General features: G+C 63.6%; 89 protein-coding genes (2 of these 89 running past the window's edge). 40 read left to right on the top strand and 49 right to left on the bottom strand.

The window, feature by feature from the left end; translation table 11 throughout:
• The 4 genes from ACLH0I_RS14130 to ACLH0I_RS14115 form a co-directional block, all read left to right on the top strand.
• Window positions 1–755: the 3' portion of a dihydrodipicolinate synthase family protein gene (locus ACLH0I_RS14130; protein WP_186704937.1), read on the top strand. 163 nt of this gene lie to the left of the window's left edge; the window shows 755 of its 918 coding nt (coding positions 164–918); its start codon lies beyond the left edge, outside the window; it ends in the stop codon at window positions 753–755.
• 423 nt (window positions 756–1,178) lie between these two features.
• Window positions 1,179–1,733 (top strand): DinB family protein, encoded by a 555-nt coding sequence (locus ACLH0I_RS14125; protein ID WP_411387413.1) that lies wholly within the window; start codon window positions 1,179–1,181, stop codon window positions 1,731–1,733.
• Between the two features lie 29 nt (window positions 1,734–1,762).
• A complete protein-coding gene (locus tag ACLH0I_RS14120; RefSeq protein ID WP_411387412.1) occupies window positions 1,763–2,113 on the top strand; it encodes a DUF6152 family protein in 351 nt (116 codons plus the stop codon).
• Window positions 2,113–2,616 carry a DUF6644 family protein gene (locus ACLH0I_RS14115; RefSeq protein ID WP_411387411.1) on the top strand — a complete coding sequence of 168 codons (504 nt, stop codon included), beginning with the start codon at window positions 2,113–2,115 and terminating at the stop codon, window positions 2,614–2,616. The genes ACLH0I_RS14120 and ACLH0I_RS14115 overlap by 1 nt, the downstream gene beginning before the upstream one ends.
• Before the next feature lie 64 nt (window positions 2,617–2,680).
• Here the strand turns inward: ACLH0I_RS14115 and ACLH0I_RS14110 are convergent, their stop codons facing one another.
• The 5 genes from ACLH0I_RS14110 to ACLH0I_RS14090 form a co-directional block, all read right to left on the bottom strand.
• Window positions 2,681–3,745, bottom strand: coding sequence for a 2,3-butanediol dehydrogenase (locus ACLH0I_RS14110; protein WP_411387501.1), 1,065 nt, complete (start codon window positions 3,743–3,745; stop codon window positions 2,681–2,683).
• 84 nt (window positions 3,746–3,829) lie between these two features.
• A complete protein-coding gene (locus ACLH0I_RS14105) occupies window positions 3,830–4,942 on the bottom strand; it encodes an acetoin dehydrogenase dihydrolipoyllysine-residue acetyltransferase subunit (protein ID WP_411387410.1) in 1,113 nt (370 codons plus the stop codon).
• Window positions 4,942–5,958, bottom strand: a complete 1,017-nt coding sequence (locus ACLH0I_RS14100; protein ID WP_250963194.1) for an alpha-ketoacid dehydrogenase subunit beta — start codon at window positions 5,956–5,958, stop codon at window positions 4,942–4,944. The genes ACLH0I_RS14105 and ACLH0I_RS14100 overlap by 1 nt, the downstream gene beginning before the upstream one ends.
• 34 nt (window positions 5,959–5,992) lie before the next feature.
• Window positions 5,993–6,970, bottom strand: coding sequence for a thiamine pyrophosphate-dependent dehydrogenase E1 component subunit alpha (locus tag ACLH0I_RS14095; protein WP_053119650.1), 978 nt, complete (start codon window positions 6,968–6,970; stop codon window positions 5,993–5,995).
• Window positions 6,971–6,972: 2 nt separating this feature from the next.
• Entirely contained in the window at window positions 6,973–8,046 is a 1,074-nt protein-coding gene (locus tag ACLH0I_RS14090; protein WP_411387409.1) for an ATP-NAD kinase family protein, read from the bottom strand.
• Window positions 8,047–8,386: 340 nt separating this feature from the next.
• Between ACLH0I_RS14090 and ACLH0I_RS14085 the strand changes: the two genes are divergently transcribed.
• A complete protein-coding gene (locus ACLH0I_RS14085) occupies window positions 8,387–10,252 on the top strand; it encodes a sigma-54-dependent Fis family transcriptional regulator (RefSeq protein WP_411387408.1) in 1,866 nt (621 codons plus the stop codon).
• A 4-nt stretch (window positions 10,253–10,256) separates the two neighbouring features.
• Here the strand turns inward: ACLH0I_RS14085 and ACLH0I_RS14080 are convergent, their stop codons facing one another.
• The 3 genes from ACLH0I_RS14080 to ACLH0I_RS14070 all read right to left on the bottom strand — a co-directional run bounded on the left by ACLH0I_RS14080 (window position 10,257) and on the right by ACLH0I_RS14070 (window position 12,602).
• Window positions 10,257–10,586 (bottom strand): hypothetical protein, encoded by a 330-nt coding sequence (locus ACLH0I_RS14080; protein ID WP_250963198.1) that lies wholly within the window; start codon window positions 10,584–10,586, stop codon window positions 10,257–10,259.
• A gap of 322 nt (window positions 10,587–10,908) precedes the next feature.
• Window positions 10,909–12,129, bottom strand: coding sequence for a cytochrome c biogenesis protein DipZ (locus tag ACLH0I_RS14075; protein WP_411387407.1), 1,221 nt, complete (start codon window positions 12,127–12,129; stop codon window positions 10,909–10,911).
• Between the two features lie 209 nt (window positions 12,130–12,338).
• Window positions 12,339–12,602, bottom strand: coding sequence for a DUF2790 domain-containing protein (locus ACLH0I_RS14070; RefSeq protein ID WP_250963200.1), 264 nt, complete (start codon window positions 12,600–12,602; stop codon window positions 12,339–12,341).
• Window positions 12,603–12,826: 224 nt separating this feature from the next.
• On the opposite strand from ACLH0I_RS14070, the gene ACLH0I_RS14065 reads away from it, so the two are divergent.
• The 4 genes from ACLH0I_RS14065 (at window position 12,827) to ACLH0I_RS14050 (ending at window position 16,404) form a co-directional block, all read left to right on the top strand.
• Window positions 12,827–13,567, top strand: coding sequence for a response regulator (locus ACLH0I_RS14065; RefSeq protein WP_003202589.1), 741 nt, complete (start codon window positions 12,827–12,829; stop codon window positions 13,565–13,567).
• A complete protein-coding gene (locus ACLH0I_RS14060; protein ID WP_411387406.1) occupies window positions 13,564–14,874 on the top strand; it encodes an ATP-binding protein in 1,311 nt (436 codons plus the stop codon). Before ACLH0I_RS14065 ends, ACLH0I_RS14060 begins: the two co-directional genes overlap by 4 nt.
• Before the next feature lie 370 nt (window positions 14,875–15,244).
• Complete coding sequence (locus ACLH0I_RS14055; protein ID WP_411387405.1) at window positions 15,245–15,880, top strand: ferric reductase-like transmembrane domain-containing protein; 636 nt, start codon at window positions 15,245–15,247, stop codon at window positions 15,878–15,880.
• 17 nt (window positions 15,881–15,897) lie between these two features.
• Window positions 15,898–16,404: a DoxX family protein gene (locus tag ACLH0I_RS14050; protein WP_411387404.1), complete on the top strand. Its 507-nt coding sequence runs from the start codon at window positions 15,898–15,900 to the stop codon at window positions 16,402–16,404.
• Window positions 16,405–16,514: 110 nt separating this feature from the next.
• Here the strand turns inward: ACLH0I_RS14050 and ACLH0I_RS14045 are convergent, their stop codons facing one another.
• The 3 genes from ACLH0I_RS14045 to ACLH0I_RS14035 all read right to left on the bottom strand — a co-directional run bounded on the left by ACLH0I_RS14045 (window position 16,515) and on the right by ACLH0I_RS14035 (window position 18,749).
• Window positions 16,515–17,276: a DUF2063 domain-containing protein gene (locus ACLH0I_RS14045; RefSeq protein WP_411387403.1), complete on the bottom strand. Its 762-nt coding sequence runs from the start codon at window positions 17,274–17,276 to the stop codon at window positions 16,515–16,517.
• Complete coding sequence (locus ACLH0I_RS14040; RefSeq protein WP_411387402.1) at window positions 17,269–18,114, bottom strand: DUF692 domain-containing protein; 846 nt, start codon at window positions 18,112–18,114, stop codon at window positions 17,269–17,271. Before ACLH0I_RS14040 ends, ACLH0I_RS14045 begins: the two co-directional genes overlap by 8 nt.
• A 248-nt stretch (window positions 18,115–18,362) precedes the next feature.
• Entirely contained in the window at window positions 18,363–18,749 is a 387-nt protein-coding gene (locus ACLH0I_RS14035; protein WP_072404447.1) for an EF-hand domain-containing protein, read from the bottom strand.
• Between the two features lie 298 nt (window positions 18,750–19,047).
• Here ACLH0I_RS14035 and ACLH0I_RS14030 point away from each other — a divergent pair, with 298 nt between their 5' ends.
• The 3 genes from ACLH0I_RS14030 to ACLH0I_RS14020 all read left to right on the top strand — a co-directional run bounded on the left by ACLH0I_RS14030 (window position 19,048) and on the right by ACLH0I_RS14020 (window position 24,220).
• Complete coding sequence (locus ACLH0I_RS14030; protein ID WP_411387401.1) at window positions 19,048–20,847, top strand: thiamine pyrophosphate-requiring protein; 1,800 nt, start codon at window positions 19,048–19,050, stop codon at window positions 20,845–20,847.
• An 11-nt stretch (window positions 20,848–20,858) separates the two neighbouring features.
• Window positions 20,859–21,539 carry a DUF2238 domain-containing protein gene (locus tag ACLH0I_RS14025; RefSeq protein ID WP_411387400.1) on the top strand — a complete coding sequence of 227 codons (681 nt, stop codon included), beginning with the start codon at window positions 20,859–20,861 and terminating at the stop codon, window positions 21,537–21,539.
• Between the two features lie 107 nt (window positions 21,540–21,646).
• Entirely contained in the window at window positions 21,647–24,220 is a 2,574-nt protein-coding gene (locus ACLH0I_RS14020) for an EAL domain-containing protein (RefSeq protein ID WP_411387399.1), read from the top strand.
• Between the two features lie 287 nt (window positions 24,221–24,507).
• Here the strand turns inward: ACLH0I_RS14020 and ACLH0I_RS14015 are convergent, their stop codons facing one another.
• From ACLH0I_RS14015 to gspG, 9 genes are all read right to left on the bottom strand, one after another.
• Window positions 24,508–36,969: a filamentous haemagglutinin family protein gene (locus ACLH0I_RS14015; protein WP_411387398.1), complete on the bottom strand. Its 12,462-nt coding sequence runs from the start codon at window positions 36,967–36,969 to the stop codon at window positions 24,508–24,510.
• 279 nt (window positions 36,970–37,248) lie between these two features.
• A complete protein-coding gene (locus ACLH0I_RS14010; RefSeq protein WP_411387397.1) occupies window positions 37,249–38,430 on the bottom strand; it encodes a substrate-binding domain-containing protein in 1,182 nt (393 codons plus the stop codon).
• A 516-nt stretch (window positions 38,431–38,946) separates the two neighbouring features.
• Window positions 38,947–40,158: a type II secretion system inner membrane protein GspF gene (gspF, locus tag ACLH0I_RS14005; protein ID WP_411387396.1), complete on the bottom strand. Its 1,212-nt coding sequence runs from the start codon at window positions 40,156–40,158 to the stop codon at window positions 38,947–38,949.
• Entirely contained in the window at window positions 40,158–41,576 is a 1,419-nt protein-coding gene (gspE, locus tag ACLH0I_RS14000; protein ID WP_411387395.1) for a type II secretion system ATPase GspE, read from the bottom strand. Before gspE ends, gspF begins: the two co-directional genes overlap by 1 nt.
• 175 nt (window positions 41,577–41,751) lie before the next feature.
• Window positions 41,752–44,118: a type II secretion system secretin GspD gene (gene gspD, locus ACLH0I_RS13995; protein ID WP_411387394.1), complete on the bottom strand. Its 2,367-nt coding sequence runs from the start codon at window positions 44,116–44,118 to the stop codon at window positions 41,752–41,754.
• On the bottom strand, window positions 44,115–44,684 hold the full coding sequence (gene gspM, locus ACLH0I_RS13990) for a type II secretion system protein GspM (protein ID WP_411387393.1): 570 nt from the start codon (window positions 44,682–44,684) through the stop codon (window positions 44,115–44,117). Before gspM ends, gspD begins: the two co-directional genes overlap by 4 nt.
• Window positions 44,677–45,849: a type II secretion system protein GspL gene (gspL, locus tag ACLH0I_RS13985; RefSeq protein WP_411387392.1), complete on the bottom strand. Its 1,173-nt coding sequence runs from the start codon at window positions 45,847–45,849 to the stop codon at window positions 44,677–44,679. The genes gspM and gspL overlap by 8 nt, the downstream gene beginning before the upstream one ends.
• The gene (gspK, locus tag ACLH0I_RS13980; RefSeq protein WP_411387391.1) at window positions 45,846–46,832 is read right to left on the bottom strand and encodes a type II secretion system minor pseudopilin GspK; all 987 of its coding nucleotides are present in this window, start codon (window positions 46,830–46,832) and stop codon (window positions 45,846–45,848) included. Before gspK ends, gspL begins: the two co-directional genes overlap by 4 nt.
• An 8-nt stretch (window positions 46,833–46,840) precedes the next feature.
• On the bottom strand, window positions 46,841–47,290 hold the full coding sequence (gene gspG, locus ACLH0I_RS13975) for a type II secretion system major pseudopilin GspG (protein WP_186704911.1): 450 nt from the start codon (window positions 47,288–47,290) through the stop codon (window positions 46,841–46,843).
• A gap of 148 nt (window positions 47,291–47,438) precedes the next feature.
• Here gspG and gspI point away from each other — a divergent pair, with 148 nt between their 5' ends.
• Complete coding sequence (gene gspI, locus ACLH0I_RS13970) at window positions 47,439–47,813, top strand: type II secretion system minor pseudopilin GspI (RefSeq protein ID WP_250965117.1); 375 nt, start codon at window positions 47,439–47,441, stop codon at window positions 47,811–47,813.
• A 131-nt stretch (window positions 47,814–47,944) separates the two neighbouring features.
• Here gspI and ACLH0I_RS13965 read toward each other — a convergent pair whose 3' ends face one another.
• The gene (locus ACLH0I_RS13965) at window positions 47,945–48,388 is read right to left on the bottom strand and encodes a type II secretion system protein N (RefSeq protein WP_411387390.1); all 444 of its coding nucleotides are present in this window, start codon (window positions 48,386–48,388) and stop codon (window positions 47,945–47,947) included.
• Between the two features lie 117 nt (window positions 48,389–48,505).
• Between ACLH0I_RS13965 and gspH the strand changes: the two genes are divergently transcribed.
• Together gspH and ACLH0I_RS13955 are read left to right on the top strand one after the other, a co-directional pair.
• Window positions 48,506–48,958 carry a type II secretion system minor pseudopilin GspH gene (gene gspH / locus ACLH0I_RS13960; RefSeq protein ID WP_411387389.1) on the top strand — a complete coding sequence of 151 codons (453 nt, stop codon included), beginning with the start codon at window positions 48,506–48,508 and terminating at the stop codon, window positions 48,956–48,958.
• Window positions 48,955–49,566, top strand: a complete 612-nt coding sequence (locus tag ACLH0I_RS13955) for a type II secretion system protein J (RefSeq protein ID WP_411387388.1) — start codon at window positions 48,955–48,957, stop codon at window positions 49,564–49,566. The genes gspH and ACLH0I_RS13955 overlap by 4 nt, the downstream gene beginning before the upstream one ends.
• A gap of 214 nt (window positions 49,567–49,780) precedes the next feature.
• Here the strand turns inward: ACLH0I_RS13955 and ACLH0I_RS13950 are convergent, their stop codons facing one another.
• From ACLH0I_RS13950 to ACLH0I_RS13940, 3 genes are read right to left on the bottom strand one after another with little or no spacing between them, the layout of a single operon-like run.
• Window positions 49,781–50,722 (bottom strand): FecR family protein, encoded by a 942-nt coding sequence (locus ACLH0I_RS13950; protein WP_411387500.1) that lies wholly within the window; start codon window positions 50,720–50,722, stop codon window positions 49,781–49,783.
• Between the two features lie 37 nt (window positions 50,723–50,759).
• Window positions 50,760–51,305 (bottom strand): sigma-70 family RNA polymerase sigma factor, encoded by a 546-nt coding sequence (locus tag ACLH0I_RS13945; protein WP_053119708.1) that lies wholly within the window; start codon window positions 51,303–51,305, stop codon window positions 50,760–50,762.
• On the bottom strand, window positions 51,302–51,934 hold the full coding sequence (locus ACLH0I_RS13940; protein ID WP_411387499.1) for a secretin and TonB N-terminal domain-containing protein: 633 nt from the start codon (window positions 51,932–51,934) through the stop codon (window positions 51,302–51,304). The genes ACLH0I_RS13945 and ACLH0I_RS13940 overlap by 4 nt, the downstream gene beginning before the upstream one ends.
• A gap of 205 nt (window positions 51,935–52,139) precedes the next feature.
• Between ACLH0I_RS13940 and ACLH0I_RS13935 the strand changes: the two genes are divergently transcribed.
• On the top strand, window positions 52,140–52,481 hold the full coding sequence (locus ACLH0I_RS13935; protein WP_411387387.1) for a hypothetical protein: 342 nt from the start codon (window positions 52,140–52,142) through the stop codon (window positions 52,479–52,481).
• 151 nt (window positions 52,482–52,632) lie between these two features.
• Here ACLH0I_RS13935 and ACLH0I_RS13930 read toward each other — a convergent pair whose 3' ends face one another.
• On the bottom strand, window positions 52,633–53,073 hold the full coding sequence (locus tag ACLH0I_RS13930) for a carboxymuconolactone decarboxylase family protein (protein ID WP_411387386.1): 441 nt from the start codon (window positions 53,071–53,073) through the stop codon (window positions 52,633–52,635).
• A gap of 195 nt (window positions 53,074–53,268) precedes the next feature.
• On the opposite strand from ACLH0I_RS13930, the gene ACLH0I_RS13925 reads away from it, so the two are divergent.
• The 3 genes from ACLH0I_RS13925 (at window position 53,269) to ACLH0I_RS13915 (ending at window position 55,823) form a co-directional block, all read left to right on the top strand.
• On the top strand, window positions 53,269–54,702 hold the full coding sequence (locus tag ACLH0I_RS13925) for a PLP-dependent aminotransferase family protein (protein ID WP_411387385.1): 1,434 nt from the start codon (window positions 53,269–53,271) through the stop codon (window positions 54,700–54,702).
• Window positions 54,703–54,823: 121 nt separating this feature from the next.
• Window positions 54,824–55,117, top strand: a complete 294-nt coding sequence (locus ACLH0I_RS13920; protein WP_122566412.1) for a putative quinol monooxygenase — start codon at window positions 54,824–54,826, stop codon at window positions 55,115–55,117.
• Between the two features lie 301 nt (window positions 55,118–55,418).
• Window positions 55,419–55,823, top strand: coding sequence for a cupin domain-containing protein (locus tag ACLH0I_RS13915; RefSeq protein WP_411387384.1), 405 nt, complete (start codon window positions 55,419–55,421; stop codon window positions 55,821–55,823).
• Window positions 55,824–56,013: 190 nt separating this feature from the next.
• On the opposite strand, the gene ACLH0I_RS13910 is transcribed toward ACLH0I_RS13915, so the two are convergent.
• Window positions 56,014–60,882, bottom strand: a complete 4,869-nt coding sequence (locus ACLH0I_RS13910) for an NAD-glutamate dehydrogenase (RefSeq protein WP_411387383.1) — start codon at window positions 60,880–60,882, stop codon at window positions 56,014–56,016.
• 429 nt (window positions 60,883–61,311) lie between these two features.
• Between ACLH0I_RS13910 and ACLH0I_RS13905 the strand changes: the two genes are divergently transcribed.
• Window positions 61,312–61,665 (top strand): hypothetical protein, encoded by a 354-nt coding sequence (locus ACLH0I_RS13905; protein WP_250965126.1) that lies wholly within the window; start codon window positions 61,312–61,314, stop codon window positions 61,663–61,665.
• Between the two features lie 207 nt (window positions 61,666–61,872).
• On the opposite strand, the gene ACLH0I_RS13900 is transcribed toward ACLH0I_RS13905, so the two are convergent.
• Window positions 61,873–64,026 carry a WG repeat-containing protein gene (locus ACLH0I_RS13900; protein ID WP_411387382.1) on the bottom strand — a complete coding sequence of 718 codons (2,154 nt, stop codon included), beginning with the start codon at window positions 64,024–64,026 and terminating at the stop codon, window positions 61,873–61,875.
• A gap of 210 nt (window positions 64,027–64,236) precedes the next feature.
• Here ACLH0I_RS13900 and ACLH0I_RS13895 point away from each other — a divergent pair, with 210 nt between their 5' ends.
• From ACLH0I_RS13895 to ACLH0I_RS13845, 11 genes are all read left to right on the top strand, one after another.
• On the top strand, window positions 64,237–65,262 hold the full coding sequence (locus ACLH0I_RS13895) for a LacI family DNA-binding transcriptional regulator (RefSeq protein ID WP_353050737.1): 1,026 nt from the start codon (window positions 64,237–64,239) through the stop codon (window positions 65,260–65,262).
• Between the two features lie 153 nt (window positions 65,263–65,415).
• Window positions 65,416–66,198, top strand: coding sequence for a sugar phosphate isomerase/epimerase family protein (locus ACLH0I_RS13890; RefSeq protein ID WP_411387381.1), 783 nt, complete (start codon window positions 65,416–65,418; stop codon window positions 66,196–66,198).
• Window positions 66,191–67,171, top strand: a complete 981-nt coding sequence (locus ACLH0I_RS13885; protein WP_250965129.1) for a sugar kinase — start codon at window positions 66,191–66,193, stop codon at window positions 67,169–67,171. The genes ACLH0I_RS13890 and ACLH0I_RS13885 overlap by 8 nt, the downstream gene beginning before the upstream one ends.
• Window positions 67,172–67,257: 86 nt before the next feature.
• Complete coding sequence (locus ACLH0I_RS13880) at window positions 67,258–68,556, top strand: MFS transporter (RefSeq protein WP_250965130.1); 1,299 nt, start codon at window positions 67,258–67,260, stop codon at window positions 68,554–68,556.
• A gap of 15 nt (window positions 68,557–68,571) precedes the next feature.
• Complete coding sequence (locus ACLH0I_RS13875; RefSeq protein ID WP_411387380.1) at window positions 68,572–69,549, top strand: NAD(P)-dependent oxidoreductase; 978 nt, start codon at window positions 68,572–68,574, stop codon at window positions 69,547–69,549.
• Between the two features lie 520 nt (window positions 69,550–70,069).
• The gene (locus ACLH0I_RS13870; RefSeq protein WP_039589986.1) at window positions 70,070–71,029 is read left to right on the top strand and encodes an AAA family ATPase; all 960 of its coding nucleotides are present in this window, start codon (window positions 70,070–70,072) and stop codon (window positions 71,027–71,029) included.
• Window positions 71,030–71,038: 9 nt separating this feature from the next.
• The gene (locus tag ACLH0I_RS13865; RefSeq protein ID WP_411387379.1) at window positions 71,039–71,983 is read left to right on the top strand and encodes a DUF58 domain-containing protein; all 945 of its coding nucleotides are present in this window, start codon (window positions 71,039–71,041) and stop codon (window positions 71,981–71,983) included.
• Entirely contained in the window at window positions 71,980–72,474 is a 495-nt protein-coding gene (locus ACLH0I_RS13860; RefSeq protein ID WP_411387378.1) for a DUF4381 domain-containing protein, read from the top strand. The genes ACLH0I_RS13865 and ACLH0I_RS13860 overlap by 4 nt, the downstream gene beginning before the upstream one ends.
• On the top strand, window positions 72,467–73,546 hold the full coding sequence (locus ACLH0I_RS13855; RefSeq protein WP_186728543.1) for a vWA domain-containing protein: 1,080 nt from the start codon (window positions 72,467–72,469) through the stop codon (window positions 73,544–73,546). The genes ACLH0I_RS13860 and ACLH0I_RS13855 overlap by 8 nt, the downstream gene beginning before the upstream one ends.
• On the top strand, window positions 73,543–75,279 hold the full coding sequence (locus ACLH0I_RS13850) for a tetratricopeptide repeat protein (RefSeq protein WP_411387377.1): 1,737 nt from the start codon (window positions 73,543–73,545) through the stop codon (window positions 75,277–75,279). Before ACLH0I_RS13855 ends, ACLH0I_RS13850 begins: the two co-directional genes overlap by 4 nt.
• Window positions 75,276–76,913, top strand: a complete 1,638-nt coding sequence (locus ACLH0I_RS13845; RefSeq protein WP_411387376.1) for a BatD family protein — start codon at window positions 75,276–75,278, stop codon at window positions 76,911–76,913. The genes ACLH0I_RS13850 and ACLH0I_RS13845 overlap by 4 nt, the downstream gene beginning before the upstream one ends.
• Before the next feature lie 23 nt (window positions 76,914–76,936).
• Here ACLH0I_RS13845 and ACLH0I_RS13840 read toward each other — a convergent pair whose 3' ends face one another.
• Complete coding sequence (locus ACLH0I_RS13840) at window positions 76,937–77,245, bottom strand: hypothetical protein (protein ID WP_411387375.1); 309 nt, start codon at window positions 77,243–77,245, stop codon at window positions 76,937–76,939.
• Between ACLH0I_RS13840 and ACLH0I_RS13835 the strand changes: the two genes are divergently transcribed.
• From ACLH0I_RS13835 to ACLH0I_RS13825, 3 genes are read left to right on the top strand one after another with little or no spacing between them, the layout of a single operon-like run.
• Complete coding sequence (locus tag ACLH0I_RS13835; protein ID WP_411387374.1) at window positions 77,231–78,475, top strand: exonuclease SbcCD subunit D C-terminal domain-containing protein; 1,245 nt, start codon at window positions 77,231–77,233, stop codon at window positions 78,473–78,475. The genes ACLH0I_RS13840 and ACLH0I_RS13835 overlap by 15 nt on opposite strands.
• Window positions 78,472–82,113 carry an AAA family ATPase gene (locus ACLH0I_RS13830; RefSeq protein WP_411387373.1) on the top strand — a complete coding sequence of 1,214 codons (3,642 nt, stop codon included), beginning with the start codon at window positions 78,472–78,474 and terminating at the stop codon, window positions 82,111–82,113. Before ACLH0I_RS13835 ends, ACLH0I_RS13830 begins: the two co-directional genes overlap by 4 nt.
• Window positions 82,110–82,712, top strand: coding sequence for a glutathione S-transferase (locus ACLH0I_RS13825; RefSeq protein WP_250964405.1), 603 nt, complete (start codon window positions 82,110–82,112; stop codon window positions 82,710–82,712). The genes ACLH0I_RS13830 and ACLH0I_RS13825 overlap by 4 nt, the downstream gene beginning before the upstream one ends.
• A gap of 206 nt (window positions 82,713–82,918) precedes the next feature.
• Here ACLH0I_RS13825 and ACLH0I_RS13820 read toward each other — a convergent pair whose 3' ends face one another.
• The 7 genes from ACLH0I_RS13820 to ACLH0I_RS13790 form a co-directional block, all read right to left on the bottom strand.
• A complete protein-coding gene (locus tag ACLH0I_RS13820; RefSeq protein WP_272971873.1) occupies window positions 82,919–83,044 on the bottom strand; it encodes a hypothetical protein in 126 nt (41 codons plus the stop codon).
• Between the two features lie 172 nt (window positions 83,045–83,216).
• Complete coding sequence (locus tag ACLH0I_RS13815; protein WP_186704886.1) at window positions 83,217–83,396, bottom strand: hypothetical protein; 180 nt, start codon at window positions 83,394–83,396, stop codon at window positions 83,217–83,219.
• Between the two features lie 156 nt (window positions 83,397–83,552).
• Complete coding sequence (locus tag ACLH0I_RS13810) at window positions 83,553–84,728, bottom strand: lactonase family protein (RefSeq protein ID WP_411387372.1); 1,176 nt, start codon at window positions 84,726–84,728, stop codon at window positions 83,553–83,555.
• Window positions 84,715–85,011: a DUF5629 family protein gene (locus ACLH0I_RS13805; RefSeq protein WP_250964407.1), complete on the bottom strand. Its 297-nt coding sequence runs from the start codon at window positions 85,009–85,011 to the stop codon at window positions 84,715–84,717. The genes ACLH0I_RS13810 and ACLH0I_RS13805 overlap by 14 nt, the downstream gene beginning before the upstream one ends.
• Window positions 85,012–85,247: 236 nt before the next feature.
• Window positions 85,248–86,828, bottom strand: coding sequence for an aldehyde dehydrogenase (NADP(+)) (locus ACLH0I_RS13800; protein WP_186728537.1), 1,581 nt, complete (start codon window positions 86,826–86,828; stop codon window positions 85,248–85,250).
• Window positions 86,829–86,840: 12 nt separating this feature from the next.
• Window positions 86,841–87,833: an AraD1 family protein gene (araD1, locus tag ACLH0I_RS13795; RefSeq protein WP_186728536.1), complete on the bottom strand. Its 993-nt coding sequence runs from the start codon at window positions 87,831–87,833 to the stop codon at window positions 86,841–86,843.
• Window positions 87,834–87,982: 149 nt separating this feature from the next.
• Entirely contained in the window at window positions 87,983–89,305 is a 1,323-nt protein-coding gene (locus ACLH0I_RS13790; RefSeq protein ID WP_250964410.1) for an MFS transporter, read from the bottom strand.
• Between the two features lie 193 nt (window positions 89,306–89,498).
• On the opposite strand from ACLH0I_RS13790, the gene ACLH0I_RS13785 reads away from it, so the two are divergent.
• The 3 genes from ACLH0I_RS13785 to ACLH0I_RS13775 all read left to right on the top strand — a co-directional run bounded on the left by ACLH0I_RS13785 (window position 89,499) and on the right by ACLH0I_RS13775 (window position 97,061).
• Window positions 89,499–91,235 carry an IlvD/Edd family dehydratase gene (locus ACLH0I_RS13785; protein WP_411387371.1) on the top strand — a complete coding sequence of 579 codons (1,737 nt, stop codon included), beginning with the start codon at window positions 89,499–89,501 and terminating at the stop codon, window positions 91,233–91,235.
• 268 nt (window positions 91,236–91,503) lie between these two features.
• Window positions 91,504–92,229 carry a FadR/GntR family transcriptional regulator gene (locus ACLH0I_RS13780; RefSeq protein ID WP_411387370.1) on the top strand — a complete coding sequence of 242 codons (726 nt, stop codon included), beginning with the start codon at window positions 91,504–91,506 and terminating at the stop codon, window positions 92,227–92,229.
• Between the two features lie 113 nt (window positions 92,230–92,342).
• Window positions 92,343–97,061, top strand: a complete 4,719-nt coding sequence (locus tag ACLH0I_RS13775) for a dermonecrotic toxin domain-containing protein (protein WP_411387369.1) — start codon at window positions 92,343–92,345, stop codon at window positions 97,059–97,061.
• A gap of 149 nt (window positions 97,062–97,210) precedes the next feature.
• Here ACLH0I_RS13775 and ACLH0I_RS13770 read toward each other — a convergent pair whose 3' ends face one another.
• From ACLH0I_RS13770 to ACLH0I_RS13735, 8 genes are all read right to left on the bottom strand, one after another.
• Window positions 97,211–99,586 (bottom strand): efflux RND transporter permease subunit, encoded by a 2,376-nt coding sequence (locus tag ACLH0I_RS13770; protein WP_207965261.1) that lies wholly within the window; start codon window positions 99,584–99,586, stop codon window positions 97,211–97,213.
• A 43-nt stretch (window positions 99,587–99,629) separates the two neighbouring features.
• Complete coding sequence (locus ACLH0I_RS13765; RefSeq protein WP_411387368.1) at window positions 99,630–100,682, bottom strand: WD40/YVTN/BNR-like repeat-containing protein; 1,053 nt, start codon at window positions 100,680–100,682, stop codon at window positions 99,630–99,632.
• A 371-nt stretch (window positions 100,683–101,053) separates the two neighbouring features.
• Window positions 101,054–103,711: an aminopeptidase N gene (gene pepN / locus ACLH0I_RS13760; RefSeq protein ID WP_411387367.1), complete on the bottom strand. Its 2,658-nt coding sequence runs from the start codon at window positions 103,709–103,711 to the stop codon at window positions 101,054–101,056.
• Window positions 103,712–103,724: 13 nt separating this feature from the next.
• Window positions 103,725–104,555, bottom strand: a complete 831-nt coding sequence (locus ACLH0I_RS13755) for a DUF2797 domain-containing protein (RefSeq protein ID WP_186704875.1) — start codon at window positions 104,553–104,555, stop codon at window positions 103,725–103,727.
• Window positions 104,552–104,812: a YeaC family protein gene (locus tag ACLH0I_RS13750; RefSeq protein WP_030142618.1), complete on the bottom strand. Its 261-nt coding sequence runs from the start codon at window positions 104,810–104,812 to the stop codon at window positions 104,552–104,554. The genes ACLH0I_RS13755 and ACLH0I_RS13750 overlap by 4 nt, the downstream gene beginning before the upstream one ends.
• 45 nt (window positions 104,813–104,857) lie before the next feature.
• Window positions 104,858–105,730: a rhomboid family intramembrane serine protease gene (locus ACLH0I_RS13745; RefSeq protein ID WP_411387366.1), complete on the bottom strand. Its 873-nt coding sequence runs from the start codon at window positions 105,728–105,730 to the stop codon at window positions 104,858–104,860.
• Window positions 105,727–106,701, bottom strand: coding sequence for a metallophosphoesterase (locus tag ACLH0I_RS13740; protein ID WP_411387498.1), 975 nt, complete (start codon window positions 106,699–106,701; stop codon window positions 105,727–105,729). The genes ACLH0I_RS13745 and ACLH0I_RS13740 overlap by 4 nt, the downstream gene beginning before the upstream one ends.
• Window positions 106,698–107,588 (bottom strand): NAD(+) kinase, encoded by an 891-nt coding sequence (locus tag ACLH0I_RS13735; protein ID WP_411387365.1) that lies wholly within the window; start codon window positions 107,586–107,588, stop codon window positions 106,698–106,700. Before ACLH0I_RS13735 ends, ACLH0I_RS13740 begins: the two co-directional genes overlap by 4 nt.
• Window positions 107,589–107,692: 104 nt before the next feature.
• Between ACLH0I_RS13735 and ACLH0I_RS13730 the strand changes: the two genes are divergently transcribed.
• Window positions 107,693–108,643 carry a DUF1853 family protein gene (locus tag ACLH0I_RS13730; RefSeq protein ID WP_411387364.1) on the top strand — a complete coding sequence of 317 codons (951 nt, stop codon included), beginning with the start codon at window positions 107,693–107,695 and terminating at the stop codon, window positions 108,641–108,643.
• A gap of 131 nt (window positions 108,644–108,774) precedes the next feature.
• Here the strand turns inward: ACLH0I_RS13730 and ACLH0I_RS13725 are convergent, their stop codons facing one another.
• Together ACLH0I_RS13725 and ACLH0I_RS13720 are read right to left on the bottom strand one after the other, a co-directional pair.
• Window positions 108,775–110,058 carry an arsenic transporter gene (locus ACLH0I_RS13725; RefSeq protein ID WP_250964418.1) on the bottom strand — a complete coding sequence of 428 codons (1,284 nt, stop codon included), beginning with the start codon at window positions 110,056–110,058 and terminating at the stop codon, window positions 108,775–108,777.
• A 327-nt stretch (window positions 110,059–110,385) separates the two neighbouring features.
• Window positions 110,386–110,943 carry an NADPH-dependent FMN reductase gene (locus tag ACLH0I_RS13720; protein WP_411387363.1) on the bottom strand — a complete coding sequence of 186 codons (558 nt, stop codon included), beginning with the start codon at window positions 110,941–110,943 and terminating at the stop codon, window positions 110,386–110,388.
• A gap of 185 nt (window positions 110,944–111,128) precedes the next feature.
• Here ACLH0I_RS13720 and ACLH0I_RS13715 point away from each other — a divergent pair, with 185 nt between their 5' ends.
• Together ACLH0I_RS13715 and ACLH0I_RS13710 are read left to right on the top strand one after the other, a co-directional pair.
• Window positions 111,129–111,380, top strand: coding sequence for a hypothetical protein (locus tag ACLH0I_RS13715; protein WP_250964420.1), 252 nt, complete (start codon window positions 111,129–111,131; stop codon window positions 111,378–111,380).
• Between the two features lie 85 nt (window positions 111,381–111,465).
• On the top strand, window positions 111,466–112,359 hold the full coding sequence (locus ACLH0I_RS13710) for a LysR substrate-binding domain-containing protein (protein WP_186704869.1): 894 nt from the start codon (window positions 111,466–111,468) through the stop codon (window positions 112,357–112,359).
• On the opposite strand, the gene ACLH0I_RS13705 is transcribed toward ACLH0I_RS13710, so the two are convergent.
• The 4 genes from ACLH0I_RS13705 to ACLH0I_RS13690 all read right to left on the bottom strand — a co-directional run.
• Window positions 112,325–112,939, bottom strand: a complete 615-nt coding sequence (locus ACLH0I_RS13705) for a GNAT family N-acetyltransferase (protein ID WP_186704868.1) — start codon at window positions 112,937–112,939, stop codon at window positions 112,325–112,327. The genes ACLH0I_RS13710 and ACLH0I_RS13705 overlap by 35 nt on opposite strands.
• Before the next feature lie 264 nt (window positions 112,940–113,203).
• The gene (gene dnaQ / locus ACLH0I_RS13700; RefSeq protein ID WP_250964422.1) at window positions 113,204–113,965 is read right to left on the bottom strand and encodes a DNA polymerase III subunit epsilon; all 762 of its coding nucleotides are present in this window, start codon (window positions 113,963–113,965) and stop codon (window positions 113,204–113,206) included.
• Between the two features lie 223 nt (window positions 113,966–114,188).
• On the bottom strand, window positions 114,189–114,641 hold the full coding sequence (gene rnhA / locus ACLH0I_RS13695) for a ribonuclease HI (protein ID WP_030142629.1): 453 nt from the start codon (window positions 114,639–114,641) through the stop codon (window positions 114,189–114,191).
• A gap of 89 nt (window positions 114,642–114,730) precedes the next feature.
• On the bottom strand, window positions 114,731–115,343 hold the 3' portion of the coding sequence (locus tag ACLH0I_RS13690; RefSeq protein WP_046062777.1) for a class I SAM-dependent methyltransferase. The gene runs 146 nt beyond the window's last position; the window shows 613 of its 759 coding nt (coding positions 147–759); its start codon lies off the right edge, out of view; its stop codon occupies window positions 114,731–114,733.

Here is a 115,343-nt window from a genome sequence, read left to right as displayed (position 1 = left end):
CCCTGAGCGCCGAGGAAAAAATCGCCGTGACCGAAGTCGCGGTGGACGCCTCCCGGGGCCGGGTGCCGGTGATCTGCGGCGTGGCCGAGTTCACCAGCGTGCAGGCCGCCAAGGTTGCCAATGCGGTGCGCAAGGTCGGTGTCGACGGGGTGATGCTGATGCCAGCGCTGGTCTACGGCTCCAAGCCCTTCGAGACCGCCGAGCATTTCCGCTACGTGGCCCGCCATGCCGACGTGCCGCTGATGGTCTACAACAACCCGCCGATCTACAAGAATGACGTGACGCCGGACATTTTGATTTCCCTGGCCGATTGCGACAACGTCGTGTGTTTCAAGGACTCCTCCGGCGACACCCGGCGCTTCATCGACGTGCGCAATGAAGTCGGCGATCGCTTCGTGCTGTTCGCCGGTCTCGACGACGTGGTGCTGGAAAGCCTTGCCGTGGGCGCCGAAGGTTGGGTCTCGGGCATGTCCAACGTGTTCCCCCAGGAAGGCGAGACCATTTTCCGCCTGGCCCGCGCCGGACGGTTCGCCGAAGCGATGCCGATCTACGAATGGCTGATGCCGATCCTGCACCTGGACGCCCGGGCCGACCTGGTGCAATGCATCAAGCTGTGCGAAGCCATCGCCGGCCGCGGCAGCGCCCTCACCCGCCCACCGCGCCTGGCCCTGCCGGACGCGGACCGGGTGTATGTGGAGCAGATCATGGCCAAGGCCCTGGCCAATCGGCCGGTGTTGCCGGATGTGGGGCTTTAAGGCCTGACCTACCCCGCAAGGCATCTGAGGATCCCCCTGTGGGAGCGAGCTTGCTCGCGAAAGCGGTCTGCCTGAGCCGGCTATGCTGGATGTGCCGACCTCATCGCGAGCAAGCTCGCTCCCACAGGGATTTGCGGTGAACACACAAGAATGAGCCCATGCGACTCAACCTGTGGGAGCGAGCCTGCTCGCGATAGCGATCTGTCTGAGCCGGCTATGCTGGATGTGCCGACCTCATCGCGAGCAAGCTCGCTCCCACAGGGATTTGCAATGAATACACAAGAGTGAGCCCATGCGACTCAACCTGTGGGAGCGAGCTTGCTCGCGATAGCGATCTGTCTGAGCCGGCTATGCTGGATGTGCAGACCTTATCGCGAGCAAGCTCGCTCCCACAGGATTTGTGGCGGACATGAGAGGCTTCCCATGAACTATTTCCTGGCCCAGGCCCTGAACAATCGATGGGCCAACCACAGGTTGCTCGGCGCCTGCGCGCAGTTGAGCGAGGCCGACTACGCGGCGCCGCGCACGGGATTCTTCCCGTCCATCCAAGCCACGCTCTGCCACATCCTGGAAGTGGACCGCTATTACCTCACCGCCCTGGAAGGCGACCGTGACGGCCAGATCAAGGACTTCTCCGAAACCCTGGCCTTTGCCCACCTGATGCACAACCAGACCCAGACCGACCAGCAACTGGTGGCGTTCTGCGAAGCCCTGCGGGAGCAAGACCTGGTCCGCTCTGTCGATCTGGTGCGCGTCGACGGTGTGGTGCGTGAACGAATCGACCGGCTGCTGTTGCACCTGTTCGAGCATCAGATCCATCATCGTGGACAGGTCCACGGCATGCTCAGCGCCACCCACGTCGCGCCGCCACAACTTGATGAGTTTTTTCTCGACTGCGACCGGCCGTTTCGCAACGACGAGGAACAACTGCTTCAATTGGATGAACGGCGGGTCTGGCGCGAATACCTGCCAAATTGATCCGCCCCCCCCTCAAAGGAGACCTTGCCATGAATGTCATTCTTCGTAGCATCGGTTTGGTGTTGATGCTGATCACCACGGCGGCACTCGCCCACCACGGCTGGAGCGAATACGACGCCAGCAATCCCCTGACGCTCGAAGGCACGATAAAGGAAGCCGGCTATTCCCATCCCCATGGCTACGTGCGCCTGCAAACCACCGACAAAACCTGGACCGTCGTGCTGGCCCCGCCGTCACGCATGGAGAATCGCGGGCTGGGCAAGGACATGCTCAAAGCAGGTAACAGTGCCACCGTGGTCGGCTATGCAAACCGCAACAAACCCGACGAATTGCGCGCCGAACGCATCACCATCAACGGCAAGACCACCGAGTTGCGCTGATGCAGGCCTCCCCGGCAGGCGCGCCCCAAGGCTGGATGGACCAACTGGGCGATTCGTCCCTGGCATTGGCCATGCGCAGCGAGCTGTGGCTCTATCCGCTGGTGGAAGTGGTGCACATCATCGGCTTTTCGATATTGGTGGGCGCGGTGGTGATGTTCGACCTGCGCGTGCTCGGGCTGTCCAAGGGCATCGCCGTGACCGCCCTGGCCCGCCACTTGCTGCCCTGGGCGATTGCGGCCCTGCTGCTGATCGTGCCTGCGGGGTTGCTGATGTTCAGTGCTCACCCCCATGACTTTGCCGGCAACAACGTCTTCATCCTCAAGCTGTACCTGATCGCGGCAGCGGGCCTTAACGCCCTGCTGTTCCACGTTGGCACCTACCGCTCCGTCCAGCAATGGAACACCGGCCATAAGGCACCCGGCCTGGCCAAGGCCCAGGCATTGGTCTCCATAGTCCTATGGCTCGTGGTCATACTCTGCGGCCGCCTGCTGGCCTACACCTGAACTACACGTAAAAAAGAAGCGATGGCCGCTGCCGGCCATCGCCAAATCGCCCACCCGGGCGCCCTCAGATCCGTGCGGGAGACACGATTATCTTCACGTTGTGCTCCTTGTTGTTCACCAACTCCTCGAAGCCCTGCCCGACGATCTCTTCCAACTGGATGCGCCCGGTCACCAGCGGCGAGATGTCCAGGCGTCCGTCGGCGATGAAGGCAATCACGTCGGCGAACTCACCGTTGTAGGCCAGCGCGCCCAGCACTTGCTTCTCCGTGGAGACCAGCTCAAAGAAGTTGAACTCGCTCGGTTCCTCGAAAATCCCCACCAACACGCATTTGCCGGCCTTGCGGATCAGGTCGATGGCCAGCTTGGCGGTGTGCTTGTTGCCAATGCATTCGAAGCTGACATCGGCACCCAGGCCACCCGTCAGGCGCCGAACTTCAGCCAAGGCGTCGCATTCATTCGGATCGATCACATGGCTGGCCCCGACTTCCAAGGCCTTGGCCTTGCGTGCGCCGGACATTTCCAAAGCAATCACCTGGGCTGCACCAGCCGCCTTGGCGCACATGATCGTGCACAAGCCGATGGTCCCGGCGCCCACCACCACGACGTTCTGGCCCAGCAGGCTGCCGGCCTTTTTCACCGCATGCATGCCCACCGCCAGTGGCTCGATCAACGCACCGGCCTCGGCGGGGAAATCAGCCGGTAGTTTGTAGAGCAGGTTCGCCGGGACATTGACCAGCTCCGCGAACGCACCGTTGTTCATCAACCCGGTGAACGCCAGGTTCTCGCAAATGTTGTAGAGCCCATGGGTGCAGTAGTAGCAAGTGCCGCAGTGCTGGCAGGCGTCCGCCGCCACCGGCTCGCCGACACTGAAACCTTCGACGCCGGCGCCCAGTTCGACGATCTCGCCGCAGAACTCGTGGCCAAGGATGCACTGGCCTTTGATCCCGGTCAGCGGGTGCGGCGCGTCCACCGGGATGAACACCGGCCCGGCCACGTACTCGTGCAAGTCGGAGCCGCAGATGCCGCACCATTGCACGCGGATCTGCACCCAACCGGCGGGGGGCGAAACCGGCAGTGGCACGTTTTCGACGCGGATGTCGTTGCGGCCATGCCAGACGGCGGCGCGCATGCTGCGGGTCGGCTTGATAGAAACCTTCATAGCGTTGCCTCCAGAATTTTTTATAGGGCGACGATGCAATCGCCGCCCGCTTGTTCAGTACTGTCCGATGAACCCGTTGATCAGCCGATTGACCTGCTCGGCCGCTTCCATCTGCACCATATGGCCTTGGCCCGACAGCACCTCGACCCGCGCTGATAACCCTTCGGCGTGAGACGCCGGGATGATTGCGTCGTCGCTGCCCCAGATCACCAGGGTCGGCACGTGGCCCGCCTGCACCACTTCCCGCAGGTCCGCCTGCTGGCGACCGTCGGCGAACAACGTCGCTGACAATTGCTGCAGCGCCGCGTCCACACCTTCCAGGCGCTTGTACTTGAGCATGTCGTCGAGCATCTGGCGGTTGACCAGCTCGGCATTGGAGAACAGTTGCACCAGCTGCGGCTTGAGGGCGTTGCGGTTGGCCGCTTCGACGAACCCTTGCAGGTAGCTGCCGTTGATCTGCGCACCCAGGCCGGCACTGCCGATCAAGGTCAGGGAGCGTATCCGCTGGGGCATCAGGCGCGCAGCGTTCAGCGACACCGCCCCGCCCATGGAATGCCCCACCAGGTGCACGGCGTTGATGTCCAGGTGATCGAGCAAGGCCAGCACCACGCCGCTCAGCTCGTCCAAATCGCCGCGTTGCAGGGTTTTCGACGATTCGCCATGGCCCGGCAGGTCCAGGGCAATGACCCGTCGCCCGGCCGCCAGGGCTTCATGGTTGAACAGCCAGTTGTTCAAGTCGCCGCCAAAGCCGTGCACCAGCACCAGCGGCGTACCGCCCTCGCCGCGCTCGAAATAGCGGATCACCCGGCCGTCCAGCTCGACTTTCTGTGGTTTCGGACCACTGTCCTCATCAGCCGCGTCGCCGGGCACGAAGTTGGATTGGAACTGCTCGATGACCGCGTCAATCTCGGCGTCGCTGGCCTCGCCTTCGACGACGATGCCGAGCAAGGCGCCGACCGCCAGGGTTTCGTCCTGGCGGGCGATCTGCCGGCGCAGGATTCCAGAAAACGGCGCCTCGACGCTGCTGGAAATCTTGTCCGTCTCGACGTCCATCACTTCCTCGCCCTTGGTGATGGCCTGCCCCTCTTCCTTGAGCCAGGCATCGACCCGGCCCTCGGTCATCGACAGGCCCCACTTGGGCATGGTCAAGGTATGAATCTGGCTCATCAGCGCTTGCTCCACTCGATCACGTTGAGCACGGCTTGTTCGATCTTCGCCGCGTCAGGGATGTACAGGTCTTCCAGGGAGTCGGAGAACGGCACCGGCGTATGGGGCGCGGTGACCATTTCGATCGGCGCCTTGAGCGCGCCAAAGGCTTTTTGCGCCACCAGCGCCGAGATGTCGGTGGCCATGGAACAGCGTGGGTTGGCCTCGTCGATCACCACCAGGCGCCCGGTCTTCTCGACACTTTCCAGGATGCTGTCCTCGTCCAGCGGGCTGGTGGTGCGCAGGTCGATCACTTCGCAGTCGATGCCGCGCCCGGCCAGGTTGCGCGCCGCGTCCATCGCGGTGTTGACCAGCCGTCCGTAGGAGACCAGGGTGATGTCCTTGCCGTCGCGCAGGAAGTTGGCCTCGCCGAACGGTACGGTGTAGAGCTCTTCCGGCACTTCGCCCTGCATGCTGTAGAGCAACTTGTGCTCGCAGAAGATCACCGGGTCGTTGTCGCGGATTGCCTGGATCAGCAGGCCCTTGGCGTCGTAGGGCGATGATGGGCAGACCACTTTCAGTCCCGGGATGTGCGTCCACAACGACGTGAGCATCTGTGAATGCTGGGCGGCGGCGCGCAGGCCGGCGCCGACCATGGTGCGGATCACCAGGGGTGTGGAGGCCTTGCCGCCGAACATATAGCGAAACTTCGCCGCCTGGTTGAGGATCTGGTCCAGGCAGCACCCGGCGAAGTCGACGAACATCAGTTCGCACACCGGGCGCACGCCGCAGGTAGCCGCGCCGACCGCCGCGCCGACGTAACCGATTTCCGACAGTGGCGTGTCCAGCACGCGCCCGGGGAACTGGTCGTATAGGCCCTTGGTCACTCCGAGTACGCCGCCCCAGGCGTCGTTTTCACCGGGGGCGCCGGCGCCACCGGCCACGTCCTCGCCCATGATGAACACGCTGGCGTCGCGGCGCATTTCCTGGGCCAGGGCTTCGTTGATTGCCTGCTGATAGCTGATTTTTCTCGCCATGATGAAATTCTCTGTTCTTGTTTTAGGAGGGCGTTCAGGGATAGCTGACGTAGACGTCGGTCAACAGGTCCGCTGCAGAGGGCTTGGGATCGGACTTGGCCTTGTACACGGCGTTTTCGATCAGCAGGTCCACTTCCTTGTCGATCTGGTCCAACTGCTCGACGGTGAGCAAACCGGCCCGGGTGGTGCGCTCGCGGAATTGCATCAGACAGTCCTGGTTTTCGCGGAAATGCTTGACCTCGTCCGGTGCACGATAGGTCTGGGCGTCGCCTTCGAAGTGGCCGTAGTAGCGGGTCAGCTTGACCTCGATCAGCGACGGTCCTTCCCCGGCACGGGCGCGTTCGACGGCGGCCCCGGCGGCTTCGTGCACGGCGAAGAAGTCAAAGCCGTCCACCGTCACGCCGGGCATGCCGAAGCCGGCGGCGCGGTCGGCGATGTGATCGCAGGCCACCGACCAGTTGGAAGCGGTGGCCTCGGCGTAGCCGTTGTTTTCGGCGATGAACAGGCACGGCAGGTTCCACACCGAGGCCATGTTCATGGCTTCGAACACCGCGCCTTCGTTGGAGCCGCCGTCGCCGAAAAACACCACGGCGACGCTGTCGGTGCCCTTGAGGCGGGCCGCCAAAGCCGCGCCGACCACCAGTGGCGCACCGGCGCCGACGATGCCGTTGGCACCGAGCATGCCTTTCTCGAAGTCGGCGATGTGCATCGAGCCGCCCTTGCCCTGGCAGACGCCGGTTTTCTTGCCGTAGATCTCGGCCATCATTCCGTAGACGTCCACGCCCTTGGCGATGCAATGGCCGTGGCCACGGTGGTTGGAGGCGATGCAATCGTCATCGCCCAGGTGGGCCATGACACCGGCGGCCGACGCTTCTTCGCCGGCATACAAGTGGACGAAACCGGGGATCTCGCCCGTGGCGAACTCCACGTGCAGGCGCTCTTCAAAGGCGCGAATGGTGCGCATCACCTGGTAGGCGTGCAGCAGTTGATCGTGGGTGAGCGGTGTCGACATTTTTATTCTCCTGGGGTGTCTTCTTGAAGATTCAGAGGGTGTTGCGGGTGCTCGCGGCCGATGGCCAACAAGCGTTGTTGCGCGGCGTAGGCCAGCACCGCGTTGACGTCGATGCTCAGCGGACCGCCGGCATCGAGGGTGACCGTGGGCCGGTCGTGGGCGTTGAATTCGATTTCCCGTTCGCCATCCAGGGCCAAGGTGCCGCTGGACAGTGACAAGCCATGGGCGACGCCGGGTTCCAAAGGGCCGGCGGCGAGCACTCCACAGCCCTGCAACAGGCCCGGGGCGAGCGGCACCAGCAGCGCTTCGGGGGATTGCGGGTCCAGGCGCATCCAGGCCCCGCCCGGTGCCTGGCGGGACACCGGGAACCACAAGCCGCACAACGCCGACAGGCCAATGGATTGCGGTTCGGCGAAGGTTACAAAGACTTCGGCCAGGTCCTGTGCGCGGCTGATGGCCCGGGCGCCGACAAAACGCAGCGGCGATACGGCGACGTCCACCAGGGCGACTTCGCGCAAGCCACGTCCGGCGTCGCAGACCAGCAAGCGCTTGTTGCGGCGCAAACCGATCGCGTCCGGAATCCGGCCGCTGGCGTACAACCCACCGGCCAGCCCGGCACTGGTGGCCTCGCGCAGCTCGGGAAAGGCGTTGTTGGTGCCGGTGGACAGGGTCAGCAATGGGATGTCGCCGACTTCGGCGGCTACCGCCTTGTGGGTGCCATCGCCGCCGAGCACGGCGATCAGCGCCACCTCGCGCTCGGCCATCAGGCGCGCGGCCCGGCGGGTGTCTTCGACGGTCTGGCGCAGGGTCAGGTCGAGGAATTCCAGGGCCGGCCAGTGGCTGCTGCGGGCCTGGCGGCTATGGCTGTTTTTCAGCACGGCGGCGGCCATGCCGATCATGTCGGTGGGCATCAACACCTGTTCGATGCCGGTGGCGCCGAACGCGGCCAGCAGGCGCTGGATCACCGAAACCTTGTCGGTACTGGAAAACAGCCCGGCATTGGCGGTCAGGCGCCGCACGTCGCGGCCCGAGGCGGGATTGGCGATGATGCCCACGGTCAGGGGTCGGCGGCTCATGGCGCCACCGTGGACGGTGCGGGCAAACGGCCTGGGCAGGAAGACATAGACACCTCGTTGTTATTATTGGAGGCCCGTCGGGCGGGTTCCAGGCATAGAGCAAGGGCGGTGCCAGTTGCGAAAAAAACCTGCAAGAAGGCCGAACCAGAGCGGTCCCGAGATGATTGACGAAGCAGCGGACCGAGCCCCGGTGAGACGCCCCATGTCAGCCTGCACGAGGTCCGGACGAGACGCTGAGACGTGGCGTCTCACACCGCCCGAACAACCCGTCGAGCTTGTCTGCACCCGGCGAACGGCGCTTAATGTGCGCACAACGACAAGAAGCTGAATCGGAGGCCGCATGCTTTCCGCTCACTCCCGGGCGCACGTGGATTGCGTCAGCCGCGTGGTGAAAAACGCGAACCAATTGCCACAATTGCCCGTCCCGGACCTGATCCTCGACTCCTGGCGCCGTTCCTTGGAGCAACATCACCTGGACCCGGGTTCGCTGCAGGGCCCGCGCATCCTCTCCCAGGACGTGCTCAAGCAATGCCGCGAGCGCTCCGAGCTGTTCCTCAACATCGCCAGCGAAGAAGTGGCCCGCCTCCATGGCCGGGTACGCGACGCCGACTATTGCGTACTGCTGACCGATGCCCAGGGCCAGACCATCGACTACCGGGTGGAAACCTCGATCCGCAATGACTGCCGCAAGGCCGGGCTATACCTGGGCACCTGTTGGTCGGAGGGCGAAGAAGGCACGTGTGGCGTGGCGGCGGTGCTCACGGCCAAGGCCCCGGTGACCGTGCACAAGCGCGACCATTTCCGCGCGGCGTTCATTGGCCTGACCTGTTCCGCCGCGCCGGTCTTCGACCCCCAGGGTGAATTGCTCGGGGTGCTGGACGTCTCGGCGGTGCGCTCGCCGGATGATCGCCGCTCGCAGCACCTGATCCGGCAAATGGTGGTGCAGAGCGCCAGGGAGATCGAACAGGCGTTTTTCATGAGCAGCGCCCAGGGCTATTGGGTGCTGCGGGCCCATCGCAACCCCGGCTACGTCGACAGCCAGCCGGACTTCCTGTTCGCCTGGGATGACGACGGTTGCCTGCAAGCCTTGAACCCGGCTGCCCGCCAGTACCTGCTGCAACAGTACGGGCAGGTGCCGCAACACATCGGCCAGGTGTTCGAGCAGCAACGGCTGCACCGTGCCCGGGACGAAAGCCTCTGCTTGCTCGATCACGCCCTGCACGGACGCTTGAGCGCGCCTCGCCAGCGGGCCAGTTCACGTTCGCGGGTGGCGATGACTCCGTTGGAAATCGATCCACGCCTGGCCGACAGCCTGCGCCTGGCGGTGCGGGTCAAGGATCGCAACCTGCCGGTGCTGATCCAGGGCGAAACCGGTGCCGGCAAGGAAGTCTTCGCTCGCCAGTTGCACCAGGCCAGCCAGCGCCGCGAGCGCCCTTTCGTGGCGCTGAACTGCGCGGCCATTCCCGAAAGCCTGATCGAAAGCGAATTGTTCGGCTACGTCGCCGGGGCGTTCACCGGCGCCTCGGCCAAAGGCATGCAGGGCCTGTTGCAACAGGCCGACGGCGGCACCTTGTTCCTGGATGAGATCGGCGACATGCCGCTGGCCTTGCAAACCCGCCTGCTGCGGGTACTGGCCGAGGGTGAAGTGGCGCCGCTGGGCGCATCCCGCCGCAAGGCCGTCGACATTCAGGTGATCTGCGCCACCCACCGCGACCTGGAGACGCTGGTGGCCGCCGGCGAGTTTCGCGAGGATTTGTATTTCCGTCTCGGCGGTGCGCGTTTCCAGTTACCGCCGTTACGTGACCGCAGCGACCGGCTGGCGCTGATCAATCGGATCCTTGCCGAGGAGTCGGCATTGTGCGGGGGAACCGTGCAGTTGAGCGGCGCCGCCCTGGAATCCCTGCTCGGCTATCACTGGCCGGGCAATGTCCGCCAGTTGCGCCATGTGCTGCGCTATGCCTGCGCGGTGTGCGAAGCCAGCGTGATCCAGCTCAGCCACTTGCCCGAGTCATTGCACAGCGCGGACGTCGCCGATCAGGGGCCGGAGCCGAGCGCCAGCCCGGAACGCCAGGCGTTGCTCGATGCGTTGGTGCGCCACCGCTGGAAACCCACCGCCGCCGCCCGGGCCCTGGGCATTTCCCGGGCGACCCTGTATCGACGGGTGCATCAACATGGCATCGAAATGCCAGGCCGCAGCCCCGCCTGAGCACCTAGCGGCGCGCCAGCTCATGACGGACACATTGCTCGTAGTAGGTCTGCTTGACCGCCGCGGGTTTGAGACGCGAAGCGCTGTTGTAGGTCTGCTCGGTAATGCCCAGGGCGGTCATGCGCATCCAGGGCCGGGGAAACTTGCGCACCTGCAGCTTCTTGCGTGCGCCGTACAGGCTGACGCCAGACAGCTTCGACGCCTGCGCCCCCGCCGCGATGTCCGAACCCCAGCGGCACACTGACTGCTGGTTCTGCGTCAGCGCCTTGGCCTGGGCCTCGAGCGAGACGGCGGCCAAGAGAAACGTCGCTACGACCCACATAGAAATACGCATAGGTTTGTCGCCCAACTTTCTGAAAGGAAAGAAGTTTGCCTCTCTGCAAATGAGCAAGGGGCCAGCATTCGCAGGCCATTCTCGAATCCGCATGCAATCTGTGGCGAGGGAGCTTGCTCCCGCTGGGCCGCGCAGCGGCCCCCCTGTATTTGCCTGACACGCCGGGTCCGTCGTGGCTTTTTGGGGCCGCTTCGCAGCCCAGCGGGAGCAAGCTCCCTCGCCACAGGGGGTGCCTTCGCCATCTGCGACATTGGTCCACAAGTGGCGCACCTAACTAGAAACAACTAGAGAAAACAATCTCAATCCATTGAAATTAAACGTTTTAGTTAGCAATTCCGCTAACCTTCGCTTCCTCCAACAACTGCTGGATCACCTGCTCCTGCTCGCCATAACGCCCTTCACCAAAATGGCTGTAGCGCACCTGCCCCTTGGCATCGATGAGGTAATGGGCCGGCCAGTATTGATTGTTGAAGGCGCGCCAGATCGCATACTGATTGTCGATCGCCACCGGATAGTGGATGTCCAGCTTGCGCACCTGCTCGCGGACGTTATTGATGATCTTCTCGTAGCCGTATTCCGGGGTGTGGACGCCGATCACCACCAGCCCATCCTTTTCATACTTCTTCGCCCAGCCGTTCACATAGGGCAAGGTGTGCTGGCAGTTGATGCAGTCGTAGGTCCAGAAGTCCACCAGCACCACCTTGCCCCGCAGCGACTCGCTGCTCAGCGGCGGCGAGTTCAGCCATTGCACCGCGCCGTCCAGTGAAGGCATGGCGCCCTGGGATTCAAGGGGCGGCATGGCACTGGCGCCGGCCTTGCTCACCACGTAGTCGATGGCCTTGGGCACGTTCTCCAGCAGGCTTTTTTCCAGGCTGGTGGACTGTTGGGAGGAAGTCGCCGCCAACAAGCGGTCATCCGTCCCAGTGCCAATCGCCACGGCCGCCAGCAACACCGCCAGCCCCGTTCCACGGCGCAGCCAGGCGGTCATCGGCAGCGAGAGCTTCAGGCGCCCGACCAGACCACGCCCGGCCAGGATCAGCGTGCCCAGGGACAAGGCACTGCCCAGGCCGTAAGCGAGCAGCAACAGGCTGGTTTGCGCGCTGGCGCCTTGCAGCATGGCGCCGGTCAGGATCACCCCGAGTATCGGCCCGGCGCACGGAGCCCAAAGCAACCCGGTTGCAACGCCGATCAGCACCGACCCCACCGGCCCGGCCATCCGCCCGGCCCCGGCGTCCAAGCGATTGCCCAGGTTGACCAGTGGCCGCGCCAGCCAGGTGCCAACCCGGCTGAAGATCAACGACAGGGCGAACACCCCCATCACCACCAAGGCGACTTGCCGACCGACGCTGCTAGCGCGCACCACCCATTCGCTGCTGACCACCGCCAGGCTGGAGACCAGGGCGAACGTCAACACCATGCCGCCGAGGGTCAGCAGCACCGAGCTGCGGGAGCGATTGGCCCGGGCGAACAGAAACGGCACCACCGGAAGAATGCAGGGGCTGAGGATCGTGAGGATCCCGCCGAGAAAAGCGATCAGAAGCATGGCAACACCTCAAAATAAAAGGCCTACATAGACCCTGTGGCGAGGGAGCTTGCTCCCGCTGGGCTTGTGTAGGAGCTGCCGAAGGCTGCGATCTTTTGATCTTTCGCTTGAGATTCAAGTGTCCTTAAGATCGCAGCCTCGTTGCACTCGACAGCTCCTACACAGTTCCTACGCCCCAGCGGGAGCAAGCTCCCTCGCCACAAAGCAGGTCAGTTCTGGTTGCTGCAGTGATCGGAAAACTTGCGATAGTCCAGCGCCTGCTGGTGGCCTGTCGAATCCAGGTAGGTCATGTGGGCGTTGACCACGCCGCAGGTCGGCTCGGTGTCTTCGGTGAGGGAAAGCACCTTCTGGATGTCCAGGTGGCTGCCGTAGGTGTAGGTGTGCGGTTGCACGTTGCTTTCGGCCCGGGCCGACAGGGTGCAGATGTTCAGCGCGGCAAAAAGGCAGGCGGCGTAGACGGCTTTGGTGTTCATGGCGATTCCTCGATTCAATGGGGGTTTATCTGCCGAGGCCTGTTGTGTGCCTCGATGGATGCCATTGAATGCCCCGCAGGTATCGCGTCTGTATCGAGCCCGGTGGCTTTTTGCATCGCTGTGTATCCGTCAGGCGCCAGATACACTGCAATACAAACCGCCGCGAGCCGGGCTGGCCGGGGCCTGTAGACTGCTCACAACGAAACGCCGAGGAGCGGGACACCATGGATCATGTCGATCACGTGCTGATAGTGGATGACGATCGCGAGATCAGAGAGTTGGTTGGCAACTACCTGAAGAAGAATGGCCTGCGCACCACCGTTGTCGCCGATGGCCGGCAGATGCGCGCCTTCCTCGAAACCACCCCGGTGGACCTGATCGTGCTGGACATCATGATGCCCGGCGACGACGGCCTGGTGCTGTGCCGGGAATTGCGTGCCGGCAAGCACAAGGCCACGCCGGTGCTGATGCTCACCGCCCGCAACGACGAAACCGACCGCATCATCGGCCTGGAAATGGGCGCCGACGATTACCTGGTCAAGCCGTTCGCCGCCCGGGAGCTGCTGGCGCGGATCAACGCCGTGCTACGCCGTACCCGCATGTTGCCGCCCAACCTGGTGGTCACCGAAAGCGGTCGCCTGCTGGCGTTCGGACGCTGGCGCCTGGACACCACCGCCCGCCACCTGCTGGACACCGACGGCACCATGGTTGCCTTGAGCGGCGCCGAGTATCGGTTGTTGCGGGTGTTCCTCGATCATCCGCAACGGGTGCTCAACCGCGACCAGCTGCTTAACCTCACCCAGGGCCGGGACGCCGATCTGTTCGATCGCTCCATCGATCTACTGGTCAGCCGCCTGCGCCAGCGCCTGCTGGACGACGCCCGGGAACCGGCCTACATCAAGACCGTGCGCAGCGAAGGCTACGTGTTCTCGCTGCCGGTGGAGATCCTCGAGGCGTCGGTATGAACCTGCCGCTGCGCTGGCCGCGGACCCTGGCCTCGAGGCTGTCGCTGATCTTCCTGATCGGCCTGATCCTGGCCCAGGGCCTGTCTTTCGGCGTCCAGTACTACGAGCGCTACCAGAGCGCCAAGTCGACCATGCTCGGCAACCTGGAGACCGACGTCTCGACCTCCGTGGCGATTCTCGACCGCCTGCCTGCCGCCGAACGCCAGGCCTGGCTACCGAAACTCGCCCGGCGCAACTATGGCTATTTGCTCGACGAAGGCCAGCCCGGCCAACCGATGGACCTGGCCGACGCGCCGATCTCGGTCAGTTCGATCCAGGAAGCCATCGGCCAGGCCTATGGCCTGACCTTCAAGCAGATTCCCGGGCCGAACATGCACTATCAGGCGCACCTGCGCCTGGGGGACGGCAGCCCGCTGACCATCGACGTACGCCCGGCGATGGCGCCCCTCTCCCCTTGGCTGCCAATGGTGTTGCTGGGGCAGTTGGCCCTGTTGATCGGCTGCACCTGGCTGGCCGTGCGCATCGCCGTAGGTCCCTTGACCCGACTGGCCCAGGCGGTGGAAACCCTCGACCCGAACGCCCATAGTGTGCGCCTGGACGAAAAAGGCCCGACCGAAGTGGTGCATGCGGCCAAGGCCTTTAATGCCATGCAAGACCGCATCGCCGCCTACCTCAAGGAGCGCATGCAGTTGCTGGCGGCGATTTCCCATGACTTGCAGACCCCCATCACGCGCATGAAGCTGCGCGCCGAATTCATGGACGAAGGGATCGAAAGGGACAAGCTGTGGAGCGACTTGAGCGAAATGGAGCACCTGGTGCGTGAAGGCGTGGCCTATGCCCGCAGCATCCACGGCGCCACCGAGGCCAGTTGCCGGATCAGCCTGGACGCGTTCCTCGACAGCCTGGTGTTCGACTACCAGGACACCGGCAAGGACGTGCAACTGTCCGGAAAAAACGCCGCCGTCATCGACACCCGTCCCCATGCCCTGCGGCGGGTACTGATCAACCTGGTGGACAACGCCTTGAAATTCGGCGGCGCGGCGCAGATCCAGGTGCAACCGGCCGACAACGGGCAATTGGCGATCCAGGTACTGGACCGTGGCCCCGGGATCAGCGAGCAGGAACTGGCCGAAGTGCTCAAGCCGTTCTACCGGGTGGAAAGCTCGCGCAACCGGGAGACCGGCGGCACCGGCCTGGGCTTGGCCATCGCCCAGCAACTGGCGATCGCCATGGGCGGCTCACTGACCCTGAGCAACCGCGACGGCGGCGGCCTCTGCGCCGAATTGCGCCTGGCGCTCACAAGCTGACACTGCCCCACACGGTTCTGGGGCGATGCAAATAGGGGTGCCTCACCCAAACTCCCCTGTGGGAGCGAGCTTGCTCGCGATTGCGGTGTGTCAGCCAGCATTCATTCAACTGACCTGACGCATTCGCGAGCAGGCTCGCTCCCACACTGTTCTGGGGCGCTGCAAATAGGGGTGCCTTGCCCTGTTCCCCTGTGGGAGCGAGCTTGCTCGCGATAGCGGTTTGTATGCCAGTGTGTCTGCGGATGATCGGCATACACGAACTTGCACAATGCTGCGCCGCGGACACACCCCGCTTACACCGGCTTGAAAGACTCCCTCCCATCCCCGGCGACTATCACGACCGGGCCGTCGACATCCAAGGAGCCTTCACATGCCTACCCCTACCGCATCCCCCTTTCGTTACCAAGGCTGGTCGCTGTTCAGCCTGCTCGCCGCCCTGGTGCTGTTGATGACCGGGTTGATCCTGATACTCAACCCGGACCTGACCGAAGGCGTGCGCAGCGCCATTCGCGCCACGGCGCGTTCGTCGTTCATCCTGTTCCTGCTGGCCTTTACCGCCTCGGCATTCGCGGTGCTGGTGCCCTCGCCCCTGAGCCGGGCGCTGGTGCGTGAACGGCGCTTCATCGGACTGGCCTTTGCCTTTTCCCACCTGGTCCACGCCGTGCTGATTTACACCTACGGCCAGCTCAATACCGAGTTCTGGCCCGGCCGCACCACCCTCGGCAACGTGCCCGGTACCGTGGGCTATGTGTTCATCCTGCTGCTGGCGCTGACCTCGTTCAAAAGCACCACGCGCCTGATCGGTTTCAAGGCCTGGAAGCGCCTGCATGTCACCGGCATGTGGGTGCTGGCGGCGATCTTTGCCTATTCCAACTTCAAACGCATCCCCATGAGCGACTGGTACGTGCTGCCCTTCGGCCTGATCTGCGCCGCCACCGCCGTCCGCCTGGTGGGCAAGCTGGCCCAGGCCACCCAGCGGCGCCAACGGCCGCAACACGCGGTTTGAGCCAAGGGAGATCGATCATGTACGCAAGTACCTTGAAAACACTGCATACCCCGCTCGAGAACCTCGGGGCATGGCTGGCGCCGCTGGGCCTGCGCCTGTTCCTGGCCTGGGAGTTCTTCGAATCCGGTCTGGAGAAATGGAACGGCGCGAACTGGTTCGCCGAGATCCAGTCTGCCTTCCCGTTCCCGTTCAACCATGTGCCGGCCCAATGGAACTGGGAACTGGCGATGTGGGCCGAGCTGATCGGTGCCATCGCCCTGTTGATCGGCCTGGGTACCCGCCTCTGGGCCCTGGTGCTGATCGTCGTCACCGTGGTGGCGACCGCTGCGGTGCACTGGCCGGCGGACTGGTCGAGCTTGAGCGAGCTGGCCCAGGGTTATGCGATTACCAACAAGGGACACGGCAACTTCAAGCTGCCGCTGATCTACCTGGTGGCCTTGCTGCCGTTGCTGTTGCAAGGGGCTGGGAAGTTGAGTGTGGATGCGGTGCTGGGGGCTGGGCTGCATCGCCGAAACAAGGCCTGAAAAAAACTTTGTGGGAGCGAGCTTGCTCGCGATGGCAGTGGGTCAGTCGACTTCAACAGTGACTGATGTACCGTCATCGCGAGCAAGCTCGCTCCCACAAGGGTTCGGGGTTAATTGGCGAGGTGTGGCTGTACGCCAACAACCCCTTCCTCCTGCATCCGCCGCAACAGCGCCACCGCGCTGTCCATGAATTCTGCCGAATCCACCCCCGCCTCCCGCGCCAGCGCCAGCAGCTGCCCTCGCCCCGTCAACCCTGGATAGGCCTCGATGCGCTGCAAAAGCCGCCAGGCCAACGGGCTGAGTTCGGAAAAACGCACCTCGAACCCAGGCGTTCGCCGCACCAGCAGCAGCGTCGGCTGCGCCGGTGGTGTCGAGGGCTGATAACTCGGCGCCAGGCGATGCACCGGCCATTGGTACGCCAGCGGCCAGGCCAAGGGCGAGACACGCAGTGGCGAGCCGAGCAAGGACGCCTCGTCATGGGCCGGCAACGGCTCGGCCTCGGATTGCAGCAGCGCCATCTCGACCCACTCGTAGTGCGCCAGCTCCGCCACGAACGGCGGCCAGTCCGGCGAGGGATGGTCTGCAAGATAGCCAACGAATTCCTCGGCGATTTCACCGAACTTGGGCGTGGCACAGCGATGTTCATGCAGGAATCGGCGCACGCAGGCACGCCAGGGGTCCTGTCCCAGCAGGTTCACCAACACGGGGAAGGTGCCGCTGAGCAGCGCACGCATGTTCTCGAAGATCAGGTCGCGATATACCTGGGCCCGCGCCGCGTCCATGCCGGACGGGATCGGGAAGTGATCCGGGTCGCGCAGGTAGCGGGTCAGCGCCTGTTGCTGCTGATGCAGCGTCTGCCGGGCCTCAGCCATGGGCCACCGCCCGCCAGGTGCCGGCCTGGTGCTGTAACTGGCGAATCGTCTGCAGTTCGGCCACCAGCGCGGCGTAAGGCGGGAAGTTGAAGTCCCGTTCGAGCAAGGTCGGCTGTACGCCGAAACGTGCATAAGCCTGGGCCAGCAGCGCCCAGACCACCGGCTTGACCGGCGCGCCATGGCTGTCGATTTTCAGCGTGTCGGACTCGTCGTAATGCCCGGCCACATGCATCGCGACCACCCGCCCCGGCTCAAGACCCGCCAGGAATGCCTGGGGATCGAAGCCATGATTGACCGAGTTGACGTAGACGTTATTGACGTCCAGCAACAGGTCGCAATCGGCTTCGCGCAACACCGCCCGGGTGAATTCCAGCTCGCTCATGTCCTGTTGGGGGGCGGCGTAATAAGAGACGTTTTCCACCGCCAGGCGGCGTCCCAGCACATCCTGGGCCTGGCGGATCCGCGTCGCCACGTGATGGACCGCTTCCTCGGTGAAGGGCAGCGGCAACAAGTCATACAAATGCCCCTCGTCACCGCAGTAGCTCAAGTGCTCGCTGTACAACGGCACCTTGAAACGCTCGAGGAAAGCACGCACCTGGCCGAGAAACGCCAGGTCCAGCGGCGCCGGCCCACCGAGGGACAACGACAGGCCATGGCACGTCAACGGATAACGTTCGGCCAGGGAATGCAAGGCGGCGCCATGGGGGCCGCCGATGCCGATCCAGTTTTCCGGAGCGATTTCAAGAAAATCGAAATCCCCGGGCGGTGCCTGGCGCAGTTCAGCGAGCAAGGCCCGGCGCAGGCCGAGGCCTGCCGAGGGTTGGGGTAGATTCAACATGACACATCTCCTTGGGAAACGAGATGTGGTGAGCCTCATGGAACGATCAACCCCATGATGGAAACCGAATACCCGTGGCGAGGGAGCTTGCTCCCGCTGGGTCGCGCAGCGGCCCCAGTTTTTTGGGCCTGCTACGCCCGAAGCGTCGGACCGGTCCAGCGGGAGCAAGCTCCCTCGCCACGGGGCCTTTGTTCGACGCCGCTTCAGTGGGCTGGCATCAACGCATCAGGCTCACCACCGGGGGCGAATCAGGACTCGATAGCCGCCCCGCACTTGCCTTCGCCACATTTGCCTTCCGCGGTCTTCGCCTGGGCCGACAGGTATTGCTTGGCTTCCGGCAACGAGATACCGCCGTCGTGGTTGGCGTCGATCTTGTCGAACTCAGCGGCGCGTTCCGGCGCGGCGGCGATGAATTCGTCCCGCGAGACCTGGCCATCGTGGTTTTTATCGGTCTTGGCGAACTTGTCTTCGCCGCACTTGCCTTCGGCGGGTTTCTTCACCGTATCGGCGGCGGCCAGGGTGTAGCCCTGGGCCAGGTCGTTCATGGTCAAGGCCGACGCCGCCGTGGAGAGACCCAGGCCACCGACCAAAGCCAGGCCAAGTGCAAGGGATGAATGACGGGAGAAGTTGAGCATGGGGTATTCCTCTGACGATTGACGATTAATCCGCCAGTCACCGGCACCGAGGCTCGGGGCCGGCTGGCTGGCGTAGTTAATCGACGGTGTGTATCCGGCCTGTGTCGCCGGCCCGGCCCTTCGTCAAGCAGATGTATCCGGGCCTGCGCGGTACACACTGCGATACACGCCCTCCCGGCCACAGCCCCTGGCGTTGAAAAAATCGAAACCTTGGACGGCGTGCACCGGTCAAGTCCTGTATGAACGTCAACCGCTGCACGTCGCGCCGAGCGACCACAGCCCGAAACGAGGGACAGACATGAGCATGACCGTCGGTGATTTCCTGGTGGAACGTCTTTATGAATGGGGGGTTCGCCGTATCTATGGCTATCCGGGCGATGGCATCAACGGCGTGTTTGGCGCCTTGAACCGCGCCCAGGGAAAGATCCGCTTCATCCAGGCCCGCCACGAGGAAATGGCCGCGTTCATGGCCTGCGCCCACGCCAAGTTCACCGGCGAACTGGGGGTCTGCATCGCCACTTCCGGACCCGGCGCGTCCCACTTGGTGACCGGCCTCTACGATGCCCGAATGGACCACATGCCAGTGCTCGCCATCAGCGGCCAGCAGGCCCGCGCCGCGCTGGGCGGGCATTACCAGCAGGAACTGGATCTGGTCAGCCTGTTCAAGGACGTGGCCGGGGCGTTCGTGCAGCAAGCCAGCGTGCCCGCCCAGGTGCGTCACCTGCTCGACCGCGCCGTACGTACGGCGGTGGGTGAGCGCCGGGTCACGGCGCTGATCCTGCCGAACGACCTCCAGGACATGGAATACACCGCGCCGCGCCACAAGCACGGGACCGTTCACTCCGGCGTCGGCTACCGCAAGCCCAGCGTCGTCCCCTACGAAGAGGACTTGCGCAAAGCCGCCGAGGTGCTCAATGCCGGCAAGAAAGTCGCCATCCTGGTCGGTGCCGGCGCGCTGCAGGCCACCGACGAGGTGATCGCCATCGCCGAGAAACTGGGTGCCGGTGTGGCCAAGGCATTGCTGGGCAAGGCCGCCGTGCCCGATGACCTGCCCTGGGTCACCGGCACCATCGGCCTGCTCGGCACCGAGCCCAGCGACAACCTGATGGCCGGCTGCGACACGCTGCTGATGATCGGCTCCGGCTTCCCCTACGCCGAGTTCCTGCCCCCTGAAGGCCAGGCCCGGGGCGTGCAGATCGACATTCAAGCGGACATGCTCAGCCTGCGGTATCCCATGGAAGTCAGCCTGCACGGCGACAGCGTCGATACCTTGCGCGCCCTGCTGCCGCTGATCGAAGAAAAAACCGACCGCAACTGGCGCAAGAAAATCGAGCATTGGCGGGAACGCTGGGAGCGCACCCTGGAAAAACGCGCCTTGGTAGCCGCCAAACCGATCAACCCGCAGCGAGTCACCTTCGAGCTGTCGCCGCGACTGCCAGAGCAGGCCATCATCACCTGCGATTCGGGCTCCTGCGCCAATTGGTACGCCCGCGACCTGAAGATCCGGCGCGGCATGATGTGTTCGCTGTCGGGTGGCCTGGCGTCAATGGGCGCCGCCGTGCCCTACGCCATCGCGGCGAAGTTCTGCCACCCGCAGCGGCCAGTGATCGCCCTGGTAGGCGATGGTGCCATGCAGATGAACAACATGGCCGAGCTGATCACCGTCGCCAAATACTGGCGCACCTGGGCCAACGGCACCTGGATCTGTGCAGTGTTCAACAATCGGGACTTGAACCAGGTGACATGGGAACAACGGGTGATGGAGGGCGATCCAAAATTCGAAGCCTCCCAGGACATTCCCGACGTGCCCTACCACCTGTTTGCCGAATCCATTGGCTTGAAGGGCATCCTCGTGTTGCACGAAGACGACGTGGCCACGGCCTGGGAAACCGCGCTGGCGGCGGATCGTCCGGTGCTGATCGAATTTCGCACCGACCCCGACGTGCCGCCGCTGCCACCGCACATCAAGCTGGAACAGGCCAAGAAGTTTGCCTCGACCCTGCTCCAGGGCGACCCGAACGAGCGAGGCATCGTGGTGGAGACCGCCAAGCAGGTATTGAGCAGCCTGCTGCCGGGCCATCGCACGGATAAAGAGTGAGGCGTGACACGATGCCCACCGTTGAGCTGCATCGTCGCTATGAAAGGTCCCTGCTGCTGGCGTTCTGCGTGGTGTGGGGCTGGCTGGCCATCGCCCCCCTGAAACGCAGCGACTGGCTGGCGGAAAACCTGCTGGTGGTTGTGTTGCTGGTCGTGCTGGTGGCCGTTCATCGGCGATTCAGCTTTTCCCGGCTGTCCGCCACGCTACTGTTCGTGTTTCTCTGCATCCATGAAATCGGCGCCCACTACAGCTACGCCAAGGTGCCCTACAACCAGTGGTGGCAGGCCTTGACCGGGGGCCCTTCGCTTGACCAGCTCATGGGGTTCCAACGCAACCAATTCGATCGGCTGGTGCATTTCAGCTATGGCCTGCTGCTGGCCTATCCGCTGCGGGAGGTTTTGCTGCGGGTGGCGCCTGCAAAGGGGTTCACAGGCTATTTGCTGGCCTGGAGCCTGATTCTCGCGTCGTCGGCCATTTACGAGATCATTGAATGGTTGGGCGGTGCCTATATAGGCGGTGATACCGCCAAGGCTTTTGTCGGCGCCCAGCGGGACCCGTGGGATTCACAAAAGGACATGGCCTTGGCCGCGCTTGCCGCGTTCATCGCCCTGCTGGCCGCCGCCGGGGTCAGCTACCTGCGCCAACGGGACGTCGCCCTCCAATGGGCATCCCGCTTCAAGGCCCGCACATGACAACAACGCAGCCTGTCGGCTGCTTCGTTAACACGACTAAGTAAATCAGCCCGCCCGCCGATACAAGACAGGTGCGGGTGAAATCGCTTTTGGCTGATGACTTTTTTATGACTGAAAATGCTGGCAATGACTCGACTGTCCTTTCCCCGGGCTCGCCAACCCGTAGTTTCACCCGTCGCACGTTCCCGGCCATCATGCTCCTGCTGTTTGTCATGTCCGCACTGGCGATCGCCGTGCTGCTTAACATCACGGCGGCCCAGGACCGGCGCGCCCGCGAACAAAGCCTGTTTTTCGCCCAGCGGGCCATCGAGGGCATCCGCACCGGCATCGGCCGCGACCTGAGCGACTATTCCAAGTGGAGCGACGCCTACCGGCACCTGCATGTCGACGTCGACAAGGAATGGGCCTATGACCAGGAAAACGTCGGCAGCAGTGTGTTTTCGCTCTATGGCTACCAGGCGGTGTTTGTCATTTCCCCGACCGGCAAGACCGTTTATTCGGTGATCGATGGCCAGATGAGCGAGGTCGATGCCGACACCTGGCTGACGGGCGATCTGCGCGCCCTGTGGAACAAAGCCAGCACGGCGGAAAATCACGACGAAGTGGTCGTCGAGCTGCTGCACCACGACGACGCCCCGGCGTTCGTCGCCGTGTCCGCCATCACCACTGGCACGGACAACAGCGTGGCGCAAATTCCCGGCCCGCCCAGCCTGATGCTCTTCGTCAAGGTCCTGGACCCCGGCGCCCTGGAAATCCTGGCGCGGGATTTTGCCCTGCCCGATGCCCATATCGCCAGGACCCCGGGCCCCGCCGATACCGCCCAATTGCTGCTCGACGATCTGACCCAAGAGGCCCTGGCGTGGCGACCGCAGACCCCGGGCCAGGATCTGCGCAAAGTCCTGCTGCCGTTGCTGGCCGTGGCGTTACTGGTGCTGGGAATCCTGGCCCTGGCCGTTCTGCGCCACGCCTTGACGATGCTGCGCGCCCAGGAAAGCCAATACGCCAGCCTGCTGGCCCACCGCAAGGCTTTGGAGCGCAGCGAAGAACGTTTCCGCGACATCGCCGAAGTCTCCTCCGACTGGTTGTGGGAGGTCGACTCGACCGGGACGCTGACCTACCTGTCGGAACGCTTCGAACAAGTGACCGGCTTCAGCCCCACGGAATGGCTCGGCAAACCGCTGCACCGGCTGCTCCACCCCCATGGTGGCTCGATCTCGATTGCCCAATGGTTGCTCGGCGGTGCCAACAGCCTCTCTTCGGCACCGCTGCTGTGCGAGTACACCGCGCGCAACCAGCGCATCCGCACCTGCAAGCTGTCGGTACGGGCCATCGAAGCCGGCACCTTGGGTTTTCGCGGCACCGCCACGGATATCACCGACGAGTTGCGCGCGCTGGCCCAGATCAAGCACCTCTCCCTGCATGACCCGCTGACCGGGCTGGCCAACCGCAACCGTTTGTTCGATTGCCTTCGCGAACACCTGGATCGACCTGATCGCCCGCCCCTGGTGCTGCTGAACCTGGACATGGACCGATTCAAGCCGGTCAACGACTCCCTGGGACATGCCGTGGGCGATAAGGTGCTCAGGGAAGTGGCGCATATCCTCCAGCAAAACGTCCGTGGCACCGATCTGGTGGCGCGCCTGGGCGGTGATGAGTTTGTCATTGTCATGCCCGAGCCCGGCGATGCCGACGATATCGATCAGCTCTGTGCACGACTGATCGACTGCATGCAACGGCCCATGCACCTGGACGGCAACACGCTGTACCTGGGAGTGAGCATCGGCGTCGCCTGGGCGCAGCCCGGTGACGAACGGGCCGATGAACTGTTGCGCCACGCCGACATCGCCTTGTATGCGGCCAAGGCGGCGGGCCGCAACACCTGGCGCGTGTACGTGGAAGCCATGGGCAACCTGGCCCGCGACCGGCGGCAATACGAGCAGCAACTGCGCAACGCCATGCAGCACGATCAACTGGAACTGCGCTACTTGCCTCGCTTCGACGTGATCGCCGAGCAACTGCACGGTTTCGAAGCCCAGATCTTCTGGCACCACCCCGAAAAGGGTGAGCTGGGTGGGGCCGACTTCATCCCCGTGGCGGAAACCTCGGGTCAGTTGGAAGAACTGGGCACCTGGGTCTTGATCAACGTCTGTGAAGAAGCCGTGACCTGGCCGAGCGATGTGAATGTCTCCCTCGCGGTTTCACCCCGGTGGTTCAACAGCAGCTTCCTGCTCAACCAGGTGCAGGAAGCGCTCGAAACGAGTGGCCTGGCGCCTCACCGGTTAACCTTGGAAGTGGCCGAAGGTGTGCTGCTGGCCGACCACAAGGCCGTCGCCGCCACCCTCCATGCGCTCAAGGATCTTGGGGTGCGGATCAACATCGATAAGTTCGGCACCAACATCGCCTCCCTGCGCGAGGTGCTGGACCAGCCGTTCGATGGCATCCGCTTCGATCGCAACATCCTCTCGCAGTTGGGCCTGGAGGACGACAAGGAAGGTGTCCTGGCGATGATCCGGTTGAGCCGCAGCGTCGGGCTCATGGTCACCGCCGAAGGGATCGAAAACGCCCGACAATACAGCCAACTGCGCAACGTGGCCTGCGACCATGTCCAAGGCCCCTACTTCGGCGCGGCACTGCCCCGCTCGGAAATGGCCTCGTTCTTCACCACGCCGCGGTGGCTGTAACCCGCCGCGCCACCGCTATCGCGAGCAGGCTCGCTCCCACAATGGCCCTGTGTTGTACCCAAACCTCAAGGTCACCCAATAACCCTGTGGGAGCGAGCTTGCTCGCGAAGGCGGTGGTTCAGTTTGCATACAGGTTGGCTGTGCCGCCGCCATCGCGAGCAAGCTCGCTCCCACACTGAGACCTGCGGTGCATGCAAAAGCTCATGAACACCGCAGTCCCCCCTGTGGGAGCGAGCTTGCTCGCGATGGGGCCAGCACTGCCAACATCACCGCAAGCTGAATTCCCCCTACAAACTCAACCGCCCCCGTTCCTCCTCTGTCAGCCGCTGGCGGCTCTGTTCATCCAAAGGCCCCGCGCCCAGGACCTGGACCGGGCTGGCCGGGTCGTAGGCCCGTGGGGCTTCGCGGCTGGCGCCATCGCGGGACGGGGCCAGTTGCTCGGAACCAAAGCTCACCACCTGCACGGTGAACACCGACGCCTGGTTCTGCCGCGCGGCGTTCTGTTGCTGACGGGCGACATCCTCAGCCGCCTGCGTCGCCGAAGACGCCGCCGAACTGGCCGAGGTGATGGCCCCGGTGTTCACCGAAGCCGCCAACGGCACGCCGGTGGACTTGCCCTGGGTCTGGATGTTGGCCGCGTTCACCACGGTCAAGGCCGCGATGTTGACGTTGCCCGACACCCGGATCCCCGCCTCGCCCGCATCGATGGTGCCCAGCGGGGCGATCAGGTCGATATCCCCAGGTGACACTTCAGCAATCGGGTTGAGGGTGGCGATACCCGCGCCGGTACTCGGTACCGATGGCGACAGGGTGACGTTGCCCCAAGTGTCATACACGCGCCTTGGCGGCGTATAGACCACCGTCGTCTTCGAACCGCGCCCGGCGTTGATATCGCCCCCGGCCGACCAGCCGAGGATCGACCCGCCAAAGGTGGTCATGATCCGGCTCTGGCCCAGCAAAATGCTGCCTTGGGCGTACAACTGAATGTCACCCCGGCCTTGGGTGATGACCCCGGCCGAGGCCGGTGGCGCGTCACCTTCGATCCCGAATACCTGCTGCCCGCCCGGGGTCAGCACCTGGATATCGCCGCCAAAGTCAGTGTGGATCCCCGAACCGCCGTAGAGCGTGATGTCACCGTCGTAGCGAATGGTGTTGCCCGCCACATCCTTGCTGGGGAACAGCGCGGCAATCGCCTCACGCCCCCGGCGGTAACTGCCACTGCGCTCGCCACCGACGGTGTTGTATTCGCGCCCCCCGGCCTTGAGTTCGGCGAAGTAGATCTGCCGGGCGAAGACGTTCTGCTGTTCCGTCGGCAGGCCGGCGAAAAACGCCAGAGCCTGGTCTTCGCCAGCGCTGTAGCCGAAGCGTTGACTCAGCCACTGGTTCAGTTCGCCGCGATAATCTTTCAGCGCCGCGCCTGGTTGCAGGTAACGCGCCAGCAAACCCCGATAATTCGGGCCCTGGGGGCCAGCCCCGGCAATCAGCGCGATCGAGGCGCCACCGTCACGGACCTGCGCCGCCGGGTCGACATTGCCAATGCTGTTGAAACCGCTCTCCTGATACAACTGCCCCACGCCCGGGCCCGACCCGTACAGGTTGCGCCCGGCACTGACCTCCAGCAGGCCGGGACCGGCAATATTAAAGGTGCTCAGGCGGATGTCGCGCCCCGCGGAAACCTGGGAAATTTCATCGCTTCGACTGTGCACGATCAAGTTACCGGTGGATTGCCCGCCAGCCGAACCACTGACGGCAGCAGGCACATCAGTCGCGGTGTTCAACGGCAAACCGGAGTTGACAATGTCACGCCCGGCCATCACCCGCAGCGGGCCGCTGCCTTCGTAGCGCACCTCGTCACCCGACGCTGGATAACGAATCACTTCGCCGGTCCGCAGGCCGACGATATCGCCCTTCACCGCATAAAAACGCACCGGCTCGCGCCGGGTATACGGCTGGACGCTGAAGGTATTGGCGCCAAAACTGAATAACGGGAATTCGCTCGGCGCGACATAGACCCCAGTGCCGTAATTATCATAGTTCGGATTGCTGTTGATTCCGCTGTAGCCGGCGAAGGCCGGGCGCAACGGACTGGACAACAGGGCCGGATCGGCCCCCGACTGCGTGACCGCATAACCGCCGGCATAAATTGAATCGGCGGCGATCAGTTGCAACTCGGCATTGGCCGAGGGCGCGGTCATCAACGAGAACCCCGATGCCACGTCACTGACGCCACGGGCCGATGGTCCGTAGTAAAGGCTGCCATTGGCGGCGACGGCCCGCAGGATCGAGGGGTAGACAAAACGTCCGCCGGAGACTGAGGCATTGAGACCGGCCAGTTTTTCAATGGCGACGATGGGCGTCAGGTTACCGCCGACACTGAACAGGTCGATGGCGGTATTGCCGGTCCACAAGGAGAATTGGCTCAGGCCGCCGCCACTGCGATAGGCACCTTCGCGGTCGGTGTAGCCGGTGGAGTTCTGCATCAGCACCCGTCCCGGATCGCCCACCCCTTGCAACACCAGGTCGCCACGGCTGTCCAGGCTGACGCCGGCATCCCCCGGCATCAGGGTCACGCCGCCGCGAGCGGTGGCCATGGTGGAAACGTAAGCGTCATAGGCCCGGGACTCTTTCGGATCCTGGAAAGCGCCATAGCTGCCGTAGGTCAGGCCCAACGCCCCGATCGCTCCAGCCTGCAACTGCAATGAACCGCGCAGGTTGGCCAGCATCCCGTTCAGATCAGCCGCCGCGCTGACACTCTCTCGTGCCGCCTGGGAAGGGTTGAGTTCACCGCCGATGCGCAACCGCAGGTCGCCGCCACCGGTCAACACCAGGCTGCCATCGGCGGCAACCCGGCCACTGCTGCCCACGGCCAGCACCAGCCCCTGGCTGCGCTCCACATCGGCGCCCAGGACACCGAGTTGCTGGGAAATCAAGCCGGCGTCGCCGCCCACATCGACGCTCAGGTTGCCGCCGCCCAGCGTGCCGATCCCGGTAAAGCCCGTCAGGTAGGGATCACCCGCCTCGGTGGAGGGCTGCTGGGCGAAGGTGCCGAAGTTGATCCACCAGGCGGTGGGGATTTGCGCGGCCGGATCGGCCGTGGTGCCTGTGCCTTGGCGCCATAACCAGTTGCCCATTGCCGCAGACGTGTTCTGTGCCCCACTGCCGACGTTTCTCTTGGAGAACGAATCGCCGTGCAGGTCACCGCCCACCGTCAGCTTGAGGTTACCGCCTTGCTCCGGGTACCAGGCCTGGTAAGCGCCACCGGTGGTGAGCGATTCATAGGCGGCACCCGCAGCACCCAGCACACTGCCATCGGGCTGTCGGCCACGGGCCTGCTGATAGGGGTCGTTGGCGCCCGGCGCCAACGAGGCCGACTGGGTGCCGGCGGTGTAGACCCCGAATAGCGACCGCATAGTGAAGTCACCGGCACTGAGCAACTCCAGATCGCCGGTCCCGGTGCGCAAGACACTGAACAGCTGGCTGCCAGGAGTGACCTTGGTGCGGATCGGCTCCGGGGGGTTGTCGGGAACCACAGCCAACACGCACCAGTCAGGAAACCAGGTGCAGAAATCCAGCGCATCAGGCGGCACAGGCTCCCCTGGTACACCATAATTGTTGGTCGGAGACCAGACCAAAACCGTTTTGGGCGGTGCCGGCATGCACGCATCGGGAACCCAGGTGCAGAATTCCAACTCCTCAGGTAGCACTGGTTCTCCCGGCACTCCAAAGTTGCTGCCCGGCGCCCAGACCAGCCCCGTGCCGCCACCTCCTCCACCGCCACCCCCGGTCTGCTCGCGCTTGGCCAGGTAATGCCCATCGGCCAATTGCAAACTGCCCGCCTCTGCATGAGGGCGGGTGATGCGGGTATCAGCCGCCTCGGTATCGGCCCCCGCCACCCAACGCATCGACCAGGATTGCGAGCCGTCCGGCAGCAGGCTTGCGACCGCCCAATTTCGGCCCTGGATACCGTTATCGACCGGGCGCAATTCGATCAGGTCGACCCCCTCGGCCAGCTTGACGTCGGTACCGGAAGGAATCAGCGCGCCAGTGCCCAACGCCAGGGCGCTACGCAACGTCAGCCCGCTGCCCGGCACTGGGACCCCCTTGGGCCAGGTGCCGTCCTTGACGGTAATGCCCATCGACAGGCGGGTACCGGCTTCCAGGCGCGTGTCGACCGGCAAGCTGACCGCCTCTTTGAGCAAGGTGCCAGCGGCATACAGGAGGTTGCCGCTGGCATCGCGGATGGCGGCCTGCAACAGCGTACCCGCGGGCAGGTTCAGCGCCTCGCCCAGGCTCAGTGTGGTCGGCAGCTCAAGCCCCGCCGGCAGGCTGCCGCCCTTGAAGGGCACGTCATAGTTGAGCAGGCTGCCGGCCGGATACAGGGTGCCCTCGGCCAATTCGACACCGGCCCCCGGCACCACCAGGTCAGCACCGAACGGCTGTTTCCCGCTGATCAGCAACCAGCCATTGCCATCGGTGCGCAACGTCGGGTCGCCGGCGTCTGGCGGCGCGAAACCATCGTTGATGCTGCCATAGATGTTCAGGTTGCCACTGGCGCGCACCACCAGGTTGCCCGCCTCGCCGGAGCCATACACATCGGTCTTTTGCGTATGGCGGTTGAGGCTGGCGTAGCGATAACCGGAAAGGTCCAGATCACCCTGCACCACCAGGTCGCCGTCCGGCGTCTTGCTGAGGATCTCCACGCCGGGCCGCAGGTGCAGCGCATCGGCGTAAGTGGCATTGTTCAGGCCGGCCAGCTTGCCGTTGATGAGATTGCCGTTGTTCAGCGCGGCATTGATGAACGCCTCGCTGTCGCCGTGTTTGTCGTTCAGGTAGCCTTGATCGATCACTTGATAAGGCCGCCCATCCACCGCCGGCGCGGTGCCGTCACGGGCATCGGTATAACGGGCAATCGCATTGACGCTGATGGAGCGCGCGCCGAGCACCGACAAGTTTCCAGAGGCATCAATGGCGATATCACCGTACCGCGGATCATCGACCCGCAGCCGCGGGGCATTGAGCTCCAGGGTGCCACGGGCCCGGCCGTCATATTGTCCCGGGCCATTGCCCAGCGGCGCGCCGGTGCCGTGGCGCAGGTCCAGGCGCGCACCGCTGGCCAGGGTCAACTGGCCGTCCCCGGAGTTGAGTTCGATCAGCGCCCGGTTGGGGCTGTCGATGATCTTGCCGTAGCTGTCGACCCGCAAAATGCTGCCGTGGGTATCGAGCAGCGCGCTGCCGGCGACAGTCAGCCCGTGTTTCGCCGCCAGACGGATACTCCCGACCGCTTGCCCGCTGGCATCGACAGTGCCGAGCACGGTCAGGCTGCCGTTGTCCACCGAGACATTGATGGCATTGGCCTTGAGTTCGTTGCCGATCACCAGGTCGCCTTGCTTGAGTTGGAAGCTGCGCGAACCAAACACTTGGTCACGGTTCAGCCGCCCGTTCAGCGCAGCGAAATCCCCCAGGGTTTGCCCGCGCAGGTCCACCGCGCCGCTGGCATAGGGCACCAAGGTGCCGCCGGCGTTATAGGTGCCGGTGGCGGAACCGAGGATGCGGCCTTGCAGGTCGATCAGGCCGGCACCGGGGTCGAGGGCGATCGCACTGAGCAGGCCGGCGTGGTTGTTGCGGGCGCTGAGGTCGACGGTCGAACCGGCGGCCTGACGGATATTGCCGGTGCGGCTGTCGAGGAACAGATCACCGCCCCAACTGTATTTGCGCACATCGTTGAGCACCACCTCGCGCCCGGCCAGGTCGATCCGGGCGTTGTCACCCAGCACCACGTCGCCACTGGCGCCGAGGGTGAGCTTGCCGCTGGGCAGGCGGACCGTGCCGTCGAGCAACAGGCTGCCGGCCTGTAGCTGCAACTCAGCCCCCAGCGCCGCGTTGTCGACGGCTGCGGCCGACACCCCGGCAATACCCGCCACCGTCAGCGCGCCACCGGCGGTGATGCGGTTGACCGAGCCTGCCTCGCCGGTCCACAGCGGTGTGTTCACCCGCAGGTCGCCGCCGCTGTAGCTGTAGCCTTTGCCGCTGACGTAGTCGCCACGGGACTGGTACACCTGCAACGCGCCTTTGTGGTTGGCGGTGATGCGCTGGCTGGCGGTGAGGTTGACCTGGCTGAAGCCCAGCGTGAGGCGCTGCGGGTTGTCGAGGTTGTTGGCCTGGGCATTCGGGCCGTAACCGAATTCCAGCACCTGGGCCTGGATATCCAGCACCCCGCTGCCGTTGCCAGGTCCGGCCAGCAGCGGCGCGCCGGCCGGCGTCAGCGCACCGTTCCACACCAGGGTGCCGGTGCGAATGCTGGCATGGTCACCGGCCGCGCCGTAGCCGTAGATCGCCGGCGTGCCGAGGACCAGCCGCTGGAGGCTGGACTTGCCCGTCAAGGGGTCCAGGGTGCTGAGCTCGACGCTTTCGTAGAAGTTCACCGAATCCCGGGCATTGAGCACCAGGTTTTCCAGGGCGGGCGCGCCCTTGAGGCGATCGCCGCGCAGCAGGCGGTCAAGCACCTGCTGGTTGAGGGTCAGCCCCTTGGGCAGCGCCTGGCGTTGTTGGGCCGCCGCCAGCGCCTGGGCCGAACCGATGTTGATCGCACCCACCGCCAGCGTCAGGTTGCGCGTGCCGAAACGCACCGACTCATCGAGGTTGAAGACATTGTCGGTCGCCGCGGTGATGGTGCCTTGGGAATAGAGTTCGGTGGTGCCGCTGCATTGCCCGCTATCACACTGGCCGATCAGGATCGAGCCCGGACCATCGGTGCCCGCGCTTGCGGTAGGCGGTAGCACATCGAGCCAGCCATTGGACACCGCCAGCAGGCTGTTCTGGCCTGGGTTGTAGACGAAACCGCTGCGGGAGTCGAACGGTGTGCTGCCTTGACCCAGGGTATTGATGCTCGCCCCCTGCTCCACCACGATGGCGCCGGCCTTGCCATTGGTGGCGAGGAACACCTCACCGGCCTTGAGACCGCTGCCCTGGCGCAGAATGATGTCGGACAGCGTCGAGTTGAAGGTCACCAGATTGCCGCCCTGGCCGTAGCTGACGCCGGGCAGCGTGCCAATCGACAGGCGCGGAGCCTGCAAGGCATTCAATGCCTGATCATAGAGCGAGGCGCCGGCGAAACCCGCCGTGGCCTGTTGACCGACCGGCAGCACTTCGAGGCGGGCGGTGTCGGCAAAAACGCCGACGCTGCCGCCCAGGCCGCCCTCGGCCGGTTTGAAACGGGCCGTTCCGTTGAATCGGAATGTCTCGGCGGGGTCGCCCACCCCTTTGAACTTGAGCTTGAGGGTCTTGCCATCGGCCTCGATCATCGGCCGCGGCACGCCTTTGAGCGCGGCGTCGGCCTTGGCGAACGCTGCGTAGCCGGTTTCGTTGTATTGCGAATAACGCCGCAGCACGGCCGCCGAGGTCAGGATCACTTGGCTGGACAGCGCATCGCGAATATTGCTGTGGGCAATCGACAGCCCTCCCGAGGTGGCCCAGGAGCCGTTACGCATGGCCAGGCTGCTGGCCATTTTCCCACTGTCGGCCAAGCCATTGAGTTCGACCCGGAACGCCCCCGGCAACAAGGCATAAGTCGAGGGCAGCAAGGTGTAGGTGCCCGCCGGCAGGCCTGGAACACCCGCGTCCAGGGTAATGCGCTGGCCGATCAGCGGATCGCGCGCCCCGGCCTCCCCTGACGGCGGCGCGTAGCCGCGCTGGTCGCCGGGGACGATGGCGTACACCGGGTTGGTGTCCAACCCCGGCAGTACCAGGCTACCGTCCGCACCGATCTGCACCAACGGGTTGTAGCGCGCGTCGGTAGAGCCGCCCCGCCCGGAAATGAAACCGGCGCCGGCCAGTTCGCCGCCACCGGACAGATCTAGCATGGCACCGGGTTGCACGTCGATGCTGTGGCCGATCATCGAGACGCCCACCGACAACACGTTGACCGACGTGCTGCCCCCCGCGCCGATCAATTGGACGTCCTTGCCGTTGTAGCGATAGGACAAGCCGTCGACCGTGCCGCCATAAGGCATGTTCAAACCGGCCCCGCTGACCGACGTGACACTGCCCGGCAACAACTTCAAGGTCTGGATATCGCCCCCTTCTTCGCCCAGGCTGAGCAGCCCCAACGGCGCCCGCAGCACGCCGCCCTGCAATAAGATACCGGCGTCCAGGCTCAGCGAACCGAACACCGAATACGGTTGGGCCGGCAGCGTGTCGGTGGTACGCCCGATCCGCAGGGTCGAGTCGGCGGTGGTCTTGACCCGCGCCGTGGCCCCCGTCGTCGGATAGATCTGCGCCGCCAGCAGGGTCAGGTCGGCGTTGCTGAGCAGTTGTGTGGCCGTACTCTCGATATTCAGCGGCGTGCCGCCAAGAAAACGCAGGTCGCCCCGGCTGCTCAACTGCGCCTGGGCAAAACCGCGGCGATCGACCTCCAGGGCCGGGCCCTGCTGGCGCGCCAGCACGCCATGGGCGCCCAGGGTCAGGACATCGCGAAGGTCCAGCAGATCGGCGTTGACCTGCAATTGGGCGGCGCTGTCCTGCACCGACAGGCCACCCTGGATAGTCGGGCGTACATGCACGTCGGCGCCTCGCGCCGCGGCCCCCGCCAGACGCACATAAGGGGCGTTCAAGGCTATTCGGCTGTCACCCGGCGCGCCCTCGGCCAGCGCCAGGGAGCCGGTATAGATCTGCAGGCTCTGCGCCAGGTTCAGGTTCACATCACCGGCAAACGACAGGATGCCGTTGCTGAGCAAGGTCAGGTTGGCGAACCCACCGCGGCTGACTTTATCGACGTCCAAGCGGCCCTGGCCGTAGCTCATCAGGCCATCGGTGGCAGCGCTGCCGGTGCCCCGGGACAGGATCAACTCACGCGGCACCCGCACCTGATCGTCCACCGTCGAGCGATCGTACAGCGGGGTTTCCAGCGCCACCGACAGGCTGCCACCGGCAGCGCCCACACCGCCGGAAGCCGCCTGGAACTCGCCGTCCAGACGCAAGCCATTGTTCGAACTCAAGGCGATGCTCCCGCCCGCGCTGCTCAGCGTCGTGGCGCCTTGGCCACGGATATCCAGCTCGGCCTGGGCGCCGTTGGCCAACAGCCGCGCGCCCTGCTTCACCACCACGAACAGGTCCGGCGCGCTGGCCGTGCCTTTGTCGGTGTCGACGCTGCCACCGATGACAATGCTGCCGGCGTCATCCACCCGGCCGTAACGCCGGTTCTGGGCATCCACTGCCGTGAACGCGCGGGCCGAGACGTCCAGCCGTGCATGCTCACCCAACAGGATCGAACGCTGATGGGGACGTTCGACCACCGGAATATCCGCCAGCCCCGCCGGCTTGATCTGGGTCAGCAGGATTTTCCCACCCCAGGCATCGAGTTGCCCGTCGACGCTCAACTGGCCGACGCTGGCCAGGCTCAGAGTGCTGCCTGGATCGACGCTGATCCGCGCGCCCGTACCGACCACCAGCGCCGCCGTTTCCCGCTCGCTGGCAGTGGACAGGATGCTGCCGGCCTGCAGGCTCAAGTTCGCGCCCTTGCGCTGGCTCAACACGCCTTTGATCGCATCCTGCTGGTACAGCTCAGGGGTCCAGAGCGACAACAGCGTCTGCGGGTCACTGCCGGTCGCTGCGTCCTGAAGGTTATCGCCAAAGTGGTACACCGGCATGCTGACGTCCAGCTGGGTGCCATCGCTGACGGTCAGTCCCTGGTTACCGGTAATGTCGTAGGCCGAGAAGCCCTTGTTGAAGAAGTCATTGCCCAACACCAGGCCGGCGTCGGCGTCCGCCACTGGGTGGTCGCTGAGGGTCACCTTGCCGGCCTGCACGCTCAGGCGTCCGCCGCCATTGACCCCATGGCCGCGCAGCTCACCGTCGAGGCTCAGCACCCCTTCGCCGGCGGACGTATTGGCGTTGGCCGCCAGGGTCAGGTTACCGCCCTTGCCACCCCGTTGCTTGCCATCGGCCAGCAGCGCGGCGCCCGATGAAACATCGATCAGGCTGCCGCTCGCCAGCGTCAGGTCGCCGCTGCTGCGCAGGGACACGTTGCCGCCATTGAGGAACGGCAGCGCGCTGCTGTCATTCGGATTGTGCAGTTGATTGCTCCAGAGGCCACGGGTATCGAGGGTCACGCCCTTGCCCACGCGAACGGCGGCGCGACTGCCGTCAACGGCATCGATCCGGGTGTCCTCGACCCGGGCGCTCTCACTGATTTGCTGCAACACGTTGCCCAGGGCAATCTCGCCGCCCCGCGCCGTCAGGTTGGCGTCGACCTGGACCTGCGGCCCGTGCAGGGTAATGCTGCCGGCCGGCGCGACCTGCAGGTCTCCTTCGACCTTGATGCTGCCGGTGGCGGCGATCTTCACGGCGCCAAGGCCGAAGCCGTTGAGCTGTTCACTGTTCAGGTACAGGCGGCCTTCGCGTCCTTCAGCCACGATGTCCTGGAGCCCCATTCCGGCCGCGAGGGATTGATCCTCGGTCCCGAGGACGATGTCCTGCAGCGTGCCGGCATTGGCGCGCAAGGCGTATTGCAGGGTACCGCTGCTTTTCACGTAGTGAGGCACGTAGTTGCCAACGATCAGTTGCGCGCCACGGGCCACAGCCTTCGCCGACTGGTTGTAACCGTCCAGCCCGACCTGGGCGGCCTGCACCTGGCGGTCGCTCTGGAAGGTGTCGCCGACCACCTGGCCTTCCAGCACGGCGTTGCGTGTGCCGATCACCAGGGAGCCGGCGTCGCGACCGACGCTGTAGCCCTGCTCGAAACGCTCCCGGGGTGCGATCAGCGGACTGTAGTAGAACCGGCTCTGGCCCCAACGCGTACTGTGATCCTCGTAACCCTGGTACACCCCTTCATAGAGGATGTCGCCAGGGGCGCTGGAGATTTCATACAGTCGCCCGTTCGCACCCTTGAGCCAGCTTTGCTTGACCATGCCGGACTGCACATCGAGGGTGCCGCCGGACAGGTTGATCTGCGAGCCCTTCTGCGTCACCACATCGTTACCGCTGAAGGACACCGTACCGCCCTGGGCCATCCACTCACCCACGCTGTGCACGCGGGTGCCCAGGTAGCCGCCGACCTCCAGCAGGCCACCGGCGGTGTACCAGCGATCCGTCGCGTAGCCGTTGGTGCCGGCGGGCACGAACACCAGGTCGCGGGTGTCGACCCACACGTCCTTGCTGTTCAGGCCGCCCTTGTCGCGGTTGCCAGGGGCGTCGCGCTGTTCGTTGCCCTGGACGTTGATCTTGATGCTGTTGGATTCCATCGCCACCTTGACGCCCAACGCACCGGACACGTCAATGATCGCACCATCGCCGACCCGACTGCGCTGGGTCGCGCGGACGCCGACCTGGCCACCGCTGGCGAGGGTGATCGAGCCTTTCTGGAAGTCGACGGTGCCGGCGCTGTCGATGGCGATCAACGACTGGTCGCGGCGATAGCCGTCGACCGCGACGATAGGCGAAGTGTTGGCACTGGACGGTTGCAGCAGACCGTTGCGCTGGCTGTCCAGGGCACTGCTGCTATCGAGCAGGATCGCACTGGTGGCGCCCTCGCCCAGGGTCACGCTGCGACTGGCGGTCAGGTGCAGGGTGCCGCGTGAATCCACCGAGGTACTGGCCAGCGCCACGCCGTTTTGCCGCACGTCCTGGCCGGTCAGGCTCACGTCGCCCAATGCTGCCTGCAGCAGGCCGCTGTTGCTGACTTCGCCCGTGCCGCTGGCGACCACCTGATTGCCGCGCACCGACGATTGCGCATTACCGTCGGTGCCTTGGCCTTTCTTGATCACGAAATCACTGCCGGCGGCCAGCGCGACCTGGCCCTTCTGGGCGCTGATGGTCCCGGCATTGTCCACTTCGTTGCCCAGCAACAGCACATAACCGCCACCGGCGGTGGAGCTGGCAGGCGCGTGGGTTTCGATCCGCGCGCCCTGCTCGACCCGCACCTTGCCGCCGGCGTTGGTGAAGGTCGGCGCCGCGCCGGGGCTGTATAGGCCATTGTTCTTGAACTGGTTGTCGTCGAACGCGGTGGCGGCCGCCACCAGGTTGCGCACGTTGATCTGGCTGCTGCCGCTGAAAACGATGCCGTTCTGGTTGAGGATCAACACCGTGCCATTGGCCTTGATCGCACCTTGGACCTGGCTCGGCGCGGTCGCGTTATTGACCCGATTGAGCACCGCCCAGTCGGCGTTCTGCTGGAAATTGACGGTGGTATCGCGCCCGACGTTGAAAGTGTCCCAGTTGATGATCGCCTTGTCGGCCGTCTGCTTGATCGAGACCTGGGTCTTGCCGCCCGCCTCGGTCTGCACCGGCGCCTCGACGTTGCTGAAGACCGGTTTGCCATCGGCGCCGATCACCAGGTTCAGGCCATTGCCACCCAGGCCGTTATGAATGGTTTGCGGGTTGGCGAAGGCTGACGCACGGCCCGCCGCCTGCAAGGCCTGCTGCGCGGCGATCGCCGCCACCGTGTTGTTGAGGTTGCTCAGCGAACGCTGCAATTGCTGGTTGGCCGTCTGCTGTTGCGCCAGCGGTGGCGGCGCGCCTGGAACCTGCCCGCCCGGGCGAGCGGCATGAGTAGCCTGGGCCGCGCCCTTGGCGGCAAACCAGCTCGAACTGAAAGCCGCCGGCTGCGCGGCCTGGGCCGTGCCCGTGAGCACCAACAGGCCAATGGCCTGAGCCAGGGGGGTCAGGTACAACGCGCCCTGCTCCAGTACCGAGCGAGAGGATCCAGGGGCGAAGCCGCGAGGCGTCGGTTTCGAAGTTTTTTTAGACAGACGCATCACTATCCGATCCTTTTCCCAAAGCACAGAGTTAGGTCACACAGCCGCCCCGAGGTGGCCGTATCGATACCTGATAGGCGGTTACAACGGTGCGCGACCGAACGCTTGTCATACAAAGTTCATCTGCGTGCCGGCCGGGCAGCGAAATCATCTGGAACAGCGAAGCGCGCAGGGTTTTCAGGCGCAGAAAAACAACATCGGCAGCGCCAACCTGGCCGCTATCGATGCTGTTTTCAGAGTGGCCACATCCTGTGGCCGAAGGTGCTTCCTGCGTGCGGCTTACAAACGACCTTTGCCGTTGCAGACGCTGATGTTGGCAATATCCAGGCCGTCGCCATAGGCGTTGTCGAGGAAGGTTTTCTTGATTTCGCCAGCCAGGTTGGTCGGTGTTGCGCTGGTGCCAGGGACGATGGCGAAGGCGTGGGCGTTGATGACGGTGTTTTTGGTGCCGGTGTACAGGCTGGTCAGGAAGTTGCGGATGGCGGTGGCATCGGCAGCGGTCTTGTAGCACTGACCCACGAGCAGGTTGGTGTAGCCCACGATCGGGTACTGGTTGGCGCCAGTGGGAACAGCGGTGTCATTGGCGGCGGAACCGAAGGTAGGGACCCACTTCAATGGGTTGGCACGATCGGCAGCGGTAGCCGGGACTGGAGCGGTACCCAGGGCGGCGGTGGTGTTGGCCAGGCTTGGCAGTGGCGCGGTGCCGGCGGCTACGGCGTTTTTGCTGACGCGAGCAACCACGGCGTTGTTGTTGGGAGAAACAAAGTCAGGGCTGACATAACCGATGGCGCCATCGGTGGCGTTGACTGCGGTCACGATGTCAGCGCTGCCGGCAACGGCCTGCCAGTTGGCAGGCTCGGCACCCAGGTTGGCCGTGGTAAAGGTGCTGCTGACGCCGAACTTGGTAGGGCAGGAATCGTTCAGGAAGCGGGCGAACAATTCGGTGGTGCCGCTGCTGCCGGAACGGTAGATGACCTTGATCGGGGTGGCGTCGCTGTTACCCAGGATCGGGCCCCAGGTGGTCACGGTGCCGGAGAAAATGTTGCACAGTTGGGCGCCGGTCAATTGCAGGGTCGTGGTGCCGCTTTTCTTGTACGGGACGGTCACCGAAGTGCCTACCGATGGAATCTGGATCAGTTTGCCGAAGGTGGCACCGAAGGCGTTGTTGTAGTTGGTCAGTTCAGTCTGGCTGATGACCGAGTCGCTACCGGCGAAATCGACCGGGGTACCGGCAGGCTGGCTGATCGAAGCGGGTGCGTTGGTCAGGAAAGCGGTCTTGCCGGCGCCGCTGCCGACACCGGTGTAGCTGAAGTCTGTCGGCAACAGACGTGGCAGAGGCGAAGCGCCGTTGTAGAGTCTCTCAGGCAGGGTGGCACCGCCACCGACAACCGCGGCCATCGATTGGGCCGAAGCCAGGGCGGCTACTGCCAGGGACGCTGCGATCATAGTGCGCTTAAACATGAAGAATCTCCTTTCGTCGTGTTCGTACGTAGGTTGAGTGACGCATGCTTGCCGTCATGGCGCTCGGTCCTGTGCCGATGGCGATGGGGTGAGGCCATGGGTTAGAAATTCGCAGCTTCCGGTGACAGATAAAGGAAAAAACCTCGGGAGTTGAGGGCTGTTTTCAGGGTGTTTTTCTCGGGTGTTCGAGGGCTCTGGATCGTGGGTTCAGGCGGGTTTCACTATTGAGCCCGGCATGGTGGGAGTGGAGGTCGCGGCGGGTGGTTGCCTGGCGAGCAAACATGACAGAACGAGGAACCCGAGTTTGGCGTGGGCAAGGCTCGGGAGATGTCTGATGCATTGAAAAAAATTTTGCCGATCAGCTTTTGTGGCGAGGGAGCTTGCTCCCGCTGGGTTGCGAAGCGACCCCAAACAGGTCCAACGCGATCCGCCTGATGTACCGGGGTATCAGGTTTTGGGGCTGCTGCGCAGCCCAGCGGGAGCAAGCTCCCTCGCCACGGTTTTTTGCGCGGCGGGCTATTGAACCAACTGGTTGATCTCGATAATCGGCAACAACACCGCCATGACAATCACCAGCACCACGCCGCCCATGACCACGATCATCAACGGCTCCAACAATGCGGTCATGCCCATGGCGCGGCGTTCGATGTCGCGGGACAGGGTTTGCGCGGCGCGTTCGAGCATCGGTGGCAGGCAGCCGGTTTTCTCGCCGCTAGCGATCAGGTGGATCAGCACCGGGGGGAAGACTTTTTCCACCCGCAGCGCCGCCGCCAAATTGACCCCTTCGCGGACCTTGGCCGTGGCCTCGCTGACGCTCTGGCTCAGGCGTTCGTTGGACAGCGTCTGGCGTGCGGCCTCGAGGGCTCGCAGCAACGGCACCCCTGCTCCGCCGAGAATTGCCAGGGTCGAGGCAAAGCGCGCGGTGTTGAGGCCCAGTACAAAACGCCCGATCAGCGGCAGGCGCAACACCCGTGCGTGCCAGTTCAACCGTGCCGCCGGTTTGCGCAGGTACAGCCGCCAACTCCAGAAACCGCCTGCCAACACCCCAAAACACAACCAGCCCCAGGCGCGAATGAAGTCACTGGCCGTGAGCATCGCCACGGTCAGCCCGGGCAGGTCTTGCCGGGCCTGGGAGAACGCGCTGACCACCTGGGGCACCACATAGCTGAGCAGGAAAATCACGATGGCGACCGACACCAGCCCCACCACCCCGGGATAGATGAACGCCGTGAGAATCTTGCCCCGCAAGTTGTTGCGCTCTTCGATGTAATCGGCCAGCCGCTCCATCACCTGGGCCAGGTCACCGGACTCTTCGCCCGCGGCAATCAGCGCCCGATAGATTTCCGGAAAGTCCCGCGGCCGCGCCGCCAGGGCTTCGGCCAGGCGCATGCCGCTGCGCACATCGGCGCGCACCGCACTCAGGGTCTGGGCGATGTGCTTGCGCTCGGCCTGTTCCACAGTGGCGCTCAACGCCGCTTCCAGCGGCAGGCTAGCTCCCAGCAGGCTCGCCAGTTGACGGGTGGCCCAGGCCAGGTCGTTGTCCGAAAGCTTAGCGCTGAACAAACCACCGCCGCTGGTCTGCGCCGTGTTGCGCTCGAGCTGCACCTGCAACGCGGTCAAGCCGCGACTGCGCAACAGATTGAAAGCGGCGCCCTGACTGTCGGCTTCCAAGTGCCCAGACTCGATTTTGCCCTGGGCGTCGGCGGCCTCGAAACGGTAGCGATTCATCAGGCGTCCCGTGTTACGCGCAGGATTTCTTCAGGGGCCGTGGTGCCACTGCGCACCCAGCGCTCACCGTCCTCGCGCATGCTGAACATGCCGGCCTGGCGGGCGGCGGCGCGCAGTGCCTGCTCCCCTGCCCCTTGGTGGATCAGCGTGCGGATGTCGTCGTCGATGCAGAACAATTCATGGATACCCGTGCGGCCGCTGTAGCCGGTCTGGTTACAGGTTGGGCACCCCACCGGACGCCAGGTGCCGGGCGTCGCCGGGTCGGGTTGCTTGCACTGCGGGCAGAGCCTGCGCACCAGTCGCTGGGCCAGCACGCCGAGCATCGACGAAGCCAGCAGGAATGGCTCGACGCCCATGTCGATCAAGCGGTTGATGGCCGACACCGCGTCGTTGGTGTGCAACGTCGCCAGCACCAAGTGACCGGTCAGGGAGGCCTGTACGGCGATTTGCGCGGTTTCCAGGTCGCGGATTTCACCGATCATGATGATGTCCGGGTCCTGGCGCAGGATCGCCCGCAACGCCAGGGCGAAGGTCATGTCGATCTTGGCGTTGACCTGGATCTGGCTGATGCCCGGCAGGTCGTATTCCACCGGGTCCTCCACGGTGAGGATGTTATGGACGCTGGCGTCCAGCCGGGCCAGGGCGGCGTAGAGGCTGGTGGTTTTGCCACTGCCGGTGGGGCCAGTGACCAGGACGATGCCGTGGGGCTGGCGGATGAGGTGATCGAGCTTGCCCAGCACGCCCGGGTCCATCCCCAGGGTTTCCAGCTGCAGGCGTCCGGCCTGCTTGTCCAGCAAGCGCATCACCACCCGCTCGCCATGGCCGGTGGGCACCGTCGAGACGCGGATATCGATCGGGCGCCCGGCCACACGCAGGGCGATCCGGCCGTCCTGGGGCAGGCGTTTTTCGGCGATGTCGAGCTGGGCCATGATCTTGATCCGCGACACCAGCGCACCGTGCAGCGCCTTGCGCGGCGAAACCACATCCCGCAGGGTGCCGTCGACGCGGTAGCGCACCACCGAATGGCTCTCGTAGGGTTCGATGTGGATGTCGCTGGCCTCGTCCCGGGCAGCCTGGGTCAGCAAGGCGTTGATCATGCGGATCACCGGCGCGCCGTCCTGGGTGTCCAGCAGGTCGGTGATCTCGGGAATGTCCTGCATCAACCGGTCGAGGTCGACTTCGTTTTCCGCCGCACCCACGACTGCGGCAGCGCTGCCGGTGTCGGCATAGGCGCTGTTGAGCAAGCCATCGAGCTCATCGTCGCGCACCCGTTCCAGCCGCACCTCGCCGAACTGACGGCGCACTTCACTGATGGACCAGCCCGGCGTGGACGGGCATACCATCAACACCGCGCCGTCTTCGCACTGGTGCAACACCAGGCGCTGGGCCTTGGCCCAGGCGTATGGGAGGGTGGTCATGCCAACACCTCCTCTATGACTGACATGGCCCCTGTGGCGAGGGAGCTTGCTCCCGCTGGGTTGCGAAGCGACCCCAAACAGGTTGAATGCGATCTGCCTGACGCACCGAGGCGCCAGGTTTCGGGTCTGCTGCGCAGCCCAGCGGGAGCAAGCTCCCTCGCCACAGGTTGAATGCTCATTGTCCAACCGGCTCCGTTGCCGGCACCGCCTTGATCACCGCCCTGGGCGTTTGCAGGCTCACCGGCGCGGCGCCCGGAATCGCCCGGGCCGAGGCTGGCAGTTGCGGCGCCTGGACGTCCGGCAGTGCCCAGCTGCGCTCCGGTTGCAGCAGGCCCTGGGCGCGGCGCATGAAGTCGTAGCGATTGAGGGTGATGCCGCGCCCCGCCGCCGTGTCGCGGATGATATAAGGCCGCAGGAACACCATCAGATTGGTCTTGGTGACCTGCCGCCGTTCGTTGCGAAACAGCGCGCCGATCCCGGGAATGGTCGACAGCCACGGCACCGCGTCGTTGCTCTGGCTGTAACCATCCTGCAGCAGCCCGCCCAGGACCATGATCTGCCCGTCGTCGAGCAGGATGCTGGTGTCGATGGCGCGCTTGTTGGTGACGATGCCCGTGGTACTCGAAGCGCGATTGTCGACGCTGCTGACTTCCTGATAGATATCGAGCTTGACCGTCCCGCCTTCGGAAATCTGCGGCCGGACGTTGAGCTTCAAGCCCACCTCTTCACGAGTCACGGTCTGGAACGGGTTGTTGCTGGTACCGCCCCCGCCGGTGACATAGCTGCCGCTGACAAACGGAATGGTCTGGCCAACGAAAATACTCGCCGCTTCGTTGTCCAGGGTCAGCAGGTTCGGCGTCGACAGCACGTTGGTGCCGCCCTTGCTCTTCAAGGCCCGGGCCAGGACCTTGAGGTCGAGGATCTTGCCGATGCCGGGAATGTCCACGGTGCCGTTGACCAAGCCCAGGTTCAGGCCCTGGGGCAACACGTCGATGCTGGTCTTGCCATTGAGGTTGAGCCCCGTGCCGCCGAGATTGACCCCGCCGATCACGCCGCTGCCGCCAAGGTTGCCGGTCTGCCATTGCACACCGAACTCGCTGGCGTCGTCCTCGCCGACCTCGACGATCAGGCTCTCGATCACCACTTGGGCGCGACGCTGGTCCAGCAGGTCGATGACTTCCCGCAGGTTGCGGTACAGCGGGTCCGGCGCGGAGATCAGCAAGGTGTTGGTGGTGGCGTCGGCCTGGATGGTCACGCCGCCGGCGCTGAAGGCGGTGCCCTGCTCACTGTTCGTCGACGTCGTGCTGGTGGAACCGTTGCTGCCCTGGGCGTAGCCATTGCCGCTGCTCGACACACTGCCGCTGGTGGTGCTGCTGGTGCCGTCGCCACTGCTGCCCTGCCCGCCCTGGCCGTTGGTGCTGGCGCCCATGCCGCTGAGCACCGAGCGCGAATTGTCGTTGCCCTCGCCTTCGCTTTCCCCGGTGAGCAAGCCGCGCAGGGCCTGGGCCAGTTTGCGGGCCTGGGCGTTGCGCAGGTACACCACGTGCAGGTTGCTCGGGTTGTTCTGGGCGTTGTCGAGTTTGTAGATCAGGTTGCGCGCCAGCTCCGTGCGCTCGGGGCTGCCGGCGCGAATGATGATGGAATTGGAGCGCGGGTCGCCAATCACGTTGATCTTCTGGGTCTGGTCGCCGCCCTGGGTTTCCAGCAGGTCAGAGACCATTTGCGCGATGTCGACGGCGATGCCGTTGTGGATGGGCACCACGTCGGTGTCGATGGCACTGGGGGTGTCGATGCCTTCGATGAGCTGCGCCACCCGCGACAGGTTCTCGGCGTAATCGGTTACGACAATGGTGTTGTTGCCCGGGTAGGCATTGATCGGGTTGTTCGGCGACACGATCGGGCGCAGCACCGGGATCAGGTTCACGGCGTTTTCGTATTGCAGGCGGAAGGTGCGGGTCAGCATGCCGTTGCCGGCCGGTTTGTCGGCGCTGTAGATCGGCCCACCCAGCAGCTTGGCATCCGCCTCCGGCACCACCTGGGCCACGCCGCCGACGTCGACCACGCTGAAACCTTGCATGCGCAGCGCGGCCAGCAGCATGTCGTAGGCCTGGTGGGCCGGGACCTGGCCCTCGGAGACCAGCGTCAGGTTGCCCTTGACCCGCGGGTCCACCAGGAACTGTTGGCCGGTGGAACGGGACAAGGCCCGCACCACCGCCTGGATGTCCGCCTCGACGAAATTCAGCGTCACCGGTTGATCCCCCAGGGGCGTGCGCGCCGGCGCATTGCCGCGCGGCTCTCGGGCACGGGCGGTGAGGTCGACTTGATGCCGCACTGCCGGCTTGCGTTCACGCCCGTCCTGGGCCCGCTGGCGATCGAGCAATGCATCGCCGCTGCGCTGGGTACTTCCCAACGGAATCCCCAGTTCGCTGTCCACCAGCAACGGTGGCTGCGACGCGGGCGGCGTGCTATTGCAGGCACTCAACGCCAGCAACAACAGCGGTGCAGCCTTGCGCCAATGACGTGGGTATCGGGCCCCTTTCATGAAGCTTCCTTAGCGCTATGCGCCTGATCCATGCGAACGGTTCCGGACAAGGTGCCGGCGCTGTTGTCGTGGTTGTCGAGGGTGTCGGTATTGGCCGGGACGGAACGCTGCAAACGAGCCTCGATCACCTCCAGGGAAAATTGCCGTGGGTTACCCAGCAGCCAACTGATGACCGCCTCCGCCGGGGCCTGGTCGAACGTAAGCTGCCAGGCACCGGGACCCTCGGACATTTGCAATTGGTAGTGCTGGCTCAAGCCGCTGGCGTCCAGGCTCTGGCGCAAGGCGGCTTCGAAGGGCTGGTCTTGGGCAGGCCCCGCGACGTCACGCAACAGCACCTCAAGGGCTTCGGTCTGTGAGCGCAGCTTCGGGGTTTCGGTTTGCCAATAGGCGATGGTCTTCAGCGGCGGCTGGATCAGTGCGAGCCAGACCAGACAGCCACCCAACACCAGCGCAGCCAGGGCCACGGCGGCTTGTTCGCGGGCGGCAAGCCCCTGCCAGAAGGTGCGCAATTGCGTGCGAAAGGTTTGCCAACGGACCCGCGCCAGGGCCAGGGAGTGCTTATTCATCGTCGGCGTCCGGGGTTTCGTCGGGGGCGTCCTGGCCCGCTGGCGCCACGCGCAGGACCCAGCCCTGGTCGACGGCGGCGATGTCGATGCCGGCCTGGGCCAGGGGGATTTTCCAATCATCGTCGGCGGCGGGCTTCTGCGCCTCGGCCACGACATTCAGGCGCAACTCACCGTTATCGAACGCCAGCGCCTGGACATTGCCGCTCATGAACGGCATGGCGCTGCCCGCTTGCTGCACCAGGCTGGCAAAGCGTTGGGCCGGGTCAGTCGCCGCGCCGCTCTGGCGTGCTGCGATTTGCTGGCGCGCCTGCTGCAGCGGGTTGAGGATCACCGGCAATTCGGGAAACGCCTGCTTCACCCGCTGGCTCATCTGCGCCTTGAGCCGTTGGCCTTGGGCCGCTTCACGGGCGGCGTAAAGGTTCAGCCCGACCACCCACACCGCCAGCGCTGTCGCGCAGATCGCCGCCGCCCGGCCCCAACCACCGCGCTCGGCCGCGCTGCGGGACAGGCCGGCATGCAAGCCCCAACCCGGCGCAGGGCCAGTCCAGCGTTGGCTGTCAGCCAAGGTGTCGAGGGAAGATTGCGGTGGAACTTCACCCACCCAATGCAGCCCGCTCCCCATCTCCAACAGCCACTCGTCCAGCGCCTCTTCCTGCAACGGTTGCACCACGGCGTGCTGCAGGCCATGGCGCACCAGCAGATGACCGTCCTCGATGCAGGCCACCGGCCCCGGCAGCACCGGCAAGGCGTAGGCCGCCGGGTAGAGGCCACTTAGCTTCAAGCCGGCCTGCTGCACCAGCCGCCCCAGGTGGGCGAGGGATTCACGGTCCAGCCAGGCGATCTGCACCTGTCCGTCGACGTCACGCGGACCGTGGGCCACCTGCATGTGTTCGCTGGCACCGAGCATCAAGGCCTGGGCCGCGCACGTCACCGCTGCGGTGATCTTGGCCGCCGGCAACAGCGGCAACTCCAGGCGAGTCAGCAGGCTGTCGCGAGGGTGAAGGAAACATTCCACTGAAAGATTTTTACCGCCCTGGCCCAACGCCCGCAGGCTGCTATGGCCTTGCTCGCGGACCTGGCCCTGGCGATCCAGCCAGGCAAACGCCACCACGCTGTCGAGATTCAGGCTGGCCAACGGCGCCAGGCCGATGCGCAAGCGGGTCATACGCCCACCCTTGACCAGATCACCTGGGGCAAGCGGTCCTCGCTGCGTTGCAGCAACGCCTCCAGTTCAACCCGGCGCTGACCACTGCGCGCCTGGCCCCGCAGGCGAAACCAGTCGCTGGTGATACCGACCTTGACGTTGGCGGTGTCCAATTCGGGCATGCGCAGGCGATTGACGAAATCCCCGCGGTTGATAAACCAGTGGCCACCGTCGCGTTCCCTGACCAGCGACTCGGCCCGTTGCAGCGACAGCCCTGGCACGTAGGCGGCCAACACTGGGGCGCTGGCGGTGTTGCCATTGATCCAGGTATTGGCCGGCAAGATCGTCACGTAGGGCGCCAGGGTGTCCAGCAACCGAGGGGTGACGCCCTTGACACTGCGCAAGTCTTGCAAAGTGCGCAGCATCGGGCGCGTCGGTGAAAGCGGCTTGTTGGCGGCCAACGGCGACGTTTCGCGGCCACTGTCGAATGTATTGCCCTGTGGTGCCTGGTCCGACCGCTGCGGATTCAACAAGCGCGGATACGCCTCGACCACCCGTTCGACGATGCGTGTACGGACCGTCGCGGCCACGCCCAGCTGCTGGCACAGGCGTTCAAACGCCTGCACTTGTTCCTCGTCCACGCGCTCATTGACGACGAGGTTGCGCAGGTTGAACTTGCCTTGCTCGTCTTCCAACTGGCCTTCGAACGGCGTGTCGATTTGATCCGAACCCGGCATCACGATGGGTTTCGCCCAAGGTTGGCCGAAACGCGTCAGGGGATCGCGCTGACGGGCGTCCCAGAGCAATTGGCGACTCAGTTGCAAACCACCCTGCAAGCGCGCCGTACCCTGGACGCGCAACTGCTCCGCTTCCAGGCTGCGGGTGAACAGGGTCTGGCGGGTCAACATGCCGCCGGCGATCACCGCCACCACAGCGGCGATCAGCAAGGCACTGATCACCGCCATGCCGCGCTGCTTCGCCGCGAGGGGCGAATCCGTTCGCATCACGGCCCTTATAACTGCCAGGAGCCAATGTCGGCATTCACGCCGTCGCCGTCAGGCTGGCCGTCGGCCCCCAGGGAAAAGATATCGACTTCACCGTTGGCACCGGGGTTGAGGTAGTTGTAGGGGCGTCCCCACGGATCATTGGGCAGGCGTTCGAGGTAGGAGCGCCAGGTGCCGTTTTTCGCATCGGCCGGTTTCTCCACCAGTACCTTGAGGCCCTGGTTCATGTTCGGGTAACTGCCGTGGTCCAGGCGGTACAGCTTCAAGGCTTGCATCAGGCCGCCAATGTCCTGTTTCGCTGCTGTTGCCCGCGCCTGGTCGGGACGGTCAAGCACCTTGGGCACCACCATCGCCGCCAGGATGCCGAGGATCACCACCACGACCATGATTTCGATCAGGGTGAAACCCAACTGCCCGCGAGGGCCTTGGGAACGGGCGTTGTAACGGGCGATCTGCATCTCGACGGTCCTTCGCTGGATTCGATTCGAGGCGCAGTGTTGCAAGAAAATATGTCAGTGATATTGAAATTGCTCAGGAGCTTGCGTCGTCAATCGGTCACGAACGCCGGCTAGCCTTGAAGGCTGCCCTCGCCCTAGAGCCCGTGCCATGCCACGCCCCGCTCCGCAAGCCGGCTTTACCCTGATCGAAGTGCTGGTGGCCCTGGCGATCATCGCCGTGGCCATGTCGGCCGCCGTGCGCGTGGCCGCCGTGATGACCCAGAGCAACGGTTTGCTGCGCGACAAGTCCATCGCCCTGCTCACCGCCCGCAGCCAACTGGCACAACTGCGTCTGGAAGGCGGTTCTGCCCCGGGCTCGAAAGTGTTCGAGTGCGACCAGGGGCGCTTGCGGCTGCGCTGCGAACAGACCCTGCGTCCGGCGGAAAACGGCCGGTTGCTGCGGGTTGAACTGAGCGTGTCGGACCGCACCCGTGAAGCACCGCCGTTGGCGCGGTTGGAGACGTTGGTCAGCCGGGAGAAATAAGGAGAGGCAATGCGATCCCCTGTGGCGAGGGAGCTTGCTCCCGCTCGGTTGCGCAGCGACCGCAGGATTTGGGGGCCGCTTCGCCCGAGACGTCGGACCGGCCCAGCGGGAGCAAGCTCCCTCGCCACAGGTCAGCGCTGACTTTCGGGCCGGGTTAGCGAGGGCAAACTCACTGAATCCGGCAACCGCGCCAGGACCAGCCGGGTCTGTTCGTTGCCGCGTTCGATGACCACCGCCTGCGCCTCGATCGCCACCAAGCGTACCCCTTGGGCCACGCGCTCACCCACCAGGAAACTGCGCGGCGGTCCGTCGTTGAGGCTGAGGATTGCCACGGAAGCGTGGCTGCCGGCCATCACGCCGCTGACCTTGATGTCCACCGGTGCCGGTTGGTTGGAGAACCATTGCAGCGCCGGGTTATCGGAACGCTCGGCCATGCGTTGCGGGGCGACGTCCGGCGTGCGCGACTCGGCCGACGTGAGCAGCAGCGACGACCAGGTCGCCACTCCGGCCAACGCCGCCAACAAGCCCACGACCTGGACGATTTGCGCCGGGGACACACGTTCGATGAACGCCATGGCCTGAATCTCCTTGTCTTGATTCCAGCTTGCAGCGTACGCGGCAATTCTCTCCGTTTTATTTCACATCCTTATCATCTTCGCCGTGCAGGATGAGGCTCACGCAAAGGAGTGCCCATGAACCTCGGCAAGCAACGCGGTTTCACCCTGATCGAACTGATGGTCGTGCTGGTGATTGTCGGCATCGCCAGCGCCGCCGTAAGCCTGAGCATCAAGCCGGACCCGTTGAAATTGCTGCGCCAGGATGGCGAACGACTGGTGCAGCTGTTGCAACTGGCCCAGACCGAAGCCCGAACCGACGGGCGGCCGATTACCTGGCGCTGGGACGCCAAGGGCTTTGGCTTCAGTCGCCGCGCGGACCAAGGCACTGGGTCCGATCGCTTCGAGGATGACCCGCAACTGCGTCGACGGCGCTGGCAGAGCCCGTCGATGGAGGTTCGCGTGGAGCCCAGGCAGCGGGTCGTGTTGAATGCCGAATGGATCGGCGAGCCCTTGCAGATCCGTTTGTCGGACGGCCAGAACAGTCTCACCGTGCAACGCAGTGCCGCCGGGCGAGTGCAGCTCCAATGAGCGCGCGGGAGAGCGGCTTCACCTTGCTGGAAGTGATGGTGGCGATCCTGCTGATGGCGGTGGTCAGCCTGATCGCCTGGCGCGGGCTGGACAGCGTGACTCGGGCCGACAGCCATTTGCAGGCCAGCACCGAGCAGACCGAAGCGTTGCTGCGGGCCTTGAATCAACTGGAGCGCGACGTCGACCTGCGCGCCAGCATCGAGCTGAGTGAACCGGTCAAACCCGGCGTCGACGACGAGCCCTCCACCGCCCCTCCCGCCCTCACCGTGCGCAGCACCGAGGGCCGGGGCTTTCGCCTGGATGTGATCCGCGTGGCGGCGGCCCAGGAAGGCGAGTTGCAACGGGTGCGCTGGTGGCTCAAGGGCGACACGCTTTACCGCGCCCAAGGCCAGGCCCGAAATCGCTACCCCCTGCCCGCACCCGGCCCGGGCGTGGCGGTGCTCAGCGACGTCAGCGATGCCGGGCTGCGGTACTGGGACACGGAAAAAGGCTGGCGCAAACTCAGCGGCAACCGCCAGGAAAACCCTGCGGGCATCGAGATCAGCCTGACTCGCCAGACGCCTCAGGGGCCTGAAACCTATCGACAGGTGCTTGGACCGCTGGAGTAATTCGCAGGTGCACCGCCGAACCCTTGTGGGAGCGAGCCTGCTCGCGAAAGCGGCGGGTCAGTTGGTGATGATGTTGGATGTACCGGCCTCATCGCGAGCAAGCTCGCTCCCACATTTGATCTGTGTTGTGCCTAGAACTTGAGGTCACACCCGATAACCCTGTGGGAGCGAGCTTGCTCGCGATGAGGCCGGCCCAGGCACTGCGGGGCGGGGCTCAGCTCAGCACCACCACCCCACCCGGCAATTCGGTGCATTTGGCGCCGTAGGCATCGCGGATCAACAGCGCCACGCCCGCCAGTTGGTCGAGGCGAAAGCGTGCCTGGACCTTGCGCTGGCCCAGCTCGCGGTTGAGCAGCAGCAACATGCCGGGGCGATAGCGGTTGATTTCATCGATGACGCTGGCCAGGGTCGCATCGTTGAAAACCAAGACCTGCTCACGCCAGGCAACGGCCGCCGACACATCGGCACGCTCGGGAGTGCCCACCTGGCGCGGGTCGTAGGTCAACTGCATGCCCGGCTCCAAACGAAACCGCTGGCCTTGCACCTCGACCTGCACCACGCCCTCCAGGCAAGTCGCGCAGACGCTCTGGTCGGTGTAGCGGATGTTGAAGCGTGCCCGGGCGGCGCTGATCCAACCGGCGCCGGCCTGGACGCTGACCACCTGGGCACTGTGCCCCTGCACTTCAATCTCGCCACTGAGCAATTCCAACCCTTGCCCGCCATCGGCCAGCGAACGGTGACTGAGGCGAGTCTGGGTATTGAGTTCCAGGCTGACGCCCTCGGCCAGTTCCACCCGGCGCTGTTCGCCGACGTCGGTGACGTAGTCGGCCCCCAGCCCGGAGACACCGCCGGGCACCGTGGCGCGGATCAACAGGAATGCCGCCGATGCAGCGATTGCCCCACCCAACAACGCCCGCCGACCGAAATGCCGGGGCGCCTGCAATGCGGTGGCGGCGGGTTGCAGCCCCTGCCACAGTGCCTTGGCCTGCTCAAAAGCCCGCGCATGCTCGGGGCTTTGCCCGCACCATTGGCGCAAGGCCCTGGCATCGGCCACGGTGGCACGTCCCGAGGTCAGCAGGATCAGCCAATCTCGGGCCTCGCTGGCCAATCGGGCCTGGGGCGTGGCGTCAGGGGAAGCGATGCTGAAGATGTTCAAGCGCACACACACTCATGAAAGGGTCGGGTCTCTACTCTCAAGACGGTTTTCCCGCGCCGGGACCGAACCGCTGAATGACTTTTCTTTCCAGGCGCAGGGCGCAATGCCCCAGCGCCGCCTTGATTTCCTTCTCCACCATACGGGTGGAGATACCGAAGCGCTGGGAGATTTCCAAGTGCGGCGCTTCTTCCAGGCGGGCGGCGATGAAAATCCTGCGACGCCGCGCCGGCAGCTCGTACAAGGCCTTGAGCAACGTCTGCAACTCCTTCTGCCCACCCACCACCCGTGCCGGGTCCAACGCTTCATCCGAGACCTGCAGCAACTCCTCGATTTCATCCCCCGTGAGCAAGCGTGCATCGGCCTGCCGACGGTCAGCGGCAATGTTCAGGGCCATGCGATACAAATAGGCATTGGGCTGGGCGATGTCCGACGTGTCGACCATGCGATCGACCCGCAGGTAGGTTTCATGCAGCACATCGTTGGCCAGTTCCTCGGACCCCAGGCGCCGGCGCAAGCGCACCCGGAAATCCTCATAGGAGGTGAGGAACAGCTTCACCAACGGGCTGCGGCCGATGTCTTTCATCGCCCGGGCACCCCTTCCCCTGTTGTGCATTCCATGCTTCTTCCTGATGAGTCGGGTAACAAAAGCAGGGTCACCGGCTGGCGCAGCGAACTGGGCGCCGGGCGGTCGATCCTGAGGTTCTGCAAGCTATCGACCAGGGCCTTGTCCCGCATCAGGTCGCCCGTGGAACTGACCAGGCGGCTGTGCTGGACCACGCCGTCCCGGCCGATCCACATTTGCAGCACCGCCCGGAAACTGCCCGGGCGGGTCAACGGTGAACCACATAAATTGCGCTGTATGACCGTCTGGATGGCGGCTGCGTAGTTATTGTCACCCAAGCCCGGGGTAACGCCGGCAGGCAACGGCACCTCGCGGACCCGCACCGGCTGCAACGTAAACGCATCCGCCCGGGCATAATGCGCCGCCAGCCCGGTGCCGCTGAGCAACACCCGCAACCCTTCGGAAGGCGTGAACCGCCCCCGCACGCCCAACGTATGGCGCTGGTCCGATAGCTGCTGGTCAACCAGCACGGCCATGCCGGTAAAACGACTGAACTGTTCCAGCGCCGTGGTCAATTCCTGGGGCGCGATGTCCAGCTCTACCCAGTCGACTGCCTGGGCCGGCGCGCTCAGCAGACACAGCAACACCACCAGCCACCCCAAGGGCGCCCCGGTCAATCCACGTCCTCGTCCGCCCTCGGCTCTGCCCTGCTGCACGACTGACGTATCCGTTGAAAATCGTCATCCTGAGGGGTGTTTATGAATGTCGTATGACAACTGATACAAATCCTCCAGGCCGCACTAGACTGATGCCCTGACAACGAACCGTCTTGCATGGCGGACCAGGAGGTCGGTGATGAAACAGTGGATGAAAACGGCGGCAGGCCTCGGGCTGCTCATGGCCATGCCCTGGGCCCAGGGCGAAGAAGCCCCGGGCTGTATCGAGGTGACCGTCGGTGGCTACAAGACGCCCGACTACAACTGCCTGAGCCGGCAGATGGGTAATGACCCCGAGGCCGCAACCGCAGCGCAACGGGCCCAGGAGACCATGAACGTGCCGGTCAACGAACGCGCGCCGAACAGCGTCGGCCTGGCGACCCCGGCGGCCACGGGGGTGCGCATGGGCAATACGTTTGGCACCTCGGTCAAGCCCCAGCGGCCGCCAGTACCGGCCAACACCTCACCGCTACCCAAATAACGACACTGCTTTTTGTGGCGAGGGAGCTTGCTCCCGCTGGGCCGGTCCGACGCCTCGGGCGCAGCGGCCCAAGAATTTTGCGGTCGCTGCGCAACCGAGCGGGAGCAAGCTCCCTCGCCACAGGGATCACTTCAGAGCCTGATCCAGATAATCACCCCCCCGGACTCTGGCGAAAACTCACCGCCAGCCGATTCCAGCTGTTGATAGTGCTGATCGCCAGGGTCAGGTCCACCAGTTCCTCCTCGCTGAAGCAGGCCCGGGCCTGGGCGTAGACGTCGTCGGGGACTTGGCTTTGCGCCAACAGCGTCACCGCCTCGGTCCAGGCCAGGCCGGCGCGTTCGCGGGCCGTGAAGAAACCGCTGTCGCGCCATACCGCCACCGCGTAGAGCCGCCGTTCGGTCTCGCCCTGGCGTCGCGCCTCCACCGAATGCATGTCGGTGCAGAAGGCGCAGCCATTGACTTGCGAAGCGCGGATCTTGATCAGGTGCAGCAGCGCCGGTTCGATACTCAGGCGACTGGTCAGGGCTTCCAAGCCGATCATCGCGCGCATCGCCCCGGGGGAGGCAGTGTAGTAATCCAGACGCGGGCTCATGGCGGGCTCCGTGGCATTCGAGCGTCCCACGGTAGGCCCTGGGGTCGGTCAATGACAGGTCCAATTCGGCGAAAAAGCCGGAGACAAGTCCAATCGACGGGATTTTCCCCACGCAACTTCAACGCAATCGCACAATGCGGGTAATCTTGCGCTTTTGACGCTGGCCGCCGAACAATCGCCCAGGAGCTTGCGGGTATGGAACTTCATGTTGTCATCAACGGCCGCAAGGACCTGTCGGGCCAGTTGTATCAACAATTGCGCAGCGCCATCGAGAGCGGCCGCCTGGCCGCCGGCGCCCAACTGCCGCCCAGTCGCCTGCTGGCCGAGCAACTGGGTATTTCGCGCAAGACCGTTTCCGACACCTACGCCCAACTGACCTACGAAAACTTCCTCACTGGCATTATCGGCAAAGGCACCTACGTCAATGCGCGGCCGGCCAAAGTGGTACGCAAGCAAAGCCACCGCGAACTGGCCGGTGCCGATGTCGTCGAGGCCTGGCGCACCATGCCCGACCTGATGCGCCATCCCACCCTCGAAGGTGCGCTGCGCTACGACTTCATCGGTGGCGCTACCGGCAAGGGCCAGTTTCCGCTGGACGACTGGCGGCGCTGCACCGCCCACGCGCTGCGCCAGATCGCCAGCGCCAAGGGCTTCTACAGCCAGCCCGAAGGCCTGTCGGCGCTACGCAATGCCATTGCCCGGCATATCGCGTTTTCCCGCGGGGTCAATTGCCAGGACGAAGACGTCGTGGTGTGCAACGGCGCGCAGCAAGCCCTGGACTTGATCTCGCGGGTATTGACCCGTCCCGGCAGCCTGGTGGCCATGGAAGACCCCGGCTATCCGCCGGCGCGGTTGCTGTTCGGCTCCCAGGGCGCCACGGTGGCCGGGGTGCCGGTGGACGAACAAGGCCTGCGGGTGGACCTGATCCCCGACGGCACGCGGTTGATCTACGTGACACCCTCCCACCAATTTCCCCTGGGCATGCCCATGAGCCAGGCCCGTCGCGAGGCTTTGCTGGCGCGGGCCTATGAGTTGGGGGCGATCATTATCGAAGACGACTACGACAGCGAATTCCGCTACGAAGGTCGGCCCGCCGACTCGCTGCAAAGCCTGGATGAGCGCGGGATCGTGGCGTACGTCGGCACCTTTTCCAAGACCCTGTTGCCGGAGCTGCGACTCGGTTATGCGATCCTGCCACCGGCGATCCTTGAAGCCGTGATCCTGGCCAAGCGCCTCACCGACCAGCACACCTCCACCCTGCCCCAGTGGGCATTGGCGAAGTTCATCGCCGAAGGCTGCCTGCTCAAGCACATCCGCCGCTGCCACACCCTGTATGCAGGGCGCCGCGAGCGGATTCTGGCGCGCATGGCCGGGGACTTGTCGCCCTGGTTCGAGGCCGTGCCGACCACCGCGGGCTTTCATATGGCGGTGTTGTGCAAGGTGCCGATGGATCTGGCGCTGGTGATCGAGCTGGCGAGAAAAGCCGAGGTCGGGCTCTACAGCCTCGAGGGTTTTTTCAATGATGTGCCCGTACGACCGGGCCTGTTCTTCGGTTTCGGTGCGATCGAAACCCTGGACATCGATGTCGCCCTGGACCGTTTGCGCGACATTCTGCAGCAGGTGGCTTGAGAATTGGACTAGGCGTTTATCCGCCCATTGGCTGTTTGAGCCTTGGGCCGCCAGGCCTATCCTGCACGGGTGTCATTGATCGTGAATAACCACCGTCCGACTTGATTCAGGAGCCTGAACAATGTCTCGCCAAGTGATCAATACCGTGCAGGTGCAAGCCGCCGCCGGTCGCTCGGAAGAACTGGGCCGGCAATTGCAGCAAATCGTCGAGACCCTGCGCGCCCTGCCCGGCTGCGATGCCTACCTGGTCGACCGTTGCCCCGACGATGGCGACCGCTGGAACGTCAGCGCCCGCTGGCAATCGGAAGCGGCCATGCAAGCCCACTTCAACTGCCCGGAAGTGCAAGGTTTCATCAGCCTGATCGACAACCGCCTGGCTCGAAGCGTGGATTTCAATAGTTTTCCGATTGTTTGAGGCTGCGGTGCTATTCCCGCCAGGCACTTCACCTGTGGCGAGGGAGCTTGCTCCCGCTCGGCTGCGCAGCAGACGCAAGACTGTGATGGAACGCGCCGCCTGTTCTGGGGCGGCTTCGCCACCCAGCGGGAGCAAGCTCCCTCGCCACAAAAGCTCCATCGGCCAATGGCTTCATCGACCCAGCCAATTGGTCTACCCGCCTTCCGAAAGATTGGACGTTTGCTTGCCCCGCCTCGGGGCTTAGGGTGAGTCCATCGCCGCGACAGCGCGAAATCACTCGAAACCAAATAGGCCATCCCCCATGAAAACACTCTGTCTGCTCGCCGCCCTCAGCCTGCTGCCCATTACCCAGATCCATGCCCACGAAGCCGCGCCTTCGGAGAAGGTCACGGTGTTGCAGGAGCAAATGCTGAAAAATGTTCCAGGTAAAAAAGCCATGATGCTGACCGTCAACTACGCGCCAGGCCAAGCGTCCATCGCCCACAAGCACGAGGGCACGGCCATGGCCTATGTACTCGAAGGCGCCATCACTTCCCAGGTCAAGGGCGAGCCGGCGAAGACCTACAAAGCCGGGGAATTCTGGTATGAAGCGGCGGGTTCCGAACACCTGGTGTCGAGAAACGCCAGCGCGAGCCAACCGGCGAAGCTGCTGGTGTTCATGGTGATGGGCGAGGATGAGGCGGTGTTGATTCCGTTGAAAAACTAATCGACCACAGCACAGCAGTCCCCCCCTGTGGGAGCGAGCTTGCTCGCGATGGCGATATATCAGTCAAGTTCAATGTCGCTGACCCACCGCTATCGCGAGCAAGCTCGCTCCCACAGGGGCCCACAGTGGATCTTAAAAACAAAAAAAGCCCCGCATCTCTCAATGCGGGGCTTTTTCATTCAACGTCGGATCAGTTGGCCGTCACGACCGCCTGACCACTCATTGCCACGTCCAGCAGCTCGCGGTTGGCGACCGCGTACATGGCATAGTCGGTACCGCTGGCAGCACGGATGTCCACCAGCATGGCGCGCCAGCGCTCGACCATCTCGCGGTGCTGCTCCAGCCACAGTGCCAGGCGCGTTTCCACGTCCTGGGCGCCATCGCCCTCTTGCAGGACCGAGATGGTGATTGCCCGCTGTTGCCAGTCGACATCATCACGGAACGCTTCACGGGCCAGTGCCTGCCAGTTGTTTTCCACCGGCAGTGCGCTGATCTGTTGCAGGTACCAGGTGATGTCCAGGGCGCTGCCCACGGCGAAGTAAGCCTTGGCCACGTCGGCGGCGTTCTGACCGGTGACGTCGGCCGCCTCGATGATCGGCAGCAAGGTGTACAGGTGCGTCGTGCCGGCAACCATGCGCGCCAGCAGCTCCGGCACGCCGGCGGCCACGTAGGCCTGGTAGCGGGTCTGCCAGCCTTCGCGGGTCGGACCTTCCAGCAGTTCGTCGAGCTTGAGGCCCAACGCGGCCAGGTGCGGACCGAAGTGAGCGACGTCACGGGCAGCGTTCTGCTCGTTGCGGCGGCTGCGCAGGAACCAGCGCGTGGCGCGACGGCCCAGGCGCATCAGCTCGTCCATCAGCTCCAGTTGCACGTCGGCCGAGACCTGGTGGTCCAAGGCTTCGATCTGGCGGAACCAGTGCGGGAGATGGAAGATGTCCCGAACGATCACATAGGCACCGGCCACGTTCGCCGGGCTCATGCCCGTCGACTCTTTCAACCGCTGAACGAAGGTGATGCCCATGTGGTTGACCAGGTCGTTGGCGATCTGGGTGCTGACGATCTCGCGTTTCAGGCGATGGCGACGCATGGCTTCGGAGAACTTGCTCACCAGCGTTGGCGGGAAAGCCGTCTCCATGTCACGGGTCAGGTAGTCGTCGTCCGGCACCAGGGAGTTGAGCAGCGCTTCCTTGAGGTCGATCTTGCTGTAGGAGATCAGCACCGACAGTTCGGCACGGGTCAGGCCATGGCCCGCCGCGACACGTTCGGCCAGTTGCTCTTCCGTCGGCAGGAACTCGATGGCACGGTCCAGCTTGCCCCGGGCTTCCAGATCGTTCATCAGGCGCTTGTATTCGGCGATCCGCACGAAGGCGCGGCGTGCCGCCAGGGACAGGGCCTGGGTCTGCTTGTAGTTGTTGCCCAACACCAGGCCACCGACTTCGTCGGTCATGCTCGCCAGCAACTGGTTGCGTTGCTTGTCGGTCATGTCGCCGGCCTGCACCACTTCGTTGAGCAGGATCTTGATGTTCACTTCGTGGTCGGAGCAGTCCACGCCACCGGCGTTGTCGATGAAGTCGGTGTTGGAACCGCCGCCATTGAGGCCGAACTCGACGCGACCCAGTTGGGTCATGCCCAGGTTGCCGCCCTCGCCCACGACCTTGCAGCGCAGTTCGTTGCCGTTCACGCGCAGCGCGTCGTTGGCCTTGTCGCCGACATCGGCGTGGCTTTCGCTGCTGGCCTTGACGTAAGTACCGATACCGCCGTTCCACAACAGGTCCACCGGCGCCTTGAGCAAGGCGTTCAGCAATTCGGTCGGGGTCAGTTTGTCGGCCTTGATGTCGAAGCGCTCTTTCATCTGTGGCGAAATCGCGATGCTCTTCGCGCTACGCGAGAAGATACCGCCGCCTTCGGACATGATGCTGGCGTCGTAGTCGGTCCAGGCCGAACGCGGCAGGTCGAACAGGCGCTTGCGCTCGGCAAAGCTGCTGGCCGGCTCCGGGTTCGGGTCGATGAAGATGTGCAGGTGGTTGAAGGCCGCGACCAGTTGCAGCTTGTCGGACATCAACAAGCCGTTGCCGAACACGTCGCCGGCCATGTCGCCGACGCCCACCACGGTGATGCTGTCTTCCTGGACGTTGATGCCGCGCTCGCGGAAGTGACGTTGCACGCCGACCCACGCGCCCTTGGCGGTGATGCCCATTTTCTTGTGGTCGTAGCCGGCCGAACCGCCGGAGGCGAACGCATCGCCGAGCCAGAAGCCGTAGTCGATGGCGATGCCGTTGGCGATGTCGGAGAAGGTCGCAGTGCCCTTGTCCGCCGCCACCACCAGGTACGGGTCATCGTCGTCATGGCGCACGACGTTGGCCGGCGGTACCAGCGCGCCGTCCTTGAGGTTGTCGGTGATGTCCAACAGGCCGGAGATGAAGATGCGGTAGCAGGCGATGCCCTCGGCCGCGATCTCGTCCCGGCTGCCGCCCAGGGGCAGGCGACGCGGCAGGAAGCCGCCCTTGGCGCCCACCGGCACGATCACCGAGTTCTTCACTTGCTGGGCTTTTACCAGGCCCAGCACTTCGGTGCGGTAGTCTTCTTCACGATCGGACCAGCGCAGGCCACCGCGGGCGACGTTGCCGAAGCGCAGGTGCACGCCTTCGACCCGTGGCGAGTAGACGAAGATTTCGAACTTCGGCACCGGCTTCGGCAGTTCCGGGATCAAGTGCGGGTTGAACTTGAAGCTGAAGTAGGACTTGTTCTGGCCGTTGGCGTCGGTCTGGTAGAAGTTGGTCCGCAGGGTCGCCTTGATCAGGTCCAGGTAACGACGCAGGATGCGGTCTTCGTTGAGTACCTGCACCTCGTCGAGGGCCGAGAGAATCGCTTGCTCCAGGCGCAGCTGCTTGTCTTCCAGGTCGTCGCCGCTGAGCTTGCGCGCCAGGTAGAAGCGGGTCTTGAACAACCGGGTCAACTCGCGCGCGATGTCGGTGTGGTTATTCAGGGTGCTGGCGATGTAACCCAGGTCGAAGCCCAGGCGGATCTGCTTCAGGTAACGGGCGTAGGCACGCAGCAATGCCACGTCGCGCCATGGCAGGCCGGCGGTCAGCACCAGGCGGTTGAACGCATCGTTCTCGGCATCGCCACGCACGATGTGGACGAAGGCGTCCTGCAAGGTGTCGTTGAGTTGCTGGATGTCGAGGTCCAGGCCTTCGGCGGCGGTGAAGGCGAAATCATGAATCCAGAATTCGCGGCCGTTGGTGTGGCGCAGGCGGTACGGGAATTCACCCAGCACGCGCAGGCCGAGGTTTTCCAGGATCGGCAGCACGTCGGACAGCGCCAGCGGCGTGTCGGCGTGATACAGCTTGCAGTGCAGCTCGCGCTGGCCGGAAACCTGGCCCAGCGGCTGGTAGAAGCTCATCACCAGCGGATTCTTTTCGTTCAGGCTCAGCAGGTGCTGCATGTCGACCACGGCCGAGTGCGCGGCAAAGCGCTCGCGGTAGCCGGCCGGGAAGCCTTTCGGGAAGTCCGACAGCACGTTGGTGCCCTGGGCTTCGCCGAAACTCTCGATGACCAGGCTGGCGTAGTCGTCCTTCCAGCTGCGGCAGGCCTGCACGACTTCTTTTTCCAGCAGCAACGGGTCGATGTCGATGCGGTTTTTCGGGTCCACCCGCAGGATCAGCTGTACGCGAGCCAGTACGGACTCGGAGAAGAAGGTCCAGAACTCGCAGTCCGAGGCCTTCAGGCGATCCATCAGCACTTGCTGGATCTTCTGGCGCACTTCGGTGGAGTAGATATCACGCGGCACGTAGGCCAGGCAGTAGCAGAAACGGCCGTACGGGTCTTTGCGCAGGAACACACGGATCTTGTTGCGTTCCTGGATCTGCACGATGGACATGACGGTGCTGAACAGCTCGTCCACCGGGGTCTGGAACAGGTCGTCACGGGGCAGCACTTCGACCACCTGGGCCAGTTCCTTGCCCAGGTGCGCCTTGGCCTGGAAGCCCGAGCGACGCTCGATTTCCGCGACCTTGCGGCGGATGTACGGGATGACCCGCACGCTCTCGCCATACACCGAAGAGGTGTACAGGCCCATGAAGCGGCATTCCTTGATGACCTTGCCGTTGGCGTCGATCTCACGGATCGACACGTAGTCGGGGTAGGCCGGACGGTGCACGCGGCTCGGGTGCGCGGCCTTGGCGAACGACAGCGGCGTCGGTTCGCGCAGGTAATTGACGGCGTAGTCTTCGATGCGCAGGTCTTCGGCGGTCAGGCCGGCGCGCAGCAACTTGGTCAGGCCGAGGAACGAATCGGGGTTGTACTCGATGTGGCCGCCATCGGCCTCGTCGCGCACCACGAACTCTTCGTAGCCCAGGAAGGTGAAGTGGTTACCCACCAGCCATTCCAGGAAGCTCTTGATCTCGCTCTTTTCATCAGCGTCGATGGCGTAGGCGCTGCTGTCCAGGCTGTCGAGGATTTCCTGGACCTTGGCTTTCATCGGTTCGAAATCGGCCACGGCCACGCGCACTTCGCCCAGCACTTGCTCAAGCTCCTTGCTCAGGACGTTGAGTTCGGCGGCGTTGGCGCAGCGGTCGATTTCCAGGTACATCAGCGACTCTTGCAGCACGTCGTCGCCCTGGGTGCCCTTCGGCAGGATCTCCAGCAACTCGCCCTTGCTGCCGCGACGCACGCTCAGGACGGTGGTTTGCAGGGTATGGATGCTGTAGCCGCGACGGTTCAGCTCGGTGCGGACCGAGTCCACCAGGAACGGCAGGTCGTGGTGCAACACTTCCACGGCCGTGTGGGTCGACTGCCAGCCGTGGCGTTCGTAATCGGGGTTGTAGACGCGCACCTGCGGTTGCGTGTGGTCGAAGCGCTCAAGCAGGCGCCAGGCAGACAGGGTGCAGCCGGCGAGGTCGGACAACCGGCGCTGGGTAAGTTCGTCGAGGGAAATGATGCCGAAGAATTGTTCAGCGAACAGCGCCACTTGTGGCAGTGCCTGTTCACTGATGTGCTGCGCCAGTGCCGCTTGCAGTTGGTGCTGGAAGTCGGCTTTGCTGGCTGCGGTGAAGAACGCCATCTGTGGTACTCCGCTTGGGCTTGTTATTGATGGTAGCGTCGCGTGCAACCCCTTTCGGGGCCGTCGGCCATCCCGTTCCTGATTCTCGGGCAGAGGAAACAGGATGACAGGTGGGTGAAGCTGGACAGGACCGGCAGGTCACATCCTTTTCCATGTAATTTCATGTCATGGACACCTGCAAAAATCACCCCGGGGTGGACTTTGCAGGTGCACATCCGTTGCGCAGCTTAACGAGTGCGACATCCTGCCTGCTTGCAGCGCTGCGACATATTCGGTCATCGGCTCGCTAAACAGCCGGTGCGCACCGAACAACCCTAGCAGGCTGGGGACCAAACGGCACCCCGAGGCGGTAAACCAGCAGAAAATCCTTCAGGCTGGCAAAATCCACTTTTTGCACCCCGCCGGTGCACTCGATCCTGGAGCATCACCATGCAAATGACCACCGCCCTTCTGATCGCCAACCCGTGCGACGACGAAGAAGACAACATGGCCATGCTCTGCTGCCACAGCGCCCAGGGCGAAATGTTCCTGATGACGCGCTACCCCGACGAAGACGAACTGGAAATCACCCTGGATGGAGAGCCTTCGACCCTGGACGGCGTCAAGGTCACCCTCAGCCCGACCCGCTTGCTGATTGAGATTGCCACGGCGGATGCCGATGCGTTGAATGGCGACGATGTGCTGGAGATCATCCACGACACCGATGCGGCGGACCTGGCGGAAGTGGAACTGACGTTGCAGAACATTCTCAAGGGGACGGGGACCTATATAAGCCAACTCTGAGATCCGGACACGAACACGCTCCTGTGGCATCAGCCAACCCTGGTCCCAAAGGCACCCCGTGGCGAGGGAGCTTGCTCCCGCTGGGTTGCGCAGCAACCCCAAAACCAGGCGCCGCGATGTAATGGGCAAGTGGCATAGGCCGCCTTGCGACTGCTGCGCAGTCGAGCGGGAGCAAGCTCCCTCGCCACGGGGTCAGTGAATTCGCCGTTATTTGTCGTTCTGCACCAGATTGCCATCGGCGTCATAAACCAGGTACTCGTCATCGTTCTTCGGATCCCTCACGTAGTAACGGGCCTCATTGCCGTTATCCGGCACCTTCATGCTGGTGTAGGACCCCAGCGCCTTGATCACCTTGTTGTCCTGACTGATCAAGACCAGCGAGGAGCCCCCACCCGCCCGGATCGCCGCTGCATAACGGGTCTGGAACGCGTTGATCTGCTGGTAATCCAGTGGTACTTGCAACCGGCCCGCCAAGTCGATGGCACCGTAGCTGTCATCGCGCCCGACCACCGCCATGCCGTTGGAAAACGGCGTCACTTCGTCATAAGGCAACTTGATCGGTAGTCGCGCGCCCTGGCGATCGATAAAAGCGAACTTCTTGCTTTTGGTGTCCTGCACCAACAGCGGCTGCTGCCCCACAAACCGGCCTACCACGTTGTAGCCCGGAAGGTTGATCCGTTTGCCTTCCAGGTCGAAAACATCCTCACGACTTCGATCGGCGGAGCTGGCGTAGAGCAGACCCGCGCTGTGCTCGATGCCCGAGAATTGCGTCGGCAGGATCTCCTTGCCGTCCAGGGTATAAGCGCCGTACAGGCCTTCCATGAGATCAGTTCGCTTGCCGAGACGGGCGATGAACAGGTTATCGGTCACGGTGGGGTTGACGAATTTCATCGGTAACACAAACCGATGATGCCTGGCATCGTAGAGCCCATAAGGGCCGTTGGTTTCACGCTCCACCAACAGCAGGCCATTGCTCAGCGCCTCGGTGATGTGTTCGAACGGCAGGTCGACGAGCTTGTTGCTACCGGCGGGGAAATAGGCGAGCTGGCTGCGCAACGCCTGCCACTCCGATTCCGGGTCGCTGGACTTCTCCGGGTAAAACAAGGTGTAGGTATCGGCCACCGGGCTGTCTTGCACCTGCACCCAACGGGGCTTGATCAACCACTGGCCAGCCTGGTCGATGAAGCCATAGCGCTCGGCCTTGCGGTCCAGGGCGATGTACCGCGCTTGGGCTGCCAGGACGTTGTCGACCTGGGTGAACTCAATGCTGTTGTCTTCCATCGGATCGAGTACATGGATGACGATGCGTTGCGGGGTGGCCTCGAATTGGTAGTCGACCTCGGTGTTTTGCAGCGGCCCCGCCTGAGCGACCAGCGCCTCGGTCACGCGTTCCAACCGCTGTTGCACCGCCTGGCCGCTCTTGATCTGATCGAGGTCGTCCTTGGTCTGCAGCAGCGCTTTGTAATAGTCCTGCAACGCCGCGATATCGCCCTCGGAGGGGAACGCCCGGGAGCTGTTCCCGTTGCTGTAGAGCGCCCTGCCCTCATCGTCCAGCCCTTGCACCACGAAGGTCGACAATTTCAGCGTACTCAAGCGCACGGAAGCGCTGCCATCACCCAGGGCCGTGAGCTGGAAGGACTGGCCGTCGTCCAGGGTCACTTTCGGCTGATCCTTGTCCAGCACCACTTTCCTGAACGCCGGATAGCTGCGGTAAGCGACTGTCAAGCCGAGACTCGCCAGCGGTTTGTTCACCGCAAGTGCGAAGGCGTCATGGGATGCGATCATGTCGTCGGACTCGACCTTGGGTGGCGCCTTGAGCTCGTCGAAGGTTTTTTCGCTGCCATCGCGAAAAACCAAGCGCTGCGGCAGATACTGCTCGGCCGTCGGCTCATCCGGCATGGCGGCGCGCTTCCAGAGTGGATCAAGCGTGCTGGTATCGAGCCGCACCTCGGAACCATCGGCAAATAGCCTCTGGGCAAAACGCAGGCCTTGGATCGACGCCAATTCAGCTTTCAGCTGCGCGCTGGTGAACGGGACAAACAGCGACTCGTATTGCAACGGCTGCTCGCCGACGGATTCGGTCGTCTCGACAGTCAGGCTCAATTGCACGTCGCTGACCCGCTCCAGGGACCTGAGGGTCTCACCGGTGTCCTGGATCAAATAATTGAGGCGCTTCTCCACCTCCGGCAGTGCCAGCGTGCCGATGTCTTCCATGCCGCCTTCGTTCAATTGCTCGGCGGCGAAGCCTTCATCGGCTGGCGCGCCGCTGTGGCGAAACAGGATGTAGGACGCGCAGCCCACCACCAACAAGGTCACACTCAGTATCAACAGCAATCTCAAACGAGGCTGGGTAAAGTTCATGGTGGTTTCGGCAGTCAAGGGGCTGGGAGAGGCAGGCAGCTAACCACACGGCCTGGCGCGCTGCAAATTGACTGGGTGGTTCGGCGCCCCTGATGCGAACCACCATCGGTCGTGCTGCTGACACGTCACCCTTGACGACCGATTGGGTTCTAGTGTTTCCTGAAACCGGTTTCAGAACCGCTAATAAATCCAATAAGCAGGTTTCTATCCGTGAATTCTTTCTCCGCCGCCCAGCGCAACCGCGTGACCATGCTCGACGTCGCCGAACGCGCCGGAGTCTCCAAGGCCAGTGTCTCGCGTTTCATCGGCGAAGACCGTGCCCTGCTCTCCGAGGCCATCGCCCGGCGCATCGACCAGGCCATCAGTGAGTTGGGCTACCGGCCGAACCAGATGGCCCGCGGCCTCAAGCGCGGGCGCACACGCCTGATCGGCATGCTGGTGGCCGATATCCGCAACCCTTATTCGATTGCCGTGATGCATGGCGTGGAAACCGCCTGTCGTCGCCATGGCTATAGCCTGGTGGTGTGCAACACCGACCGCGATGACGAGCAGGAACGCCAGCACCTGGCGCTGTTGCGCGCCTACAACATCGAAGGGCTGATCGTAAACACGCTGGGTCACCACCGTGACGAATTGTTCGAATTGCGCAGCGAAATGCCTCTGGTGCTGGTGGATCGCAAGGTCGATCGGCTCGACAGCGACCTGGTCGGACTGGACAACCCGGCGGCCATCGAAATGGCCCTCGATCACCTCGAGCAACGGGGCTACCGCGATCTGTTGCTGGTGACCGAGCCGTTCGACGGCACCAGCTCGCGAATCGAGCGGGTCGAGAGTTTCAAGGCCGGCATCCACCAACGGCCTGCCCTGGCCGGCTCTGTGGTGGAGACCTGTGACCAATTGACCACGCGCATCAAGACCTTTCTTGCCCAGCCGGGCCCTGGCCCCAAGGCGTTGTTCTGCGCCAATGGCATTGCCGCCCTGGCCGCCACGACGGTGTTGCGCGAGCTGGGTTGCCACTTATTCGACGACGTCGGCCTGATCGCCCTCGATGACCTGGATTGGTACCCGCTGGTCGGCAGCGGCATCACGGCCCTGGCCCAACCGACAGCGGAGATCGGCGCCAGCGCGTTCGAATGCCTGCTCAAGCGCTTGCGTGGGGACAACGGGCCGGTGCGGACCCTGGATTTTGCGGCGCGGTTGATTGAGCGGGGGTCGACGCTTGGGGTTTCTCGGTGATCGGGCCGGCCTCATCGCGAGCAAGCTCGCTCCCACAGGGGGTCTTCAGTGCGTCACAGATCCCGTGTGGGAGCGAGCTTGCTCGCGATGAGCCCTGAAGCACACCCCCTTTTTTTGAACAAAACTGAAACCGGTTTCAGAGGAACAGCCACCATGCACACCCCACCCGTTTCCATCAGTCTTTCCAGCTACGGCGCCGACCTGGTCCGGCAGCATGGCCAGGGCAATTTCATTGAGCTGCTGGCCGCCGCCGGAGCTTCGCGCATCGAATGGCGCGAAGAATTGCTCACCACCGAACAACCTTCGGAACTGGCCGCTGCTGCCCGGGCCCGGGGGCTGCAAAGTATTTTCTCGTCGCCACTGGAGCTGTGGCTCGCTGGCCAGTCCAGGCCCAACCCCGACTTGGCGCTGGCGCTGCAACGTGGCGAGGCGTTCGGTTCGACCTGGCTGAAAGTTTCCCTCGGTCACTTCACCGACGCCAATGACCTGTCGGCACTGGCCCAGGTGCTCGCCGCAAGCCCGGTGCAGTTACTGGTGGAAAACGACCAGACCTTGTACGGCGGGCGGATCGAGCCGTTGCAACGGTTCTTCACCGCCGCCGAATACCAAGGGTTGCCCGTTGCCATGACCTTCGACATTGGCAATTGGCAGTGGCAGGACCAATCGGCCGCCGTGGCCGCCCGACAACTCGGACGGTATGTGGCCTATGTGCATTGCAAGGCCGTGGCCCGGCGCGCCGACGGCAAACTCGTCGCCGCGCCTCCAGCCATGACCGACCTGCACCTGTGGGAACAACTGCTCAAGCACATGCCCGCCGGCGTAATGCGCGCCGCCGAGTATCCGTTGCAAGGCGATGACTTGCTGCAATTGACCACCCGCCATGTCGCCACCCTGTCCGGTCTTGGGCAATCGCGCCGGGAGCCTGTCCATGTCTGAATTCGATGTGTTGTCGTTCGGTGAAACCATGGCGATGCTGGTGGCTGACCAGCGCGGTGACCTGGCCAGCGTCGAGCAGTTCCACAAGCGCATCGCCGGGGCCGACAGCAACGTGGCCATCGGGCTGTCACGGCTGGGCTTCAAGGTGGCGTGGCTGAGCCGGGTCGGCGCCGACTCCCTGGGACGCTTCGTGACGCAGACGCTGGAGAACGAAGGCCTGGATTGTCGCCACGTGGCGGTCGACCCGGAGCACCCCACCGGCTTCCAGTTCAAATCCCGCACCGTCGATGGCAGCGACCCGCAAGTCGAGTATTTCCGCCGCAGTTCGGCGGCCAGTCATCTGTCGATCGACTCCATCGCCCCGGCGTTGCTTGACGCCCGCCACGTGCACGCCACGGGCATCGTCCCGGCGCTGTCGGACATGGCCCGCGAGATGTCCTTTGAGTTGATGACCCGCATGCGCGAGGCCGGCCGCAGCCTGTCGTTCGACCCCAACCTGAGGCCGAGCCTGTGGCGCAGCGAGTCGATGATGGTCACTGAAATCAATCGCCTCGCCGCCCTCGCCCACTGGGTCTTGCCGGGACTCGGCGAAGGCCGGCTGCTGACGGGTTTCGACGATCCGGCTGACATCGCCGCGTTCTACCTGGACCAAGGCGCCGAAATCGTCGTGATCAAGCTCGGCGCGGACGGTGCCTATTACCGCACGCCGCTGGACGAAGGCGTCATCGCCGGCGTGCCCGTGGCCCAGGTGGTCGACACCGTGGGCGCCGGGGATGGCTTCGCCGTCGGCCTGATCAGCGCATTGCTCGAAGGCCAGGCCATCACCGCGGCCGTGCAACGCGCCAACTGGATTGGCAGCCGCGCGGTGCAGAGCCGTGGGGACATGGAAGGGTTACCGACGCGCCTTGAGCTATTGGCCGAATTTGAAACCGTCGATCGCGAGCAAGCTCGCTCCCACAAGGGATCAAGTTAACCCCTGTGGGAGCGAGCTTGCTCGCGATCGAGGACACCGCAAAACGCACCTGCTGCATAAAAACAACAAGCTCAGGAGTCAACGACATGCAAACGCCCAACCTCGCCACCCGCCGCTGGTGGTACATCATGCCCATCGTCTTCATCACCTACAGCCTGGCCTACCTGGACCGGGCCAACTATGGCTTCGCCGCCGCCTCGGGCATGGCCGAGGACCTGATGATCACCCCAGGACTGTCGTCGCTGCTGGGCGCGCTGTTCTTCCTCGGCTACTTTTTCTTCCAGGTCCCGGGGGCGATCTACGCGCAAAAGCACAGCGTGAAGAAGCTGATCTTCGTCAGCCTGATCCTCTGGGGTTCGCTGGCCACCCTGACCGGCGTCGTCTCCAATGCCTACTGGCTGATCGTGATCCGCTTCATGCTCGGGGTGGTCGAGGCCGCCGTGATGCCGGCGATGCTGGTGTACCTGTGCCACTGGTTCACCCGGGCCGAACGTTCGCGGGCCAATACCTTCCTGATCCTCGGTAACCCGGTGACCATGCTGTGGATGTCGGTGGTATCGGGTTACTTGGTACAGCAATTCGACTGGCGCTGGATGTTCATCATCGAAGGTTTGCCGGCGGTGCTCTGGGCCTTTGTCTGGTGGCGCCTGGCCGATGATCGCCCGGCCCAGGCCAAGTGGCTCAGCGACCAGGAAAAACACGATCTGGAAAGTGCCTTGGCGGCCGAACAGGTCGGCATCAAGGCGGTGAAGAACTACGCCGAAGCCTTCCGCTCGCCCAAAGTCATCATCCTGGCGTTGCAGTTCTTCTGCTGGAGCATCGGCGTCTACGGGTTTGTGCTGTGGTTGCCGTCGATCCTCAAGGCCGGCCTGCAGATGAACATGGTCGAGGCCGGCTGGCTGTCGTCCTTGCCATACCTGGCAGCAGTGATCGGCATGCTGGTGGTGTCCTGGGCGTCGGACAAGGCGCAGAAGCGCAAGCGTTTTGTCTGGCCGCCGCTGCTGATCGCCTCCATCGCGTTCTACGCCTCCTACCTGCTGGGGGCCGAGCATTTCTGGTGGTCCTATGGCTTGCTGGTGATCGCCGGCGCGTGCATGTATGCACCGTACGGGCCGTTCTTCGCCATCGTTCCGGAAATTCTCCCGGCCAATGTCGCCGGCGGTGCCATGGCCTTGATCAACAGTATGGGCGCGCTGGGTTCCTTCGGCGGCTCGTACCTGGTGGGCTACCTCAACGGCACCACCGGCTCCCCTGGCATGTCCTTCCTGCTGATGAGCGGTGCGTTGCTGCTGTCGGTGGTACTGACCCTCGCCCTCAAGCCCGGCGCCAGCGACCGGACCGTATCCCACCCCGCGACGCCCAACCCGGCGCCCGCCCGTTCCTGAATCGAGACCCATCCCATGAAAAAGCACGTGGTGTTGTACAAGAAACTGTCAGCGCAACTGATGGAACGCCTGCAAGCCCAGGCCCAAGTCACGCTCATCGAACGCCTCGACGCCCAGGGCCTGGCGCAACTGCGCGCCGCCCTCCCCACGGCCCACGGCCTGCTGGGCGCCAGCCTCAAGCTGGATGCGGCGCTGCTGGACCTGGCGCCGAACCTGCAAGCCATTGCCAGCGTTTCGGTGGGGGTCGACAACTATGACATCGACTACCTGACCGAACGCCGGATCCTGCTCAGCAACACGCCGGACGTGCTGACCGAAACCACTGCCGACACCGGGTTTGCCTTGATCCTGGCAACCGCTCGCCGCGTGGTCGAACTGGCCAACCTGGTCCGTGCCGGCCAATGGCGGGAAAGCATCGGACCGCGGCATTTCGGGAGCGATGTCCATGGCAAGACCCTGGGCATCATCGGCATGGGACGCATAGGCGAAGCCCTGGCCCAACGCGGGCATTTCGGCTTCGGCATGCCGGTGCTCTACCACAGCCATTCGCCCAAGCCTGCGGTCGAGCAACGGTTCGGCGCACGTTATTGCAGCCTCGAAACGCTGTTGCAACAGGCGGACTTCATCTGCCTGACCTTGCCGCTCACGGCCGAAACCCAGGGGCTGATCGGCGCCCAGGCGTTCGCGCAGATGCGCCCCGAGAGCATCTTCATCAATATCTCCCGGGGCAAAGTGGTGGATGAAGCGGCGTTGATCGAGGCCCTGCGCAACCGGCAGATCCGTGGCGCCGGGCTGGATGTGTTCGAGCGCGAACCCTTGAATGCCGATTCGCCGTTGTTACAGATGGACAACGTGGTAGCGACGCCGCACATGGGCTCGGCCACCCATGAGACCCGGGAAGCGATGGCGCGTTGTGCGGTGGAGAACCTGCTGGCGGCGTTGGCGGGGGAACGGCCGGTGAATCTGGTGAATGCAGGGGCATGGAAGAGCTGAGTCATTCACCGCCAACTCCTGTGGGAGCCGAGCTTGCTCGCGATAGCGGTGGGTCAGGCTGCATTGAGGTTGAATGTGCCGCCGTCATCGCGAGCAAGCTCGCTCCCACACTGGATCTGTGGTGTTCCCAGCTCCTGCGTCCACCGCCAATCCCTGTGGGAGCCGAGCTTGCTCGCGATAGCGGTGGGTCAGGCTGCATTGAGGTTGAATGTGCCGCCGTCATCGCGAGCAAGCTCGGCTCCCACACTGGATCCGTGGCGTTCCTTGATCCTGCGTCCACCGCCAATCCCCCTGTGGGAGCGAGCTTGCTCGCGAAGGCGGTGGGTCAGCCGACGAAAATGTTGCCTGGCACTACGTCTTCGCGAGCAAGCCCGCTCCCACAACGACTCCAAACCGATCACAAATCCACACACCAGACAAAATCCCGTTAGTCGCCACCCCCTGCCATGCATTAAAGTAACGCCCCCAGCCCCGGCGTTATCCGAACGCCTGGGGCCACCCTTTCCAGGAACAGTCACCGATGGAACATCGTGAAGCGCTGCTGGCGCTGCGAACCTTTCTTTCAACGCAGATCCTCGGCCAGGAAAAACTCATCGAGCGCCTGCTCATCGCCCTGCTCGCCGACGGCCATATGCTGGTGGAAGGCGCGCCTGGACTGGCCAAGACCAAGGCCATCAAAGAGCTGGCCGAGGGCATCGAAGCGCAGTTCCATCGTATCCAGTTCACCCCTGACCTACTGCCCGCCGACATCACCGGCACCGAAATCTACCGGCCGGAAACCGGCAGTTTCGTGTTCCAGCAAGGGCCGATCTTCCATAACCTGGTACTGGCGGATGAAATCAACCGCGCCCCGGCCAAGGTCCAGTCGGCCCTGCTCGAAGCCATGGCCGAGCGTCAGGTCAGTGTCGGGCGCAGCACCTATGAGCTGTCGCCACTGTTCCTGGTGATGGCCACGCAGAACCCGATCGAGCAGGAAGGCACCTACCCGTTGCCCGAAGCCCAACTCGACCGGTTCCTGATGCACGTCAAGATCGGTTTTCCCGATGCCGCCGTGGAACGCCGCATTCTCCAGCAGGCCCGGGGTGAAGCGTTGAATGGCGAGACCAAGCCCGAACGTCGCGTGAGCCAGCAGGCGATCTTCTCCGCGCGCAAGGAAATCCTCGGCTTGTACATGGCCGACGCCGTGGAGGAATACCTGGTGCAACTGATCATGGCCACCCGCAACCCCGCGAAGTTCGACCCGGAGATGGCCGAGTGGATCGCCTACGGCGCCAGCCCGCGGGGTTCCATCGCCCTCGACCGCTGTGCCCGTGCCCATGCCTGGCTGGCCGGACGCGACTTTGTCAGCCCGGAAGATATCCAGGCCGTGCTGTTCGACGTGCTGCGCCATCGCATCATCCTGTCGTTCGAAGCCGAGGCCGCCGGCATTGACCAGGATCGGGTCGTGCAGCGGATTCTCGACGTCGTCGCTGTCGCTTGAGCATGCGTCATGAATAACTCCCTGGCGCCCGCATCGGGCATCCGCGTCAGCCTTTCGGAGCTGATCGAGATGCGCCATCGCGTGCGCGAGGTGCAACTGTTCTCGACACCGGGCCAACGCAGCCCGCTGATCGGCCTGCATCACTCCAAGCTGCGTGGGCGCGGGGTGGATTTCGACCAGGTGCGGGTCTACCAGGCCGGCGACGACGTACGCACCATTGACTGGCGCGTCACCGCCCGGACCCAGGAACCCCACACCAAGCTATTCCACGAAGAACGCGAGCGGCCGATCTTCATCATGATCGAGCAAAGCCACCGACTGTTCTTCGGCTCGGGGCTGATGTTCAAGTCGGTGCTCGCCGCCCAGGCCGCCAGCCTGATCGGCTGGGCCGCGCTGGGGCACAACGACCGGGTCGGCGGCCTGGTGTTCGGCAACAACACCCATTACGAGGTCAAGCCGCGGCGCAGCAAACAGAGCCTTCTGCAATTGCTCAACCGGCTGGTGCGGGTCAACCAATCGCTGCACACCGAGGGCGAGCCGGACCGCGACTCGTTCGGCATCGCCCTGCGTCGAGCCCGGGAAGTGCTGCGGCCCGGCAGCCTGGTGATCGTGATTTGCGACGAGCGTGCCTTGTCCGACAGCGCCGAGCAGCAATTGAGCCTGCTGTCGCGCCATTGCGACCTGTTGCTGCTGCCGCTGTCGGACCCACTGGACCACGCCTTGCCCGCCGCCGGCTTGCTGCGCTTCGCCCAACGCGGTGCCCAACTGGAACTCGACACCCTGAATGTCGAGTTGCGCCAGGCCTATCGCGCCCAGGCCGACGCTCGCCAGGAACGTTGGGAGCTGCTGGCGCAGAAGCTGCGAATCCTGATGATGCCCCTGAGCACCCAGGGCGACATGGTCGAGCAACTGCGCGAATACCTGAACCCCAAGCGGGCCGGGAAAAGCCGATGAGCAGTCTCGATCAACTGCAACCGTTGATGGCGCCACCGCCCATCGGCTTCTGGCCACCCGCGCCGGGCTGGTGGTTGCTGCTGGTGCTGTTGCCGCTGCTGGGCCTGGGGCTGTGGCATTTGCGCCGCTTCATTCCCGCCAAGCGCACCACGGACCGCACTGAGCAACCCCTGGACCCGGTGCGCGTGGCCGCCCTGGCCGAACTCGCCCGGCTGCCCAAACCCTACGACGGCGCGCCGGCCGGTGCCTGGCTACAGCAACTCAACGGGTTGCTCAAGCGTCTGTGTCGCAACCATTACCCCTACAGCCAGAGCCACACCCTCAACGGGCGCAAATGGCTGGCCTTCCTCGACAACCGTTGCCCGGCCGCCGGCCTGACACGCTGGATGGTACTGGTGGAAGGCGCCTACAAGCCCGAATGCAAGCTCGACGACAAAGCCATCGCCGGTCTGACCCAGGCGGTGGAAATCTGGATTCGCAAACATGTTTGAATTTGCCTGGCCATGGGTGTTCGCCCTGTTGCCGTTGCCCTGGCTGATGCGCCTGGTGTTGCCGGCGGCCGACAGCGGCGAGCCGGCGCTCAAGGTCAGTTTCCTCGGCGACCTGGAAGGCCTGGTGGGCCGTCGGGCCCGGGCCAATCTGCCGACCTGGCGACAACAGGCACCTTTTATCCTGCTCTGGCTGCTGTTGCTGATCGCCGCCGCCCGGCCGCAGTGGTTGGGGGAACCGTTGCCCATTGCCGCCAGCGGTCGCGACCTGCTGGTGGCGGTGGACGTCTCGGGCTCCATGGACTTTCCCGACATGCAGTGGAAGGACGAAGAAGTCAGCCGCCTCACGCTGGTCCAGCACATGCTCGGGGATTTTCTCGAAGGCCGCGAGGGTGATCGGGTCGGCCTGATCCTGTTTGGCAGCCAGGCCTACTTGCAGGCGCCGCTGACCTTCGACCGTCGCACCGTGCGGCGTTGGCTCGACGAGGCGCGCATCGGCATCGCCGGCAAGAATACCGCCATTGGCGACGCCATCGGCCTGGCCCTCAAGCGCCTGCGTCAGCGCCCGGCCCACAGTCGCGTGTTGATCCTGGTCACCGACGGGGCCAACAACGGCGGCGAAATCGATCCATTGACTGCGGCGCAGCTGGCCGCCGACGAAGGCGTGAAAATCTACCCGATCGGCATCGGTGCCGACCCGGAACAAAGCGGTACGGCGGGCTTCCTCGGCGTCAACCCGAGCCTGGACCTCGACGAGCCGACCCTCAAGGACATTGCCCAGGTCACGGGCGGTCGTTATTTCCGCGCCCAGGATGGTGAGCAACTGCTGGCGATCAAGACCACCCTCGACCAGCTCGAACCGGTGACCCAGCAACCGACCCAAGCGCGCCCTGCCCTGGCGCTGTATCACTGGCCCCTGACCGTTGCGCTGTTGCTGAGCGTGCTGCTGGCGGCCCGGACGCGCTGGCCGGACAATCCACTGCAGCGCCTGCTTAACCAGGCGCTGTTCAAACCGGCCCAACACACCGAGTGGCGCCAACGGCTCAAGCGGCTGCGCTTGCGGAGGCGTCGATGATCGCCCTCTGGCCACACTGGCTGCGCCCCTGGTTCGTGTTGCTGCTGCCGTTGCTGGGCTGGTTGCTCTGGCAACTGTGGCATCGGCAGAAGCGAGTGGGCCGCTGGCAGATGATCTTGCCGCCGGCCTTCCACGCCGTGCTGCTCAGTGGCGGCAGTGGCCGGGAAAGCCGGCTGCCGTGGATTGCCCTGGGCCTGGGTTGGGCGTTGATCGTGCTGGCGTTGCTGGGGCCGAGCTGGGCGCGGGTCGAGCAGACCAGCCAGAAACCCGCCGATCCGCTGGTGGTGATACTGGAGCTGACCCCGGAAATGCTCGCCACCGACGTCCCGCCGACGCGCCTGGAACAGGCCCGGCGCAAGTTGCTGGACCTGCTGCAGAACCGCAGCGATGCCCAGACCGCGATCATTGTCTATGCCGGCAGCGCCCACACGCTGGTGCCGCTGTCCGACGACCTGGCCACCAGCGCCAACCTGCTCGAAGCCGTCGCACCGTCGATCATGCCCCAAGGCGGTCATCGCGCCGACCTGGCGGTCCATAAGGCCATGGCCCTGTTGGACCAGGGTGAACTTGGCCACGGTCGGATCCTGCTGATCGGCTCTTCGTTGAACGAACAGGAGCGTGAAGGCATCCGCCAAGTCCTGGACGGCTCCGCCACGCAATGGCTGATGCTGGGCATCGGCACCCGGGAAGGCGCACCGGTGGCCCAGGAAGATGGCAGTTACCTCAAGGATGCCCAGGGTTCGATCCTGGTGCCGCGCCTGGACAGCCCGGGCCTCAAGGCCTTCGCCAACGAACTGGATGGCCGCTACCGACCGGCGCGGCTGGATGACAGCGACCTGCGCGGCCTGGGCCTGCTGGACGGTCCTCGCCATCTGCGCAGTGACGGCCAGACGTTGCGCCTGGACACCTGGGCCGACCAGGGTTACTGGCTGCTCCTGCCATTGTTGCTGCTGGCCGCCTGTGCCGGACGTCGAGGCTGGCTGTTCTGCCTGCCGCTGCTATTCGTGTTGCCGCAAACCGGCCACGCCTTCGAATTCCAGGACCTATGGCTGCGCGCCGATCAACAGGGCCAGCACTTGCTCAAGCAAAAGCGCCCCGCCGAAGCCGCCGCCCGCTTCGAGGACAGCCAATGGCAAGGCGTCGCCCTGTACGAAGCCGGTCAATACAGCGAAGCCGCCCGGCGCTTCGCCGAAGGCAACGACGCCCGTGCCCACTACAATCGTGGCAACGCCCTGGCCAAGAGCGGTGAGCTGGAGGCCGCACTGGATGCCTACGAACAAGCCCTGGAATTGCAACCCGACCTGCGCCCGGCCCAGACCAACAAGGCGCTGGTGCAGAGCCTGTTGAAGGAGCAGGCACCACCGGCGCCAGAGCCCAAGCCCGCGGAAAACGAGGAACCAGCCCCCTCCGAGCAAGCGCCGGATAGCACTTCGACGAGCCAGTCTTCCGAACCGGGACAGCCATCCACCGAGACCACCGCGACGCCGGACGAATCCCAGCCTCCACGGGCCGCACAGCCGCCCACCGCCCAGGATGTGCCGGGTAGCGAGCTGCCTGATGAACAGACCACCACGCCGCCGCTGCGTCCCGCCGGCGGCCAGCGCAATGAAGAAGAACAACGCCAGGCCATGGAACAATGGTTGCGCCAGATCCCGGATAACCCCGGCGAGCTGCTCAGGCGTAAATTCTGGTATGAACAGCAAAGCCATCAGGCCCAGGGAAAAACCCCATGACCCGCTTCACCGCCTACCTCCTCGCCTTGCTGCTCTGGGCCTCTGGAACCCAGGCTGCACAGCTGACGGCCAGTGTGGACCGCAGCCGCCTGAACTCCGGGGAAACGGTGGAACTGACCCTGGAATCCAATGACGCCACGTTGTTCGGCAAACCCGACCTGAGCCCGCTCCAGGCCTTGTTCGATGTGCGCGGCACCCGCCAGGTCAATCAGTTGACGACCCTCGACGGCGAGAACCGCGCCACCACTCGCTGGATCATCACCCTGCTGCCACGTCGAAGCGGCACCGTGGTCATTCCGCCGCTGCAACTGGGCGAAGTGAGCAGCCAGCCGATCACCCTGCAAGTCATCGAAAGCGAAACCCGCAACGCCTCGGGAACCCTGGCGCCAGTATTCATCGAAGCCAGCCTCGACCAGCACGACGTGTATGTGCAGGCCCAGGCGATCCTGACCCTGCGCATCTATCATTCGGTGTCGCTGTACGACGACAGCAGCCTGACGCCATTGCACATCCCCGATGCGCGCACCGAACAACTGGGCGAATCGCGCACCTATGAAAAAGTCATCAACGATGTGCGCCATGGCGTCATCGAACTGCGCTATGGCATCTACCCGCAGCGCAGCGGCGAGCTGACGATTCCGGCCCAGACCTTCAGTGCCACCCTGGTCGAACCGGTGGCCCAGGACGCCGCCCCTTCAGGCCCCAAGCCCGGCCAATTGATGCGGGTCAGCTCCGAGCAACTGCTGCTGAGCGTCAAACCCAAGCCGGCCAGCTACCCGGCCGACGTGCCCTGGCTGCCGGCACGCAGCCTGTCGTTGAGTGAAAGCTGGAGCCCGGAGCCGACCCACAGCCAGGTCGGCGATTCCCTGACCCGCAGCCTGACCCTGGAAGCCGAAGGCCTGGCCAGCGCCCAGTTGCCACCGTTGCCGGCCACCGAGATCAATGGCCTGCGGCGTTATCCGGACCAACCGGTACTGAGCAGCCGCAGCAGTGAACGCGGGCTGGTGGGCAGCCGCGAGGACCGCGAGGCGCTGGTGCCCAACCGCAGCGGCACCATCGAGCTGCCACCGGTGGAAGTGGTCTGGTGGAACACCCTGGAAGATCACCTGGACCGCACCAGCCTCCCGGCGCGGACCCTGCAAGTGGCGAACAATCCGAGCCTGATGGTGGATACACCGGCCAGCACGACGCAGATCGTGACCACGGTGGACAGCGAGACCCTGTGGTATTGGCAACTGAGCAGCCTGATCCTGGCCTGCACGACACTGCTCGGCTTCGGCTTGTGGTGGCGCGCCCGTTGGCAGCCGGCGATCCTGCGCTCGACCCAGGCCGGACCGAGCCCACGCACCCTGCTGGACGACCTCAAGCGTACCTGCCTGGCCAACGACCCCCACGCCACCCGCCAAGCCCTGGACGCCTGGGCCCGCCAGCAACCGGAAACCCTGGCCGACATGGCCGCGCGTTTCGTGCCGCTGTCCGACGCCCTGGATGGCCTCAACGGCGCGCTCTACAGCGAAACCGGCCAGCATTGGCAAGGCGAAGACTTGTGGCGGGCCATTCGTACCATCCCGCCCACCGAAGGGGCGCTGGATTCGGCGGGTGATTCCGGATTGCCGCCGCTTTACCCTAAATAACCCAAACTTCTGTTTTGCAGCCTTCACAGCTTTTTCAGCTTTTCAGCTTTTGTGGCTTTTGTGGCTTTTGTGGCTTTTGTGGCTTTTGTGGCTTTTGTGGCTTTTGTGGCGAGGGAGCTTGCTCCCGCTGGGCTGCGCAGCAGCCCCTTTTTGGCGATTGCTACGCAATCGAGCGGGACCAAGCTCCCTCGCCACAGGGTCGTGTTCAGATAGATCCAATGAAGTTGACCAAATCCTCCCCTCCGTTTCCCAGTAAACTCTCCTTCTTTTAGCCGCCCCCTCTTCACCGCGGCCATCATCTGTTTCTGGAGTTCACCTTGCGTCTGTTTCACACCTCCGACTGGCACCTGGGGCAAAACCTGCACGGCCAGGAACGCGATTTCGAACACGCCTGCTTCCTCGATTGGCTGCTGCGTCAGCTGAGCCAGGAAAAACCCGACGTGCTGCTGATTGCCGGTGACATCTTCGACACCGTCAACCCGCCGGTCAAAGCCCAGGAGCGCCTGTACGATTTCATCGTCAGCGCCCATGAACAAAACGCCAACCTGACCATTGTCATGATCGCCGGCAACCACGACTCCGGCTCGCGTATCGAATTGCCCGCGCCGCTGATGCGCCGCTTGCGCACCCACGCCTTGGGCCGGGTGTTGTGGCTGGACGACGGCCAATTGGACGTCGAGCGGCTGTTATTGCCGCTGCCCGATGCCAAGGGCAAGGTCAAGGCGTGGTGCCTGGCCCTGCCGTTCCTGCGCCCCGCCGAAGTCACCGGCGCGCAACTGGGTGACGACTACCTGCGGGGCATCGGCCAGGTGCACGAGTGGCTGATCGCTGCCGCCAACAGCAAGCGCAAGAAAGGCCAGGCGCTGATCGCCGTCAGCCATGCGCACATGGCCGGCGGCTCGGTGTCCGAGGATTCCGAGCGCAGCCTGATCATCGGCAACGCCGAGGCCCTGCCCGCCAGCCTGTTCGGCCCGAGCATCAGCTACGTAGCCCTCGGCCACCTGCACAAACCGCAGAAGGTCAACGGTGAAGAGCGCATCCGCTACAGCGGCTCGCCGATCCCACTGTCGTTCTCGGAGATTGGCTACCAGCACCAGATTCTCGACGTCACGCTGGACGGCGAGATCCTAGTCAAGGTCGAGCCACGCCTGATTCCCCGGGCCGTCAATCTTCAACGCCTGGGCCCGGCCCCCCTGGCCGATATTCTCGGGCAACTCAAGGAGCTGCCCGACATCGACCTGCTGGCCGACATCCAGCGCCAACCCTGGCTGGAAGTGCGGGTGCGCCTCGACGAACCGCAGCCGGACCTGCGCCACCAGGTTGAAACCGCGTTGCAAGGCAAGGCCGTGCGCCTGGTACGGATCGGCGCCGAGTACGCCGGCAACGGTGGCACTGGCGGTGCCGATGACGACGGTGCGTTGGTGGAGCTCGATCAGCTCAGCCCGCAGGAACTGTTCAGCCGCGCCTGGCAGGACACCTACGGCAACGAAGTGGACGAACAAACCCTCAAGGACTTTGCCGTGCTGTTGCAAGACGTGCAGATGGAGAGCGAGCAGCCATGAAGATTCTCGCGATCCGCCTCAAGAACCTGGCGTCCCTGGCCGGGCCTTTTGAAATCGATTTCACAGCCGAACCCTTGGCCAGCGCCGGCCTGTTCGCCATTACCGGCCCCACGGGCGCCGGCAAGAGCACGCTGCTCGACGCCTTGTGCCTGGCGCTGTTCGGCGCCGTGCCGCGCCTCAACAACACCGGGCGCGACGCCAAGGTGCCGGACGTCGATGGCGATATCGCCACGGGTGACCCGCGCACGCTGTTGCGCCGCGGCACCGGCGACGGCTTTGCCGAAGTGGATTTTCGTGGCATAGACGGGCGCCGCTATCGGGCCCGCTGGGAAGCCAATCGCGCCCGGGAAAAGGCCGGCGGCAAGTTGCAAGCCAGCCGCCAGAGCTTGCGGGACCTGGACAACGATCAATTGCTGGCGAGCCAGAAAGGCGAATACAAGACCCAGCTCGAAGCCGCCCTGGGCCTGAACTTCGAGCAGTTCACCCGCGCCGTGTTGCTGGCCCAAAGCGAGTTCAGCGCGTTCCTCAAGGCCGATGACAACGACCGCAGCGAACTGCTGGAAAAACTCACCGACACCGCCCTGTATACCCGCCTCGGCCGCCGCGCCTTCGACAAGGCCAAGCAAGCCAAGGACAGCCACCGGCAATTGCAGGACCAGGCCAGCGGCGTCACGCCGCTGGTTCCCGAAGCCCGGGCCGAGCTGGACCAGCGTTTCAATGACGCCCAGCAGCAGCTCAAGACCCAGCAGGCGCAGCTCAAGCAACTGGAGCAGCAACACACCTGGCTGCGGGACCTGCGCCAGCTGCAGGACGAACACGCCAGCGCCGCCGAGCAGTTGCAACAGGCCCAGGTCGATTGGGACGCCCTGGCCGACGAACGCCTGAAACTGACCCGCCTGGAACAACTGGCGCCCCAGCGCCATCAGTTCATTCGTCAGACGGAGTTGAGCCGACAACTCGACCCCCTGGCCGGGCAGATCCAGCAGCTCACCCAACAGCAGATCGACTTGCATGAACAACAGGCCGAACTGGAAAAACGCCTGGACGCCGCGCAACTGGCACAGGCCGCAGCCCGGCAACAAAGCAGCGACAGCGCGCCGTTGCTGCGCCAGGCCTTTGAAGAGCAAAGCAGCCTGGCCCGCCTCGCCAAGGACACCAGCCAGGCCGCCGAGCGCCAGGAACAGGCGCAACAGGCGTGCACCGAAGGCCAGCGCACCATCGATACCTTGCTCGACCAGCAAAAACAGGTGGCCGAGCGCTTGCAGCGCATCGCCGGCGAACTTGAGCAAAGCACCCACCTGGCGCCGCTGAGCGACGCCTGGAACGCCTATCGCGATCGTCTCCAACAACTGATGCTGATCGGCAATCGCCTGAACCAGGGCCAGGCCGAACTCGCCACCTTGGAACACAGCGCCGCCCGCGCCGCCGAAGAACTGGCCAGCCGCCGACAAGACCTCGAGGTGCTGTACAAGGAAGCGGGCGCCGAGCCCGACGCGGTGGCCGAACAGATCCAATTGCTCGGCAACCTGCTGCAAGACAACCGCAAGCAACTGCGCGCGTTCGAAGAACTGACCCGGCTATGGGCCAGTCAGCAAGAGCTGGACAAACGCGGCGCCGAGCTCGAACAACGCCAGCAACAAGCGTTGCAGGAACGTGACCGCTTGGTGCGTGAGGGCGGCGAAGCCAAGGCCGAACTGACCATCGCCGAGCAGGCCCTGACCGTGACCCGCGAACTGCTGGCACGCCAGCGCCTGGCCCGCAGCGAAAGCGTCGAGCAATTGCGTGCCCAGTTGCAGGACGAGCAGCCCTGCCCGGTATGTGGCAGCGTCGAGCATCCTTATCATCAACCCGAAGCCCTGCTGGAAAACCTCGGGCGCTTCGATGAATCCGAAGAGGCCAACGCCCGCAAAGCCGTCGAACAGCTCAACGAAAAAGTCATCGAGCTACGGGCGCAGTACAGCGGCGTCATGGCCCAGCTCAAGGAGCTCAAACAGCAGCAGGAGCAGCTCGCCAGCCAGCAACAGGGCTTGGCGCCCAGCCTGGAAGCCCACCCGTTGTCGGCGCAACTGCTGGCCCAGGATTCGGGCAAGCGCGACGCCTGGCTGGCCCAGCAGAACAGCCAACTGCACCAGCACATCAGCCAGGACGAACAACGGCAAACCGCCCTGCTGACCCTGCAGCAGGACGCCGTCCGGATGGGCCAGCGCCTGCACGAGGCCGAAGTCGCCAGCCAACAGGCCTCACAGCACCTGGGCAACCAGCAGCAAGCGCTGGCCCGCGACCGCCAGCGCCTGGACGAAGAGTTGAGCCACTTCAGCACCCTGCTGCCAGCGAACACCTTGCAGGCTTTGCGCAGCGATCCCGCCGCGACCTTCTTGCAGCTCGACCAGCAGATCGCCCAGCGCCTGGCGCAACTGGATCAGCAACGCGACGAACTGGGCGAACAGCTCCAGCGCCAGCAGACCCTGGAAAAAGAACAGGACCGCCAGCAGACTCGCGTCCAGCAACTTGAAGCGGCCCGCGTGCAATTCAGCACCTTGAGCGAGCAACAGCAGGCCGGCCAGGAAAAACTCGCGCAACTGCTCGGCGAGCACAGCAGCGCCGAACACTGGCAGCAACAACTCGACCAGAGCCTCGAACAGACCCGGGAGGCCGAGGCAACGGCCAATCAGCAGTTGCAGCAATTGCGCAACAACCTCGTGCAACTGGCCGCCGAACTCAAGGCCCGCCAGGAACAGGCACAATCCCTGGACCATGAACTTCAGGCCCTGGATACGGGTATCGCGCAGTGGCGCACCGGCCATCCTGAACTGGACGATGCCGCCCTTCAAACCCTGCTCAGCCTGGACGAACAACAGGTCAGCCAGTTGCGCCAGCGCTTGCTCAACAGCGAAAAAGCCATCGAACAGGCCCGCGTCCTGCTCACCGAACGCGAGCAACGCCTGCACAATCACCAGGCCCAGCACAACGGCAACCTGGCCGCCGAGCAACTCGCCGAAGCCCTCACCGAGCTGCAAGCGCAATTCTCCGCCAGTGAACAGCGTTGCGCCGAACTGCGCGCCGAACAGGCCGAGGATCAACGTCGGCAGAACGCCAACCAGGCCCTGGCCCAGCAGATCGACCAGGCCTACGCCGAATACCAGCGCTGGGCACGCCTCGATGCCCTGATCGGCTCGGCCACCGGTGATCGCTTCCGCAAGCTGGCCCAGGCGTACAACCTCGACCTGCTGGTGCACCACGCCAATGCCCAACTGCGGCAACTGGTGCGCCGCTACCGGCTCAAGCGCGGCGGCAGCATGCTCGGGCTGCTGGTGATGGACACGGAGATGGGCGATGAACTGCGCTCGGTGCATTCGTTGTCCGGCGGCGAAACCTTCCTGGTCTCCCTTGCCCTGGCACTGGGCCTGGCCTCGATGGCGTCCAGCACACTGAAGATCGAATCGCTGTTCATCGACGAAGGCTTCGGCAGTCTCGACCCCGAGTCGCTGCAACTGGCCATGGATGCCCTCGACGGCCTGCAGGCCCAGGGCCGCAAGGTTGCGGTGATATCCCATGTGCAGGAAATGCACGAGCGGATCCCGGTGCAGATCCAGGTGCGGCGCCAGGGCAACGGGTTGAGCACGGTGGAGGTGAAATGAGTCGTGCCACGCTCTACTCCTTCCGCCGTTGCCCCTATGCGATGCGGGCGCGCATGGCCTTGCGCTACAGCGCGGTCGAGGTGGCGATTGTCGAAGTCAGCCTGAAGGCCAAGCCCGCCGAGATGCTCGCCCTCTCCAGCAAAGGCACGGTGCCGGTGCTGCAAGTCGATAGCCGGGTGATCGATGAGAGTCTGGAGATCATGGGCTGGGCCTTGGACCTGCACGATCCGCAAGACTGGAGACTACGGGACGATCCCGAAGGCCAGGCGCTGACAGCGGCGTTGGTCGAGGAAAACGACCGAGTGTTCAAGCTTCACTTGAATCGCTACAAATACCCCGAACGCCATCCCGAATACTCGAAGGAACATTACCGTAGCGAGGGTGAAAATTATCTGCGCAGACTGGAGGCATTGCTTGAAGCCCGGCCCTTCCTGGCGGCGGAGCACCCGAGCCTGGCCGACGTGGCCGTGCTGCCCTTCATACGGCAGTTCGCCCATGTCGACCGCGACTGGTTTGCCCAGGCGCCCTACCCTCGGCTACAGGATTGGCTGCAGGGATTGCTCGAGTCAGAGCTGTTCGTGGCGATCATGGCCAAGTAACCATTTGCCCAGTTAGCGCACTTTTTGTGGCTAATGAGCTTCTATGGCTAAGAGGGGCTTTTGTGGCTAAGGGGTTTTTTGTGGCGAGGGAGCTTGCTCCCGCTGGGCTGCGCAGCAGCCCCCTTTTAGCGATTGCTACGCAATCGAGCGGGAGCAAGCTCCCTCGCCACAAAGGCAATCATGCAGCCCATTGCTATCTGAGCCAATCAGTCGCCCAACAAACTCAACAATCGCTCACGGGCGACTTCCAGCTCACCGGGAACGGGCTGGGCCGCCGAGACAATCGGGGTGGAATAGAGGAACAGCAGCATCACTGCCAGACGCATCGCCATGGTGTCGATCCTTATTGGTAAGGAGTCAATTAACGAGCGTCAAATTTAAACACATGGCCATGTGATATCACAACGGTGATTTTCAACCCAAGCACGAAGCCTGCGATCTTTTCTCTCCCCCGGGATCCGGGTAGGAAACGAAAAGATCGCAGGCTTCAAGGGTCAGCGGTGTTCAGTGTTGGGTCTTGTGGTCCAGCGCCGCATAGAAGTTGGCGCTTTGTTGCAGGTATTTCTCGGTGTAGCTCTGGGTGCGGTTTTTCTTGTCGCTGATCTCGATGCTGGCACTGGCCGGCAATGCCACGTTGGCGGAGATGGCGGAAGCGGCGATCACGGAAAAAAGATTCAGGTTCATGGCGGTAATCCTCGGATTCAGTTGGCTGATTTGCCCGGTGGGGCCGTGAAGCAAACTTACGCGCCGAGGCGTCTCGCCTTGAAATGCTTTGTAATACTAGCGACTATCAGTCTTGTTGATACAACGGCGAAGGCCCCTGAAATCGGGGCCTGAGCGTTATTGACGCACCAGGAATTTCACATCGCTTGGCGCATCCATGGGCAGTTTCTGAACGGTTTTGCCCAGCAGGCCGGTCTTTGGATCGCGCTCGATGACCACGATCTGGTTGCTTTTCTGATTGGCGACCAGGACGAATTTTTCGTTTGGATCAAGGCTGAACTCCCGGGGGTGATCACCCTCGACGGAGCGTCGCTGCAGTTCCTTCAAGGTGCCGGAGGTCGGGTCTACAGCGAACACCAGGATTTCGTTGGTGGTGCCACGGTTACTGACGTACAAGAACTTGCCGTCCTTGGACGCATGCAACGCTGCCGCTGCCTTACCCGGCTGGGGTTTGCCGTCGGCCAGATCGACCAACTGGCGCTGGGTCAGGCGACCGTCCTGGTAATCGAATACCGCGACCTGGGCGGTCATCTCCATCGTCAACCAGGCATGCTTGCCATCGCCACTGAACAACAGATGGCGCGGCCCGCTGCCCGGCGGCAACTGCACGAAGGGCGGATCGGCAGGCGTCAACGGCAGTTCGGGGTTGGCCTTGGGGTTGTAGCGGTAGACAAACACCTTGTCCGCCCCCAAGTCATTGGCGAACACATAGTTGCCGTCTGGTGACGGCACCGCGGAATGCACATGAGCGGATTTCTGCCGCTCGGGATTGACCCGACTCGGCTGATGGCTGCCCGATTGGACCACTGGCGTCAGCTTGCCGTCCGCCCCCACCGGCACCACCACCAAGGTGCCGCCCGGGTTTTCCAGCACGGAATAGTTACTGACCAACAAATGCTGGCCGTCGTGGCTCAAACTCGAATGGGTCGGTTCGTTGCCCAGGGATTGCACTTGGCTGATCAGGCTGATGGCGTGGGTCTTTGGGTCGATGGCGTAGCTACTGACCTTGCCCACCGGGTCTTTTTGGCCCGGCCCGTTTTCGTTGACCACGAACAGCCGGGTCATGTCCTTGGACAGGGTCAGCCATGAAGGGTTGTCTGTCTTGATCACTTGCAACGGGTTGGCGTCGATCTGGCCGGTGCGGCTGTCGAACTGCAACCGGTAGATGCCTTGGCTCTGGCCCGCCGTGTAGGAGCCCACCAACAACTGGTGGCGCTCGCTGGTGTCGGCCTGGACGCCCATGGCGCCCACGCTGCCGGCCATCAACAAGGGCCAGAAACTACGCATCTTCATGATCGGAGTCCTCATCGTCGTGGCCGCTGGTCGCTTCCACGCATTCCAGGTGGTGATCGCCCGAATCGCTGGTAATGACCCAATGCTTCAGGGCTTTGTCGAAGGTCGCGGCCTGCATCTGCGCCGGGGTGAAACGCCAATGCTCAAGGGTGCGGCCGTTCATGCACTCGACGTGCAACTGATCTTGCTCGTCGAGGGAGAAATCGAATGCATGCAGCCCATCGATAATCAGCATGTCGCAATGTTCGAGGGCGTGCAGCAGGGTGTCGGTTACGGCAGTCATGGTGATCAGTCGGTCATTGGGAAAGTGCCATGATAACCCAATGTGGGAGTGGGCCTTGGGCCATGAGGTTCGAAAGCAACTTAGACTGGTAGATCGCCTTCGCGAGCAAGCCCGCTCCCACAGTTGGATTTTCAGCGAACACAAATTTTGCATTCACTAGAGATCCCTGTGGGAGCGAGCCTGCTCGCGATGAGGCCGGCACATTCAACTTGAATGTAACGACCTCACCGCAACCCTCAGAGCGCCTCGCGCCCCGGCACCCCATCCACCAACCGCTGGATCCCCAGCGGATTTGCGTTTTTCAGTGGTTCCGGCAGCAGGCTGTCCGGATAGTTCTGGAAGCACACCGGACGCAGGAAGCGATCGATCGCCAATGTACCCACCGAGGTGCCACGGGCATCGGACGTCGCCGGGTAAGGCCCGCCGTGCACCATCGAATCACACACCTCGACGCCGGTTGGATAACCGTTGAGCAAGATGCGGCCGACCTTCTGCTCCAGCAACGGCGTCAGTTCGCCGAACTGTTCGAAATCCGCCGGCTCGCCAATCATCGTCGCGGTGAGTTGGCCGTGCAGGCCGTTCAGCGCGGCGGTCAGTTGCGCCTGGTCGGCGACTTCGACAAATACCGTGGTCGGGCCGAACACCTCTTCTTGCAGCGCCTCGTCACCGTTGATCAACAGGCTGGCGTCGGCCTTGAACAACTGCGGCTGGGCCTGGTTGCCCTGTTGCTCGCGCCCGGCCAGGTGTTCGATGCCCGGGTGCGCCAGCAGCTTTTGCAGGCCCTTGCCGTAGCTTTGCAGCGTGCCGGCGTTGAGCATGGTCTGGGCAGACTGGTCGCCGATCAGCGCGGCCACCTGTTGGGTGAAGGCGGTGAACTGCGGCGAGCGAATGCCGATCACCAGGCCCGGGTTGGTACAGAATTGGCCGCAGCCCTGCACCACCGAGGCGGTCAGGTCGCGAGCGATGCTTTCGGCGCGGGTTTCCAGCGCCTGGGGCAACACGATCACCGGGTTGATGCTCGACATTTCGGCGAACACCGGAATCGGCTGGGGCCGTGCGGCCGCCATGTCGCACAGGGCACGCCCGCCCTTGAGGGAACCGGTGAAACCCACGGCCTGGATCGCCGGATGCTTGACCAGCCATTCGCCGACGCCACCGCCATAGATCATGTTGAACACACCGGCCGGCATCGCGGTTTTCTCGGCGGCGCGAATGATCGCGTCGGCGACGTGTTCTGCCGTGGCCATGTGGCCGCTGTGGGCCTTGAACACCACCGGGCAGCCGGCGGCCAGCGCCGCTGCGGTATCACCACCGGCGGTGGAAAACGCAAGGGGGAAGTTACTGGCGCCGAACACCGCCACCGGGCCGAGGCCGATGCGGTACTGACGCAGGTCCGGACGCGGCAGCGGCGTGCGCTCCGGCAAGGCGCGGTCAATGCGCGCGCCGTAGAAATCACCACGGCGCAGGACCTTGGCGAACAGACGCATCTGGCCGCTGGTACGCCCGCGCTCGCCCTGGATCCGCGCCGCTGGCAACGCGGTTTCACGGCAGACCACGGCGACGAAGTCATCGCCCAAGGCGTCCAGTTCATCGGCAATGGCTTCGAGGAACTCGGCCCGGCGCGCCGCACTCAGGCTGCGATAGGTCGGGTATGCCGTGGCAGCGGCCTTGGCAGCGGCATCGACTTCTTCGGCCGTGGCCTGGACGAATGCATGGGGCAAGGCCTCGCCGGTGCTGGCGTCGACGCTCTGCAGGCGGGTCTGGCCGGCCGCGCTGCGCGCCCCGCCGATGTAGTTGTGGCCAAGGATCTGGTTCATCGCAAGTCTCCTTTAAAGTGTGCCGATAGTACCCGGATTGAACACCGCGTCCACCGGGGCAATACCGTTGACCAGCGGCGCGCCGAACTCCGCCTGGCTGATTTCGAACACATCCCCCGGCTGGGTGCGGATGCCATCGGCGAACGACAGCGTCGCGGTGCCGAAGAAGTGTACGTGGACGTCCCCCGGGCGCAGGAACTGACTGTATTTGAAGTGGTGGAATTCCAGGTTTTCGAGGCTGTGGCACATGTTCGCCTCGCCGCTGAGGAATTCGTTCTGCCACAGCACTTCGCCGTTGCGCAGGATACGACTGGTCCCGGACAGATGTTGAGGCAGTTCTCCCACGCGAAGTTCCGGGCCAAAACTGCAACTGCGCAATTTCGAATGGGCCAGGTACAGGTAATTCTTGCGCTCCATCACGTGGTCGGAAAACTCGTTGCCCACGGCAAAGCCCAGGCGATACGGCTTGCCATCGTGACCGATGACATACAGGCCGCTGATTTCCGGCTCTTCGCCGGCGTCTTCGGCGAACGGCGGCAACGGAAACGGGTGGCCCGGACGGACGACAATGCTGCCATCGCCCTTGTAGAACCATTCCGGTTGCACACCGGCCTGCCCGGCCTGGGGCTTGCCGCCCTCCACGCCCCACTTGAAGATGCGCATGGTGTCGGTCATGGTCGCTTCGTCACCGGCCTGCTGGTGCATCTTGTCCCGGGCCGAGGCACTGCCCAGGTGGGTCAGGCCGGTGCCACTGACCAACAGGTGCGCCGGGTCCGGGTGATCCAGCGGCGGCAGGATGCGCAGCTCACCGAGCAACTGCGCGTAGTCATGGCTTGCACCCAGGCCCAGGCCGTTGACCTGCTGCTCAAGCTTCACACCCGCTTCGATGGCCGCCAGCGCCAGCTCGCGCACGGTGCCGGCGCCCTGCACTTCGCGCACTTGATCGCCCTCGACCACACCGACGCGGCGTTCGCCGTTACTCAATTCGAACTGAACTAAACGCATATCTTTCTCCTTGTACGCAAAACTTGAATTTGGTGCATTCCCTTGTGGGAGCGAGCTTGCTCGCGATAGCGGCCTCCCATTCAGCCGGGATGTTGACTGTCCGATCGCCATCGCGAGCAAGCTCGCTCCCACAGTTGATCGCAGTCATTTCAGGTACGTGTCGCCCCCCGGGCGCTGGCGGCAAACTGATCCGCCGGCAACACATGCTTGCGCTCCAGCAGGCGGTAGACCACGCCAGTCAACACCAGGCCAAACACCATCACACAGGACAGGAAATACAGCCCCGAAGCCAGGTTGCCGGTGTACTCCTTCAGCGCACCGATCACGAACGGCCCGATGTAGCCGCCGAGGTTGCCCACCGAGTTGATCAGCGCGATGCCCGCCGCCGCACTGGCGCCAGCAAAGAACCGTCCCGGCAAGGTCCAGAACACCGCGGTGCAGGAAAACAGCGCGAACGCCACCAGGCACAGCGCCGCCAATTGCAACACCGGCACCGACAACCAGGCGCTTAGGAACAGGCCGATGGCACCGAGCACGTACAACACCGCCAGGTGACCATACCGATCATTCAGCCGATCGGAGCTGCGGGGAATGATCAGCAGGCCGACGATGCCGAAAATGTACGGCACCGACGACACGAAACCGGTTACCAGATCGCTGCCGCCGAACTGCTTGATCAGCGTCGGCAACCACAGGCCCAGGCCGTAGATGCTCAAGGTCACCGGCAGGTAGAACAGCGCCAGCAGCAACACACGCTTGTCCTTGAGGGCATGCAGCGGATTGCCATGGCGGGTCTGGCCGTATTCCTCCAGGTCTTTTTTCAGCTCACCGGCCAGCCAGTCCTTCTCGGCCTGGTCCATCCATTTCACTTGTTGCGGGCCATCCGGCAGGTAGCGCAGCACCGGCCAGGTCAACAGCACCGCCGGCAGACCGATGACAATGAACAGCCATTGCCAGCCGTGCAGGCCAAGGATCCCGTCCATGCCCAGCAAGCCGCCGGATACCGGGCCGGTGATCATCATCGCGATGGGTTGGGAGAGAATGAACAGCCCCAGGATCTTGCCGCGATGGCGCACCGGGAACCATTGGGTGATGTAGTACAGCACGCCCGGGAAGAACCCGGCTTCGGCCGCGCCCAGCAAGAAGCGCATCACATAGAAGCTATGGGGGCCTTGCACGAACGCCATGCCAATGGTGATGGCGCCCCAGGTAATCATGATCCGGGCGAACCAGCGCCGGGCACCGAAGCGCTCCAGCATCAGGTTGCTGGGGATTTCCAGCAGGAAATAACCGATGAAAAACAGCCCGGCGCCCAGGCCGTAGGCGGCGTCGCCGATGCCGATGTCGGCGCCCATGTGCAGCTTGGCAAAGCCCACCGCAGAGCGGTCTACGTAGGCGATCAGGTACAGCAGGATCAGGAAGGGAATCAGTTTGAGAGTGATGCGACGAATAAGCCGCAGTTCCTGGCTCATGGGACCGGTCTCCGATTGTTGTTGTTATAGAACCTCGGGGGATTTCTCTCGCGAATGACCGCCAGGACAATCCCTCCGTTGAATCGGACTATATAGTAATACTATTTACCCAACAACACTTCCAAACCGCACAAATTGCGCTTATGTTACGCTTCAGCTAGAACAATATAGTCATACAATAAGAGAATCGATCATGTCTGATAAGAAACCCTCCCTGCGCTCGGCCCAATGGTTTGGCACCGCCGACAAAAACGGCTTCATGTACCGCAGCTGGATGAAAAATCAGGGCATCGCCGACCATCAGTTCCACGGCAAGCCGATCATCGGTATCTGCAACACCTGGTCGGAGCTGACGCCGTGCAACGCGCACTTCCGGCAGATCGCCGAGCACGTCAAGCGTGGCGTGATCGAGGCCGGGGGGTTCCCGGTGGAGTTCCCGGTGTTCTCCAACGGTGAATCGAACCTGCGTCCCACCGCCATGCTGACCCGCAACCTGGCGAGCATGGACGTGGAAGAGGCGATTCGTGGCAACCCGATCGACGGCGTGGTGCTGCTTACCGGTTGCGACAAGACCACCCCGGCGCTGCTGATGGGCGCCGCCAGCTGTGATGTACCGGCCATCGTCGTCACCGGCGGGCCGATGCTCAACGGCAAGCACAAGGGCCAGGACATTGGCTCCGGCACTGTGGTCTGGCAATTGAGCGAGCAGGTCAAGGCCGGCACCATCACCATTGACGATTTCCTCGCGGCCGAGGGCGGCATGTCCCGCTCGGCCGGTACCTGCAACACCATGGGCACGGCCTCGACGATGGCCTGCATGGCTGAAGCCCTCGGCACTTCCCTGCCCCACAACGCGGCGATTCCGGCCGTGGACGCCCGCCGTTATGTATTGGCCCATATGTCCGGCATGCGTGCGGTGGAAATGGTCCGTGAAGACCTGAAACTGTCGAAGATCCTGACCAAGGAAGCCTTCGAAAACGCCATTCGTGTCAACGCGGCCATCGGCGGCTCGACCAACGCGGTGATCCACCTCAAGGCCATTGCCGGACGCATCGGCGTGCAACTGGACCTGGACGATTGGACCCGCATCGGTCGCGGCATGCCGACCATCGTCGACCTGCAGCCGTCCGGGCGCTTCCTGATGGAAGAGTTCTATTACGCCGGCGGTTTGCCCGCCGTGCTGCGTCGCCTGGGTGAAGCCAACCTGATCCCTCACCCGGACGCGCTGACGGTCAACGGCAAGAGCCTCGGCGACAACACCAAGGACGCGCCGATCTACGGCCAGGATGAAGTCATCCGCACCCTCGACAACCCGATCCGCGCCGACGGTGGTATCTGCGTACTGCGCGGTAACCTGGCGCCATTGGGCGCAGTGCTCAAACCATCCGCCGCCACCCCTGAGCTGATGCAGCATCGTGGTCGTGCGGTGGTGTTCGAAAACTTCGACGAGTACAAGGCACGGATCAACGACCCCGAGCTCGACGTGGACGCCGACTCGATCCTGGTGATGAAAAACTGTGGGCCGAAGGGTTATCCGGGCATGGCTGAAGTGGGCAACATGGGCTTGCCGGCCAAGCTGCTGGCCCAGGGCGTGACGGACATGGTGCGTATTTCGGACGCGCGCATGAGTGGCACCGCCTACGGCACCGTCGTCCTGCACGTGGCGCCGGAAGCCGCAGCGGGCGGGCCTTTGGCCGCCGTGAAGGAAGGCGACTGGATCGAGCTCGATTGCGCCAGCGGCCGCCTGCACCTGGACATCCCCGACGCCGAACTCGCCGCGCGCCTGGCCGACCTCGCGCCACCACAACAGTTATTGGTGGGCGGCTACCGCCAGTTGTACATTGACCATGTGCTGCAAGCGGACCAGGGCTGCGACTTCGACTTCCTGGTGGGTTGTCGCGGCGCCGAGGTGCCGCGTCACTCTCACTGATCCAGGTCTCCCTTATGGGAGCAAGCTTTGTGAGAGCAAGCTTTGTGAGAGCAAATTTTGTGGGAGCTGAGCTTTTGTGGGAGCTGAGCTTGCTCGCGATAGCGGTGTAACAGACAACAGAGATGTTGACTGGAAGTGCCTCATCGCGAGCAAGCTCAGCTCCCACAAAGACTCTTCATCTGCATCAAAAACTCGCACTAGCGACCCGCCATCGCCGCGCCTGCTATCATGCGCAACACCCCCCTCGCACAGGATCGCGCCGCGTCCCATGGATTACCGCAAACCCTCCGACCGCAAAAGCATGCATGCGCGCATCGTCCAGGAACTGGGCATGCAGATCGTCTCCGGGCGCTTCAAGCCGGACGATAAATTGCCCGCCGAAGCCCTGTTGTGCGAAGAGTATGCGGTCAGCCGCCCGGTGCTGCGCGAAGCCACCCGGGTACTGGTCGCCAAGGGGCTGGTGTATTCGCGCCCGCGTGTGGGCACGGTGGTCAAGGCCCGCCGGGAATGGCACATGCTCGACCCGGACGTGCTGCACTGGTTGATGCAAAGCAGCCCGCAGAATGAGTTCTTCGGCCTGCTCACCAGCGTGCGCAGCATCATCGAACCCGCCGCCGCCGCCCTCGCCGCCCAGTTCGCCACCGACGACGACATCGCCGCCATCAGCGAAGCCTACCAGCGCATGGAAGCGGCCCCGACGCCCGAAGCGTTGCTGCAACCGGACCTGGACTTCCACAGTCGTATTGCCGACGCCACTCACAACGACCTGCTCGCCAATCTATGCAACATGTTGTCCGTGGCCATCGCCGAAGCCCTCAAGCACTCCAACCAGCGGCCCAACCTGCATGAACTGGCGATGCCGCGGCACAAGGCGATCCTCACCGCCATCGAGAACCGCGACGCCCTCGGCGCGCGCCATGCCACGCTGGTGCAACTGGACGATGCCCGCAGCGCGCTGAATGTGGTGCTGGGCAGCGATCCCGAGCAGGCCTGACACAACCCGCCCCAAGCGGGTGGTATCTATATACCGCACACAGAGGAAGGGAATCCCGACACTTGACCCTCGTCGTCACTCCGACGGCCATGCGTTCAAGAAAAGGAATTCTTATGACCTCGCTATCCCCAGCCGACAGCGTTTCTGCGCTAGAAGAAAACCGCAGCCAGCCCTTCGCCGACCGCCCGACCTTCGAGCAGGTCGTACAGCACATGCTTGAGCAGGCACTCAAGGAAAAATACCCCGAACTGACCATCGACCTCTCCAAGACCCGTCTCGCGGTCCCGAATGCAGCCGCCAAAGGCTGGAACTTCCAGCCCTTCATGCCGTTGGTGCTCGATTACCTGGCCCTCGGCACGCCCGTCGATTTCAGTCCCCAGGGCGCGCTTGACTGCTATCTTTCCGACTCGCCCCCCAGCCGCCTGTGGTCGGGCAATAGAAGGCTGGACGTAACGGTTGTCGAAAAATGCTTGCTTGAATTGCCCTGGATCGTCCCGATCGGATTGGAAGATGCGCTGACCCGTTATTGGAATGGCGACATCAGCACGACCGCCCTGAGCGAAACCACCCTGCGCATCAGCCGCTGGCGATGCCTCAGCGACACCCTCAGAAACGCCTTGCATATTCGCCGGCTGCAACAACCCGGCTTGAGCGTACCGGCACGCCAAGCCCTGGACCAGATCGTCCGGTGGCCGGAGCGCGCCCAGCGTTTCCAGGCCAACGCCTCGCCTGTCTATGCCTATGGCCTGAAACACACGGTCACCCGTGGTTCCACCACCACCGAGCTGCCAGGCACCGATGTCCTGCTGGCTCATTACACCGAATATGGACTCACTCTCCTGCTGTGCAGCCCGGGTGGCACCGTACAGCCCTTCGAATCGATGGACGCGGTCATTCGCTATCGAGGTGAACAGATCGCCAAGCGCTACGTGGTCGACACGGTCACTTGCCAACGCTACGAGCTCGCCGGTGATGCCTTCGAAGCCCAGGCCGTCATGATACTGGGACAGCAATTGGCTGATCTGCGGGCCATGCAATTGCCTGCCCGGATCGGCCTGGCAGAGCTCAAGGCGCTGTACAGCGAATTGAGCGACCCGAGCCGCTACCTCCGCGATCTCCCAGGTCTGACGCCGCAAACATCGACTCGACTGGTCGCGCTACGGCCCGATTGGTTGAAAAATGCATCGTCGACCGATGAGGCAAACTTCAGGCGCGCCACCCTGGCGCTGGCCAGTGCCACGAACAATGCATCAGAGCAAACCGATATCACCGACATCAACGCTTATACCGTCGACGCGCTGCTCACGGAGATGGAGAAAATCAACGACAGCAGCCCGAACAAGGTTTCCACAAGCCAGTTCCACCCCGACGACGTCGAGTTGATCTTCACCGTTTCCGCTGGGTTTCCCGGGACCGCCGGTATCAGCGAAAAAAGAACCCTGAGCCTGACGCAACTGGCCATCGCCAATCTGGTCGGCCGCCCAAGCGGGCACCTGAACATCCGTCATCGCAAGGGCTTGGCACTGCCTGCCTGGCTGACCCAGGCACTCATCACCGACAAAAACGGATTGATCGAACGGGTCGACATCGGTGCGACCTATCCTGAGTACCTGCGCGAAGAGTTGATGGGCGACTCGCCCCAGGCCCAGAAACATCAGCAGGTATTCGCCGAACAGGTCTCGGCGCAGTTGCCGCTCCAGGCGCTGCAGCAAATGCTGAACAACGAACATGGCATGTCCCGCCAAGGGCTGCGGTTCATCGAAGCCTTGCTGCAACCCGACGCCGAAGACCGCCAGGTCGAGGGGCGCCCCGTCGTCATCCGGCACCTGGCCTTCCTGCGCCAGCCCCAGGCCCAACCCGATATCGTGAATAACATGTTCATTGTCGAGGCGAAAGACGCTAAAACCGGGCCGCACCTATTGTATCGCCCGCTGTGCACGCCTTCGCTGATGGAGTTTGCAACGCAGCAGGCGCTGCTGCAGGCCATCGCCACGGCCGGTGACGTGCAAAAAAGCGTCCTGATCTGGATGTCTGATGCCGCCCGGCCGGTGTATGCCAACGGTGGGTTCAAGGAACCGCATATTGTGCGCTTCCTCCAGGGCGACGAATTTACCGCGCCGGAAAAACCCGCCCCTGCTACGCTAGCCACCGGCGGCGGCAACGAGGAATTGCTGCAATACCTGAACAACGGCCAGTTGCTGCAGTACCTGTATGGCTGCAACGCAAAGGCGCTGGTCACCCAGGCCGACCGCAACTTAGTCTCCAACAGCGAAAGCCGCTGGGCGATGTTGCTCGAAGGCGGCGGTCTGCTGTTCAACACGCTGCTGTTTCCCTTGCTGCGCGGTCCGGCCATGGCCATTGCCTGGTTATGGAGCCTGATGGCCAGTGCCAGCCATGACATCCCGGCCCTGGCCAGCGAAGACCCGGCAACACGGGAAAGCGCTTTCGTCGACTTTTTGGTCAACCTGGCCCTGCTGACGAGCCACTTGTCCTCGATCCCTGCTCCGTCTCGTGCACCCATCGCCGAATCCCTCAAGGAGCAGGCGATGCGCCCCCCAGCCCCACGCGTCATTGCCGAGCAATGGCCGGCGCCGGCGAAGCCTGGCATCCAGGAGGGGGCTGTCGCCCTGCCGGACGCGCACGCCAATGACCAGGGCCAAATCCTGGACTTGAGTTTCACCAGCGCCCACCATCGCCTGACGCCGGAACAACGCACTCAATTGCGAAACATGGAAGTGCCGCGCCCCAAGACTCTGCCCGAGCCCTACCGCGTGGGCGCTTTCAAGGGGCTGTATGTGATCGACAGCAAATGGCATGCCTTGATAGACGGAAGACTGTTTCGAGTCATACCGGAGACACAAGGCAACAAGGTCGTCGTCAGGATCGTTGACCCACTCGACCCGTTCACCCTGGGCCCGCAGTTGCAATCGGACGGCCAGGGCAAGTGGTCCATGGACCTGGGTTTGCGCCTGCGAGGAGGCATGCCACCCAAGCGCATCGCTGAACAGCGGCGGCTCAAGGACCAGAGAAGGAAGGAGCTGCTCGATGACTTGGCCGGCTTCGCGCTCCAACAACCCAAGCAACATGCGGCGGTGAGCGTTGCTGAACAGGTACTGAAGAAAGTCGAAGAGGGCAGCACCTACACTGAAGCGCAGCGCGCGCCTAAACGTCAAACCCTTTACACGCTGCTCGAACAGCAGGTCGACATTCGCCGCAAACTGCTCGACAGCATGCCCGAACGCGACGAGCTGAAGATAAGCTTGCCTGCTGACCGCGTCCGTGAGCTGATGGGCGATGTAGCCGGCTACGCGAGCATCGCCTCTGAAGCAACCGCTTCGGAATATCAAGCGCTCAACGACGAAAACTCGCGCCTTTTACCTCCCACGCCCGAGGTATTGCTCAATCACACAGAAAGCTACTTTGACTACCTCAAGAAAACAATCGACATCAACAGTCGGCGAATCCGTTGGTTGGAGCTCAGCGAGGAGTACCTGGAGAAACTGTTGAATCAGGGTTCCGCAGGCGCCAAGGTGTATGAGCAACTGACAAAAGGTCGCCCCTTGGATGCAGTAAACTCAATCACTGCCAAATCCCTGCAAATGAGCACGCTCAATTTATTGTCACTCAAAAATTCCGGCGGCCTGTCTGACTACATGTACCGGGTTTTTCGGCCGCTTGGAAAGCAGGTACATACTCACGCCGAGCTGCATACCTACGAGCTGACTCCATCGGAAGAGCTGCAAGTCCTGGAAAGCCTGAGCGAGCAGTACGCCAGGGCCCTGGACCATTTGCAGGGCATGAGAACCCTCTATCCCGACGATATAAACCAACCCTACTTCAACCAACTGACCGAGTTGATGGAAAGCCTGTATCAGGACGCCTCCAGCAAACTGGCCATCGAAGTCAAGCCCGAGCCGGAACCGGAGCGCCGCAAGCGCCCACCGAAACGTCCCAAGGCGGCCGCGGGGCGCCCGCAGAAAAAAGTGATCAAGACTCGCAACAACGGGGTTTTGATCGGCGATTTCAAACCGGCCGGCACCCGCCTGCCGATAGATGTCGTCGAGCTGCGCGCGGATAACAATAAGGACGTCGCCATCTATTCGCTCCATGAGGATGTGTGGGACCCCGTCGATGTGCGTCAACCGGAGCCTGCCGCTGCGTCAGTACCCGCTCCAGCACCCAGAACGCGGCGTGTCGAAACGATAAGCCGCGATGCGCGCAAATTGCTCGGTCAACTGGACCAGCGGTTGCGCCGCGCCGAAGATTACAAAACGCGCTGTCGTTATCCCCAGGAAATCGAGGAGATCCTGAACAATGAGGCGAGCCGATTCCGCGCCCTGTCCGACGAACTCGACAACGCCATCGCAAGCTCACAAACGCCACGCACCCCGGAAGATGGGGCGCTGCGCACCCAACTGACGGATGCGATTACCCGGCTGACCAACCGGGGCAGCGCCCTGCGCACCGAGCTGAGCCTGAGTTTGCCGCCCACCGACGGCAACCTGCGTTACTTGTTCGAAAAAGACCTGATACAGGTCGCACGACTCGGCGAACGCAAGGCCTTGACAGGGGCCCGCAAGGATTTTCTCCAGGAATACGCCGTCAACGACCGTGATGGTTTCCCCATCTGGTATGCACATTTTCATTATGAAGCGGTGGACACGCCGAAAGCCGACTACAGCGTTGCACACCTCAAGACCAAGGCGCAGCGTCGAGAGCACTATCATTCGCTGCTCGCCAAGGCTAACAACCCCTACGCAGTGATCGATGTGCACCGTGGACAGATCGGCCGCTCATTGGCCCAGGGCAAGTTTCTACCGTTGGCGCCATGACCAAGGCACATGGAAACCTGTGGGAGCGAGCCCGCTCGCGATGGCGGATGGACATTCAACACCTTCATTGACTGTCACACCGCTATCGCGAGCAAGCTCGCTCCCACCTCAGTTCGCCACCTGGGCTGCGCTGAAGGTTCTGCCATCGATCAATGGGCGAACAGTGAATTGCCCTTCTGCCCCGCCAGCTTCTCAGGCTTGATCAGGAACCGCGCCAGCGCCGGCAGCAGCCACAACGCGCCGAACATGTTCCACAGCAGCATGAACGTCAGCATCAAGCCCATGTCGGCCTGGAACTTGATCGCCGAGAAGATCCAGGTGCAGACGCCAATCGCCAGGCACAGGCCGGTGAACAACACGGCTTTACCGGTGGATTTCAGCGTCTGGTAGTAAGCCTCCTGCAACGGCAAGCCGGCGCGCAGGAAACTTTCCAGGCGGCTGTAGATGTAGATGCCGTAGTCCACGCCAATCCCCACCCCAAGCGCCACGACCGGCAAGGTCGCGACCTTCACGCCAATGCCCATGAAGGCCATCAGGGCGTTGCCCAGCACCGAGGTCAGCACCAGCGGCAGCACGATGCACAGCGTCGCCGCCCAGGAACGGAAGGTGATCATGCACATGGTCGCCACGCAGATGTACACCAGGATCAGGATGGTCAGTTCCGATTCCTTGATCACCTCGTTGGTGGCCGCCTCGATGCCGGCGTTGCCGGCGGCAAGGATGAACTCCAGGCCATCGCGGTTGTTGTCCTTGGCAAAGTCCTGCACCGCCTTCACCGCGCGGTCCAGGGTCTCGGCCTTGTGATCGTTGAGGAACACTAGCACCGGCGCCAGGGAACAGCTGTTGTTGTACAGGCCATCGGCCCGGGCGATGGAGTTGTTCAGCACGTCAGGGTTGCGCGACAAGGTCTCCCATTTCAGGTTGCCCTCGTTCATGCCCTTGATCATTTGCTTGGACACGGTCACCAGGGAAATCGCCGACTGCACGCCCTCGGTGTTCTGCATCTTCCACATCAGCTCGTCAATCGGCGCCATGGCCTCATAGCGCGAGCAGCCTTCGGCCTTGGTCTTGACCATCACCACCAGCACATCGGAACTGGTGGAGTAATTGCTGATGATGAAGTTGTTGTCCTGGTTGTAGCGCGAGTCCGGACGCAGTTCCGGCGCGCCCTGGTCCAAGTCGCCGATCTTCAGGTTCTGGCTGTACCAGAGGCCACCGCCAAAGGCGATCACCGCCAGGGCAATGGACACCGGTGCGACCTTGGCGCTGGCGAAACTCGACAGCAGGCGCCAGAACGGGTGTTCACGGGTCGCGTCTTTCTTGCTGCGCTCGACCGCCCGCTTGCTGATGCCGACGTAGGAGATCGCTACCGGCAGCAGGATCAGGTTGGTGAACACGATGACCGCCACGCCGATGGAGGCGCCGATGGCCAGTTCACGGATCACGCCGATGTCGATGATCAGCAAGGTGATGAAGCCCACGGCGTCCGCCAGGATCGCGATCATCCCCGGCAGGAACAACTGGCGGAAGGTACGCCGCGCCGCCGTCAGGGCATTGTCCGCCTCGCTGGACTGCAAGGCGATGCCGTTGATCTTCTGCACGCCATGGGAAATGCCGATGGCGAAGATCAGGAACGGCACCAGCATCGAGTAGGGATCCAGGCCAAAACCGGCCGCATGCATCAGCCCCAATTGCCAGACCACCGCCACCAGGGTGGTGCTCAACACCGCAACGGTGCTGCGCATGCAGTTGGTGAACCAGTACAGCAGGATCAAAGTGATGACGAAGGCCACGCCGAAGAACAGCACCACCATGACCAGGCCGTCGATCAGGTCACCCACTTTCTTGGCGAAGCCAACGATATGGATCTGCACATTCGGGTTCTGGGCTTCGAACTTGTTGCGAATCTTGTCTTCAAGCTCGTGGGAGAACTTGCGATAGTCGAGGGCAAGCAGCTTGCCCTGGTCCTGCGGGTCGGGGTAGGACTCCAGCAACGGAATGTCGATAATGCTCGACTTGAAATCGTTAGCCACCAGGCGCCCAACCTGGCCTGACTTGAGCACGTTGTTGCGCAGCAGGTCGAGGCTGTCGGCCGAGCCGTTATAGCTCTGGGGAATCACCTCGCCACCAGCAAAGCCCTCCTCCGTCACTTCGGTCCAACGCACGCTGGGGCTCCACAACGACTTGAGCCCGGAACGGTCGACACCGGAAATGTAGAACACCTCGTCATGGATCTGGCGCAGGGTCTCCATGTAGTCCTTGGAGAAAATATCGCCGTTGGTGGCTTCCACGGAAATGCGCACCGTGTTGCCCAGGTTCGCCAGGTCGTTGCGGTGCTCAAGCATCTTCTCGATAAAAGGATGCTCGAGGGGAATCATTTTTTCGAAACTGGTGGAGGGACGGATCAGCGTGGCCTGCCAGAACAGGAAAACGCTGACCAGCAGGCAAATGACGATCACTGCCGGGCGGTTGTTGAAAATCAGGCGTTCGAGGAACGTCGCCTTGTCTTGGTGATGACTGCTCATGGGGTCCGCCTTCTTGTTTTTATGCCCGTCTCGCAGGCCTGACTCATTTGCTCAGTTCGGCGCCGGTGGACGTGGTGGCGCGCACGCCGCCTTGCCCTGCCAGGATCAGGTTGCCATTGCCCGCCGCCGTGACGGCCGCCACGGAGATTCGGTCCGGGCGGTTGAACACGCTGAAGGTCTCGCCGTCGTCGGTGCTGCGCACGACGCTGCCGCCGTTGCCGACGATCACGATGGAACCGTCCGCCAGCAGCGTGGCGCCGGACAGGCCGAACTCCAGCGTTCCACGGGCGGCCTTGAGCTCGACTTGCTCCCAGGTGCCGCCAAAATCGGTGGAACGGTACAGGTTGCCGCGCAAACCGTAGGCCAGCAGCGTCGAAGGCTGGGCGGTGCCGATGACACCGAACAGCGAGCCTTCATACGGGCCTTCGACCTTTTCCCAGGTCTGGCCCCAGTCGGCGGAGCGGAACATGCTGCCGGCCTCGCCGACAATGAACAGCCCGGCGTCTTTCACGGCCGCGATGGCATTGAGGTGGAACTGGTCTTCGTTTTCGAGGCGGTCGCTGGCGTCTTCCCAGTGCTTGCCGCCGTCAGTGGTCTCGTACAACGCGCCATACGCACCCACGGCAAAACCATTGCCGGCGTCCTTGAACCAGACATCCAACAGCGGCGCTTCACGGGTGAGGTCTTCGAATTGCTTGGTCCAGGTGCTGCCGCCGTCATCACTGGCGAGGATCTGCGCGTCGTGCCCCACCGCCCAGCCGTGCTTGTCGTCCACGAAAAAGACTGCGGTGAGCAGTTGGCGGGTCGGCACCTTGGCCTGGGTCCAAGACGTGCCCTGGTCATCGGAATAGACGATGTGCCCCCGATCACCGACCGCCACCAGGCGCTGCCCGGCATGGACCACATCGAGCATCAGGGTTTTGCTGGCCTTGGCCGATTCGACGGAATAGATGACATCGGACGTCGACGCCGCAACGGCCATCACCGGTGCCGACAACACCGCAGAGCCCAGCAGCGACAGCGCCGAAGCCAGCAGCGCGACTCTGCGCAGCAGCGGCGGCCGGCAGCGGCCCACAGCCATGACAGGCTCATTCATAGACCTTTCCCCCATTATTATTGTTATGGCTTGGTACGTTGCCGTTCCTGGAGCATAGTCCTGAAACCTGCAATCTAGAGCCACTTCGGAAGCTGGCGTTATCCTATCGGGCTTTCGAAAGGTCTGACAATCGACGCCGCGTTATCTTTTGTTAACCGGGGAGGTTGGCGCTGGGGGTGAATGGCGGGGTATTCGGTGGGGTGATAGCGAGGGGCTAGGCGGTGACGGGGCTGACGCTATCGCGAGCAAGCTCGCTCCCACAGTAGATCTTCAGCGAACACCTATTCTGTGATCAGCCTGGATCCCCTGTGGGAGCGAGCTTGCTCGCGATGAAGGCACCGCGGTCCGCCAGGCAGACCGCGGCATCAAGGTCAAGCCAGACTCTTGCTCACCACCTCGAACACATCGGCCGACAGCCCGCCGGACGCGAGGATGCGTTCCAGTTCGGCTTTCATCAGGGCCTGGCGGGCGCTGTCGTATTTGCGCCAGCGGGTCAGCGGGGCCAGTTGTCGCGAGGCGATCTGCGGGTTGAAACCGTTGAGCTGGATGACCAGGTCCGCCAGGAAGCGATAACCGGAGCCGTCAGCGGCGTGGAAGTTGATCAGGTTCTGCCCGGCAAACGCACCGATCAGGGCCCGCACCTTGTTCGGGTTCTTGATGTTGAACGCCGGGTGCTCCATGAGCGCCTTGACCCGTGCCAGTCCACCCGGCAATGGGCTGCCGGCCTGGACGCTGAACCACTGGTCCATGACCAGCGGGTTGCCCTTGAAGTTTTCCGCGAACACGTCCAGTGCCTTGGCCTTCTCGGTCTCGAATGGCGAGTTGACCAGCACCGCCAGCGCGGTCAGGCGCTCGGTCATGTTGTCGGCGGTGTCGAATTGATCCAGGGTCGCGCTCAGCACCTCAGGCTTGTCGGTCAGCATCAGATACGACAACGCAATATTTTGCAGCGCGCGGCGGGCGAAATGCTCGGCCTCGGCCACGTATGGCGTGCGTTTCGACAGGTCGCGATTGGCTTCATAACGCAGCCACAGGCCTTCGAACAGGTTCTCGGCCAATTGTTGGCGGGCGAACTCACGGGCGACGTGGATCGCCTCGACGTCGGCCACTTCGCTGATTTCCGTCAGGTAGGCTTCGCTTGGCAGCGAGAGCATTTCCGCGACCATGGCCTGGTCCAGGGATTCGTCCGACAGTACGCTGCGCAGCGCACTGACCAGACGCGGATCCAGCGTCAGGCTGGCGCCCTGCTGATGCTGGGCGATCAGTTCCTGCAACACCTGCACCGACAACTGCTGGCCGGCGTCCCACCGATTGAAGCCGTCGCTGTCGTGTTGCATCAGGAACATCAACTGGTCGCGGTTGTACGGGAAGCTCAGTTTCACTGGTGCCGAGAACCCACGCAGCAACGAAGGCAGGGGCTGTTCAGGGATATCGACGAAGGTGAAGGTCTGCTCGGCCTCGGTCACCGAGATTACCCGGGATGTACCGTCCGCCGCCGCTTCACCGGCCAGGCGCAACGGGATCTCGGCGCCCTGGCTGTCCAGCAGGCCAAGCTCCACGGGAATCACGAACGGCAGTTTTTCCATCTTGTCCGGGGTCGGCGGGCAGCTCTGGCGGAAGGTCAGGCTGTAGGTCTTGGCGGCGGCGTCATAGGACTCGCTCACCGCCAGCCGTGGCGTACCGGCCTGGCTGTACCAGCGCTTGAACTGGGTCAGGTCGACGCCATTGGCATCTTCCATGGCCTTGATGAAATCGTCACAGGTCACGGCCTGGCCGTCGTGGCGCTCGAAGTATAGGTCGCTGCCCTTGCGGAAACCCTCAGGCCCCAGCAGGGTGTGGATCATGCCGACCACTTCCGAGCCCTTCTCGTACACCGTCAGGGTGTAGAAGTTGGAAATCTCGATAAAGCTGTCCGGACGCACCGGGTGGGCCATGGGGCCGGCGTCTTCGGCGAACTGGTGGGTGCGCAGGTACGCGACGTCCTGGATGCGCTTGACGGTGGCGGAATTCATGTCCGCCGAGAACCCGGCGTCGCGGAACACCGTGAAGCCTTCCTTGAGCGACAGTTGGAACCAGTCGCGGCAGGTCACGCGGTTGCCCGACCAGTTGTGGAAATACTCGTGGGCAACGATCGCTTCGACCCGCTGGTGGGCGGCATCGGTGGCGGTTTCGGCGCGGGCCAGCACGGCGCTGGAGTTGAAGATGTTGAGGCCCTTGTTCTCCATGGCGCCCATGTTGAAATCGTTGACCGCGACGATCATGAAGATGTCCAGGTCGTACTCGCGCCCGTACACCTCTTCGTCCCAGCGCATCGATTTCTTCAGGCTGGTCATGGCGTGCTGGCACTTGTCGATGTTTTCCGGCTCGACGTAGATGCGCAGCGCCACGGTGCGCTCGCTCAGGGTGGTGAAAGTGTCTTCGACGCACCACAGGTCACCGGCCACCAGCGCAAACAGGTAGGCCGGTTTCTTGAACGGGTCTTCCCAGGTCGCCCAGTGCCGGCCGTCTTCGCCGGGGCCGCTGGCAATCGGGTTGCCGTTGGACAGCAGCACCGGATAGCTGTGCTGCTCGGCCACCACGGTGGTGGTGAACTTGCTCATCACGTCCGGACGGTCGAGGTAATAAGTGATCTTGCGGAACCCTTCGGCCTCGCACTGGGTGCAGAACATGCTGCCGGACTTGTACAGGCCTTCCAGGGCGGTGTTTGTTTCCGGGTGGATCCGCACGGTGGTGTCGAGCGTAAAGGCCTGGGCCTTGGGGTGCACGGTCAGGTGACTGTCGTCCAACTGATAGTCGCTCGGGCCCAGGTCGGCATCGTCGAGCTTGAGCGAGACCAGTTCCAGGTGCTGGCCATCGAGCACCAGCGGCGGCAGCCCGGCGCCGCGCTCGGGGTTGCGGCGCATCACCAGTTGCGCATGGACCAGGCTGTGGTCCTCGAACAACTCGAAGGTCAGGTGTGTTTCGTCGATCAGGTACTCGGGGGCCTGATAATCCTTGAGGTAAATCATCTTCGGTTGTTCGGTGCGCATGGGTCGAATCCTTCTACTGATGCACGGCGAGCTGGTAGGCCGTGTATTTACGAATGTTGATCACGCCGGTGTCGAAAATCAGGTACTGGCCCTTGATCCCCAGCAGCGTGCCCTCGGCGATCGGGTTCTTGTCCAGGTTGAAGCTGACGATCTTGGTCGGGTATTGCTCCACCGGATAACGGATCTCGATGGGTTCGACGTCCGCTATGGTCTGGATCGCTTGCAGGCCGAATCGTTCCTGCAAGCCCTGCAATCCCTGGGCGCAGCTGTCGAACAGCGCGTCGCGGATCGCGGGCAGATCCACCGCCGCCGCGTCGCCCTTGAGCAAGGCGCGCCAGTTGGTCTTGTCCGCCACCTGGCTGCGAAACAGGTCTTCGACGAAGCCCGACTGCTGACGGGTGGCGACCCGCAGGATCGGCAGCGCCTGGCTCGCGCCCTGGTCCAGCCAGCGGGTCGGCAACTGCGTGGCACGGGTGATGCCGACTTTCACGCCCGAGGAGTTGGCCAGGTAGACCACATGATCGGTCATGCAGAACTGCTCGCCCCAGGCCGGATCACGGCACGTGCCGGCGTCGAAATGGCAACGCTCGGGGCTCATGATGCACAGGTCGCACTGGGCCAGCTTGGTCATGCACGGGTAGCAATAACCCTGGCTGAAGCTGGTCTTGGTCCGGCGCCCGCAATGGGTGCAGTGGATCGCACCGAGGTATTCCAGGCGGATCGTGCTGCCGATCAACGGATTGACCGGCACCTCGACCTCGCCCAGGCGAAAGGCGTATTGAACGGTCGGCCCGTCAAGGCGCGCCGACATCTTGCTGATTGCACCGCGGCCAATCTCGATCAATGGATGGCGTCCGACTTGAACAGGATATTTGGCACTTCGGTGGCTTTCGACTGGCACTCCTGCGGGCCCATGTAGCCGGTGCGCTCTTCTTCGGGCAGGTTCTGGATTTCCCAGGCGATCATCGCCTGCAAGGACAGTTCGCGCTGCTCGGCGGTGAGCTTGTTGCCATCGGCCCATTTACCGATTTCCACGGCCAGTTTCAGGCTCCGGTAGATATCAGGCGTGATGTTCTGGATCATTTCGTTGAAGGAAGACATGGGTTCTCCGCGCAATCGCGCATTCTCAAAAGACACAGGCGCCGGTCAAAGGGCCATTTTACGGCGAGCGAACAGCCCGCCCAACAACCCAGTGAAGCAGCCGACGAGCAGCCCGCCGACGTGGGCCGCGTTGGCGATCTCACCAAAACCGATCAGCGAAACCAGCCCCGACAGGCACAGCAGCAACCACACCAGCATCATCACCAGCACCCCGCGGGGCAAGTGATACGCCGGGTTCGGTGCGAGCAGTTGGTAGATCCAGCAATGGCCCAGCAGGCCGTACAACACCCCGGACAACCCGCCAAACAGCGTCGCACCGCTGAAAAAGTACTGGGCGAAATTGGAGACAAGGCTGAACAGCAATGTCAGCCCTAATAAGTTGATGCCACCCTGGCGCGCTTCGATCCGCCGCCCCAGCTCCCAATACCACATGCCGTTCATGGCGATGTGCAGGAAACCGAAGTGGATCAGCATCGGCGTCACCAGGCGCCACCACTGCCCCGCCGCCAGGCTGTCGGCCAATGGCGTGAACTGGATGTAGTCGCCAACGACGCGGAACTCGAGGAAGGTCAGCCAGCGCAGGGTTTCAAGATTATCTCCCAGCAGGGTGACCGCGCTGACGATCAGGCTCAGCAACAGCACCGCGGCCGTCACTGGGCTGCGAACCAGTTGCTGGACGAACCCCGCGCGCCGGGACGTGCTGGCGGTGTCCGGCAGTTCCAGTTGCTGATCGGGGTCGCCAGCAGGAAAACGCGCATACAACGAACGCACGTCCTCACTGATCTCGTCCGGCACCCAGAGCACCTGCTCGCCCGCCTCTTCGCTGACGCGATGGGGCACCTGCATGCGTTGCAGCAGCTTGACGAAGCCGCTCAGGTCCACTGCCAGGGGCAGGCGCAAAACCGCGACAGCACTCATTGCACCACCTCCGGCCGTTCGACATCGACCCAGACGAACTTGTGCGGATCCAGGCGAGTTTCCTGGTCGAGGCGATAAGCGACCAGCTTGCCGTAGAGCACCGCACTGTAGTCCAGGCAGGCCAGGTTCGGGCGGATTGGCGCGGGTTTGCCGCTGCGCCAATAATGGCCTACGAACAACAGCGGCTCATCGACGCCATAACGCAGCAGGTTGTTTTTTTCGTCCGGCGACAGCGGCGTGCGGGCGACCGGCTCCGGCAAGGCGTCGGGCTGGAACACGATGTCGCCGTAGGTCTGTGGGTTGTCTTCCCAGAACTTGGTACGGAAAAACGAACGGGTCAGGCCATCGCCCCCGGTCAGCGTCAGGCCGTGGGGCAGGCGCATGTCCGTGCCGCGCAACAAGCGATCGAACACCGTGCAGGCGAAACTGCCCGATTCGGCCGAGGCCTGGAGAAAATGCTCGTCGATGCAACCGTCCGGGAACAACCCCCGCAGCGGTTCGATCAGGCCCGCATCCCAACAGGCATGCACCACCCGGAAACGGCCGGCGTCGACAAACAACGGCAGCTCGTAGAACCATTTGAGAAAGTCATGCCAGTCGCCGGGATGCTGCTCGAACTGGGTCAGGGTCTCGTTGAGCAGGCGGGCATGGCGCGGCGTGTGTTCGCGCACGTAGCGCTGGCCGCTGCCCGGCAATGCCGGGGTGCTCCAGCCCAGGGCGTTGAACTCGTGGTTGCCCATGATGCACAGCGCCTGGCCGGCCATGACCATGTCATGGACGATGTGCAGCGCCTCGCGAATCCGCGGGCCACGGTCGATGATGTCCCCCAGGAACACGGCCATGCGCGACGGATGCCGCCAGACCCCGCCCTGCTTGTGGTAACCGAGTCGGTCCAGCAGGTGTTCCAGGGTCAGGGCGCATCCGTGCACGTCGCCGATCAAATCGTAACTGCGCGCAGGATCGAGCATCAGTCGCCTCCGCCCCCCAACCGACTGCCCCAGCCGAGCTTGGTCCGGCAGACTTCGTAGTAATTGTGATCCAGCGGATGGATCAGGCGCAGCTTCTGCGCTTTTTTGCTGACGGTGATGGTGTCACCCGGCGCGCAGGTGAAATGGTTCTGGCCGTCACAGGACACTTGTGGGTAGATCTGCATATCCTTGGACACGACGATTTTCAGCTCACTGTTGCCATCGACCACGATGGGTCGCCCAGACAAGGTATGGGGGTACATGGGCACAATCACAATAGCGTCGAGCTTGGGGTGCATGATCGGCCCGCCGGCCGACAGCGCATAGGCGGTGGAACCGGTGGGGGTGGCGACGATCAGGCCGTCGGCCTTCTGGCTGCAGACGAACTGGCCGTCGATGTACAGCTCGAATTCGATCATCCGCGTGGACTTGCCGGGGTGCAGTACCACGTCGTTGAGGGCGTCGCCCTGGCCGATGGCCTCGGCGTGACGACGGACTTCGGCTTGCAGCAGGAAGCGGTTTTCCACCAGGTAGTGGCCGTCCAGCACCTCGGCGACCTTGATCTCCAAGTCGTCAGGGCGGATATCGGTGAGGAACCCCAGGCTGCCGCGGTTGATCCCCAGCACCGGGATATTGTGCCGCGCCAGGGCCCGGGCGGCGCCCAGCAGGCTGCCGTCGCCGCCCACCACGATCACCATGTCACACACCTCGCCGAGCATCTTGCGCGACGAGGTCTGCAGGCCATGGCCCGGCAGGACTTCGGCGATGGTATCTTCGAGGATCACGTGCAGGTGCCGCTCCAGGAGGAAACGCTTGAGCCGGCGAACGGTGTCCAACACCTGCGAACTGCCCAGGCGACCGATGATGCCGATATTACGAAATTGCTCCATGAGGCTCCTGCGAAGGTCTGCGGCGGGCGAAAACACGATTATGGGCGAAAGCGCGCCGTAGACAAAATCCTTTAAGCCTTCAGCGCAACGGCTATGCTCGCAAGATGATCCTGTTCCCTGAATTGCTGGACCTGCCCCGTCGCCTGCGCCATCCCGAAGTGCGTGACCTCGCGTGGGCGATCATCGCCCCGCCGATGCTCATCGACACGCCCTGGCCCCAGCGCCATCCGCTGGCCGGCAGCGACTGGGTGCAGGAGCCCCATCGGCTGGAACACTGGCTGCGCCAACTGGACCACGACAGCTATTCGCTTTTACATTGCTTGTCCCAAGGCCGGACACGGCGCCTGGGCCTGTACTACGAGAGGCTGTGGCAGTTTGCCGCGCAACACGCCCCGGGCATCGAACTGATCGCCGCGAACCTGCCGATCCGGCGCGGAGGCCATACGCTAGGGGAACTGGACCTGCTGCTGCGCGACAGCGAAGGCGTGCATCACCTGGAACTGGCGATCAAGCTGTACCTGGGCCCCCAACAAGGCAACGGGCACGACACCACGCAATGGCTGGGCCCCGGCTGCCATGACCGGCTCGACCGCAAGCTGGCGCACTTGCGCGAACACCAGCTACCGATATCCGCCCGCCCGGAAAGCCGCGAGGCCCTGGCGACGCTGGGGATCGAGTCGTTTCGCTCGCACCTGTGGCTCGGCGGCTACCTGCTCTATCCCTGGCCGGGCGAGGCCGAACCGCCGAGCGGCGCCCACCCCAGGCACTTGCGTGGCCGTTGGCTGCGCCAGCGGGACTGGCCCGGATTCATCGCCCAGCGTCCGCCAGGCCGCTGGCAACCCCTGCCCCGCGCCGCCTGGCTGGCCCCGGCGCATTATCCGGCCGAGCAGACCTGGAGCACCGCGCAACTGGACGCCTGGCGATTGGCCCTGGCCCCCATGGCGCCGGCGCAGTTGATGGTACGCCTGAACGAAAATGCCGAGGGCGAATGGGAAGAAGCCGAGCGGGTGTTCCTGGTGGCGGATCTTTGGCCGAATGTGCCGGGTAGTGGCTGAGTCTTGTGCCGCCTGCCAGGGCCTCATCGCGAGCAAGCTCGCTCCCACAGGTTATGTGTTGATCATCAATTCTGTAGGCAACACAAATCCACTGTGGGAGCGAGCTTGCTCGCGATTGAAGCCAACGCGGTCTAGATGGACAACCGCACAGCCAAAGCCGCCAACGTCACCAGCAACACCGGCACCGTCAGCACGATCCCGACCTTGAAATAATACCCCCAGCCGATCTGGATGTTCTTGCGCGCCAGCACATGCAGCCACAGCAACGTCGCCAGGCTGCCGATCGGGGTGATTTTCGGGCCCAGGTCGCTGCCGATGACGTTGGCGTAGATCATCGCCTCCTTCACCACGCCAGTGGCCTGGCTGGCGTCGATGGACAAGGCTCCGACCAGCACTGTCGGCAAATTGTTCATGACCGACGACAGCAATGCAGTCAGCACGCCGGTGCCCATCGCCGCGCCCCACACGCCATATTCGGCGAATCCATCGAGCCACTGGGCCAGGTAACCGGTCAGCCCGGCGTTGCGCAAGCCATAGACCACCAGGTACATGCCGAGGGAGAAGATCACGATCTGCCAGGGCGCTTCCTTCATCGCCTTGCGGGTGGAAATCTTGTGGCCGTAGGCCGCGACACCCAGCAGCAACGCAGCACAAACGGCCGAGATAGCACTGATGGGAATCCCCAGCGGCTCCAGGGCAAAGCAGCCCAGCAGCAGGATCACCAACACCACCCAACCGGCGTAGAACGTTGCCCTGTCGTGGATCGCCGTCGCCGGGTCGTCCAGTTGACCGGGGTCGTAGTCGCGCGGGATGTCGCGGCGAAAGACCCACATCAGGATCGCCAGGCTGGCCGCCACGCTGACCAGGTTCACCGGCACCATGACCGCCGCATAGCGGTTGAAGCCAATGCCGAAGAAATCCGCCGAGACGATGTTCACCAGGTTCGATACCACCAGTGGCAAGCTCGCGGTGTCGGCAATGAATCCAGCCCCCATCACGAATGCAAGCGTCGCCGCCGGGGAGAAACGCAACGCCAGCAGCATCGAGATCACGATGGGCGTCAGGATCAGCGCCGCTCCGTCATTGGCAAACAAGGCCGACACCAGCGCCCCCAGCAGCACCATGAACGCAAACAGCTTGCGCCCACTGCCCTTTCCCCAGCGGGCCACATGCAGGGCCGCCCAGGCGAAGAACCCGGCCTCGTCCAGCAGCAGGCTGATGATGATCAGCGCGACAAACGTACCGGTGGCGTTCCAGATGATCTGCCAGACCAGGGGAATGTCACTGATCTGCACCACCCCGCTCAACAAGGCCAGCAGCGCGCCCAACGTCGCGCTCCAGCCAACCCCGAGCCCCTTGGGCTGCCAGATCACCAACGTAATGGTTAGCAGGAAAATCAACGACGCGACGAGCATGCGTAACAACCAGGAAAGAGAACGTTAAAGACAGGAATCACCAGCAGTGCAATGCACAGGCGAGTGTTGTCGGCGAGCGCCTTGAAGACATCGACAGGGCTTGGGTAGTCAGGCACAGCGAACGACATCCCGGATGAGCGAACGGCGAAGGTATGGAATTCAGGCAATACAGTAAAGCAGGGATTGCAGGCGCAAATATATCGTGGCGAGGGAGCTTGCTCCCGCTGGACTGCGCAGCAGGCCCAGGTTTTGTGCTGCGGCGCAGATTTTGGGGCCGCTTCGCGACCCAGCGGGAGCAAGCTCCCTCGCCACAGAGTCTACGCGGGTTCAGATTTTCTTATGCTGCTCGACCCACTTGCCATAGGCGTCGATGAATTTCTGCAGGAACGGCCGCAACGAATCCGACAGGTTGCCCGCCTCGTCAAACGCCGTTCCGGCGCCGCTCAAATAGGCTTCCGGTTGCTGCATGCAGGGCACGTCAAGGAACACCAGCGACTGGCGCAGATGATGATTGGCACCGAACCCGCCCATGGCGCCCGGTGAAGCGCTGATCACTGCGCCCGGCTTTCCGCTCAGGCAACTCTGGCCGTACGGACGCGACCCCACGTCGATGGCATTCTTCAACGGTGCCGGCACCGAGCGGTTGTATTCAGGCGTGACGAACAACAAGGCATCTGCCGCACCCACCTGCTGGCGGAATGTGGTGTAGGCTGCCGGCGGCGTGACGTCGATGTCTTCGTTATAAAGTGGCAATTCACCGATCTCGATGATAGTCAGCTTGAGGTTGGCGGGCGCCAAGTCAGCCAGTGCCAGCGCTATCTTGCGGTTGATCGAGGCCTTGCGCAGGCTGCCCACCAAAACGGCCACTGTGTACACGTTACTCATGAGAGGCTTCTCGACTGTCGGCTCAAAGGAGCCTGTAGTTATAGATGATCGGCGTGACAATTGGACCAGTGGAGCGACGAAAACCGGCCGGTTCGACTATTTTTTTCATGTAGGAAAACTTACCACGCTTGGGCAAGGTCTACAGAACCGCAAATCGAGTGATCTATTTCCAGAGGTTCTAAGCAATGGCAGCAGTACTTGTCGGACAATTTCATGCGCGGGACGCCGAAGGTCGCGTCTATTCGGTGCATGAGTTCCAGGAATCGGAGCCGTCTGCGGACGGTAGCGGCAAGGATGTCGTCACTTATAAACTGGCGATCGGTGATCGCGTCAACAAACTCGACGAGGACCGATTCCTCCTGGTTCAGTCTGGCATCGAACTGAAACGCGAAGCCACAACCTTCACCAGCGAACCTGAAGCGCAGATAGCGCTATAACCGGTTGTTAGAGCAGAAGTCATGCCCGGACTTGGGTTAGGATTCAGCCACTCTATGGCTCACCCGCCGAACACGGACTTCCTGCATGCGTTTACGCCACATCGAAGTAATCCAGGCGCTGTTGCAGACCGGCCACCTCGGCACGGCGGCCGAATGGCTGCAACTGCCGGTGGCGGAGGTCGAGGCGATCCTGCGCGATGCCGAGGCCCAATTGGGCTTCATGCTGTTTGCCAGCGTGCGCGGGCGCTTGCAAGCCACCCGTGAAACCCTCGAACTGCGCGACGGCATCACGCGCGTGTACGACACGCTCGAACCGGTGCAACGCCTGGCCAGCAGCCTGAAACACCATCAGGCACCGCCCTTGCGCATTATCTGCACTCCGCCGCTGGCCCAGCAGTTGTTGCCCCAGAGCATCGCCGCCTTGCGCCGCCGCCATCCGGATGCGCCGTGCACCCTGCTCAGCCAACCGACCCGTGACATCGTCCACAGCCTGCTGTTGCGTGAAAGCGACCTGGGCCTGAGCCTGCACGACCCTGAACATCCCGACATCCATTGCCAGATGATCGCCCAGGGCAAACTGCAATTGCTCGCGCCCCACGGCTGGCTGCAACCCCGGCAAAAATACATTTCGATCCAGGACCTGGCGGGCCAACCGTTGGTAGGCCTGGATGGCCATGACCCGCTGAGCCCTGCGTTCGAGCACAAGTTGGCGGCGCTGCGTCCGGCGCCGATGATCCAGATCCGCGTCCAGACCCATCAGATGATGCGCGCCATGGTCGAGGCCGGCGAAGGCCTTGCCATCGTCGACCCGTTCACCGCCTCGGGTGCCAAGGGCGGCGGTCTGGATGTCTGCCCGCTATCGCCCGCCGTCGCGATTGGCCTCTATGCCCTGAGCCTCAACGGCGCCCCCTCTTCACCCGCCCTGCAATCGCTGCTGGAGCGGGTTACGGAACAAGCCGAGGCGTTGCTGAGCCACTGATCGACATGCCCAGCGGGTCGTCGAACAACCGGTACCAGAACAACGCCACTTCGGCGGTATGCCGGTCAATGCCGCGATAGCGCAGGTGGTCGATGCCACCGAGCACGTAACCGCATCGCTCATAGAGCCGGCAGGCGCCCAGATTGTTGTTCTGGGTCTCGAGCATGATGCCAGGCAGTTTTTTCTTGCGGCTCCAGAACTGGGCAACGTCGAGCAACGCCTTGGCCACCCCATGGCGACGGGCCGGGGCGTGCACCGCCAACTCGTCGATGTGGGCATAGCCGTTCCAATTGGTACTGATCACCAGGTGCCCTACCGGCTGGTCATCGAGGTAGGCCATGAAGATCTCGCTGTCCGGAGCGTTGCGGAAACTGCTGAACTCTTCGGGATCGATGCCATAGCACTTGCGATAGGGAACAATGGGCGTCACCGGCCATTGGCTGACAGGACGACCGATCTGCGCCGTTGCGTAGTCGTTGACTTCAAAACTGAAGTCACTGCCCCAGATGTAGGCGGCAAAGCCGTCATCGACGACTCGCACCGACAACCCGGGGTGCTTGGGATTCATGACCGGTTGCATACTGGGGAAGGTCCTCATTCCTTGAGGCAACCAACGGCGTGGTGCCATCCATTGCCCTTATCTTTCAAATCTTCACACATCAAGCGGGATCCGTAGCCTGCCCGTTCCCTCAGGGTAGAAGGTCGTGGCGATTGTGGCGAGAAATGAACGATGGATAACCTTGTGGGAGCGAGCTTGCTCGCGATGACGGCGGCACATTCAGCATTGATGCAAGCTGAACGACCATCATCGCGAGCAAGCTCGCTCCCACAGGAAGAGGTTTCATCAGTGCGTGGCGGCCTGCGACTCGGCCAACTGCGTCCACAATGCCGGAGCACCTGCGGACTTGGCGATGGCTTCCAGACGCGCGGCATGCTCGGCCAGGTCGTTTTCGCTGGCGCGGATGATCCGCGAGGGCTGGCGATCAGCGGGCAAGCGACGGATTTCCGTGGCCTGGTTGCCGGAGCCTTCGCCAGTACCATTGCCGTCCGAGGCGTTGCCGGCCAGGGACAGGCTGGTCTGGCCGCCGGTCATGGTCAAGTAGACGTCGGCCAGGATCTCGGAGTCGAGCAAGGCGCCGTGCAGTTCACGGCCGGAGTTGTCGACGCCGTAGCGCTTGCACAAGGCATCGAGGCTGTTGCGCTGGCCAGGGTGGCGTTCCCGAGCCATCATCAGGGTGTCGAGGATGGTGCAATGCCGGGTAATGTCGGCCCGGTCGTGCTGGCCCATCAGGGCGAATTCGTTGTTGATGAACCCGACGTCGAACGCCGCGTTGTGGATGATCAACTGCGCGCCCTGGATGAATTCGAAGAACTCATCGGCCACTTCGGCGAAACGCGGCTTGCCCACCAGGAATTCGTTGGTGATGCCGTGGACGCCGATGGCGCCCTCGTCACTTTCACGGTCCGGTTGCAGGTAAACGTGGAAATGGCGACCGGTCAGGCGCCGGCCGATCAGCTCGACACAACCGATTTCAATAATCCGGTGACCATCGGTCACCGGCATGCCGGTGGTTTCGGTATCCAGTACTACAGATCTGTTGGCCATCAGTGTTCAGCTCTCAACGGGCAGTCTTGCAAAAGCGCGGATCTTAACACGCTATTAGGTGGGATTAGCCTGGGACCGCTTTTGTGGCGAGGGAGCTTGCTCCCGCTCGGTTGCGCAGCGACCGCCGAAAGGGGCCTGCTTCGCCCGAGGCGTCGGACCGGTCCAGCGGGAGCAAGCTCCCTCGCCACAGGTGTCATCCTGCCAGATCCTGATAACGCCTCTATCAAGCCTGCTTATAGCCCCGCACCTCATCCACCCCACGATTGGCCAACTGATCGGCCCGTTCGTTGCCGTGGTGGCCGATGTGGCCACGCACCCATTTCCAGGTGACGTTGTGGCGGTTGACCTGCTCGTCCAGCAACTTCCACAGGTCGGCGTTTTTCACCGGTTCCTTCGCCGCCGTCTTCCAGCCGCGCTTCTTCCAGTTGGCCATCCACTCGTTGATGCCTTTCATCACGTACTGCGAGTCGGTCACCAGCAGCACATCACAAGGCCGCTTGAGCTCTTCCAGGCCACGGATGGCGCCCATCAGTTCCATGCGATTGTTGGTGGTATTGGCTTCGCCGCCCCAGAGTTCCTTCTCCACGCCCTTGCACACCAGCAACGCGCCCCAGCCACCCGGGCCGGGGTTGCCCTTGCAGGCGCCATCAGTGAAGAGTTCTACGCTATCGCTCATGCCAATCTATCCAGAAAAAATGCAAAGGCCCGCCCATCGGGCCCGACAAAACCCGCAGCCCAATGCCGGCAAGAACCATCAGAAAAAGGTTACGGCTCGATGTGGCGACGATTGACCTTGGCCATTGGCAAGGGAATCAGCTTGCCCATCGGCTCGCGTCGCGCCTGACGTACCGGGCGCAACCCGACCGCGATCTTGCGCGCCACCAGCAGGTAGAAACCGCCGCCGGACAGCTGCCAGTCGCCAGCCTTGCGCTCCCAGCCGGCCAGGCGTGCCTGCCACTTGGGTGACGCAAGCGGCGGACGATAGCACCCGAAGCGGCGTTTCTCCAGCGCGAAGCCCAGCAGGTTGAGCCAGTCGCCGACCCTCGACGCCGAGATGCAGCGGGCCTGGCGCAAGGCGTCGTGGGCAAATACATGACGCAAGCCCCAGGTGCTCCAGGGGTTGATGCCGATGATCAGTAGATGTCCGCCGGGACGCACACTGCTGGCGGCCTCGCGGAGCAAGCCGTGGGGTGACAGGCAGAAATCCAGGCCATGCTGCATGACCACCACGTCGGCGGCATGCTCGCTCAGCGGCCAGGCCTGCTCTTCGCAGACGATTTCCACCCCGGGCAACGGTGCCCCCAGGCGAACGTTGCGCTGGACCTGCGGCGCCGACGGCGGCGTTTGCGCCGACGGCCCGTAATGCACCAGATAGCCG

The organism is Pseudomonas sp. MPB03 (assembly GCF_046605385.1).
GTDB classification, from domain to species: Bacteria; Pseudomonadota; Gammaproteobacteria; order Pseudomonadales; family Pseudomonadaceae; genus Aquipseudomonas; species Aquipseudomonas zanjanensis.
The sequence above is the reverse complement of the archived record's forward strand: the minus strand, read 5'-3'. Positions and strand labels throughout refer to the sequence as shown.

Excerpts from the sequence above, each read along its gene's own strand:
- ACLH0I_RS14125 (WP_411387413.1), top strand. The coding sequence starts at position 1,179 with ATGAACTATTTCCTGGCCCAGGCCCTGAACAATCGATGGGCCAACCAC.
- ACLH0I_RS14120 (WP_411387412.1), top strand. The coding sequence starts at position 1,763 with ATGAATGTCATTCTTCGTAGCATCGGTTTGGTGTTGATGCTGATCACC.
- ACLH0I_RS14115 (WP_411387411.1), top strand. The coding sequence starts at position 2,113 with ATGCAGGCCTCCCCGGCAGGCGCGCCCCAAGGCTGGATGGACCAACTG.
- ACLH0I_RS14110 (WP_411387501.1), bottom strand. The coding sequence starts at position 3,745 with ATGCGCGCCGCCGTCTGGCATGGCCGCAACGACATCCGCGTCGAAAAC.
- ACLH0I_RS14105 (WP_411387410.1), bottom strand. The coding sequence starts at position 4,942 with ATGAGCCAGATTCATACCTTGACCATGCCCAAGTGGGGCCTGTCGATG.
- ACLH0I_RS14100 (WP_250963194.1), bottom strand. The coding sequence starts at position 5,958 with ATGGCGAGAAAAATCAGCTATCAGCAGGCAATCAACGAAGCCCTGGCC.
- ACLH0I_RS14095 (WP_053119650.1), bottom strand. The coding sequence starts at position 6,970 with ATGTCGACACCGCTCACCCACGATCAACTGCTGCACGCCTACCAGGTG.
- ACLH0I_RS14090 (WP_411387409.1), bottom strand. The coding sequence starts at position 8,046 with ATGAGCCGCCGACCCCTGACCGTGGGCATCATCGCCAATCCCGCCTCG.
- ACLH0I_RS14085 (WP_411387408.1), top strand. The coding sequence starts at position 8,387 with ATGCTTTCCGCTCACTCCCGGGCGCACGTGGATTGCGTCAGCCGCGTG.
- ACLH0I_RS14080 (WP_250963198.1), bottom strand. The coding sequence starts at position 10,586 with ATGCGTATTTCTATGTGGGTCGTAGCGACGTTTCTCTTGGCCGCCGTC.
- ACLH0I_RS14075 (WP_411387407.1), bottom strand. The coding sequence starts at position 12,129 with ATGCTTCTGATCGCTTTTCTCGGCGGGATCCTCACGATCCTCAGCCCC.
- ACLH0I_RS14070 (WP_250963200.1), bottom strand. The coding sequence starts at position 12,602 with ATGAACACCAAAGCCGTCTACGCCGCCTGCCTTTTTGCCGCGCTGAAC.
- ACLH0I_RS14065 (WP_003202589.1), top strand. The coding sequence starts at position 12,827 with ATGGATCATGTCGATCACGTGCTGATAGTGGATGACGATCGCGAGATC.
- ACLH0I_RS14060 (WP_411387406.1), top strand. The coding sequence starts at position 13,564 with ATGAACCTGCCGCTGCGCTGGCCGCGGACCCTGGCCTCGAGGCTGTCG.
- ACLH0I_RS14055 (WP_411387405.1), top strand. The coding sequence starts at position 15,245 with ATGCCTACCCCTACCGCATCCCCCTTTCGTTACCAAGGCTGGTCGCTG.
- ACLH0I_RS14050 (WP_411387404.1), top strand. The coding sequence starts at position 15,898 with ATGTACGCAAGTACCTTGAAAACACTGCATACCCCGCTCGAGAACCTC.
- ACLH0I_RS14045 (WP_411387403.1), bottom strand. The coding sequence starts at position 17,276 with ATGGCTGAGGCCCGGCAGACGCTGCATCAGCAGCAACAGGCGCTGACC.
- ACLH0I_RS14040 (WP_411387402.1), bottom strand. The coding sequence starts at position 18,114 with ATGTTGAATCTACCCCAACCCTCGGCAGGCCTCGGCCTGCGCCGGGCC.
- ACLH0I_RS14035 (WP_072404447.1), bottom strand. The coding sequence starts at position 18,749 with ATGCTCAACTTCTCCCGTCATTCATCCCTTGCACTTGGCCTGGCTTTG.
- ACLH0I_RS14030 (WP_411387401.1), top strand. The coding sequence starts at position 19,048 with ATGAGCATGACCGTCGGTGATTTCCTGGTGGAACGTCTTTATGAATGG.
- ACLH0I_RS14025 (WP_411387400.1), top strand. The coding sequence starts at position 20,859 with ATGCCCACCGTTGAGCTGCATCGTCGCTATGAAAGGTCCCTGCTGCTG.
- ACLH0I_RS14020 (WP_411387399.1), top strand. The coding sequence starts at position 21,647 with ATGACTGAAAATGCTGGCAATGACTCGACTGTCCTTTCCCCGGGCTCG.
- ACLH0I_RS14015 (WP_411387398.1), bottom strand. The coding sequence starts at position 36,969 with ATGCGTCTGTCTAAAAAAACTTCGAAACCGACGCCTCGCGGCTTCGCC.
- ACLH0I_RS14010 (WP_411387397.1), bottom strand. The coding sequence starts at position 38,430 with ATGTTTAAGCGCACTATGATCGCAGCGTCCCTGGCAGTAGCCGCCCTG.
- gspF (WP_411387396.1), bottom strand. The coding sequence starts at position 40,158 with ATGAATCGCTACCGTTTCGAGGCCGCCGACGCCCAGGGCAAAATCGAG.
- gspE (WP_411387395.1), bottom strand. The coding sequence starts at position 41,576 with ATGACCACCCTCCCATACGCCTGGGCCAAGGCCCAGCGCCTGGTGTTG.
- gspD (WP_411387394.1), bottom strand. The coding sequence starts at position 44,118 with ATGAAAGGGGCCCGATACCCACGTCATTGGCGCAAGGCTGCACCGCTG.
- gspM (WP_411387393.1), bottom strand. The coding sequence starts at position 44,684 with ATGAATAAGCACTCCCTGGCCCTGGCGCGGGTCCGTTGGCAAACCTTT.
- gspL (WP_411387392.1), bottom strand. The coding sequence starts at position 45,849 with ATGACCCGCTTGCGCATCGGCCTGGCGCCGTTGGCCAGCCTGAATCTC.
- gspK (WP_411387391.1), bottom strand. The coding sequence starts at position 46,832 with ATGCGAACGGATTCGCCCCTCGCGGCGAAGCAGCGCGGCATGGCGGTG.
- gspG (WP_186704911.1), bottom strand. The coding sequence starts at position 47,290 with ATGCAGATCGCCCGTTACAACGCCCGTTCCCAAGGCCCTCGCGGGCAG.
- gspI (WP_250965117.1), top strand. The coding sequence starts at position 47,439 with ATGCCACGCCCCGCTCCGCAAGCCGGCTTTACCCTGATCGAAGTGCTG.
- ACLH0I_RS13965 (WP_411387390.1), bottom strand. The coding sequence starts at position 48,388 with ATGGCGTTCATCGAACGTGTGTCCCCGGCGCAAATCGTCCAGGTCGTG.
- gspH (WP_411387389.1), top strand. The coding sequence starts at position 48,506 with ATGAACCTCGGCAAGCAACGCGGTTTCACCCTGATCGAACTGATGGTC.
- ACLH0I_RS13955 (WP_411387388.1), top strand. The coding sequence starts at position 48,955 with ATGAGCGCGCGGGAGAGCGGCTTCACCTTGCTGGAAGTGATGGTGGCG.
- ACLH0I_RS13945 (WP_053119708.1), bottom strand. The coding sequence starts at position 51,305 with ATGAAAGACATCGGCCGCAGCCCGTTGGTGAAGCTGTTCCTCACCTCC.
- ACLH0I_RS13935 (WP_411387387.1), top strand. The coding sequence starts at position 52,140 with ATGAAACAGTGGATGAAAACGGCGGCAGGCCTCGGGCTGCTCATGGCC.
- ACLH0I_RS13930 (WP_411387386.1), bottom strand. The coding sequence starts at position 53,073 with ATGAGCCCGCGTCTGGATTACTACACTGCCTCCCCCGGGGCGATGCGC.
- ACLH0I_RS13925 (WP_411387385.1), top strand. The coding sequence starts at position 53,269 with ATGGAACTTCATGTTGTCATCAACGGCCGCAAGGACCTGTCGGGCCAG.
- ACLH0I_RS13920 (WP_122566412.1), top strand. The coding sequence starts at position 54,824 with ATGTCTCGCCAAGTGATCAATACCGTGCAGGTGCAAGCCGCCGCCGGT.
- ACLH0I_RS13915 (WP_411387384.1), top strand. The coding sequence starts at position 55,419 with ATGAAAACACTCTGTCTGCTCGCCGCCCTCAGCCTGCTGCCCATTACC.
- ACLH0I_RS13910 (WP_411387383.1), bottom strand. The coding sequence starts at position 60,882 with ATGGCGTTCTTCACCGCAGCCAGCAAAGCCGACTTCCAGCACCAACTG.
- ACLH0I_RS13905 (WP_250965126.1), top strand. The coding sequence starts at position 61,312 with ATGCAAATGACCACCGCCCTTCTGATCGCCAACCCGTGCGACGACGAA.
- ACLH0I_RS13900 (WP_411387382.1), bottom strand. The coding sequence starts at position 64,026 with ATGAACTTTACCCAGCCTCGTTTGAGATTGCTGTTGATACTGAGTGTG.
- ACLH0I_RS13890 (WP_411387381.1), top strand. The coding sequence starts at position 65,416 with ATGCACACCCCACCCGTTTCCATCAGTCTTTCCAGCTACGGCGCCGAC.
- ACLH0I_RS13885 (WP_250965129.1), top strand. The coding sequence starts at position 66,191 with ATGTCTGAATTCGATGTGTTGTCGTTCGGTGAAACCATGGCGATGCTG.
- ACLH0I_RS13880 (WP_250965130.1), top strand. The coding sequence starts at position 67,258 with ATGCAAACGCCCAACCTCGCCACCCGCCGCTGGTGGTACATCATGCCC.
- ACLH0I_RS13875 (WP_411387380.1), top strand. The coding sequence starts at position 68,572 with ATGAAAAAGCACGTGGTGTTGTACAAGAAACTGTCAGCGCAACTGATG.
- ACLH0I_RS13870 (WP_039589986.1), top strand. The coding sequence starts at position 70,070 with ATGGAACATCGTGAAGCGCTGCTGGCGCTGCGAACCTTTCTTTCAACG.
- ACLH0I_RS13865 (WP_411387379.1), top strand. The coding sequence starts at position 71,039 with ATGAATAACTCCCTGGCGCCCGCATCGGGCATCCGCGTCAGCCTTTCG.
- ACLH0I_RS13860 (WP_411387378.1), top strand. The coding sequence starts at position 71,980 with ATGAGCAGTCTCGATCAACTGCAACCGTTGATGGCGCCACCGCCCATC.
- ACLH0I_RS13855 (WP_186728543.1), top strand. The coding sequence starts at position 72,467 with ATGTTTGAATTTGCCTGGCCATGGGTGTTCGCCCTGTTGCCGTTGCCC.
- ACLH0I_RS13850 (WP_411387377.1), top strand. The coding sequence starts at position 73,543 with ATGATCGCCCTCTGGCCACACTGGCTGCGCCCCTGGTTCGTGTTGCTG.
- ACLH0I_RS13845 (WP_411387376.1), top strand. The coding sequence starts at position 75,276 with ATGACCCGCTTCACCGCCTACCTCCTCGCCTTGCTGCTCTGGGCCTCT.
- ACLH0I_RS13830 (WP_411387373.1), top strand. The coding sequence starts at position 78,472 with ATGAAGATTCTCGCGATCCGCCTCAAGAACCTGGCGTCCCTGGCCGGG.
- ACLH0I_RS13825 (WP_250964405.1), top strand. The coding sequence starts at position 82,110 with ATGAGTCGTGCCACGCTCTACTCCTTCCGCCGTTGCCCCTATGCGATG.
- ACLH0I_RS13820 (WP_272971873.1), bottom strand. The coding sequence starts at position 83,044 with ATGGCGATGCGTCTGGCAGTGATGCTGCTGTTCCTCTATTCCACCCCG.
- ACLH0I_RS13815 (WP_186704886.1), bottom strand. The coding sequence starts at position 83,396 with ATGAACCTGAATCTTTTTTCCGTGATCGCCGCTTCCGCCATCTCCGCC.
- ACLH0I_RS13810 (WP_411387372.1), bottom strand. The coding sequence starts at position 84,728 with ATGAAGATGCGTAGTTTCTGGCCCTTGTTGATGGCCGGCAGCGTGGGC.
- ACLH0I_RS13805 (WP_250964407.1), bottom strand. The coding sequence starts at position 85,011 with ATGACTGCCGTAACCGACACCCTGCTGCACGCCCTCGAACATTGCGAC.
- ACLH0I_RS13800 (WP_186728537.1), bottom strand. The coding sequence starts at position 86,828 with ATGAACCAGATCCTTGGCCACAACTACATCGGCGGGGCGCGCAGCGCG.
- araD1 (WP_186728536.1), bottom strand. The coding sequence starts at position 87,833 with ATGCGTTTAGTTCAGTTCGAATTGAGTAACGGCGAACGCCGCGTCGGT.
- ACLH0I_RS13790 (WP_250964410.1), bottom strand. The coding sequence starts at position 89,305 with ATGAGCCAGGAACTGCGGCTTATTCGTCGCATCACTCTCAAACTGATT.
- ACLH0I_RS13785 (WP_411387371.1), top strand. The coding sequence starts at position 89,499 with ATGTCTGATAAGAAACCCTCCCTGCGCTCGGCCCAATGGTTTGGCACC.
- ACLH0I_RS13780 (WP_411387370.1), top strand. The coding sequence starts at position 91,504 with ATGGATTACCGCAAACCCTCCGACCGCAAAAGCATGCATGCGCGCATC.
- ACLH0I_RS13775 (WP_411387369.1), top strand. The coding sequence starts at position 92,343 with ATGACCTCGCTATCCCCAGCCGACAGCGTTTCTGCGCTAGAAGAAAAC.
- ACLH0I_RS13770 (WP_207965261.1), bottom strand. The coding sequence starts at position 99,586 with ATGAGCAGTCATCACCAAGACAAGGCGACGTTCCTCGAACGCCTGATT.
- ACLH0I_RS13765 (WP_411387368.1), bottom strand. The coding sequence starts at position 100,682 with ATGAATGAGCCTGTCATGGCTGTGGGCCGCTGCCGGCCGCCGCTGCTG.
- pepN (WP_411387367.1), bottom strand. The coding sequence starts at position 103,711 with ATGCGCACCGAACAACCGAAGATGATTTACCTCAAGGATTATCAGGCC.
- ACLH0I_RS13750 (WP_030142618.1), bottom strand. The coding sequence starts at position 104,812 with ATGTCTTCCTTCAACGAAATGATCCAGAACATCACGCCTGATATCTAC.
- ACLH0I_RS13745 (WP_411387366.1), bottom strand. The coding sequence starts at position 105,730 with ATGAGTGCTGTCGCGGTTTTGCGCCTGCCCCTGGCAGTGGACCTGAGC.
- ACLH0I_RS13735 (WP_411387365.1), bottom strand. The coding sequence starts at position 107,588 with ATGGAGCAATTTCGTAATATCGGCATCATCGGTCGCCTGGGCAGTTCG.
- ACLH0I_RS13730 (WP_411387364.1), top strand. The coding sequence starts at position 107,693 with ATGATCCTGTTCCCTGAATTGCTGGACCTGCCCCGTCGCCTGCGCCAT.
- ACLH0I_RS13725 (WP_250964418.1), bottom strand. The coding sequence starts at position 110,058 with ATGCTCGTCGCGTCGTTGATTTTCCTGCTAACCATTACGTTGGTGATC.
- ACLH0I_RS13720 (WP_411387363.1), bottom strand. The coding sequence starts at position 110,943 with ATGAGTAACGTGTACACAGTGGCCGTTTTGGTGGGCAGCCTGCGCAAG.
- ACLH0I_RS13715 (WP_250964420.1), top strand. The coding sequence starts at position 111,129 with ATGGCAGCAGTACTTGTCGGACAATTTCATGCGCGGGACGCCGAAGGT.
- ACLH0I_RS13710 (WP_186704869.1), top strand. The coding sequence starts at position 111,466 with ATGCGTTTACGCCACATCGAAGTAATCCAGGCGCTGTTGCAGACCGGC.
- ACLH0I_RS13705 (WP_186704868.1), bottom strand. The coding sequence starts at position 112,939 with ATGCAACCGGTCATGAATCCCAAGCACCCCGGGTTGTCGGTGCGAGTC.
- dnaQ (WP_250964422.1), bottom strand. The coding sequence starts at position 113,965 with ATGGCCAACAGATCTGTAGTACTGGATACCGAAACCACCGGCATGCCG.
- rnhA (WP_030142629.1), bottom strand. The coding sequence starts at position 114,641 with ATGAGCGATAGCGTAGAACTCTTCACTGATGGCGCCTGCAAGGGCAAC.